Genomic DNA, 115,343 nt, shown 5'->3' on the forward strand with positions numbered 1-115,343 from the left:
TGCCGCTTATCGGCGAGTTTCTGCGCGACTATCCGCAGGTGCGCCTGCAGCTGGATGTGACGGATCGCCTTGTCTCGCTGAGCAGCGAGGGGTTTGATCTGGCGATTCGCCACTGTGACACGCTGCCGGAAACGCACGTGGCGCTGCCACTGTGCGACACGCAGACCGTGCTGGTGGCCTCGCCAGCCTATCTCAGGGCGCAGGGGGTGCCGGAGAGGCCGCAGGCACTGGCGCAGCACAACTGCCTTTACTACCCGCGCGGCGTCGAGTCACCGCGCTGGCGGTTTGTCGCGCCGGGGGAGAGCGAAACGGTTCAGGTGCAGATTCAGGGCAGTTTTGCCACCAACAACAGTGAGTCGATCCGCGATGCGGCCCTGCAGGGTCTGGGCATTGCCATGCTGCCCGACTTCAGCGCCCGTGAGGCGCTGTCAGCGGGATCGTTACAGTGGGTGTTGCCGGAGTGGCAGCCGGTCGGCGCTTTTGCCGCCCGCCTGTGGATCGTGCGACCCTGGGCGGCACAGGTGCCGCGCGCGGTCACCACCTTTACACACTGGTTACGCGCCCGCTTTAACCACTGAGGGCAGTGCCAGTCCCGGCGAACGGGTATGCATCATCTCCCCAATCAGGCTGCTGCGGTTATAGAGGCCGATACGCAGATTGAAGTCGAGATGCAGCCGCTCATTGCCGGTTAACTTAATAATCGGTGGCGGCGTCTGGGGACGCTGCTGAAACAGCACTGACTGCGCAAAGGCGCTGCTGCTGTCGGCGTGCAGGCGCTGATAATACCAGGCACTGGCTTCACCTTTACGCAGATAGAGATTGGCCCGCCGGTATTCACGCATCGCCACCTGCTGCGCCAGTGAGAGCAGCTGACGGGACGGGTTATCCATATTCTGCACAAGCAGCGGAAAGTCATCGCGCTTCTGCAGCTCATGAAAATAGTTGCGGATGCCGACATTTTTAACCGGCGCCAGCTGTTTCAGCCATTCACGGATAAAAGGGTTCTGCGCCGGGGCGGCCAGAAACCAGCTTTCAATGACCGGCGCAAGCAGGTTCAGCGTTGACTGCTCGCGGTAGTAGCCGATCAGATCCAGTGACCGCGCCTCGTGAACGCGATGCACCCAGGCGAGATCCTCGAACAGCAGGGTGCTGCAATCAATGCCGATGCCGCCGTAACGGTGAAGCAGTTCCAGCCGGATGATCTCACTTTTATGCGCCAGCGTCAGATCGGCTGAGATAAACCGGAGGTCGGGCAGCCATTGCGACAGGGTGCGCTGTGTCACCAGATAAACCTGGTGATCGGGATTATCCCGCCGTATTTTGCTGATATTGAGCGCCATTGAGGCAGGCAGCTGTTCATTATGCCAGACCATCCAGACAATCTTTGGAATCTCCGGCAGATCTTTCTGCTGAGCGATTAAAACGACATTATCTTCCTGACCCGGATCATATTCCGGCGCCCGACAGAGTCTTTGCTGTTTTTTATTCCATAACATCTGGCTGCTGAACGATATTCTTTTCCAGTTGCGCCAGATTTTATGCGCTGGACGTTGGCGATGTGCAGTCATGATATACCTGTTATTTTTATTTTCCCGTCATAGTGCAGACTCTGCCTGTTCGCATGGGGCGGAAACAGGCGGCATTACAGACTGGCTGCAACCCCGATGCGTGCGGGAATTATTGAAAGGGTTTCCCTGGTGGCGACGCAGTGCCTGAGCGCGCGGTAGTTTCCTCACGGCTATCTGGAATTGCACTGCACCTTTTTAATAAAACATTATTTACTGATTAGCTATGCCTTTTTTTGACTTTAGGATAAAACGGAATCAGGCCGGGCATGAAATAAAAATAAACCCATGGCCGTAATTAATCATTTATTTCATCCCGGTACGCGCCGTTATTAAGGAATATCTGAATCGCAAGACCGTGGCGCTTACGGGAGTGCGGGAGCGGGCGTGATTGCGCTTAATGTGTGACGTAAGCCCGGCTCATCAATCCGCCGAATCAGACAGCCTGAAGCGCATTGTCTACGCTTAAGAAGAACTTACTGAGAAAGGAGCGCACATGCAGAGTGAATCATGGGGTTTGCTGGCGGTCGATAAGCGGGGCAATCGCGTCCTGTTTCTTAATCCGGAGACGTTCGCGGTTGAGCGGGAACTGAACGCCTTTCCACCGCGCCCGCATGAACTCCTGATGCTGGCCCCCTGGGGTAAAGCCTATGTGCCGGTCTATGGCGACGGCGTGCATGGCGACAATCCCCATCCGGGTCATAAAGTGGCGGTCATTGATTTAGCGCGTCGGACGATCAGCGGCTTTATCGATCTCTCGCCGCTGCGGGCACCCCACAGCGGTCAGCTGGGGCGCGACGGTAAAGTCTACCTCTGCTGTGAGGAGAGCGCCGCCGTGGCGGTGATCGATCCACAGAGTGACAAGGTCGAAAAAGTTATCCCGATCCCTTCGCACAATGCGCATCGCCTGACGCTCTCTCCCAGCGGCCGCAAGCTCTTCACTGATAACGAAGAGGATGCCACCATCACGGTGGTGGATCTGTGTGAGGCAGAGGGGCGGGTCATCGACACCATTCTGCTGCCTGGCCCGATTGCCGGTATCGCGGCCTCACCGAAACACCCTTATCTGGTCGCCAGCGCGGCTGACGCGCCGCTGCTCTATGTGATCGATCGGCAAAGCCACCGCATCCGTCAGCGCCTGACGCTGCCGGGCCATCAGCAGCCCTGCCAGGTGGTGCGCTTCAGCGACGATGGCGAACAGCTGGTGGCCATAGGGGATCAGGAACCCCTGGTCACGCTGTTTGACGATTTGCTGAATCCGCTGGGTGACATCGCGGTGGGTAACATGCCGATGGATGGCTGTTTTACCCCCGACAAAAAGCAGCTGCTGATTGCCAATCAGGATGATGGCACGCTGAGCGTGATCGATCTGGCGCAGCGTAAAGTGATTGCCACGCCGCGCGTGGGAACGGGGTGTGAAGTGCTGGGCTATTTTTCGCTCGCTCAGATAAACGGGCGATGATAGATCGCGGAACTCCAGTGGCGGCTGCTGGCATGCTTCTCCGCCTGCCAGCCCCGTTTACGTAATTCCCGGGCAATCATCTTATTCATGATGCCGTGGCCCAGCAGCAGCACGGTGCCCTGAGCGGAGTACCCGATTAACTTTTCTGCGGCCGCTGCGGCGCGCTGGCGCGCATGAGGCAGCGACTCCGCATCACCCGCATATCCGCAGAACCAGAGCAGCCGCAGCAGCGCCAGCCAGCAGAGGATCGGCAGCTGCATCGCGCCCATTCGCAGTATCGGCACGGCAACTTCGCTGAACAGAGCATTCACCTCATGCGGCTGCAGACCAAGCTGACTCAGGGAGGACTGCGCGCGGGGCAGGGGACTGCAGACAACAACCGCCGCCTGACGGGCAATGTGGACAGTGCGCGGCGGCGGCCCGTCACTGACCTGTGACCGATCGTAGGCTTCGCACCAGTCTGCCAGCGCCTGCACGCTCAGACGGCCTGCGGCCTGATGATCGGGTTTACCGTGTCGCATCAGAATAATGGTCATACATTCTCTGCCTGGCCTTTTTTTCAGGGTAACGCATTATTTGCGCGCGCAGCGATTTTTCAGCCTGAGCCTGAGTGTCATCCTGCGGTCACAGAGCTGTGCGACAACAGAGTCCGATGAAAGCAGCCCCGCCTGTTTATCATGCTTAATGATTAGAGAAAGTGCTGACTTAACGCGAGTGATGACTTTTTTTTGTGCAAAGTGAGGCGCTGTTAACTGGCTGAATTTGCGATAAAAAATCATGATGACGCAGTGTGATAGTGAAGTCTGACTAACATTTTGCGTCGGGATCGCTTGATTTATCTACGCGCGTAGATACACTAGGTCCCCAGTGATTGCTCACGGTGCTCGATGCACAGTCGGCTCCATTGATTGTTAAGTTACATTCGCTCAGTTTAAGTGACCGGTTAAAAAAGATCGGCGAAAACGGGCGAGGCAGATGATTCCAACACCAGGGAATCCTTTAACCTTTCATCATGGTTAGTCAACTGAACGTCGCCACCGGGGAATTCCGCTTTTATCAGGGAATCGACCCATGGACGGGCGTTTATCGATCTGCATACGCATTCAGGGATAGGGTTATGACGGCACACAATTCCGTTAAGCAGCAGGCATCACTGTCATCCACTTCAGCCGCCGATGCGCGGTTTAATACCCCCTCAGGCCGCAAAGATTTCTGGCGCGCCACATTCTCATGCTGGCTCGGAACGGCGATGGAGTACGCGGATTTTGCGCTCTATGGTCTGGCTGCCGGTATCATCTTCGGCGATGTCTTCTTTCCCGAATCGACACCGGCCATGGCGCTGCTCTCCAGCTTTGCCACCTGGTCAGTCGGCTTCGTTGCCCGGCCTATCGGCGCACTTTTCTTCGGCTGGCTCGGCGACCGCAAAGGGCGAAAGGCGGTCATGATCACCACCATCATTCTGATGGGGGCCTCCACCACCTTTATCGGCTTAATTCCCAGCTATGCCACGATTGGCGTCTGGGCACCCGCCTGTCTGGTCCTGCTGCGCTTCACGCAGGGGTTCGGCGCGGGTGCAGAGCTCTCTGGCGGTACGGTCATGCTGGGCGAGTATGCGCCCGCAGAGCGTCGCGGGCTGGTCGCTTCCGTTATCGCGCTGGGCTCTAACAGCGGCACACTGCTGGCGTCGCTGGTCTGGCTGCTGGTGGTGCAGATGGATCAGCAGAGCCTGCTGGCGTGGGGCTGGCGTATTCCTTTTCTCAGCAGTGCGCTGATAGCGCTGGTGGCATTGTGGATCCGGCGTCACTTGCGTGAAACCCCGGTTTTTGAGCGCAGAAAAGCGGAGATGGAGGCGGCGCGCGCCGGTGTGCTGGCGGCCCCGCCGGTGAAGGATACGCGGCCGTTCTTCCAGCGCACCCGCGCCTTCTGGACGATGGTGGGGCTGCGCATCGGTGAAAACGGCCCCTCCTATCTGTCGCAGGGCTTCATCGTCGGCTATGTCGCGAAGGTTCTGCTGGTGGATAAATCGGTCCCGACCACGGCGGTGTTCCTTGCGTCGCTGCTGGGTTTCCTGATCATCCCTTTTGCGGGCTGGCTCTCTGACCGTTTTGGTCGCCGGATCGTTTATCGCGTCTTCTGTCTGCTGCTGATGCTCTACGCCTGGCCCGCTTTTACGCTGCTGGATACGCGTGAACCGATGCTGGTCATTCCGGTGATTGTGGTGGGCATGGGGCTGGCGTCGCTGGGTATTTTTGGTGTGCAGGCCGCCTGGGGCGTGGAGATGTTCGGCGTGCATCATCGCTACACCAAAATGGCGGTAGCGAAGGAGCTGGGTTCGATTCTCTCCGGCGGCACGGCACCGCTGATTGCGGCTGCTATGCTCTCTTATACCGGACACTGGTGGCCGATTGCGGTCTACTTCTCGGCGATGGCCGCGATTGGATTCTTTACCACCTTTGTTGCGCCTGAGACGCGAGGGCGGGATCTCAATCTGCCTGATGACGCCATCTGACAGGGCAAAACGAAATAAGCAGCAGGCCGTGTAAAGCGGCCTGTTTTTTTAGGGAGGAAAGTGATGTGCCTAAGTCGTTAACGGGAAAAGTGACCCGCAGTGAAGTGGCGAAAGCGGCAGGCACCTCAGTGGCAGTTGTCAGTTATGTCATTAACAACGGGCCGCGTCCGGTCGCCGAGGCGACCCGGCAGCGGGTGCTGGAGGCGATTAAAGCGACCGGTTACCGGCCCAATGCGGCTGCACGGGCGCTGGCGTCCGGCAACACCAAAACCTTTGGTCTGGTCGTGCCGAACATCGGCAATCCGTTTGTCGCCTCCATGGCACACGTGCTGTTGCAGGAATCGATGAATCACGGTCATGTCATGCTGCTGGGCGATGCCGGTGACGATCGCCGGCGCGAACTGGAGCTTATTCAGGGGCTGCTCAACCGGCAGGTCGATGGCCTGTTTTATAACAGCGTCGATCGCCATCCATACATCGACCTGATTAAAGCGAGCGGCACGCCCCTGGTGATGCTGGAACGGGTAGAACCTCAGCCGGGCGTGAACATGCTGCGCGTCAATGAGCGCCAGGCGGCCTGGCAGGTCACGGCACATCTGCTGAGCCACGGCTATCAGCAGGTCGGCATCATCACCGGTCCGGTCGATATGCTTAATGCGCAGGATCGTATTCAGGGCTGGCGCGATGCCATGCAGGAGCGCGGCCTGCCGATTGATGAATCGCTGATGTTTCCCGCCAGCTACACCCCGCAGGGGGGATATGAAGCGGTGCAGACGATGATCGCCCGTGGCTGCGTGCCCCGCGCGCTGTTCACCAGCAACGAAGGTCAGGCGATTGGCGCAGTGCGGGCCTTTTCGGAGCATCAGATCCGGGTGCCACAGGATGTCGCGCTGGTCTGCTTCAACGGGACCAATCAGTCATCGTTTCATGTCCCGACATTAACGACCGTGCGTCAGCCACTGCGCGAGATGGCGCGTGCGGCGATCCACATGCTGAAAGAGGGGCAGAGCGAAGCCCAGTTAAAGGAATTTCCACACTATCTTGAAATCGGTGAATCCTGCGGCTGCACGCCGCAATCTCAGAGTTAACGAATAAGAAGATGAAAAGAATCATTATTGATTGCGACCCCGGTAATGGGATTGCAGGTGCCAACACCGATGATGGCCTGGCGATTGCGCTGGCCTTAGCCTCACCCGGCCTGTCGCTGGAATTAATCACCACCGTGGCGGGCAATACGCCGAGTGAGGTGGGCGCGCGCGTGGCGAAAGATCTGATTGCCCGGCTGGGACTCACTATCCCGGTGGTGCAGGGGGCGACACAGGCGCTGCAGGAAGATCCGGCGCCGTGGCGCGAGACGCTCGATAACCGGGTTAATCAGCTGGCGCTGGCCGATCTCTGGCAGGATGTCCGTCAGCCAGCCGATGTCACCGCGGACGGATTTGACGCGGCTGAGGCTATCGGCAGGCTGATTTGCGACAATCCGGGCGAGATTACGCTGGTGGCGATTGGCCCGCTGACGAACGTGGCGCTGGCGATGCAGCGCTATCCCGCGATGGCCGAATCGGTGGCGGAGATTGTGGTCATGGGAGGCGTCTTTGCGCTGGATGACTATATCAAAGACACCAACTTCGGCCTGGACCCGGAAGCGGCGCACCAGGTGCTGCACAGTGGTGCTGCGGTGACGCTGGTGCCGATGGATGTCACCACGCAGACGCTGCTGACCCAGCAGGATCTGACCCGGCTGACCGCCGTCGATCATCCGCTGGCCGACTTTGTGCGCGACACGCTGCGTCCGTGGATCGACTATTCGATGCAGACCCGTCAGCTGGCGGGATGCTGGATCCACGATGTGCTGGTGGTCGCCTGGCTGCTGAATCAGCGGGTCGCCTCAGGAATCGATTACCGGGTCGACATCGAGCTGCGTCCCGGTGCCACGCGCGGCAAGAGCTGGCGTTATCGGCAGCCGCTCCGGCTCTCTGTCGGTGTGCCCGAGCAGTGCGGCGCCTCGGTGCATGTCCTGCATCGCGTCGATAACACGCTGCTGTTATCGATCCTTGAGCAGGCTTTCAGACGCCTGATTAGCTGAGCAGAGGTAAAGGGTCAGATCGCTTCGCAGACATCAATCCAGCGGGCATTCGTCAGTTCAGCCATCTGCTGCGGCGAAATGCGGACGGCGCTATGGATAGCGCCAGCGGCAGGTAAGACTTCTTCAAAACTGCGCAGTGAAACATCACAGTAAACGGTCAGCGGATTTTCCAGACCGAAAGGACAGACGCCGCCTACCGGGTGGCCGGTCCAGTTAATCACCTCGTCAACGCTCAGCATGCGCGCTTTCGCGCCCAGCGCCGCTTTCAGCTTGCGATTGTCCAGCCGGGCATCGCCTCGCGTCACGATCAGCACCACCTCGTTTTTCACTTTCAGCGACAGGGTTTTTGCTATTTCGCCTGGCGTCACGCCGTGGGCGCGAGCGGCCATCCCGACCGTTGCGGTGCTCTCTGCCAGTTCAATAATTTCAATTTCAGGGGCGTGTTCGGCGAAGAACTGGCGCACAGACTCCAGACTCATCTTTCTCTCCAGACTGATCGAAGGCGTAAAAATTGCCACAAGCCTCTGTGCCTGTAAACGGGATAAACGGAGAATTCGCGGGAATCGGGTCTGTTTAGCTGCTGCTCAGGGTGCAGTTGCCGCATTGCTGAACATCGGGAATGCGATAGCGCTGGCAACAGCTGCGCCGCACCAGTTCACCGTCACGCGGGATCATGGTGCGATAGAGGGGATTGTCGCTGCCATCCAGCAGCCGCTGGTTAAAGAACAGCGCCTGTTCCAGCTGCAGGACCAGCGTCTCATCTATCTGGCTTTTCAGCTCACCCAGGAACCACTGGAAGGTGAACCCCATGTTGTTCCAGATCAGGCGGGCGTTGATGTCACCATGCTGCGTAATGCCATTTACGGCCGGGATGAGATGCTGCTGAATCAGGCGGTCGATGCGCTGCAGCGGGTTGAGATAACGCGCCTCCTCATCCTCCTGCACATCAATCCAGAAGGTGGCCGGATGACCATGCTCATGAAAACCGACCCGAATGTGTTCCGGCGAGCAGTCGAGCGCGCGGGACTCCTGCAGCAGGGCCATCAGCAGCGGCGGGATCAGCAGGCCGAAATACCACTGCGCCCAGAGTGAGAGCACGGGTTTCGCTTCACGCACCGCATCGGGATGATCGCGATAGAGATAGTCACTGTAGCGCCGGATAAGCGGGGCGAAGGCGTCAGCGTGTGACCAGACGGCAAGGGTCTGCGCATCACGCGGGGCTGACTGGCTGAGCCTGGTCGAATCCAGCAGATAGCTGCGCTGCTGTTGCAGCCGTTCATACAGACTTTCCGCCAGTGGACGGTCATTCTGCCGGAAGATCATCGACTGAGCGCTGAAACGCTGTTCCTGAGCTGAAGCGGTTGCCATGACGACTCGCGAAAAGTGTAGATAAGAAAGCAAATGATAATCGTTATTGATTAACTCTACAAGCGGCGTAAAAGCGTGCGGTTGCTGGCGGTAAAAACAGCAGGGGAGGAGAGGAGTAATCAGCCCGGCGATGACCGCGACAGATCGGTCAGATCAACAGGGGCGGATGCCGGTTATCAGCGTGTTATACGGGCTCTTCTGCGGTGTGAGGCGCCTCTCTGGGTAAATCTTCCCAGGCGAGAATGGTATTCCGGCCCTGGTTCTTCGCGACATAGAGGGCGCTGTCAGCATTGGCGACGGCCTGGTCGAACTCGTTGTCGTAAATCGGCGCAATCCCCGCGCTGATGGTGACGTGCGTTGACACGGTCTCATTGAACAGATGGGGGATCTCTAAATCCACCACATACTGACGGATGCGCTCTGCCAGCTTCATCGCAATGGAGCTGTTCACGTTGGTCATCAGCACGAGGAACTCTTCACCGCCATAGCGGGTAACGACATCGCGCGAACGCACCGCATCACGGATCGCCACAGAGACCCGCGCCAGCGCCTGATCGCCCATCGCATGGCCATAATTGTCGTTGTAGGCCTTGAAGTGATCGATATCCAGCAACAGCACAAAGTGGCTGCCGGCGTGGTTTTCCAGGATATTGTCGAGCCGGTTCTTCAGGCCACGGCGGTTATACAGCCCGGTCAGCGGATCGAGCATGCTGAGGTCGCTGAAGGTCTCTTTCTCTTCGTAAAGCTGATGCATCAGACGCAGGGTAAAGTTGTCGGCCCGGCGGCGCATCAGGTGCTGCAATGAAAAACCGATCAGCGGCAGGGAGATGGTCAGCAGAATAAGCGGCAGATGCTGACCATTGTCGAGCAGCAATACGGTCAGAACGGGCGGGGCGACGTGCAGACAAAAAGCCACCAGATAATCGCTCAGGGCGATGGCGCTGATAAATAACACGCTGATCAGGCTGATAATCAGAAAGCCACCATCAAAATAGAACACCAGATGGAAACGATAATTAATATGCCAGGCCCAGAAGATCCCTAATAGCAGCGCAACAGGATTTAACAGGGGGAGTTTAACTTTGGGCCAGATTAAATGGGCAATTAACGTGAGGGAGCTGAAGGCGGCGACACACATAACCGGCAGCGTCGTCTCACTTTTTTCCGTGCTCATTATTGGCAGCAGGTAAAAGAGGGAAACGGCGATATTTAAAAACAGGAAAAGCATCACTGAAAGCCGGTATTTACTCTGCTTCAGTTCTTCATATGATTGTAATTTCATTATAAATACTCGTGACGACCCTGAAATACCAAAGCGCAAGCCAGCAGAAAGGAGGGGTCTGCAGGACAATGAGCAAATATTGCTAGTGCTGTTATTAAAGGTGTTATCGGCCGCAATCTAGCATTTTCCAGATGATCTGTCATCTTCAGCGCCGGGCCAGCCAAAAACAGGCTGCAGAACGGGAAAAACTGTCATATGATAATGGGAATGCTTATCATTTGAGGTTGGCGTCATGGGGATAGCGATTGTAGCGGCCTGCGGCCTGTGGGGAATCAGCTGGGCACTGGGTAAAAAACTGGATAGTGCGTGGGGGGTTCTGCTGCCGTGCATAGCGCTGCCGCTGTTTGCCCTGTGGGAGCCGGGATTCAGTCAGTGGCGAATGGTGATGATCGTTGCGCTGTTGCTGACGGTGGTGATGCTCTTTCATCAGCGCCTGCGTCACTATCTGCTGCTGCCATCCTGCCTGGCATTAGCGACCGGACTGGCGGCGGTTTCCGTGAATTTTCATCTGAATTAGCAACAGCGCAGAGGCGTCATGCTGGCGTAACAGAGAAGGTGTAAAAATCAGAAGGCGAGCCTGAAACGGCAAAGAAACGGTCAGAACAGGAAGAAAGCATGAATAAAGCCGGAGGATGACAACATTGGTGCGAAGAGAGGGACTTGAACCCTCACGTCCGTTAAGACACTAACACCTGAAGCTAGCGCGTCTACCAATTCCGCCACCTTCGCATCTTGTTGTCTTTTCATATCACCGCAATGGTGCGAAGAGAGGGACTTGAACCCTCACGTCCGTTAAGACACTAACACCTGAAGCTAGCGCGTCTACCAATTCCGCCACCTTCGCGCAGTGCTCGCGATATGAAACATGTGATTTTGGTGCGAAGAGAGGGACTTGAACCCTCACGTCCGTTAAGACACTAACACCTGAAGCTAGCGCGTCTACCAATTCCGCCACCTTCGCATACCCGTAACACCCTGAGAATGTTACAACCACGGAGGCGCATTCTAGAGATTTTACTCTTTGCGTCAACAACTATTTCGTCGGGCTGAAACGATCGCTCTAAAAAGCAACATTTTCAGCCCGGCAACGCGGTCAGCAGCGGAAAAAAGGATTAACGGGTTTTCGCACCGCGACCATAGACGGCACGGTAAACCTTAAAGCGGCCAGTCTGTGCGATCACTTCATGGCTGCCGAACGCCTCATCCAGCGCCTGTGGATAGGGCAGGAAGGCATTGGCAACGATACGCAGTTCACCGCCGGTGTTCAGATGCTTCACCGCGCCACGGATTAATGCCTGTGCCGCATCGAGGCTGGTCTGCGTGCCTTCATGGAACGGCGGGTTAGAGATAATCATGTCGAAACGTCCGGTGACGTCAGAGAAGACGTTGCTGGGGAAGACCTCGCCCTCAATGCCGTTGGCGGCCAGCGTCGCCTTACTCGCTTCAATCGCCGCCGCGTGAACGTCACACAGCCACAGGCGTACTTTAGGCGAACGGGCATGCAGTGAGGCGGCAATGACGCCTGCGCCACAACCCATATCCAGCACTTTTCCTTTAGTGTGTGGTGTAAAGGTGGAGAGCAGCAGGGCACTGCCGCTGTCCAGACCATCGCGGCTGAAGACGCCTGGCAGGGTGTGAATCGTCAGGTCATCCATCTGATACTGATGACCAAAGGCGCCGGCATCAAAGTCAGGCTGTGCGTCGAGGCGACCGTGATAGAGACCACAGCGGCGCGCGCTGTCGATCTTCTCCAGCGTTACCCAGGACTCCAGCATGCCTTCTGCACTGCGCACGCCGCTGCGGTTTTCACCGACCACGAACACGTCGCAGCCCACCGGCAGCAGCGACAGCAGATTCTGCAGCTGGAACTGCACTTCCGGCTTGTTTTTGGTCCAGAAGTAGACCAGCGTATCGCAGCCCTGCACATCTTCCGCCTGCGCAACCAGTCCATAACGCGCCTGTTCGCCCATACGGCGGCTCAGGTTTTGCCAGTGATGATATTGCTGGGTGTGCACGCGCGACGAGGCGGTTTCCAGCTGAGCGGGCAGGTCATCCTGCAAATCGCCAGCAAATAAAACGTGGCGGGCGGTAAATTCATCACTGTGGCGCAGAATGACTTCGCTGGCCGGGGTAAAAGCAGACATGTAGAGCTCCTGTAAGATCTGAGCGGGGATTATAGTGGTTTGTTGGCGCATGTTCGATGGGTTTGCTAGCATAGCGTCGCATTCAGGCAGCCAACAGGTAACACCATGACGTCCAGGCGCGACTGGCTTTTACAGCAAATGGGAATTACGCAGTATCAACTGCGCCGCCCGCGCGTGCTTCAGGGCGAAATTGCCGTCACGCTGGCGCCAGACACGCAGTTAATCATTGTCGCTGACGTACCCCCCGGGCTGGATGAACCGCTGATGCGCGACGTGCTGCAGACGCTCAATCTTCAACCCGCCCAGGTGATGACCGTGACGCCGGATCAACTCCAGATGCTGCCGGAAACGCTGAACTGCGCCGGCTGGCTGCTTGGGGTTGAGAGTGCACAGACTTTTAATGGCGTGGCACTGACCAGCGCCGCTTTCAATGAACTGATCAGCAGCGGCGTCGCCAGACGCGCGCTCTGGCAACAGATGTGTAACCATGACAGCCATCTCTTTACTCACCCCTGACGATCGGGCCGAGGCCTTTGCCATCGAGCGTCGCAGTCACGCGTTTCCCTGGAGTGAACAGACGTTTGCCAGCAATCAGGGTGAGCGCTTCCTCAATTTACGGCTGGATGCCGAAGGAAAAATGGCCGCCTTTGCCATTACCCAGGTGGTGCTGGATGAAGCGTCGCTGTTTAACATCGCGGTCGATCCCGCCTGGCAGCGCCGGGGATTTGGCCGTCAGCTGTTGCAGCATCTGATCGACGAGTTAATAAAACGCGATGTGCTGACGCTGTGGCTCGAAGTCCGGGCATCTAATCTGCCCGCCATTGCGCTTTATGAGCAGATGGGATTCAACCAGGTGAGCCGTCGTTCCAACTACTATCCCACCGCCAGCGGGCGTGAAGATGCCCTGATGATGGCGCTGACGCTGTAGCGGTGCTAAGGAGCTTTAATGTCAGAACAGTGGGATTGCATCCTGTTTGATGCGGACGATACCCTTTTTCATTTCGATGCTTATGCCGGTTTGCAGCGGCTGTTCGCCGGTTATGACGTGCAGTTCTCCGACCAGGATTACAGCGACTATCAGGCGGTTAACAAACCGCTCTGGGTCGATTACCAGAACGGCACGATTACCGCGTTGCAGTTACAGACCCAGCGTTTCAATCACTGGAGCGAAAAGCTCAGCGTCGCCCCGGAGATCCTCAACAGCGGCTTCCTGACCGCAATGGGCGAGATCTGCACGCCGCTGCCAGGCGCGGTAAGCCTGATGAAGCAGCTGCACGGTCGGGTAAAGATGGGCATCATCACCAACGGCTTTACCGCGCTGCAGCAGACGCGGCTGGAGCGCACCGGTTTCCGCGACTACTTTTCGGCGCTGGTGATCTCTGAGCAGGTCGGCGTGCCAAAACCGGCGGTGGAGATTTTTGATTATGCGCTGAACCTGATGGGCAATCCGGATCGTCAGCGGGTGCTGATGGTCGGGGATACGCCGGAATCCGATATTCTCGGCGGCATGAATGCCGGGGTGAAAACCTGCTGGCTCGATCATGGCACCCGGCCGCTGCCGGAACATATCAAACCGACCTGGCAGGTCAAATCGCTGGCTGAGCTGGAAGCGTTGTTGATCGGCTAAGGGAAGCTATCTCGCAAATCCGCAACATTCCCATAAAAAAGGCCCGCACAGCGGGCCTTTCTCGTTTTATCCTCTTAGCAGAGCCGGACATTACTCTTTCTTCGGGTCATCTTCATCCCTATCCTCCTGCACCGGCGTGCTGGCGGTGAGCAGGAACGGTGACTGCTGCCAGCGGGTACGGCGGTGGCGCAGCAGGGTACGGGAGAGGATAATGCCGATGGCCAGCGCCAGCAGCATCATCAGGCGCAGAATATTGGTGGTGTTGTCGACCTGATGTGAGTCGGTGACCAGCACATGGGTGTCCAGCGTCACGCGCAGAAAGCCCAGCGGGCCATCGTTTCCGGCCAGGGGCTGCACAATCTGATGATTGAAATAGCTGCCCGCACGCTGCCCGTCGAGAGCGAGCCTGTCGCGCACGTTGATGTTTTCTCCGCTGTGCGCCACCAGGCTGCCGTCGCCGTCATACACCGACGCATCCAGAATGCGGCTGTTCGCCGTCATCTGATTCAGAATCGCTTCTATCTGATTACGGTTGTTTTCACTGTTGTCCATCAACGGCTTAAGGCTGAACGCCACCTGACTGGTCAGCGTATGAGCCAGCTCTTCGACCTGTTCAGAACGCGCCATCTGATGACCGGTACTGAACCAGGAGACGCCCTGCATCAGGGCGACCAGCAGCGTCATCGAGATGAGAACGATCACGGTACGATGTAAGCGAAATTTCAGCGCGGTTTTAGCCATTACTCATCCGGGTCATGTCACAACAGAAAGCCTGGAGATTATGTTGCCAGAAGCGACGCAGACAGGGTAGCCTCTTGCGTGGTTTTGTTGTCCCTACAGGAGCTCTGATGCCAAATCGTTTAACCTGGTGCGATCTTCCCGCCGATGTCTCTCTCTGGCCGGGTTTGCCCCTTTCTCTTAGCGGTGATGAAGTGATGCCGCTGGATTATCGCGCTGGCCGCACCGGCTGGCTGCTGTATGGCCGCGGGCTGGATAAGCAACGGCTGACCGATTATCAGCATCAGCTGGGTGCAGCGATGGTGATTGTCAGCGCCTGGAACGTCGATGAGTATCAGGTGATCCGCCTGGCGGGCTCGCTGACGCCGTTTGCGACTAAACTGGCGCACGATGCCGGGCTGGACGTGGCGCCGCTGGGTAAAATCCCTTACCTCAAGACCCCCGGTCTGCTGGTGATGGATATGGACTCCACCGCGATTCAGATCGAATGTATCGACGAGATCGCTAAACTGGCAGGCAGCGGTGAGCAGGTAGCAGAAGTAACAGAGCGCGCGATGCGCGGTGAACTCGACTTCAGCGCCAGCCTGCGTCAGCGCGTCGCCACCCTGCAGGGCGCAGACGCCAATATTCTGAAACAGGTGCGTGATGAGCTGCCTTTAATGCCGGGCTTAACCACCCTGACGCAGAAGCTGCAGGCGCTGGGCTGGCAGGTGGCTATCGCCTCCGGCGGCTTCACCTACTACGCCGAATACCTGCGCGATAAGCTGCATCTGTCGGCCGTAGTCGCCAACGAACTGGAAATCCGCGACGGCAAACTGACCGGCAACGTGCTGGGTCCGATTGTCGACGCACAATATAAAGCCGATACGCTGAAGAAGCTGGCGCAGCGTTTTGATATCGCGCCGGAACAGACGGTCGCGATTGGCGACGGGGCCAATGACCTGCTGATGATCAAAGCCTCCGCGCTGGGCATTGCGTTCCATGCTAAACCTAAGGTGAATGAGCAGACTGCGGTCACCATTCGCCATGCCGATCTCATGGGGGTGTTCTGCATCCTGACCGGCAGCCTGATCCACGAAGAGCGTTAACTGAGGAATTGATTTGGCCAAAGCGGCAAAACGCGCATTTGTCTGTAACGAATGCGGCGCAGATTACCCACGCTGGCAGGGGCAGTGCAGCGCCTGTCACGCCTGGAACACCATCACCGAGGTGCGCATTGCCGCCTCACCCGCGGCTGCGCGCAACGAGCGCCTGAGCGGCTATGCTGGCAGCGCCGGCACCAGCCGGGTGCAGAAACTGTCAGAAATCAGCCTGGAGGCACTCCCGCGCTTCTCCACCACCTTTAAAGAGTTTGATCGGGTGCTGGGCGGCGGCGTGGTGCCGGGCAGTGCGATTCTGATTGGCGGCAGCCCCGGCGCAGGTAAATCCACGCTGCTGTTGCAGGTGATGTGCCGGTTGTCGGAAGGAATGAAAACCCTGTACGTCACCGGTGAAGAGTCCCTGCAACAGGTGGCGATGCGCGCCCATCGTCTGGGATTGCCCACCGAAAATGTGAACATGCTGTCGGAAACCAGCATTGAGCAGATCTGCCTGATCGCCGAGCAGGAGCAGCCGCAGCTGATGGTGATCGACTCGATCCAGGTGATGCACATGGCGGAGATCCAGTCCTCGCCGGGCAGCGTCGCCCAGGTGCGGGAAACCGCCGCCTACCTGACACGCTTCGCCAAAACGCGTGGCGTGGCGATCATCATGGTGGGACACGTCACGAAAGATGGCTCGCTGGCCGGTCCGAAAGTGCTGGAGCACTGCATCGACTGTTCGGTGCTGCTGGATGGCGATGCCGACTCCCGCTTCCGCACCCTGCGCAGTCATAAAAACCGCTTCGGTGCGGTCAATGAGCTGGGGGTGTTTGCCATGACCGAACAGGGCATGCGCGAAGTCAGCAACCCGTCAGCGATCTTCCTGTCGCGCGGTGAAGAGATAACCTCAGGCAGCTCGGTTATGGTGCTCTGGGAGGGAACGCGACCGCTGTTGGTGGAGATTCAGGCGCTGGTCGATCACTCAATGATGGGCAACCCGCGTCGCGTCGCGGTCGGGCTGGAGCAGAACCGCCTGGCCATACTGCTGGCGGTGCTGCACCGTCACGGCGGATTGCAGATGGCGGATCAGGATGTGTTCGTTAACGTCGTGGGCGGCGTCAAAGTCACCGAAACCAGCGCCGATCTGGCGCTGATGCTGTCGATGGTGTCGAGCCTGCGCGATCGTCCGCTGCCGCAGGATCTGGTGATCTTCGGCGAAGTGGGGCTGGCCGGTGAGATCCGTCCGGTGCCCAGCGGTCAGGAACGCATCTCGGAAGCGGCGAAGCACGGCTTCAAACGTGCCATCGTTCCGGCAGGAAATGCGCCGAAAAAACCGATTGCCGGGATGCAGGTTTTCAGCGCGAAAAAGCTGGCCGATGCGCTGGCGATTCTGGACGATCTGTAACGCGCCTGACGCCTGCCCGAAAAACCACGGGCAGGCGGCACCCACCTTAACCGCATTGATGCAGGAGGCACGACATGTCGTCGTTTGAGTATCTGAAAACGGCCATTCGCCAGCAGGGGCACACGCTGCAACAGGTCGCTGACGCCAGCGGCATGACCAAAGGCTATCTGAGCCAGTTGCTCAATGCCAAAATCAAAAGTCCCAGCGCGCAGAAGCTGGAAGCGCTGCACCGCTTTCTGGGGCTGGAATTTCCGCGCCGTGATAAAAGGGTGGGCGTGGTATTCGGTAAGTTCTATCCGCTGCATACCGGCCATATCTATCTGATCCAGCGCGCCTGCAGTCAGGTGGATGAGCTGCACATCATCATGGGCTACGATGAGCCGCGTGACCGCGAGCTGTTTGAGAACAGCGCCATGTCCCAGCAGCCGACGGTCAGCGATCGCCTGCGCTGGCTGCTGCAGACCTTTAAGTACCAGAAAAACATCCGCATTCACGCCTTCAACGAGGAGGGGATTGAACCCTATCCGCACGGCTGGGATGTCTGGAGTGAGGGCGTCAGCGCTTTCCTCAGCGAGCACGGCATTGCTGCGGACTGCATCTACACCAGCGAAGCGCCGGATGCGGAGATGTATCAGCAGCACCTGGGCATTCAGACCGTGCTGGTCGATCCCAACCGATCCTTTATGAGCATCAGCGGCGGCCAGATCCGTCAGGATCCGTTCCGCTTCTGGGAGTACATCCCGACAGAAGTTAAACCCTTCTTTGTGCGCACCGTGGCGATCCTCGGCGGCGAGTCGAGCGGTAAATCGACGCTGGTGAACAAACTCGCCAACATCTTCAACACCACCAGTGCCTGGGAATATGGCCGCGACTATGTCTTTTCCCATCTGGGCGGTGACGAAATGGCGCTGCAATATTCTGATTACGACAAGATCGCGCTGGGACAGGCGCAGTACATCGATTTCGCGGTGAAATATGCCAATAAAGTGGCGTTTATCGACACTGACTTCGTGACGACTCAGGCGTTCTGTCTGAAGTATGAAGGGCGTGAGCATCCGTTTGTGCAGGCGCTGATCGATGAGTATCGCTTTGACCTGGTGATTCTGCTGGAGAACAACGTGCCCTGGGTGGCGGATGGCTTACGCAGCCTGGGCAGCTCGGTGGATCGGCGGGAGTTTCAGTCCATGCTGGTCACGATGCTGCGGGAAAACAACATCGACTTCGTCCATGTCCAGGAAGATGACTACGACACCCGTTTCCTGCGCTGTATTGAACTGGTCAAAGGAGTGCTGGGCGAGAAGAACGTTCAGCCGTAAGGTCTGTCATAGCCCGGTCTGCACCGGGCTACGTCATGCATACCTCCTCAGCACGACGGCTGTCGCTTTTCACCGCCGCCGCAGAACAGCCGGATTAATAGACCATAACCACTTTGCCGCGCATGTGACCTTCCAGCACACGCTGATGGGCAGCGGTTAAGGTTTCAACGCTTAAGCCGTGCAGCGTCTCGCTCAGTGTGGTCTGCAGTTTACCTTCATCCAGCAGTGCCGAAACGGCATCCAGAATCTCGCCCTGGCGCGCCATATCGGGCGTTTTAAACATGCTGCGGGTGTACATCAGCTCGAAGTGCAGAGCGGCACTCTTCAGCTTCAGCTGATCCATCGACAGCGGATGCTCATTTTCCACGATGGTGCAGATATGGCCCTGCGGGGCGATCAGTTTTGCCATCGTCTCCCAGTGACCGTCGGTATCATTCAGGCAGAAGATGTAGTCCACCTGTTTAATGCCTTCTTTCTCCAGCTCACCGATCATATCTTTGTAGTTGATCACCTTGTCAGCGCCCCGATCGCGGCACCACTGCGCGGAGTCCTCGCGGGAGGCGGTGGCGATGATCTGAACCTTGCTGCGCAGCTTCGCCAGCGGGATCGCCAGCGATCCGACACCGCCAGCGCCGCCGACGATCAGCAGCGTCTGATCTGCGGTTGCCGTCTCCAGGTTCAGCCGCTCAAACAGGCCTTCCCAGGCGGTCAGCGCCGTCAGGGGAATGGCCGCCGACTGCGCCCAGTCCAGGCTTTCGGGCTTGTGGCCGGTAATGCGCGCATCCACCAGCTGCTCGGTGCTGTTACTGCCAGGACGGGTCAGGTCGCCAGCGTAAAAGACCTCATCGCCGGGTTTAAAGTTGCTGACTTTGCTGCCGACTTCCAGCACGACGCCGCTGGCATCCCAGCCGAGAACACGCGGCACCTGTAAGCCATTTTTGATCGCCCCTTTGTGGACTTTGATGTCGACCGGGTTGACCGAGGCGGCCTTGACGCTGACCCGCAGGTCATACTCACCGGGCGTCGGGGTTTCAGGGAAGATTTCTGTGAAGTTTTCAGGACTTTCCGGATTAATAGCGATAGCGCGAATAGACATAGCATTTTCCTGTTAAGTCAGGCTCAAAGCCTGGAGAGTGTCAGTTGCCATTCTGGCCCTGGGCAGTGCACGCCAGCCGGTGAAGAGGCCGCCCGGCGGGTGATGCGCTGTCCGTGGCAGACTGGCGTCACGATCTGGAACAGGTTTAAGTGTAGAACCTGGTTTTAGCGGTGATAAGATGGACAATCTTTCATAGAGTGTTCGTCTGAGGTGAACAATGGCCTTCCGGCAGTGGCAGGATATGGCGCTCTTTGCGCTGGTGGCGGAGTGCGGCAGCTTTACCGGCGCGGCAGAGCGGGCGGGACTGCCGAAATCGAGCGTCAGTCAGCGCATCAGCCAGCTGGAGCAGCGGTTAGGGATTCGGTTGCTGAACCGCACAACCCGCCAGCTCAATCTGACCTTTGCCGGTGAGCGCTATCTGCTGCATTGTCAGGAGATGATGCAGGCGAGTGAACGCGCGGATCAGGCGATCGCCAGCCTGCGTGAAAATCCCAGCGGTCGTCTGCGCATCACCAGCCCGGCGGGGATCGGCGCGACGCTGCTGGCCCGCTGTAACGCGGCATTTTTACGCCTCTACCCCGATGTGACGCTGGATGTGTCGATCTCCGATGAGATGCGCGATCTGGTGCAGGAGGGCTTCGATGTGGCGCTGCGCACCGGTCAGCCGCACGAGTCGTCGCTGATTGGCCGCCGGATCGGTAACTGCCCGCGACTGCTGGTCGCCTCGCAGGGCTATCTCGATCAGCATCCGCCGCTGGTTCATCCGCAGCAACTCTCTGCGCACCGCTGTATTGCCCATCGCGCCTGGAATGAGTGGGTATTACAGCGCGATGATGAATTCTACCGCTGGCTGCTGCCGCCAGGCCACCTCACCGATAATCTGCTCTACGCCCGTGAATGCGCGCTGGGTGATGCCGGTATCACGCTGCTGCCGCACTTTCTGACCGATGGCGCGATGGCGGACCCGCGTCTGGTGCCCGTCCTGCCGGAATGGGAGATTGAAGGGAATGAACTCTGGCTGGTCTATCCGGGGCGCAAACTGCACTCTCCGGCGCTGGCTCGCTTTATCGAGTTCGCGCTGCAATCTCCGGTGTTCAGGGATTTTTATCGCTGATCGGGATAATGTGGTGCAGAAAAAGTGCCGCCATTTTTTCCGGGCCGGACTGATTACCTGCGATATTGGCTGCTAACCAGTCGCTGGCCTTCAGACCTCGCCAGCTGACCTGATAACCCGCATGAAGAAGAATATGTTCAAACAGGATACGGAGTGCGCGGCCATTTCCTTCACGAAAGGGGTGCAGGACATTGAACTCGCAATAATACCAGGCAACCTGATGACACAGAGCATTATGGTCAGGCTGTTCGTTCCATCTCTCCCCGGCCAGCTTTGCAAATAATCTGTTCGCCTCACTGATGATAAACGCAGGCTGGCAAAACCGGGTCTGTCCCTTGCTGATAGAAATATCGCGTACCTGTCCTGCCCAGCTGTACAACTCGCTGAACAGACAATAGTGAATGTGGCAAAGAGTATTTAATGTGAAGGGAGGGTGGGAGAGCCGGATGGTGTGAATGGTTAGCGCTGTCACATCACGCTCGGCCTGATCGAGCAGGGTCTGATCCCGGATGTCGTAGCGATTAATCAGCACATCTGAATCGGGATAACAGTAGTGATCCCGCCAGACACGATAGCGATTCACCGTCGTCTCCTGCTACTGCTTGTAGCGGCGTCGGACCTGTTCAAGGGTTTGTAACTCAGGGACAGATAAAATACGGATGCCTTCAAGCAGCGAACTTGCGGCGAAATTAGCGACTTTGGTCGCTTCATAAATGACTTCCGCTTTTTTTGCGACTGAACGATCACCGGCTTTTTTCATCGGGCTGAGACCTTTACAGTTAAAAATGGGGGGAAGCTGGGCTTGCCCCCCGGTTTACCTTTACTTCGTCATACGCTTGTACTTGATGCGCTTCGGCTCCAGCGCATCTGCGCCGAGGGTACGCTTCTTGTACTCTTCGTATTCGGTAAAGTTACCTTCGAAGAATTCAATTTTGCCCTCATCCTGATAATCCAGAATATGGGTGGCGATACGGTCCAGGAACCAGCGGTCATGCGAGATCACCATGGCACAGCCCGGGAACTCCAGCAGGGCGTTTTCCAGTGCGCGCAGGGTTTCGATATCCAGGTCGTTCGTCGGTTCATCGAGCAGCAGCATGTTGCCGCCAACCTGCAACAGCTTCGCAAGGTGCAGACGACCACGCTCACCGCCTGAGAGTTCGCCCACGCGTTTGCCCTGATCGACGCCTTTAAAGTTAAAGCGTCCGACATAGGCGCGGCTTGGCATCTCGGTGTTACCGATGCGCATAATATCCTGACCGCCGGAAACTTCTTCCCACACGGTTTTCGAGTTGTCCATGCTGTCGCGGAACTGATCCACGGCGGCCAGCTTGACGGTGTCGCCCAGCACGATGCTGCCGGAATCAGGCTGTTCCTGACCGGACATCATGCGGAACAGCGTCGATTTACCCGCGCCGTTCGGACCGATAATCCCGACAATCGCGCCTTTCGGCACGGAGAAGGAGAGATCGTCAATCAGCACACGGTCGCCATAGGACTTACGCAGGTTGCTGACTTCCAGCACTTTGTCACCCAGACGGGCACCTGGTGGAATGAACAGTTCGTTGGTTTCGTTACGCTTCTGGTAGTCGGTATTGTTCAGCTCTTCAAAGCGTGCCAGACGGGCTTTGCCCTTAGACTGCTGGCCTTTTGGTCCTTTGCGAACCCACTCCAGCTCTTTCTCAATCGACTTGCGACGGGCAGCTTCAGAAGAGGCTTCCTGCGCCAGACGCGCATCTTTCTGCTCCAGCCAGGAGGAGTAGTTGCCTTCCCATGGAATGCCTTCGCCACGGTCCAGCTCCAGGATCCAGCCTGCCACGTTATCCAGGAAGTAACGGTCATGCGTAATGGCGACGACTGTGCCTTCGAAGTCGTGCAGGAAGCGTTCCAGCCAGGCGACAGATTCCGCATCCAGGTGGTTAGTCGGTTCGTCCAGCAGCAGCATGTCTGGTTTTTCCAGCAGCAGGCGGCAGAGGGCAACACGGCGACGTTCACCACCGGAAAGGGTCGCGACTTTCGCATCCCAGTCTGGCAGACGCAGCGCATCGGCTGCACGTTCCAGCTGGGTATTCAGGTTGTGGCCGTCGTGCGCCTGGATAATCTCTTCCAGACGACCCTGTTCAGCGGCCAGCTTGTCGAAATCAGCATCCTCTTCAGCATAGAGCGCGTAAACTTCATCAAGGCGTTTCAGTGCGCCTACCACTTCCGACAGCGCTTCTTCAATCGACTCACGCACGGTGTGTTCAGGGTTGAGCTGCGGTTCCTGCGGCAGGTAGCCAATCTTGATGCCTGGCTGCGGACGCGCTTCCCCTTCGATATCTTTATCGATGCCGGCCATGATGCGCAGCAGGGTCGATTTACCCGCGCCATTCAGGCCGAGTACGCCGATTTTGGCGCCAGGGAAGAAGCTGAGCGAGATGTTCTTCAGGATATGTCGCTTCGGCGGAACCACTTTGCCGACGCGATGCATGCTATAGACGAATTGAGCCACGTTGGTTTGAGCCTCTGGGTCTGTTGGTCGTTGGAATGATGTCGAAGTTTAGCCTTTTTCACCCCTTAATCCCAGCCGGGGGGCGGCGAATATTCGCGGGCCGGGGGCGGTCAGGCATAAGACGCTGATTTGTCCGGCTCACCGGAGAGCCATATGAAAAGGCGGGCAGAGACCGGCTGGCCTCTGGCCTCAGGGCAGACGCAGGGGAATAGCCTGCTGCGTCAGCCAGGTCTGCAGGACCTGGTCGGGGGCACTGTCGCTGACCAGCAGATCGAAGCGCTGCAGGTCGCCGATGCGGGCGGGCAGCACTTTGCCATATTTGCTGCTGTCCGCCACCAGCACCGACTGCCGGGCGCGCAGCATGGCGTGATGTTTCATCGTCAGCTCGTTAGTGTTGTAGCAGGTTGCGCCCTGATCTTTGTCGATCCCGGCCGCAGAGATAAAGGCAAGCGTCGGGCAGAGATCGTCGAGAAGAGTGTGCACACCCACGGGCGTGAAGAGCGCATTGTCGGCATGAAACTCCCCGCCGCTCAGGATCACGTGACAGGCCGGTTTCTCTTTCAGAGCCAGAAACGTGTTCATGGCGCAGCAGATGGCGGTAAAAGAGAGCGTGTCGGGGAGGGCATCAATGATATAGGGCAGGGTGGTGCCACAGTCAAAAAAGACCGTGTCGTTCTCGCTGACCAGGCTGGCGGCCACCTGAGCCAGCCGCTGCTTTCTGGCGGCGTTCTGCCCGTGCTGGTCGCTGACAAAATAGTGACCGGCATGACTTTTGGGATCGCTGACGATATAGCCGCCCAGCAGCACTACGCTGGAGCCCGGCTCGGTCAGATCGCGGCGAACCGTCATCTCAGAGACGCCCAGCAGCCGGGCCGCATCTTTCAGATGGAGTTTGTCGGTGCGTTTGAGCGCCTGCGTCAGTTTCTGGATGCGTTCATCGCGCCGGGTTTCCATGGTCATCTCTCTGTTCCCTATCCTGCAGTGCGGAGGAAGGACGCCGGAATCGACGTCGATACGCGACAAACCTCACAGATTTGAATGAGTTGCGTCTCATCCGCCAGGCTGGCACTCAATCTTACCCGCAATCTGTGAGGGCCGCAAACCTCTGGCGCGCGGGGGAATCGCGCCACTGCTCAGTGGAGACCGGCTTACTGTAAGCCGGGCGTTAAATCGCCACCAGGCCGCGCACGCCTTCTGCCTCCATGGCGTCGCCGCGGCCTCGCTGCACAATTTCACCGCGGGACATCACCAGATAGCTGTCCGCCAGTTCGGCCGCGAAATCATAAAACTGCTCAACCAGCAGAATCGCCATATCGCCTCGCTGCGCCAGCTGGCGGATCACCGCGCCGATCTCTTTGATCACCGATGGCTGGATCCCTTCGGTCGGCTCATCCAGGATCAGCAGCTGCGGCCGACAGGCCAGCGCCCGGCCGATCGCCAGCTGCTGCTGCTGGCCGCCAGAGAGGTCGCCGCCCCGGCGTGACTTCATCGCCTGCAGCACCGGGAAGAGCTGATAGATCTCCTCCGGGACGGCCCGTGCCTCTGCCGCCGGAAAGCGTGACAGGCCCATCAGCAGATTCTCCTCCACCGTCAGGCGCGGAAAAATTTCCCGCCCCTGCGGCACATACGCGATGCCAGCCTGCACCCGCTGATGCGGTTTGCGGCCATTCATCCGCTGCTGCTGCCAGTGAATCTCCCCCGACTTCGCCGGGATCAGGCCCATCAGGCACTTCAGCAGCGTGGTTTTTCCCACGCCGTTGCGCCCCAGCAGGCAGGTGATTTCGCCAATCCTGACCTCAAACGAGAGGCCGCGCAGGATGTGACTGCCGCCATAATATTGATTCAGTTCAGTAACCTGTAACATCTCAGCGCCCCAGATAAACGTCGATAACCTGCTCGTTGGCCTGCACCTCGCGCAGCGATCCCTCCGCCAGCACCTGTCCCTGATGCAGCACCGTAACGTGGTCGGCGATGGTCTCCACAAAGCCCATGTCGTGCTCCACCACCATCAGCGAATGTTTCCCCGCCAGGCTGCGAAACAGCTCGGCGGTGTAGGCCGTTTCCGCATCGGTCATGCCCGCCGCCGGTTCATCCAGCAGCAGCAGATGCGGCTCCTGCACCAGCAGCATGCCAATCTCCAGAAACTGCTTCTGACCGTGCGACAGCAGGCCCGCCCGGCGCTGGCGCTCGCCGCCCAGCCGCAGCAGCTTCAGCACCTCATCAATCCGGTCCCGCTGCTCGCTGTTGAGGCGGGCGCGCAGGCAGGCCCAGACCGATTTGTCGGCCCTGAGGGCGATCTCAAGATTCTCGAACACGGTCAGCGCTTCAAAAACGGTGGGTTTCTGGAACTTACGGCCAATCCCGGCGCGGGCGATCGCCACCGGTGACAGACGGGTCAGATCACTGTCCTGGTCGTAGATCACCCGGCCCGCATCCGGCCGGGTTTTACCGGTGATCACATCCATCAGCGTGGTTTTGCCCGCGCCGTTGGGGCCGATCACGCAGCGCAGCTCACCGACGCCGATCTGCAGCGAGAGATCGGTCAGCGCCCGGAAGCCCTCAAAGGAGACGCTGATCTTATCGAGCTGCAGCACCGGATCGCGCTGCACCCGGTGGCGATCCGCTAACTGGGGTTGGGTAAACAGGGCATCACTCATTTTTTTCTCCGGCGCAGCAGGCCAATCACGCCGTGCGGCAGAAACAGCGTGACCAGGATAAACATCAGGCCCAGGAAAAAGAGCCAGTATTCCGGGAAGGCGACGGTGAAGAAGCTGCGCGCGCCGTTAACGATCGCTGCGCCGAGCAGCGGGCCAATCAGCGTGCCGCGTCCGCCCAGCGCCACCCAGATCGCCGCTTCAATCGAGTTGGCAGGGGACATCTCGCCAGGGTTGATGATGCCGACCTGCGGCACATAGAGCGCCCCGGCCAGACCGCACAGCACCGCGGAGAGCGTCCAGACAAACAGCTTGAAGCCGCGCGGATCGTAACCGCAGAAGGTCAGGCGGTTCTCCGCATCCCGCACGGCGGTCAGCACCCGGCCAAATTTGCTGCGCGCCAGGGCGAAGCCGATCGTCAGGCTCAGCAGCAGCAGCAGCACCGTGGCGACAAACAGTCCGATACGGGTCGGGGTCGCCGTGACCGAAAAGCCGAGCAGGGTAGTAAAGCCGGTAAAGCCATTGTTGCCGCCAAAACCGGTTTCGTTACGGAAGAAGAGCAGCATGCCCGCGTAGGTCAGCGCCTGCGTCATAATCGAAAAGTAGACGCCTTTGATTTTTGAGCGAAAGGCGAAAAAGCCAAACAGCAGCGCCAGCAGGCCTGGCACCAGCATGCTGAGACAGAGCGCCCACGCGAAGGAGTCGGTGCCGGCCCAGAACCAGGGCAGCTCACGCCAGGAGAGAAAGGACATAAAGGCGGGCAAGCCTTCCCCGGCGGCCTGGCGCATCAGGTACATGCCCATGGCGTAGCCGCCCAGGGCAAAAAAGAGGCCGTGGCCCAGCGACAGCAGGCCGGCGTAGCCCCACACCAGATCCAGCGCCACGGCGACCACCGCATAGCAGAGGATTTTGCCGACCAGCGTCAGGGTATAGGTGGAGATCGCCAGCGGATGTGTAGCGGGCAGCAGCGCCAGAAACGGCATCAGCAGCAGCGCCAGGGTGATGACCAGGCCAAGGGTAAGGGTCAGGCGTGGGGCGGTGCGCGCCACGCGAAGCGTGATAGGTTGCGTCATCAGTCAGTCACCCTTCCTTTCACCGCAAACAGCCCCTGCGGACGTTTCTGAATGAACAGTACGATGAGCACCAGAATCAGGATCTTGCCCAGGACCGCGCCAATCTGCGGCTCCAGCACTTTGTTCAGAATGCCCAGACTGAAGGCGGCGACCACGGTGCCCGCCAGCTGGCCGACGCCACCCAGCACCACCACCAGAAACGAGTCGATGATATAGCCCTGACCCAGTTCCGGGCCGACGTTGCCCAGCTGCGACAGCGCCACGCCGCCCAGCCCGGCAATGCCGGAGCCGAGCCCGAACGCCAGCATATCGACGCGGCCGGTCGGCACGCCGCAGCACTCCGCCATGGCGCGATTCTGCGTCACGGCGCGCACGTTCATGCCCAGGCGGGTGCGGTTCAGCAGCAGCCAGGTGAGCGCCAGCACAAATACCACGAACAGGATCACCGCGATGCGGTTCCACGGCAGCACCAGATTAGGCAGCACCTGTAATCCTCCTGACAGCCACGATGGATTCGCCACCTCCAGGTTTTGCGCCCCGAACAGCACCCGCACCAGCTGAATCAGCATCAGGCTGATCCCCCAGGTGGCGAGCAGCGTCTCCAGGGGGCGGCCATAAAGATGGCGGATCACCATGCGCTCCAGCGCCATACCAATGGCGGCGGTGACCAGGAAGGCGACCGGCAGCGCCAGCAGCGGATACCAGGCCAGGTAGTGCGGCGCAAACTGCTGAAACAGGCTCTGTACCCACCAGGTGGCGTACGCGCCGAGCATCAGCATTTCGCCGTGTGCCATATTGATCACCCCGAGCAGGCCATAGGTGATTGCCAGGCCCAGCGCGGCCAGCAGCAGGATCGATCCCAGCGACAGGCCGCTGAAGGCCTGACCCAGCAGATCGCCCCACCGCAGCCGCTGCTGAATCTGTTGCAGGCTGTCCGCCGCCGCAGCCCGCACCGTGGCATCCGGTTCATTTGCGGGCTGAGTCAGGCGTTGCAGGCTGGCCTGGGTGTCAGGATCGCTGGACTCGCCCAGCAGATTGACCGCACGCAGGCGCACCATCGGATTGCTGTCTGCCAGTTGCAGGTTGGCCAGCGCCAGCGCTAAGGCGGCATGAACCCGGCTATCCTGCTCGGCGGCGAGGCGCTGCGTCAGCAGCGGCAGCTGGTCGGCAACCCCCCCATTCTGCAGCTGCTGGGCGGCGCGCAGGCGCAGCGCGGCATCACGGCTCACCAGCTGGTGGGCGGCTAGCGCATTGTTCACCAGCACGCGCAGCCGGTTGTTCATAAAGAGTTTTTTCAGGTTACCGGCGGGCCGGGCCGCACCCTCCAGCGGTGTCAGCTGTGTACCCTGCTGGCTGAAGGGCTGTTTGTTCTGGTCGATGACGACCGTTTCGGTGTGCAGCGCTTCCAGCAGCTGCAGGCGCTGACTGTCCGGCGCGGCGGCCCATTGCTGCAGCAGGGTGGCCTGCTGGCTGCGGCTGGCGGCGGCAAAGTCAGCCGCCGGTCCGGCGCTGGCCAGCAGCGGCATCAGCAGCAGCAGGCTGAATAAGCAGCGGCATAGAGTCATAAAGAGAGCCTCGTCAGGGGGAGGCAGCACGGCGGATTAAACAGCCGTGCTGCCGCTTCGCAGCGATTGACGCTGCCTGTCTGCCGCGCGCTTACTGCGCGGTTTTTACCGGGTAGTCGGGCTTTTTGTCGTTACCGGCAATGTACGGGCTCCACGGCTGTGCGCGCACCGGCTTGTCGGTCTGCCACACCACGCTGAACTGGCCGTTCTCTTCCACTTCGCCAATCATCACCGGCTTGTGCAGATGGTGATTGGTTTTGTCCATAGTCAGGGTAAAGCCATCCGGTGCGTTAAAGGTCTGACCGGCCATTGCAGCCCGCACTTTGTCGACATCGGTGGTGCCCGCTTTTTCCACCGCCTGGGCCCACATATGGATGCCCACATAGGTTGCTTCCATCGGGTCGTTGGTGACCACGGTGGCGGCGTTCGGCAGATTGTGCGCTTTGGCGTAGGCGCGGTAGTCCGCGACAAACTTCGCGTTGGTCGGGTTGTCGATCGACTCGAAGTAGTTCCAGGCGGCTAACTGGCCGACCAGCGGTTTGGTATCAATGCCGCGCAGCTCCTCTTCACCCACCGAGAAGGCGACTACCGGAATGTCGGTGGCTTTGATCCCCTGGTTGGCCAGCTCTTTGTAGAACGGCACGTTGGAGTCGCCGTTGATGGTCGAGACGACCGCGGTTTTGCCGCCAGCCGCAAATTTTTTGATATTTGACACGATGGTCTGGTAGTCGCTGTAACCAAACGGCGTATAGACCTCTTCGATATCCTTGTCCGCCACGCCTTTGCTGTGCAGGAAGGCGCGCAGGATCTTGTTGGTGGTGCGTGGATAGACGTAGTCGGTGCCCAGCAGGAAGAAGCGTTTAGCACTGCCGCCATCTTCGCTCATCAGATACTCCACCGCCGGGATCGCCTGCTGGTTTGGCGCCGCACCGGTGTAGAAGACGTTAGGCGACATCTCTTCGCCTTCATACTGCACCGGATAGAAGAGCAGGCCGTTCAGCTCTTCAAAAACCGGCAGCACCGATTTGCGTGACACTGAGGTCCAGCAGCCAAAGACCACCGCCGCTTTGTCCTGCGTCAGCAGCTGCCGCGCCTTCTCGGCAAACAGCGGCCAGTTAGAGGCGGGGTCTACCACCACCGGCTCCAGCTTTTTCCCCAGCACGCCCCCTTTGGCATTGATCTCATCAATGGTCATCAGCGCCACATCTTTCAGCGGCGTTTCAGAAATCGCCATGGTGCCGGAGAGGGAATGCATGATCCCCACTTTGATGGTGTCAGCCGCCTGCGCACTCCAGGCAAATCCCATACTGACAACGGTGGCGGAGAGCGCAAAAGCTTTGATCAACGAACGTCTTTTCATCATCTGAACCCCTGAGTGGTTGTTGTGTTATTCGATGGTCTGGAGCCGGGCCTGCTGCAGGCGATGCAACGTGATCTTCCTGACTTCCGCCTTGCTGACGGCGATATGGTCGGTCAGCATGCGTTGCGCGTCGGTGGTCTGTTGCTGAAAAATCGCCTGTAAAATCTCTGCATGTTCCTGATAGGTCGCGCAGATACGGTCGTCGCGGGTGAAGTCGAGCCGCCGGATAATGCGGATCTTCTCCGTGAGTTCGGCATGGATGCGGGCCATCTCCGGGTTGCCCGCCGCTGCCACCAGCGTCATGTGAAACGCCTCATCGTGCTGCGAAACCACCAGCCCCTCGGTGAGCGCCTCTGCCTCACACCAGAACTGGTTCAGCTCCGCTAACAGGGCTGTACACTGCGGGGCGGGCAGGGCGCAGAGGCGTTTTACCGCCTCGCACTCCAGCACGGTGCGCAGGTCATAGAGCGATTCAAACCAGGCGAAATCGAAATTTCGGATCTGCCAGCCGCTGCGGAACCACACTTCCACAAAGCCTTCGCGCTCCAGCCGGAACAGCGCCTGACGCACCGGTGTGCGGCTTACCGCCAGCCGTCCGGCGATTTCGCTTTCACTGAAGCGGTCACCCGGCATCAGGCGAAAGGCGAAGATATCGGCCTTGAGCGCCTGATAGACCCGCTCTGCCAGCGCCTCCGGGCGCGCTTTTGGGGATTGAGGTTGCCTTGTCATTGCTGCTCCTTATTCCAGCCACAGCAGGTTATCGCCCGGGCTGACCGGGCGGCCCCCCTGGCAGGCGATACGCGTGACCCGACCGGCCTGCGGGGCGACAATCGCCAGCTCCATCTTCATCGCTTCCACGATGATCAGGGTCTGACCGGCGCTGACCGCGTCGCCCGGCTGCACCAGCACTTTCCAGATATTGCCATTGAGGTCAGCCTGCACCGCCACGCCGTGCTCCTGCTCCTCGCTGACGCTGGCCAGCGCCTCCTCAGCCTGCGGCGCGATCTGCTCTTCCTGCGCCCATAGCTGCACCTCCTGCTCAAAAGCGGCGGCCTGGCGCTGGCGAAACGCCGCGATCTCAGCGGCGTGATCGGTGAGGAACTGCTGGTGGGCAGCAAAATCGAACTGCGTCTCTTCGATGCGCAGGCTGCCACGACCTTCGCGAAAATCTTCGCGCAGCCGGGTCAGCTCCTCTTCACTGACGGGATAAAAGCGCACCTGATCGAAGAAGCGCAGCAGCCACGGCGCGTCGGGCGCGAACTGCGGATTTTTCAGGAAGGTGTTCCAGATCGGCAGCGTCCGGCCCACCAGCTGATAGCCGCCAGGCGAGTCCATACCGTAGATACACATGTACATGCCGCCGATGCCGACGGTGCCTTCTGCGGTAAAGGTGCGCGCCGGACTGTATTTGGAACTCAGAAGGCGATGGCGTGGATCGACCGGCACAGCGCAGGGCGCACCGAGATAGACGTCGCCCAGCCCCAGCACCAGATAGCTGGCGTCAAACAGGGTCGCGCGTACTTCCTCCCGGCTGCTTAAGCCATTAATACGCTGGATAAAGTCCACGTTGTTCGGCAGCCAGGGGGCGCTGGCGCGAACCGTCTCCTGGTAGCGGCTGACGGCACCGAGCGTGGCGCTGTCTTCAAAGGCCATCGGCATCCACACCACGCGGGAGGGGACCTTCAGCGTGCTGACATCGCCCAGCGTCGCTTCCAGCGCCAGCAGCAGCGTCATCAGGGCGGACTGATTGATGATGCGGCTGTCGTAGCGTACCTGCAGCGAGCGCACGCCCGGCGACAGCTCCTCGACGCCGGGTTCTGCCTGCGCCGTCAGCGCATTCATCAGCAGGTGCACGCGCAGACGCAGCGCCAGATCTAGCACGTTGTCGCCATATTCAATCAGCACATATTTGTCACCCGCCTGGCGATAGACCACTTTCGGGGTGGTGTCGGTGGCGTCGAGGGCGGCGAGAATCGTGGCGGAGCCGTGAGCGGTTTCGGCCAGCGACGGCACAGCAAAGGCCGGGGGATGTTCCGGGCGCAGCGTCTCAATCAGATGACGCTGCGCGTTTTCCCGCGCCAGCGCCTCCTCCGCGCTGATTGGATGGAAGCGGATAGTGTCGCCGGGTTTGACCTGGCCCACTTTCCACAACTCGGCTCTGGCGATGGTTACCGGACAGACAAAGCCGCCGAGGCTCGGGCCGTCGTGCGTCAGGATCACCGGGAAGTCGCCGGTGAAGTTGACCGCACCGATGGCATATTCACAGTCGTGAACGTTGGAGGGATGCAGGCCCGCCTCACCGCCGTTGGCGCGGGTCCAGGTCGGTTTCGGGCCGACCAGCCGCACGCCGAGGCGGTTAGAGTTGTAGTGCACCTGCCAGTCGCTGGCAAAGAACTCGTCGATGGCGGCCTGGGTGAAAAAGTCCGGTGCGCCGTGCGGACCGTAGAGCACACCGATGCGCCATTCAGTGCCGTAGTGCGGAATCAGCGACGCATCAAGCGGCTGCGGCGCGCCAGTCGGGGCCGGTGTGGTGCAGGCGGCGCGCGCAGGCTGTGAGACTGGCAGCATGTCGGCGACCCGCAGGGTACGTCCGGCGTGACCGCCAAACTGGCCCAGCGAAAAGGTGCTGCGGCTGCCCAGATATTCCGGCACGTCAAAGCCGTTGCGCACCGCCAGATAGCTGCGGCAGCCCTGGCGGGCGCGTCCCATCGTCAGCGTCTGTCCCGCTTTCACCGTCAGCGGCTGCCAGTAACTGACCGCTTCACCATCAAGCTGCGCGTCACACTCTGCGCCGGTCAGCGCCACAATCGCGTCGCAGTGGAAGCGCAGGGTGGGGCCCTGCAGGGTGAACTCCAGCCCCGCCGCCGCCTCATGGTTTCCGACGATGCGGTTAGCCAGCCGGAACGCAAAGTCATCCATCGGGCCGGAAGGCGGCACCCCGATGTCCCAGTAGCCGAGGCGGCCGGGGTAGTCCTGCACCGAACTGAAGGTGCCGGGCTGCAGCACCTCCACCACGGTGGCGGCAGGCACCACGCTGTCGAGATAGCGCGTCCAGACGTTGCCGCTGCGAAACGCCTCGCTGGTGGTAATCTGGCGCAGATAGTCGAGGTTGGTGGCGATACCGTGCAGCTGGGTCGCATTCAGCGCGTGATGCAGTTTTTCCAGCGCCGCTTCACGGTTGTCGGCATGCACAATCAGCTTGGCGATCATCGGGTCATAAAAGCTGGAGACTTCACTGCCGGTTTCGACGCCGCTGTCGACACGTACGCCGTCAGGAAAGCTGACCGCGGTTAACAGGCCAGGGCTGGGCTGGAAGTTTTTCAGGGGATCTTCCGCGTAAAGCCGCACTTCGATCGCCGCGCCCTGAGGCGGCTGCTGCAGGCGTGACCACTCCACCGGATCACCCGCCGCCACCTGCAGCATGCACGCCACCAGGTCGAGCCCGGTGACGCATTCGGTAACCGGATGTTCAACCTGCAGGCGGGTGTTCACTTCAAGGAAATAGAACGCCTGCTGGCTGACGTCGTAGATGTACTCCACGGTGCCTGCGCTGCGGTAGTTCACCTGTTCGCCCAGCCGCACAGCTGAGGCGAGCAGGGCGTCGCGCGTCTCCTGCGAAAGGCCGGGCGCGGGTGTCTCTTCCACCACCTTCTGATTGCGGCGCTGCAGAGAGCAGTCGCGTTCACCCAGTGCGACGACGGTGCCGTTACCGTCACCAAAAATCTGCACCTCAATATGGCGGGCGCGATCGATGCAGCGCTCCAGAAACACGCCTGCATCACTGAAGAACTGCTCACCAAGGCGGCGCACGCTCTCCCAGGCGCTGGCGAGCGCGTCGGCGTCAGCGCAGCGCGTCAGGCCAATGCCACCACCCCCCGCGGTGCTTTTCAGCATCACCGGGTAGCCAATCTCGTCGGCAGCCTGAATCGCCTCCTCCAGCGAGGCGAGCAGCGGAGTGCCCGGCGTCATCGGTACGCCTGCACTGGCCGCCAGCTCACGCGCGCGGTGCTTCAGGCCGAACTCGCCAATCTGCTGCGCGGTCGGGCCGACAAAGGCGATGCCCGCCGCCTCACAGGCTTCGGCAAAGGCCTGGCTTTCCGACAGAAAACCGTAGCCCGGCCAGATCGCCTGTGCGCCGCTCTGCTGCGCCGCCGCCAGGATTTTGTCGATGCGCAGGTAGGAGTCACTGGCTTTGTCGCCGCCGAGGGCGATCGCGCTGTCCGCCTGCTTAACGTGCTGCGCGTTGCGATCCGCGTCAGAGTAGACCGCGACACTTTTGACGCCCAAACGCTTGAGGGTGCGAATGGCGCGGCAGGCAATCTCGCCCCGGTTGGCAATCAGTACGGTGGTGAACATGATCAGTGACTCCCCTGTGAGGTCAGCCAGTTACGCCAGCCGCCCGATTCGGTGATTTCCAGTGCGCTGTTCAGCGCAGCGCCTTCGCAGATAAAGCCTTTGACGATCCGCCCATCCGCCAGCGTCAGGCTGCCGATACCCAGCGGGGCGGGGATCTCCGCCACAAATTCGCCGAAGCGTGCCAGCGGAATGTCCCACAGCTCCACCGTGATGGCGGCACCCTGTTCGTCCCGCATCAGGCCGGGCTTTTTAATCGCCCCGTCCAGCAGAGCGAACAGGCGGTAGTGAGGGGCGGTCTTTGTCTCTTCCACCCATACCGCCCTGCGCTCGGTGAGCTGGAAATTCAGCGGCATGCCGGTGAGGTGTGCCCCCACCACAGCCAGCCGGACATGATCGGGGGAGACGGGGAGAGCGACGGGCGGCGGGCAGGGCAGGCCAGTCGCCCCCAGCGGCAGCGCCAGCTGGCGCTGCCAGCGGATGCCAAATTCAGCCAGCGCCCGGTCGTGCCAGGCGGGCGCAATCAGCGTGATACCCGCCGGGAGATCGTCATTGCGGAACGGTGCGGGCAGCGCCAGCGCGGCGAGGTCAGCGAGGTTGGTAAAGTTGGTGTAGGTGCCAAACTGTGAGTTGTAGTGAATCGGCTCCTGCTTCATCTCTGCGAGGGTATGAATGGTGGGCGAGGTCGGCACCACCAGCGCGTCAAACTGCGCCAGGGTCTGCTGAATCTGGCGCGTCAGCCCGGCCCGCAGATACTCCGCTTTGTAGGCATCGACGGCGCTGTATTTCAGGCCGCTGGCGACGATCTCATGCACCACCGGGTCCATATCGGTGGGGCGATCGAGCATCCCGCCTACCGCCACGGTGCGCTCAGCGACCCAGGCACCGTAGTAGAGCTGCTCTGCCAGCTGCCGGAACGGCGTGAAGTCGATGGGGTGCAGCGTCGCGCCACTCGCCTGCAGGGCCTCCAGCGCCCGATCCCAGGCGGCTTCAGCGGCGGCATCATCGAAAAACTCCGGCGTATCAGGAACGGCAAAGCGGGGGCGAACCGGCAGGCTGGCGGGGGCGGTGCGCGGATTCACGCGCGAATAGGCGTCCCCGGCATCATAGCCCCCGATCACGCTGGCGACGCTCCAGGCATCTTCTGCCGTCAGGGCGAACACGGAAATCGTGTCATTGAGGCGGCAGGCGGGCACGACGCCGCGCGCAGAGAACCAGCCTTTGGTCGGCTTCAGGCCAACGATATTGTTGAAACCGGCCGGGACGCGGCCCGAACCGGCGGTATCGGTGCCCAGGGAAAAGGCGACCAGTCCGCGCGCCAGCACCGAGGCCGAGCCGGAGCTGGAGCCGCCGCTGACATAATCGGGATCAAAGGTGTTACTGACCGCGCCAAAAGGTGAGCGTGTGCCGACCAGACCGGTGGCAAACTGATCGAGGTTGGTTTTACCGATGACCACGGCCCCGGCCGCTTTGAGTCTGGCTACCGCTATCGCGTCCTCGCTGGCGGTATAGGTAAAGGCGGGGCAGGCGGCGCTGGTGGGCCAGCCCGCCACATCGATATTGTCCTTGACCGCGAACGGCACGCCGAACAGAGGCAGCGATGCGGGATCGCGCTGATAGTGAGCCAGCAGCGGTTCAATCTGAGCCGCCAGCTGATCCGGGGTCGCCAGCATGATCCAGGCATTATCCTGGGGATCCAGGGCGGCAAGGTGTGCGCTCAGCAGTGCGCTAATCTGATGTGGCGCCTGCTGGTAGCGTTGTTGCCAGGCGTGCAGTGTCAGGCCAGTGGTCGAAGTCATAAGAAGGATTCCAGCTGGTATACAAGATGGAATTCAACAGAGCAAAGGGTGTGCCACTTTTTTAAGCTGATGATTCAACGTCTTAAAACGACAGGTGATAAGTTTTTCTGATGATTATTTGCACAATGACGGCGCGCAGGCTGAACGATGACGGTGCGTTTAACCGCCGCGTGCGTAAATATTGTGAAGAACATGGCAAGAGTCGGATGCCCTGGTTAGCATGAAGACTGCCTGGCAACTCGCCGGCGCCCAGCAACAGAGGAGATTTACGTGGTGAAGTGGCGTAACTGGATGATAGGGATCTGCCTGGTCGGTACGGCCAGCAGCGCATGGGCCGATTCGCTTGATCAACAACGGCAACGTTATCAACAAATTAAACAGGCGTGGGACAGCAATCAGATGGCCACCGTGGAGCAGCTGTTGCCCACGCTTCAGGATTATCCGCTCTATCCTTATCTGCAATATCGCCTGCTGGCACAGGATCTCGATCAGGAGACCGCCCTGGCCGTACAGAATTTTATTCGCCAGTATCCCACACTGCCGCCTGCGCGCTCGCTCAGCACCCGCTTTATCAATGTGCTGGCTTACCGGCAGGACTGGCAGGGCGTGCTGAATTTCAGCCCGACCGAACCGAAACCGGTGCAGGCGCGCTGTAACTGGTACTACGCCAAATGGGCCACGGGTCAGCAGCAGGCCGCGTTTGATGGCGCGAAGCAGATCTGGCTGCGCGGCACTGCGCTGCCTGCCGACTGCGACAAGCTCTTCTCGGTCTGGCAGTCATCGGGTCAGCTTTCACCGATCACAATCCTGGAGCGTATCCGTCTGGCGATGAAGGCGGGTAACGACAGCCTGGTGAGCTATCTGGCGAAAACCCTGCCGGCAGATTATCAGACCATGTCTGACGCGGTGCAGGCGCTGCAGCAGGACCCGCTGACGGTCAGCACCTTCGCCAGCGCCGTCGGACCCACCGACTTTACCCGCCAGGCGACGATTTACGCCTTTACCCGCGTGGCGCGGCAGGATATGGAAAACGCCCGCAGCCTGATCCCGATTCTGGTCCGGGCGCAGAAAATGGGGCCGGAAGATGAGCAGGCGCTGAAAGAGATCGTGGTCTGGCGCATGATGGGCAGCGATCTGACCGCTGAACAGGCACGCTGGCGCGATGCGGTGGTGATGAACAGTGAGTCCACCGCGCTGGTGGAACGCCGGGTGCGGCTGGCGCTGTCGCAGCACGATCGGCGCGGTCTGAACACCTGGATCGCCCGTCTGCCGGTGGAGGCCAAAGAGAAGGATGAGTGGCAGTACTGGCAGGCTGACCTGCTGTTTGAGAAAGATCGCAAAGAGGAAGCGGAAGAGATCCTGCGTAAACTGATGCAGGCGCGTGGCTTCTATCCGATGGTGGCCGCTCAGCGTCTGGGGGTGGATTATCCGCTGCAGATTGATGAAGCACCCAAGCCTGACAGTGCTACGGTGCAGGGCCCCGAGCTGGCGCGCGTCCGTGAACTGATGTACTGGGGGCTGGATAACCTGGCGCGCAGCGAGTGGAGCAATCTGATCGGCAGCCGCACACATACGCAGCAGCAGATGCTGGCGCGCTACGCCAATGAGCAGGACTGGTGGGATCTCAGCGTGCAGGCCACGATCACGGCCAAAATGTGGGACAGTCTGAAAGAGCGGTTCCCGCTGGCGTGGCAGAGCGTTTACGAGCGCAACACCCAGGTGAAGCAGATTCCGCCAAGCTATGCGATGGCGATTTCGCGTCAGGAGAGTGCCTGGAACCCGAAAGCGCGCTCGCCGGTCGGGGCGAGTGGTCTGATGCAGATCATGCCTGCCACCGCGGCGCACACCGTGAAGATGTATGACATCCCCGGCTACAGCAACAGCAGTCAGCTGCTCGATCCGGAAACCAATATTCAGATTGGTACCCAGTATCTGGAGTATGTCTACCAGCAGTTTGACCAGAACCGGATTTTCGCCTCTGCGGCATACAATGCCGGTCCGGGCCGGGTGCGAAGCTGGCTGAAAACCAGTGCAGGTAATCTCGACGCCGTGGCGTTTATCGAGACCATTCCGTTCTCTGAAACGCGCGGTTACGTGAAGAACGTGCTGGCCTATGACGCCTACTATCGTCACTTCATGGGCAAGCCTGACAAAATCCTGTCAGATGGTGAGTGGAATCGCCGTTACTAGCTGTGCTAAGCTTCCGTACTCTTTAGCGAGTACGGAAGCCTCTTCATGACCCATTCTCATTCCCCTTCAGCCGAAACCCCTCCGGCCGACGATAGCTGGCAGCGCTTTGTCAGGCTGATGCAGCAGGCCTTTGCCGATGGTCACGCGCTGCCCCTGATGCAACTGATGATGACGGCGGATGAGCGGGAAGCGTTTGGCACACGACTGCGGATTATCGAAGAGTTGATGAAGGGGGAGATGAGCCAGCGCGAGCTGAAAAACGAACTTGGCGTGGGTATCGCCACCATCACCCGTGGCTCTAACAGTCTGAAAGAGGCGCCGCCGGAGCTGAAACGCTGGCTGCAGGCGCATCTGGACGGCGAGTAATTACGATTGATAGAGCGGATGAACAAACGGGCAGAGCGCCAGAATCAGGGCCTGATGATAGACGCTGGCGCGGCTGAGCAGGCCGTGCGTGAACGCCCCGATAGCCCCGCCCTGATGTTTAATATTTTCAATGCCGGTTAACCGCGCCATCTCTTCGCCCAGTTCCCGCCCTTCGCGCAGACCCGCCAGCACCGCCGGTGGCAGCGTGAAGCTGGCTGACCGCGATTCGCCGCGCTGCTTCTGATTCTCTATCACGATACAGGCAAAGGCGCTGTCCTCTTCGATCCCCGCCTCAATCGCCACCCAGAATGTCGCTTCAGGCCGTACCTGACGGGCATTCATTACGCGCTGACGTGCGCCCGTTCGCGTTTCGAGGTGGCTCAGCGGCTGGGCGGCAACACCACTATCGACCCCGACCCCTTCAATATGGCAGGATCCTTCGCCGAAAACGTCGTTGAATGCCTGCGCAATCGCGTGAATCTTCGCTGGATTGGTGGTGGCTGCGACAACATGGTACATAATTAATTGAACCCTCAGATGGTTAAGCGCCTGGCCCATCAGGCTACAGACAGGCTCTAAGGCGATTCTGGTCGCAGTATAACGGAAACTACTATGTTACAGGTCTATCTTGTTCGTCACGGTGAAACGGTTTGGAATGCGGAACGTCGCATTCAGGGGCAGTCCGACAGTCCGCTGACGGAAAAAGGTGAACAGCAGGCGCATCAGGTGAGTGAACGCGTGAAACATCTGGGTATTACCCACGTTATCACCAGCGATCTGGGCCGCACGCGCCGCACCGCGGAGATTATCGCGGATGCCTGTGGTTGCACGGTGACGCTCGATCCGCGCCTGCGGGAGCTCAATATGGGCGTGCTGGAGAAGCGTCCGCTGGATGGCTTAACCGCCGCAGAAGAGCAGTGGCGTGCCACGCTGGTGAACGGCACCGAAGGCGGGCGCATCCCGGAAGGGGAGTCCATGTCCGAGCTGGCAGCGCGCATGCACGCTGCGCTGAATGCCTGTCTCGACCTGCCGGCCGGGAGCCGTCCGCTGCTGGTGAGTCACGGTATGGCGCTGGGATCGCTGGTCAGCACCATTCTCGGTCTGCCTGCCTGGGCGGAACGCCGGCTGCGTCTGCGAAACTGCTCGCTCTCGCGGGTCGATTATCAGCAGAGCGCCTGGCTGGCCGAAGGGTGGATTGTGGAGATGGCGGGCGATATCTCTCATCTGGATGCGCCCGCTCTCGACGAGCTGCAGCGCTGAAGGTCTGCAGGCCGCCGTCGTGAGGACAGCGGCCTGAGTATCAGCTGACCGGGGGCTGGCGGCGAATCGGAATCAGATATTCGCAACGGATCTCTGTCGGCGGCTCGGCACGCTTTTTACCGCCGTGGGTATAGAAGCGTTCAATATCCTGCCCCTGACGGCGGGTCAGCCCCAGCGTCGGCATGCAGGTGCCGTAGAGCAGCAGGATGAACTCCTGCAGATTGACGCGCGGGCCGGTATAGGTGAACTGCACATAATCGCCCGCTTCCAGAATGACGTTCTGACCGGAGTGCAGGCTGCCCGCGCTGTCAGCCGGCACCGCTGTGGTATAGAGGATCTCCTGCTCGTCATCTTTTTCCTGGCTGGCGCGCACCTGATGCAGGCCATACAGCACCGGCGGCACGGTATCCGTTTCCAGCAGGAACTGCTTCCAGAAGTGAATCCGCATCTCGTCACGATAGCTGGAAATCTGCTCCAGAATACAGGTGTAGTTCTGGGTCTGACCCACCAGCACCGTTTCCGGCAGGGTGACGAAGGTCGGTTCCGGCTGCGTCTCATTGTCCAGACGGATAGGGGGACGAATACCGAAGGAATTCCAGTCGGAAGCGCGACGATACCAGGCCGGCGTCTGCGCAAACTGCTTCTTGAAGGCGCGGGTAAAAGTCTGTTGTGAATCAAAACGATACTGCAGTGCGATGTCCAGAATCGGACGGCTGGTCAGGCGCAGCGCCACCGCCGCTTTAGACAGGCGACGCGCCCGGATATAGGCGCCGATAGCATGTCCGGTCACGTCTTTAAACATCCTTTGTAAGTGCCATTTAGAGTAACCGGCTTTCTGGGCAACGTTGTCCAGTGAAAGGGGTTGATCCAGATGGCTCTCCAGCCAGACAAGCAAATCGCGAATGATACCGGCTTGGTCCATAAAACATCCTCATACTCTGGTGGTGCAGCTAAATGCATCGAAGAATATTAGCACTCATTGCTCAAAAGACGTGGGCCGTTTTCCGGGGAAGATTGTGCTAAATCAGTGCGGGCATAACCCGTTTTGGTTTTGTCATTATATCGATTGACAGTACATTACATGTTCATCTATTCAATTTGCAATGGTAACCCCATGACAAGACCTCGTCTTATCCTCGCTGCGCTGACCGCACTGACCTTTTCCAGCCCGCTGCTCGCCGAACAGATCGGCTCTGTCGACACGGTGTTTAAGATATTCGGGCCTGACCACAAGATTGTCGTTGAAGCCTTCGACGATCCGGATGTTAAAAATGTAACCTGCTATATCAGCCGGGCGAAGACCGGTGGGATTAAAGGCGGGCTGGGGCTGGCTGAGGATACCTCCGATGCGGCGATTTCGTGCCAGCAGATTGGGCCAGTGGAGCTGAGTGAGAAAATCGCGCAGGGCAAAGCGGAGGGGGAGGTGGTCTTCCGCCAGCGTACCTCGCTGATCTTCAAAAAGCTGCAGGTGGTGCGCTTCTTCGATAAAAAGCGTAACGCCCTGGTCTATCTGACCTACTCCGATAAAGTCGTCGATGGTTCACCGAAGAATGCGATCAGCGCCGTGCCGATTATGCCGTGGCACTGAGCATAAAAAAAACGCCCGCAGGGGCGTTTTTTTCAGGCTTACCGCAGCTTACTCATGCAGGTCGCCGCAGAAGCGGTAACCTTCGCCATGAATGGTAGCGATGATTTCAGGCGTGTCCGGCGTCGATTCGAAATGCTTACGAATACGACGGATGGTCACATCCACGGTGCGGTCGTGCGGCTTAAGGTCACGGCCGGTCATTTTTTTCAGCAGATCGGCACGGGTCTGAATCTTGCCCGGATTTTCGCAGAAGTGCAGCATGGCGCGGAACTCACTGCGTGGCAGTTTATAGTGCTCGCCGTTCGGGTTGATCAGTGAGCGGCTGTTGATATCCAGCTCCCAGCCATTGAATTTGTAACTCTCAACCTGACGGCGCTCTTCGCCCGGCATGGCGAGATTCATGGTGCGCGACAGCAGATTACGGGCACGAATCGTCAGCTCACGCGGATTGAACGGTTTGGTGATGTAGTCGTCAGCGCCAATTTCCAGACCGAGAATTTTATCAACTTCGTTGTCACGGCCGGTCAGGAACATCAGGGCGACATTGGCCTGTTCGCGCAGTTCACGGGCCAGCAGCAGGCCGTTTTTACCCGGCAGGTTGATGTCCATGATCACCAGGTTAACGTCATTGTCGGTCAGCACCTGATGCATTTCTGCACCATCAGTCGCCTCATACACCACATAACCTTCTGCCTCGAAGATGCTCTTGAGGGTGTTACGCGTGACCAGTTCGTCTTCAACGATAAGAATGTGCGGGGTCTGCATGTTTAGCTACCTAAAATTTGCCAACAAATTGAAAACAGGGCGTACAGCGGTATGGCGTTCTCCATCATCGAGAGCAGCGGGCCGCGCTGAACCGTTGTACGAAATCATATTTTGATAAGCCATCTATCAACGTCAACAACAGTATTAGCTCAGCCAGTCAGGATGAAAATTGCATGCCCCAGGCGAGAATGATAATGGCGCATATCCTAACTGCATTAACAGCAACCTAACAGCACCAACTACAACCGATAAGCATAAAAACAACGCTTCGTTGACTTATATCAAATGCAATTGTAGCACGTTAACACTTTTGTGAAAAACTTCTCGTAGATTGCCCGTTTAGCTCACAAAAAGCATCATTTTCATTACATTTTTCACGCTTCGGTTCCAAAATGAAACCCACTGGTAATCACATTCTATCCTGTTGAACTTAAATGTATTAATAGTGGTTTCTTTAATAAAGGCCGCTTCGCCGGTAAAAAGATTCGGATCGCTTTTTTTAACCGGTTTTAACAATGGTAATCACCGCTTTTCTTATTCGCTTCCGCCCGCTGAATCCTGAACAGTCATGTTAATATGGCGTTATGTAAATGGACCAATGGAATAAATATGCTCTTCCCCCTGATTCTCGTCTCGCCCGCGCGGCCAGAAAATATCGGCGCTGCGGCGCGCGCCATGAAAACCATGGGCTTCAGCCAGCTGCGCATTGTCGCCAGCGACGCCTGGCAGGACCCGGCCGCGCGCCGGGTCGCGCATGGCGCGGGTGAGATCCTCGATAACGTCCAGACGTTTGCAACGCTGGCTGACGCATTAGCTGACATCGACTTCTCCGTCGCCACCACTGCGCGCAGCCGGGCAAAGTTTCGCTACTACGCCACGCCAGAGCAGGTTGAAACACAGCTGCTGGAGAAGCGTCAGTGGGTAAAGAGTATGGCGCTGGTATTTGGCCGCGAAGACAGCGGGCTGACCAATGAGGAGCTGGAGCAGGTCGATCTGCTGACCGGCATCCCGATGGCGAATGACTATCCGTCACTCAATCTCGGCCAGGCGGTGATGGTCTACTGCTATCAATTGTCGAAGCTGAATCAGGTTGAGGCTCCGCTTACCGCCGCCGCAGACGGGCAGCAGTTGCAGGCGCTGCGGCAGCGTTTGCATCAGCTGCTGGCGCAGCTGGAGGTGAGTGATGATGAGAAACTCTCTGACTGGATTGATCAGCGGGTGGGGCTGCTGGAACAGCGCGACACGGCGATGCTGCATCGTCTGCTGCACGATATTGAAAAAAAACTCGCAGATTAATCCTCGGCGAAAATCTGATTTTGCAGTAACAGATCGCAGAGAAGTTCAGCATCGCAAACGATCAAAGAGCGTTTTACGATTTCGCCGGTGGCTCTGCGCAGTCAGGGAAACGGGCCCGCCGGACAAATCGGGTTGACTTAATGTGCGCTTTGCTTTACTTCTGGATGCCAGACGGACAGACAAAGACAGACAGAAAAAAATCTCAATGCGTAAAATCAGCCTGAACACCACAATTATTACCATCACCATTACCACAGGTAACGGTGCGGGCTGACGCATACAGGAAAAACAGAAAAAAAGCCCGCACCTAACCAGTGCGGGCTTTTTTTTCGGCTTAAATTCAGGAGAGTTTATATCATGCGAGTGCTGAAATTCGGCGGGACCTCGGTAGCGAATGCGGAACGGTTTCTTCGCGTCGCTGACATTCTGGAAAGTAATGCGCAACAAGGACAGGTTGCAACCGTGCTCTCTGCGCCAGCAAAGATCACTAACCACCTGGTGGCGATGATTGAAAAAACCATCAGTGGTCAGGACGCTTTGCCGAATATCAGCGACGCTGAGCGCATCTTCAGCGAGCTGCTGCAGGGCCTTGCTGAGTCACAGCCTGGCTTTGAATATGAGCGGCTGAAAACCCGCGTGGACCTGGAGTTTGCGCAGCTGAAGCAGGTGCTGCACGGCATCAGCCTGCTGGGGCAGTGCCCGGACAGCGTCAATGCGGCGATCATTTGCCGCGGTGAAAAACTTTCGATTGCCATTATGGAAGCGCTGCTGCAGGCACGCGGTCATGAGGTCAGCGTGATCGATCCGGTAGAGAAGCTGCTCGCTGTCGGTCACTACCTGGAGTCCACCGTCGACATCGCCGAATCGACCCGTCGCATCGAAGCCAGCCAGATCCCGCCGCAGAATATGATCCTGATGGCGGGCTTTACCGCCGGCAACGAGCGCGGTGAGCTGGTGGTGCTGGGCCGTAATGGCTCAGACTACTCGGCGGCCGTGCTGGCAGCCTGTCTGCGCGCCGACTGCTGTGAAATCTGGACCGATGTCGATGGCGTGTATACCTGCGATCCGCGTCAGGTGCCGGATGCCCGCCTGCTGAAATCGATGTCCTATCAGGAAGCGATGGAGCTCTCCTATTTCGGCGCCAAGGTGCTGCATCCCCGCACCATTGCGCCCATCGCGCAGTTCCAGATCCCGTGCCTGATCAAAAACACCGCCAATCCGCAGGCGCCCGGCACCCTGATTGGGGCAGAAGGCGAGCAGGATGAAAATCCGGTGAAAGGCATCACCAACCTGAATAACATGGCGATGGTTAACGTCTCCGGTCCCGGCATGAAAGGGATGGTCGGAATGGCGGCCAGGGTGTTTGCGGCGATGTCGCGCACCGGCATTTCCGTGGTGCTGATCACCCAATCCTCGTCTGAATACAGCATCAGTTTCTGCGTGCCGCAGAGCGAGCTGGCGCGGGCGCGTCAGGTGCTGGAAGAGGAGTTCTATCTGGAGCTGAAAGATGGTCTGCTGGACCCGCTGGATATCATTGAAAATCTGGCGGTGATCTCGGTAGTGGGCGATGGCATGCGCACCCTGCGCGGCATCTCAGCCAAATTCTTCTCGGCGCTGGCGCGCGCCAACATCAATATCGTGGCGATTGCGCAGGGCTCCTCTGAACGTTCCATCTCCGTCGTGGTTAACAACGACGAAGTGATCACCGGGGTGCGCGTGGTGCATCAGATGCTGTTCGCCACCGATCAGGTTATCGAAGTCTTTGTGGTGGGCGTCGGCGGCGTCGGCGGTGCGCTGCTGGATCAGTTACATCGCCAGCAGGCGTGGCTGAAGCAGAAGCATATCGACCTGCGGGTCTGTGGCATCGCCAACTCGCATGCGCTGTTAACGAATGTTCACGGCATCGATCTGAGCCACTGGGAAGCGGCATTAAGCGAAGCCAAAGAGCCTTTCAATCTGGCGCGTCTGACCCGGCTGGTCAAAGAGTATCATCTGCTTAATCCGGTGATTGTGGACTGTACCTCCAGCCAGGCGGTCGCCGATCAGTATGCCGATTTTCTCAGCGAAGGTTTCCACGTGGTGACGCCGAACAAAAAGGCTAACACCTCATCCTGGAACTACTACCAGCAGATGCGTGCCGCCGCAGCCAAATCGCGCCGCAAATTCCTTTATGATACTAACGTTGGTGCCGGTCTGCCGGTGATCGAAAATCTGCAAAACCTGATGAATGCGGGTGATGAGCTGCTGCGCTTCTCCGGCATTCTGTCTGGCTCGCTCTCCTTTATCTTCGGCAAGCTGGATGAAGGCGTCTCCCTGTCTCAGGCGACTCAGATGGCGCGGGAGATGGGCTTTACCGAACCCGATCCGCGTGACGATCTCGCCGGCACAGACGTGGCGCGTAAGCTGCTGATCCTGGCGCGCGAAGCGGGTCATCAGCTGGAGCTGACGGATATTGAAATTGAGCCGCTGCTGCCCGCCAGCCTGACCGACATTGCAGACGTTGAGCAGTTTATGCAGCGCCTGCCTGAGCTGGACAACGCCTTTGCCGCGCGGGTTGCGCAGGCGCGTGATGCGGGTAAAGTGTTGCGCTATGTCGGCGTGATCGAAGAGGGCGGCGTCTGCAAAGTCAGAATTGACGCCGTAGACAGCAACGATCCGCTCTTTAAGGTGAAAAATGGCGAGAATGCGCTGGCATTTTACAGCCGCTACTATCAGCCGATCCCGATGGTGCTGCGCGGGTACGGTGCAGGAAATGATGTGACAGCGGCCGGTGTCTTTGCCGACCTGCTGCGCACGCTGTCATGGAAGTTGGGAGTTTGAAAATGGTAAAAATTTACGCACCGGCCTCGATTGGTAACGTCAGCGTCGGCTTCGATGTGCTGGGCGCGGCGGTTTCGCCGGTCGACGGTTCCCTGCTGGGTGACTGCGTCTCCGTGGAGGCGGCAGAGCACTTTTCACTGACCAACGCCGGACGTTTTGTCAGTAAGCTGCCCGCCGATCCTAAAGAGAACATCGTTTATCAGTGCTGGCAGCGCTTCTGCGAGGCGGTGGGCAAAGAGATCCCGGTGGCGATGACGCTGGAGAAGAACATGCCCATCGGCTCCGGGCTGGGCTCCAGCGCCTGTTCGGTGGTGGCCGGTCTGGTCGCGATGAATGAATTCTGCGGTAAGCCCCTTGATGACAGCACCCTGCTGACGCTGATGGGCGAGCTGGAAGGGCGCATCTCCGGCAGCGTTCATTACGATAACGTCGCGCCCTGCTTCCTCGGGGGCATTCAGCTGATGCTGCAGGAGAATGAGATTATCAGCCAGGCCGTGCCCGGCTTTGATGACTGGCTGTGGGTCATGGCCTATCCGGGCATTAAAGTCTCGACCGCCGAAGCGCGCGCGATTTTACCGGCGCAGTACCGCAAAGAGGAGTGCATCAAGCATGGCCGCCTGCTGGCGGGCTTCATTCATGCCTGCCATACGCGTCAGCCGCTGCTGGCCGCTAAACTTATGCAGGATGTCATTGCTGAACCTTATCGCACCAGACTGCTGCCGGGCTTCGCCGAGGCGCGACAGGCGGCCAAAGATATCGGCGCACTGGCGTGCGGTATCTCAGGCTCTGGTCCGACACTTTTCGCCGTTTGCAATCAGATGGAAACGGCACAGCGGATGGCTGACTGGCTGAGCCAGCACTATCTGCAGAACGATGAAGGCTTCGTCCATATCTGCCGTCTCGACACGGCTGGCGCACGACAATTGGGATAACGCATGAAACTCTACAATCTTAAGGATCACAACGAGCAGGTCAGCTTCGCCCAGGCGGTGAAACAGGGTCTGGGATCGCAGCAGGGTCTGTTCTTTCCGCTGGAACTGCCGGAGTTTGAACTGACAGACATCGACGCGATGCTGGAGATGGATTTTGTCAGCCGCAGCAGCAAAATTCTGTCGGCTTATATTGGTGATGAGATCCCGGCCGAACAGCTGCATGAGCGTGTTAAAGCCGCGTTTGCGTTTCCGGCACCGGTCAAAGCGGTCAGTGAAGATGTGGCCTGTCTGGAGCTGTTCCACGGTCCGACGCTGGCGTTTAAAGATTTCGGCGGCCGTTTTATGGCGCAGATGCTCTCCTATGTTTCCGGTTCAGACGAGCAGATCACGATTCTGACCGCGACCTCCGGTGATACCGGTGCGGCCGTGGCCCACGCCTTCTACGGCATGGAGAATGTGCGTGTAGTGATCCTCTATCCACAGGGCAAGATCAGCCCGCTGCAGGAGAAACTCTTCTGTACGCTGGGCGGCAACATCGAAACTATCGCCATCGACGGCGATTTCGATGCCTGTCAGGCGCTGGTCAAGCAGGCGTTCGATGATGAAGCGCTGAAAAAGACGATTGGCCTGAACTCAGCTAACTCCATCAACATCAGCCGCCTGCTGGCGCAGATCTGCTACTACTTTGAAGCGGTGGCGCAGCTGCCGCAGGAAAAACGCAATCAGCTGGTGGTTTCCGTACCAAGCGGCAACTTCGGGGATTTAACGGCGGGTCTGCTGGCGAAATCACTGGGGCTGCCGATCAAGCGCTTTATCGCCGCCACTAACGCCAATGACACGGTGCCGCGCTTCCTCGGAAACGGCGAGTGGCAGCCTAACCAGACGGTCGCGACCCTGTCGAATGCGATGGATGTCAGCCAGCCAAACAACTGGCCGCGTGTGGAAGAGCTGTTCCGCCGTAAAACCTGGCGGCTGACCGACCTGGCCTGCGGTGCGGTCTCTGACGAAACCACCCGTGCCGCCATGCGTGAACTGGCTGAGATTGGCTACATTTCTGAGCCCCACGCCGCCATCGCCTGGCGTCTGCTGCGCGATCAGCTGCAGGAGGGCGAGTATGGCCTGTTCCTCGGCACCGCTCATCCGGCCAAATTCCGTGAAAGCGTGGAAGCGATCCTTGAGCAGACCCTGACGCTGCCGCCGGAGCTGGCGGAGCGTGCGGAACTCCCGCTGCTGTCACACCAGATGCAGGCGGACTTTGCCGCGCTGCGGGCATTTCTGCTGAAATAATCTTTCCCGGCTGCGGGAAAGAGAAGACGCGCGGGGCTACTGCTCCGCGCGCTTGAACACCAGCTCGCTTTCGCTGCTGCTGGCTGCATCAAAACGGTAGCCTTCCAGATCAAACGCCTTAAGCTGCTCCGGCTTTGTCAGGCGCTCCTGAATCACATAGCGACTCATCAGGCCGCGCGCCTTTTTGGCGTAGAAGCTGATGACTTTGTAGCTGCCATTTTTCTCATCCAGGAACACCGGCTTAATCATCTGCGCCTGTAACGCTTTCGGTCTGACCGCCCGGAAATATTCATCCGAGGCGAGGTTGATCAGGACGTTGTCGCCCTGTTCCGTCAGCGCGGCGTTCAGCGTTTCGGTGATGAGGTCACCCCAGAAGGTATAGAGATCTTTACCTGCCGGATTCGCCAGCCGAATGCCCATCTCCAGCCGGTAAGGCTGCATGAGATCGAGTGGACGCAGCACGCCATACAGGCCAGACAGCATGCGCAGGTGCTGCTGGGCAAAATCGAAATCCTGATCGCTGAACGTCTCCGCCTGCAAACCGGTATAAACATCGCCTTTAAACGCCAGAATTGCCTGGCGGGCATTCTGCGGCGAGAAGTCGGGCTGCCAGCTGTTAAACCGCTCGGCATTCAGGTGCGCCAGTTTGTCGCTGATGCCCATTAACGAGGCGATGCTGGCCGGTGACAGGTCACGCGCAATCTCAATCAGCTGTTGTGACTTTTCTAACAGCGCAGGCTGGGTATAGCGGGTTGTCGCCAGCGGGCTGTCATAATCCAGCGTCTTGGCGGGAGAGATCACCATCAACATAGTTGCTTCCTCGTTTAATGCCTGCTTTAACAGGATATTGGCGGCTTATCAGGCTCCGCAGTGTAGCAAAAAAGCCGCAAAGAATGACGAATCACACCTATTTGTTCGCGCTATCGTAAACGGCATTCCCTGACCTTGCGCCACCGTTGGCGCGTGATATTATCGCAACAGCCTTTTTTCACACTGACAGTTAACTAAGAGAAAAGAACATGACGGACAAACTTACCTCCCTGCGTCAGCTCACCACCGTCGTTGCCGACACCGGTGATATCGCAGCCATGAAGCTGTATCAGCCGCAGGATGCCACGACTAACCCTTCTCTGATTCTTAACGCCGCACAAATCCCTGAATACCGTAAACTGATCGATGAAGCGATCGGCTGGGCGCGTGAGCAGAGCAGCGATAAAGATGAGCAGCTGCAGCTGGTTTCTGACAAGCTGGCCGTAAATATTGGTCTGGAAATTCTCAAGCTGATCCCGGGCCGTATTTCGACCGAAGTGGATGCGCGTCTCTCTTACGACACCGAAGGCAGCATCAATAAAGCCCGCAGTCTGATCAAACTCTACAACGATGCCGGTATCAGCAATGACCGCATCCTGATCAAACTGGCCTCAACCTGGCAGGGTATCCGCGCCGCGGAGCAGCTGGAAAAAGAGGGCATCAACTGTAACCTGACGCTGCTGTTCTCCTTCGCTCAGGCGCGTGCCTGTGCCGAAGCGGGCGTCTTCCTGATCTCTCCGTTTGTGGGCCGTATTCTGGACTGGTACAAAGCCAACACCGACAAAAAAGAGTACGCAGCACACGAAGATCCAGGCGTGGTTTCTGTTTCTGAAATCTACAACTACTACAAGCAGCACGGCTATGAAACCGTCGTGATGGGCGCCAGCTTCCGTAATACCGGCGAAATCATCGAGCTGGCTGGCTGTGACCGTCTGACCATTTCGCCTGCGCTGCTGAAAGAGCTGGCCGAGAGCGAAGGAACCCTGGAGCGTAAGCTGAGCTACAGCGGTGAAGTGAAAGCACGCCCGGCCCGCATGACCGAGTCTGAGTTCCTGTGGCAGCACAACCAGGATCCGATGGCGGTGGCGAAGCTGGCAGAAGGCATCCGCAACTTTGCCGTTGATCAGGGCAAACTTGAGAAGATGCTGGCAGAACTGCTGTAATCCTCCGATCGTGACGGCGCAGGCCGTCACGGTTTTCCCTTTTCCGACCCTTTCACTTTGTATTATCCTTTCGGCTATTCCCCTTTTACTCCACCGCACCGCGGTCATTCACAGCGAAGCTAACCATGAATACATTACGCATTGGCCTGATCTCGGTTTCCGATCGCGCCGCGAACGGCATCTATCAGGATCAGGGGATTCCCGCGCTGGAGAGCTGGCTCAGCACGGCCCTCAGCAGCCCGTTCGAAATGGAGTCCCGACTGGTGCCGGACGAGCAGCCGATGATTGAGCAGGCGATTTGCGAGCTGGTCGATGAACGCTTTTGCCATCTGGTGCTGACCACGGGCGGCACCGGCCCGGCCCGGCGCGACGTCACTCCCGACGCCACCTTAGCCGTCGCCGATCGGGAGATGCCCGGATTCGGTGAGCAGATGCGTCAGATTAGCCTGCAGTTTGTGCCGACCGCGATTCTGTCGCGTCAGGTTGGCGTGATCCGTAAGCAGTCACTGATCCTCAATCTGCCTGGTCAGCCAAAGTCGATCCGGGAGACACTGGAGGGGCTGAAAGATGAGCAGGGCAACGTCAAAGTCCACGGTATTTTTGCCTCTGTACCTTATTGTTTACAGCTGCTGGAAGGGCCGTATGTCGAAACCCATCGCGACGTGGTAGCAGCATTTCGGCCTAAAAGCGCGATACGTGAGATAAATAACTGAATATTGTCCATTTCAGGCATAAGCTATAGCCCGGCTGGTGTGGCAAAAGATTGACGGTATAGTAATTAGATCTTTACAACCCGATCTTTTGCCCCTGGACTAATATGAACCTGACCTCTACGCAGCGTCTGACCGGTAAGGATTACAGAACCCTGGCGCTGGCCGCACTGGGCGGCGCGCTGGAATTTTACGACTTCATCATTTTTGTCTTCTTCGCCACCGTCATTGGCGAACTCTTTTTCCCCGCCGATATTCCCGAGTGGCTGCGCCAGCTGCAGACCTTTGCCATTTTTGCCGCCGGCTATCTGGCACGTCCGCTGGGCGGCATCGTGATGGCCCACTTTGGCGATAAAGTGGGGCGTAAGAAGATGTTCAGCCTGAGCATTATGCTGATGGCGCTGCCGACATTGATGATGGGCGCGCTTCCCACCTGGCAGACTATCGGCGTTGCCGCACCGTTACTGATGCTGCTGATGCGGATGCTGCAGGGGGCGGCGATTGGTGGCGAGGTGCCGGGAGCCTGGGTGTTTGTCGCTGAGCATGTGCCCTATAAACGCATCGGTATCGCCTGCGGCACACTGACGGCCGGGCTGACCATCGGGATTTTACTGGGGTCGCTGGTGGCAACGCTGATCAATACCTCACTCTCACCCCAGGCGATTCATGATGGCGGCTGGCGCATCCCGTTCTTCCTCGGCGGCCTGTTCGGGCTGGGCGCGATGGTGCTGCGCCGCTGGCTGCATGAGACGCCGGTGTTTGTGGAGATGCAGCAGCGTAAAGCGCTCTCCAGTAAGCTGCCGCTGAAAACAGTGCTGGCTGAACATAAAAAATCGGTCGTCATTTCCATGCTGCTGACTTGGCTGCTCTCCGCCTGCATTGTGGTGGTGATCCTGATGTCCCCGGTCTGGCTGCAAAAACAGCTGGGCATTGCGCCTGCGCTGACGCTGCAGGCCAACAGCCTGGCCACCGTCATGCTCTGCTTCGGCTGTATTATTGCCGGCCTGGCGGCCGATCGCTTCGGTGCCAGCCGCACGCTGTGTGTCGGCAGCCTGCTGCTGGCGATCTGCTGCTGGCAGTTTTATCATCTGACTGCACTCTATCCGCAGCAGCTCTTCCTGCTGTATGGACTGGCCGGCCTCAGCGTTGGCACCGTGGGCGCCGTGCCGTTCGTGATGGTGCGTGCCTTTCCGGCGGAAGTCCGTTTTACCGGTATCTCCTTCTCCTACAATCTCGCCTATGCGATTTTCGGCGGCCTGACACCGATTTTTGTGTCGCTGCTGATGAATGTGTCGGTGATGGCCCCATGCTGGTATGTGATGGCACTGGCGCTGGTGGGACTGGTGACGGGGATCTGGCTGCGGCGCGATATCAGCCACGAGCCAGAACTGCATCAGGGGGTTAATTCGCTGTAGTGAGAGGACGCGGAGCCTGACTCCGCGTCTTATTATGATTGATGCGGCTTCTCGCCAATCGGCAGAACGGTACGGCCAAAGGTTTCGTTCAGCACTTCCCCCATGGCCAGATAGCAGGCGCTGGCGCCGCAGAGAAGGCCAACCCAGCCTGCCGTGGTGACCAGCGCAGGCAGATGCATCAGATGCGCTACGGCCAGCAGCAGAAACAGCAGCGTGAGCGTGGCGAAAACAAACTGCAGCATCCGCGCACCTTTCAGCGTGCCGACAAACATAAACAGCGTGAAGATGCCCCACAGAAGCAGCCAGGCCCCCAGAAAACGTTCGTCGGGGGCGTTCGCGAGGCCCATTTCCGGCAGCAGAAGAATCGCCACAAAGCTTAACCAGAACATCCCGTAAGAGGTAAAGGCCGTCAGCCCAAAGGTGTTATTCTTTTTAAACTCCAGCAGGCCTGCCAGCACCTGCGCAATCCCACCATAAAAAATCCCCATGGCCAGAATCGCGACGTCCATCGTGAACAGGCCCGCGTTGTGCAGGTTAAGTAAAACCGTTGTCATGCCAAATCCCATTAATCCCAGCGGGGCAGGGTTGGCCAGTGTTGAATTTGCCATAGTTCCTCGGCGGTCAGTAAACGTTGATGATAAAAAGCGCTCCGCTTCACTCCATCGAGCGGAGCGGCGCATCATATTCAGCGTTCTGCCTGGGTTCTTTGATCCCGACCGGGCCAGAGGTGAAAATTTTTTTTGGTTTAACCCTTGATGCGCATCGAAGCGGCCCCATTTACTTCTCATCGAGCGTTGTGAACGTTGGAAAAAAAGCATGTGCTGGCAGGTTGAATGCAAACAACCCGCCCACATAAAAGGTTCACAACCCAAATTGGCAACGAATTTAAGTGGGAGATGTTTAGATGGGTAAGATTATTGGTATTGACCTGGGTACAACCAACTCTTGTGTTGCGATCATGGATGGCACCAAAGCACGCGTGCTGGAAAATGCCGAGGGCGATCGCACCACGCCTTCAATTATTGCGTACACACAGGATGGCGAAATTCTGGTCGGTCAACCGGCTAAACGTCAGGCAGTGACCAACCCGCAGAATACCCTGTTCGCAATTAAGCGTCTGATCGGTCGTCGCTTCCAGGACGAAGAAGTTCAGCGTGATATTAAAATCATGCCGTACAAAATCGCCAGCGCTGACAACGGCGACGCCTGGCTGGAAGTGAAAGGCCAGAAAATGGCACCGCCGCAGATTTCGGCTGAAGTGCTGAAGAAAATGAAAAAGACCGCCGAAGATTACCTCGGTGAGCCAGTGACCGAAGCGGTGATCACCGTTCCGGCATACTTTAACGATGCACAGCGCCAGGCGACCAAAGATGCAGGCCGCATCGCAGGTCTGGAAGTTAAGCGTATCATTAACGAACCAACCGCTGCTGCACTGGCCTATGGCCTGGACAAAGGTCAAGGTAACCGCACCATCGCCGTGTATGACCTGGGTGGCGGTACCTTCGATATCTCCATCATCGAGATCGACGAAGTTGATGGCGAAAAAACCTTTGAAGTTCTGGCAACCAACGGTGATACCCACCTGGGTGGTGAAGACTTCGACAGCCGTCTGATTAACTATCTGGTAGCTGAATTTAAGAAAGATCAGGGCATCGATCTGCACAACGATCCTCTGGCGATGCAGCGTCTGAAAGAAGCCGCAGAGAAAGCGAAAATCGAGCTCTCTTCTGCTCAGCAGACCGACGTTAACCTGCCGTACATCACTGCAGATGCGACCGGTCCTAAGCACCTGAACATCAAAGTGACCCGCTCTAAGCTGGAGTCACTGGTTGAAGATCTGGTTGCACGCTCAATCGCGCCACTGAAAGTTGCGCTGCAGGATGCTGGCCTGTCGGTTTCTGACATCAACGACGTTATCCTGGTCGGTGGTCAGACCCGTATGCCACTGGTTCAGGCGAAAGTCACCGAGTTCTTTGGTAAAGAGCCACGTAAAGATGTGAACCCGGACGAAGCCGTTGCTGTCGGTGCTGCGGTTCAGGGTGGTGTACTGGGTGGCGACGTGAAAGACGTGCTGCTGCTGGACGTAACCCCGCTGTCACTGGGTATCGAAACCATGGGTGGCGTGATGACGTCGCTGATCAGCAAAAACACCACCATCCCGACCAAGCACAGCCAGGTCTTCTCGACTGCTGAAGATAACCAGTCAGCCGTGACCATTCACGTGCTGCAGGGTGAGCGTAAGCGCGCCAATGACAACAAGTCACTGGGCCAGTTCAACCTTGACGGTATCCAGGCTGCGCCTCGCGGTATGCCGCAGATCGAAGTCACCTTCGACATCGATGCGGATGGTATCCTGCACGTGTCGGCGAAAGATAAGAACAGCGGTAAAGAGCAGAAAATCACCATCAAAGCCTCTTCCGGTCTGAACGACGAAGAGATCGAAAAAATGGTGCGTGATGCGGAAGCGAACGCAGAAGCTGACCGTAAGTTCGAAGAGCTGGTACAGACGCGCAACCAGGGCGATCAGATTGCCCACAGCACGCGTAAGCAGCTGGAAGAAGCCGGCGACAAACTGTCAGCAGACGACAAAGCGCCAATCGAAGCCGCACTGGCCGCGCTGGAAACTGCGCTGAAAGGCGAAGACAAAGCGGAAATCGACGCCAAAATGCAGGCGCTGATGGAAGTGTCCGGCAAACTGATGGAAGCCGCACAGCAGTCTCAGGCAGGTGCAGCCGATGCCGGTGATGCGTCAGCGAAGAAAGATGACGACGTTGTCGATGCTGAATTCGAAGAAGTAAAAGACAACAAGAAATAATTGCCCCTGACCGGGCGCGACGGCTGGCCTGACAGCCGTTGAAACCAGCACGGGCGTCGGAGATCTCTCCACGCCCGTGCGATCATGTTAAGGGCTAAATAAACATGGCGAAGAGTGATTACTACGAGATTTTAGGCGTCGCCAAATCCGCGGACGAGCGTGAAATCAAAAAGGCGTACAAACGCCTGGCAATGAAATTTCACCCGGATCGTAATCCCGGAGATAAAGAAGCCGAAGCCAAATTCAAAGAGGCTAAAGAAGCGTACGAAATCCTGACCGATGCGCAGAAGCGTGCGGCCTACGATCAATATGGTCATGCAGCCTTTGAACAGGGCGGCATGGGTGGCGGTGGATTCGGCGGCGGCGGCTTTGGCGGCGGCGGTGCAGACTTCAGCGATATCTTTGGCGACGTATTCGGTGACATCTTTGGTGGTGGACGCCGTCAGCGCGCATCCCGCGGCGCCGATTTACGCTACAACATGGAGCTGACGCTGGAAGAAGCGGTACGCGGCGTGACCAAAGAGATCCGCATTCCAACGCTGGAAGAGTGTGATGTCTGCCACGGCAGCGGCGCGAAACCAGGCACGCAGCCACAAACCTGTTCGACCTGTCACGGTGCAGGCCAGGTGCAGATGCGCCAGGGCTTCTTCACCGTTCAGCAGGCCTGTCCGACCTGTCACGGTCGCGGCTCGGTGATCAAAGATCCGTGCAACGCCTGTCACGGTCACGGTCGCGTTGAGAAGTCGAAAACGCTGTCAGTGAAAATCCCGGCCGGGGTTGACACCGGCGATCGTATCCGTCTGAGCGGAGAAGGCGAAGCGGGCGAGCAGGGCGCGCCAGCGGGCGATCTCTACGTTCAGGTCTCGGTGAAGAAACACCCGATTTTCGAACGTGAAGAGAACAACCTCTACTGCGAAGTGCCGATCAACTTTGCGATGGCGGCGCTGGGCGGCGAGATTGAAGTGCCGACGCTGGATGGACGCGTGAAGCTGAAAGTGCCGTCTGAGACTCAGACCGGCAAGCTGTTCCGCATGCGCGGACGCGGCGTGAAATCTGTCCGCGGTGGTGCGGTTGGTGACCTGTTGTGTCGTGTCGTGGTGGAAACACCGGTCAGCCTGAACGAGAAACAGAAGTCGCTGCTGCGTGAACTGGAAGAGAGTTTTGGCGGTCCGAGCGGCGAGCACAATAGCCCGCGCTCCAAGAGCTTTTTCGACGGTGTGAAAAAATTCTTTGACGACCTGACCCGATAAATCGGGAAAGATAAAACGGAGCCCTGGGCTCCGTTTTTTTTGGCCTCTGATCAGGGATGCTGCACACCGACTGCCCCGCAGCGTAGACGGGCCTGCGGATGATCCGGTCAATGCGAGCGACAACGCCGGGCACAAGCTGCTGTTAACGGGCGATATGAGTCGTTACACTTATTCACTTTCACTCGCCGATCAGGAAGATAAACGTTGAATAAGCCTCGGAAACTCAGAAACCTCCTCAGGAGCTTCATTGAAAGTGATGCCAGTAACGGCATGATATTAATCCTGGCGGCCGTGGCGGCCATGATCCTCGCCAATACCGCTGCGACGGCCGAAGGCTATCAGGCGTTACTGAATGAGCCTGTCCAGATCCGCTTTGGTGCGCTGGATATCAGCAAAAATCTGCTGTTATGGATAAACGATGCGCTGATGGCGCTGTTTTTCCTGCTGATTGGGCTGGAAGTGAAGCGTGAGCTGAGGGTCGGTGAACTCGCAAGCCGGGAGAAGGCAATTTTTCCGGTTATCGCAGCCCTGGGAGGCATGGCGCTGCCCGCCCTGATCTTTCTGGCTTTCAACCACGGTGATGAGATTGCCCGCAACGGCTGGGCGATTCCCACGGCAACGGATATCGCGTTTGCACTGGGGGTGCTGGCCCTGCTCGGCAGCCGGGTTCCCGCTGCGCTGAAAGTTTTTCTGATGGCGCTGGCGATTATCGATGACCTGGGGGCGATTGTGATTATCGCCCTGTTCTATACCAGCGGCCTGTCTATGCTCTCTCTGGGCGTGGCGGCAGCGGCGATTGTGGTGCTGGCCCTGCTGAATTACTTCAACGTCCGCAAAATCTCGATCTACATTCTGGTGGGCATTGTGCTCTGGACCGCCGTCCTTAAGTCGGGTGTTCATGCAACGCTGGCAGGCGTTATCGTGGGCTTCTTTGTGCCGCTGGAGAAGAGAGAGGGGCACTCGCCAGCAGAGCATCTGGCGCACGGCCTGATGCCGTGGGTGAACTGGCTGATTCTGCCGCTGTTTGCCTTTGCCAATGCCGGTATTTCTCTCGCCGGTATTACGCTGGGCGATATCCTGTCACCGGAACCGGCAGGCATCATCTTTGGCCTGTTAATCGGCAAACCCCTGGGCATTACGCTCTCCTGCTGGCTGGCCGTCAGATTGCGGCTGGCGGTATTGCCTGGCGGCACCACCATCCGCGATATCATGGCGATCGGCGTGCTGTGCGGTATCGGCTTCACGATGTCGATATTTATCAGTTCACTGGCCTTTGATGCCGCCCATGAGCTGCTGGTGACGTTCTCTAAGCTGGGGATTCTGACCGGTTCTCTGCTCTCCGCCGTATTGGGATATAGCCTGTTACGGGTCAGGCTGCGTTAAGAGAGAGGAGGCGAAAGCCTCCTTTTTTCGCCCTGCATCACCCTCACGAGGAGTGGCGGTGCGGCAAATGACAGGCGAAAAAAAACCGGCGTAAGCGCCGGTTCTTTCAACAAAGCGATAAACAACAGGCGATTAAGCCAGTTTGTTGATCTGTGCAGTCAGGTTTGCTTTATAACGTGCAGCTTTGTTTTTGTGGATCAGACCTTTAGCAGCCTGACGGTCCACGATTGGTTGCATTTCATTGAATGCGTTCTGCGCAGCAGCTTTGTCGCCTGAAGCGATCGCCGCGTATACTTTCTTAACGAAGGTACGCATCATAGAGCGGCGGCTAGCGTTATGCTTACGGCGTTTCTCAGATGTTACGGCGCGTTTCTTAGCTGATTTGATATTAGCCAAGGTCCAACTCCCAAATGTGTTCTATAGAGACAAATCAAAGGCCGAGGACTATGCCCTTCCAACCTGATTTTGTCAATGGATTTGTGCAAATAAGCGTCGCTCTATGAGCAGCACTCGGTTACGTATTTGATGGCGCAAGATTCTACCAGCTTCGCCTTCCTGAATACAGTATTTCGCGACAAAATTCTCAACACGTGCTTCTGTAACAGGAAATGCAGCGCCTTAAGCATGAAAGGCGTGCTGACGGGTTAACCTGAACCGGTTTCAAGGGTATAATCCGCCGATTTCCACCGGTTTGGGTCAGCCATGAAGTTTATCCGCGGTATTCATAATCTTAACGAGCAGCATCGCGGCTGCGTTCTGACCATTGGTAATTTCGATGGCGTACACCGCGGGCACCAGGCACTGATGGCCCGGCTGTGTGAAGAGGGACGCAAACGTAATCTGCCGGTGGTGGTCATGGTCTTTGAACCACAGCCGCTGGAGCTGTTTGCTGGCGATAAAGCCCCGGCTCGCCTGACGCGCCTGCGTGAAAAACTGCGCTACCTGGCTGAAGCCGGCGTCGATAAGGTGCTCTGCGTGCGGTTTGACCGTCGCTTTGCGGCGTTATCCGCCCAGCGTTTTATCAGCGACCTGCTGGTTGAAAAGCTTGACGTCAGATACCTTGCGGTGGGCGATGATTTCCGCTTTGGCGCCGGTCGCCAGGGGGATTTCCGGTTATTGCAGAAAGCCGGTGTGGAGTATGGCTTCGAGGTTATCAGCACCGAAACCTTCTGTGAGGGCGGAAAGCGCATCAGCAGCACCGCCGTGCGCCAGGCGCTGGCCGCCGATGATTTAGCGCTGGCGCAGTCGTTGTTAGGCCATCCTTTCACGATTTCCGGCCGCGTCGTGCACGGTGATGCACTGGGACGCACGCTGGGCTTCCCAACCGCCAACCTGCCTTTACGCCGCAGCGTGTCGCCGGTGAAAGGGGTCTATGCGGTGGAAGTGGAAGGGCTAACGCCGGAGCCGCTGCCGGGCGTGGCGAACATCGGCACCCGTCCGACGGTAAAAGGTTTACGCCAGCAGCTTGAAGTTCACCTGCTCGACATCAATATCAATCTTTATGGTCGTTACATTGATGTGGTGCTGAAACAGAAAATACGAAACGAGCAGCGCTTTGCCTCACTGGAGGCGTTGAAAGAACAAATTGCGAATGATGTGGTAACGGCCCGGCAGTTCTTTGGGCTGCTTTAACCTGAGCGAAAAACGGAATCGAGAATCTGATGAGTGACTATAAATCTACCCTGAATTTGCCGGAAACGGGATTCCCGATGCGTGGCGATCTGGCCAAACGCGAACCGGGAATGTTGCAACGCTGGTATGCCGACAACCTGTATGGCGTTATCCGCGAAGCCAAAAAGGGGAAAAAAACCTTTATCCTGCATGATGGCCCTCCTTATGCGAACGGCAGCATTCATATCGGTCACTCAGTTAACAAGATTCTGAAAGACATTATCGTTAAGTCGAAAGGCATGGCGGGTTATGACGCGCCCTATGTGCCGGGCTGGGACTGTCACGGTCTGCCTATCGAGCATAAAGTTGAGCAGATGATCGGCAAGCCGGGCGAGAAAGTCACGGCGGCAGAATTCCGCGAAGCGTGCCGCAAATATGCGGCAGAACAGGTTGAAGGCCAGAAAGCGGACTTTATCCGTCTGGGCGTACTGGGCGACTGGGATCGTCCTTACCTGACCATGGACTTCAACACGGAAGCCAACATCATCCGTGCGCTGGGTAAAATCATCGGCAACGGTCACCTGCACAAGGGCGCGAAGCCGGTGCACTGGTGCCTGGATTGCCGTTCTGCCCTGGCCGAAGCGGAAGTGGAATATTACGACAAGACCTCACCGTCGATTGATGTGATGTTCAACGCCGTCGATGCCGACGCTGTGCGTCAGGCGTTCGGCGTCACCACGGTCAACGGCCCGATTTCACTGGTTATCTGGACCACCACTCCGTGGACGCTGCCCGCTAACCGCGCCATCTCTCTGCACCCGGAATTTGACTATCAGCTGATCCAGATCGAGGGCCGTGCCCTGATCCTGGCAAAAGAGCTGGTGGAAAGCGTGATGAAGCGTGCCGGTGTCAGCGAATGGCAGGTGCTGGGCGAATGCAAAGGTGCCGCGCTGGAGCTGCAGCTGTTCCAGCATCCGTTCCTTGAGCAGATTCAGTCGAAAGTGGTGCTGGGCGAACACGTCACGCTGGACGCCGGTACCGGTGCGGTCCATACGGCACCCGGCCATGGCCCGGATGACTATGTGATCGGCCAGAAGTATGGCATCGAAACCGCTAACCCGGTCGGGCCAGATGGCGCGTATCTGCCAGGTACTTACCCGACGCTGGATGGGGTTAACGTCTTTAAAGCCAACGATATGATCGTTGAGCTGCTGAAAGAGAAGCAGGCGCTGCTGCACGTTGAAAAACTGCTGCACAGCTACCCGCACTGCTGGCGTCACAAAACGCCTATCATCTTCCGTGCCACGCCACAGTGGTTCATCAGCATGGATCAGAAAGGCCTGCGTGCGCAGTCGCTGAAAGAGATCAAAGGCGTGCAGTGGATCCCGGATTGGGGTCAGGCGCGTATTGAATCGATGGTGGCGAACCGTCCGGACTGGTGTATCTCTCGTCAGCGTACCTGGGGCGTGCCGATGGCGCTGTTCGTTCATAAAGAGAGCGAAGAGCTGCACCCGGATACCCTGGCACTGATGGAGAAAGTGGCACAGCGTGTTGAGCAGGATGGCATTCAGGCCTGGTGGGATCTCGATCCGCGCGAGCTGATGGGCGATGACGCCGATCATTACGTCAAGGTTCCGGATACCCTGGATGTCTGGTTCGACTCCGGGTCAACCAGCTATTCCGTCGTGGATGCCCGTCCGGAATTCGAAGGACAGGCGCCGGACCTCTATCTGGAAGGGTCCGATCAGCATCGCGGCTGGTTTATGTCCTCGCTGATGATCGGCACCGCGATGAAAGGCAAAGCGCCTTATCGTCAGGTACTGACACACGGTTTCACCGTGGATGGTCAGGGCCGCAAAATGTCGAAATCGATCGGCAACACCGTGTCGCCGCAGGATGTGATGAACAAGCTGGGTGCTGACATTCTGCGCCTGTGGGTAGCATCAACCGACTATTCGGGTGAAATGGCGGTCTCCGATGAGATCCTGAAGCGTTCCGCCGATGCCTATCGCCGTATCCGTAACACCGCCCGCTTCCTGCTGGCGAACCTTAACGGCTTCAATCCGGCCACCGACCTGGTGAAACCGGAAGAGATGGTCGTGGTGGATCGCTGGGCCGTGGGACGTGCGCAGGCGGCGCAGGCCGATATCGTCGCCTCTTATGAGAACTACGATTTCCATGAAGTGATCCAGCGCCTGATGCAGTTCTGTTCTGTTGAGATGGGCAGCTTCTATCTCGACATCATCAAAGATCGCCAGTACACCGCGAAGGGCGACAGCCTGGCGCGTCGTAGCTGTCAGACCGCGCTGTGGCACATCGTTGAAGCACTGGTACGCTGGATGGCGCCGATCATGTCCTTTACCGCGGATGAGATCTGGGGCTATCTGCCTGGCGAACGCGCGCAGTATGTCTTCACCGAAGAGTGGTATCAGGATTTGTTTGGCCTGGCGGAAGATGAAGCCCTGAACGATGCCTACTGGGCTGAGCTGCTGAAAGTGCGTGGCGAAGTCAACAAGGTCATCGAGCAGGCGCGTGCCGACAAACGTATCGGTGGTGCACTGGAAGCCACCGTGACGCTCTACGCCGATGCGGAGCTGGCCGCTAAGCTGCAGGCGCTGGGCAACGAGCTGCGCTTTGTGCTGCTGACCTCGGGTGCCCAGGTAGCCGATTACGCGCTGGCAAACGATGAAGCGCAGCAGAGCGAACTGCTGAAAGGTCTGAAAATTGCGCTGCACAAGGCGGAAGGCGAGAAATGTCAGCGCTGCTGGCATTACACTACCGACGTCGGCCAGAATCCGGAGCACGCTGCGGTCTGTGGTCGTTGTTACACTAACGTAGCCGGTGACGGTGAACAGCGTGAATTTGCCTGATGCGTAAACCTATTCTCTCAACCGGATTGCGCTGGCTGTGGCTGGTGCTGGTGGTCATCGTTGTCGACTTCGCCAGTAAGCAGTGGGTGATGAACAACATGATGCTGCATGAAACGCAGCCGCTGATGCCTTATCTGAACCTGTTCTATGCGCATAACTATGGCGCGGCGTTCAGTTTCCTGGCGGACAAAGGCGGCTGGCAGCGCTGGTTCTTTGCCGGTATTGCGCTGGCGATTGTGGTTTCACTGGTGCTGATGATGTATCGCAATCAGGCCAGCCAGAAGATTTCAAACATCGCGTATGCCCTGATTATCGGCGGTGCGATAGGCAATTTATTTGATCGCTCCTGGCATGGCTTTGTGGTCGATTTTATCGATTTTTATGTCGGTAACTGGCACTTCGCTACATTTAATATCGCTGACTGCGGCATCTGTATTGGTGCCGCATTGGTGGTGCTGGAGGGCTTTTTCAGCCCGAACGGCAAACAGGCTAAACAGAAAGGGTAAGTGATGACTGAGTCCGTACAGCGCGACAGCGCGGTGTTGGTGCATTTTACGCTGAAGCTGGAAGATGGCTCGACGGCGGAATCGACCCGTGCAAACGGTAAGCCTGCGCTGTTCCGTCTCGGTGATGGCAGCCTCTCTGCGGCACTGGAGGAGGCACTGCTGGGGCTGAAAGCGGGTGAAACTAAACAGTTCACTCTGGCGCCGGAAGAGGCATTTGGTGGCGTCAGCCCTGACCTGATCCAGTATTTCTCGCGTCGTGACTTTATCGATGCCGGTGAACCGGAAGTGGGGGCCATCATGCTGTTCAGCGGCATGGGCGGCAGTGAAATGCCAGGCGTGATCCGTGAAGTCTCCGGTGATTCGATCACCGTGGATTTTAACCATCCGCTGGCAGGTCATCGTATTCAGTTTGATGTAGAGGTGCTGGAGATCGATCCGGCACTGGAGGCGAACGATGCAAATCCTGTTAGCTAATCCGCGCGGTTTCTGCGCCGGCGTTGATCGCGCCATCAGTATCGTTGAGCGCGCGCTGGAGATGTATGGCGCGCCCATCTACGTGCGTCACGAAGTGGTGCATAACCGTTACGTGGTCAACAGCCTGCGTGAGCGCGGGGCGATCTTCATCGAAGAGATCAGTGAAGTGCCGGACAACGCGATTCTGATCTTCTCCGCGCACGGTGTTTCGCAGGCGGTGCGTGCAGAAGCCAAAGCGCGCAATCTGACCATGCTGTTTGATGCAACCTGTCCGCTGGTGACAAAAGTGCATATGGAAGTGGCACGTGCCAGCCGTAAAGGCGTTGAGGCGATACTGATCGGTCATGCGGGTCATCCGGAAGTGGAAGGCACCATGGGGCAGTACAACAACCCCAATGGCGGGATGTATCTGGTCGAGTCTCCGGAAGATGTTTTCCGGCTGACGGTAAAGGATGAAAACAACCTGAGCTTCATGACGCAGACGACGCTGTCAGTGGATGATACGTCAGACATCATCGATGCTCTGCGTCAGCGCTTCCCGGCGATTATCGGGCCGCGTAAAGATGATATCTGCTATGCCACAACCAACCGCCAGGAAGCGGTTCGCACCCTGGCGAAAGATGCCGAGGTGGTGCTGGTGGTGGGGTCGAAGAACTCCTCCAACTCGAACCGTCTGGCTGAACTGGCGCAGCGCGCCGGTAAGCTGGCGAAGCTGATCGACTCTGCTGATGATATTCAGGAAGAGTGGGTCAAAGGCGTGGCCTGTATCGGTGTCACCGCCGGTGCCTCAGCGCCCGATATTCTGGTGCAGCAGGTGATTCAGCGACTGCGTGAGCTGGGCGGCGAAGCCGCGATCGAGCTGATTGGCCGTGAAGAGAACATCGTCTTTGAAGTGCCAAAAGAGCTGCGCGTCGAGGTGCGCAACGTGCAGTAACCGCACGTTAATCCTGATAAAAAGGCCGACTCTGTTCGGCCTTTTTTGTTTTTATCGACCGATGAAAAGCCCACCTTTTGCCATGGCGATTGCTTTTACTGATAATCGCAGGCGGTTGGCATAAAATTCTTATTATCCCTGATTAATAGTGGCGTGACTGTTAACTCGTCGTTAACCTGATGACGCTTTGGATGCATAGTTTTGTTTTAGGAATGAATAAATATGAAGAATATCCGCATTGCCGTTGTGGGCGCGCCGGGCCGTATGGGCCGTAATCTGATTGAGGCGACACAGCAGGCTGAAGGCGTGGAGCTGGGTGCTGCGCTCGCCCGTCCGGGTTCATCGCTGACCGGCAGCGACGCCGGAGAGTTAGCGGGCATCGGCAGAAACGGCATCCTGATTGCTGACGATTTACGTGCAGTGATTGATGACTTTGATGTGCTGATCGACTTTACCCGTCCGGAAGGCACGCTGGAGTATATGGCGATCTGCCGTGAGCACGGCAAAGCGATGGTGATCGGCACCACAGGATTCGATGACGCAGGCAAAGCAGCCATTCGCGCCGCCTCAGAAGATATCGCCATTGTGTTCGCCGCAAACTTCAGTGTGGGCGTTAACCTGGTGCTGAAGCTGCTGGAGAAAGCCGCCAGTGTGATGGGGGAGTATGCGGATATTGAGATTACTGAAGCGCACCATCGCCACAAAGTGGATGCGCCATCGGGCACCGCACTGGCGATGGGGGAAGCGATTGCCGATGCGATGCAGTGGAAACTGGATGAGCACGCGGTCTATACGCGTGAAGGACACACCGGCGAACGTCAGCCTCAGACCATCGGTTTTGCCACGGTGCGCGCCGGGGACATCGTCGGTGAGCATACGGCAATGTTTGCGGATATTGGCGAACGGGTTGAGATAACCCACAAGGCCTCAAGCCGTATGACCTTCGCAAAAGGTGCGGTTAAGTCGGCGTTGTGGCTGAAAGAGAAGAAAGCAGGCCTGTTTGATATGCGGGATGTGCTGGATCTGTGATGTTGTGCGTGTTGTGAACCATCGTGATGTGGTTATTTCAATCGTTAACCAATTGATTGGAAAAGGGCAATATTTTTATTGCCCTTAATTTTGTCTTAAATCCTCGCCCTGATGTGAAAACAGATTAAGCCATCTGTTTTTATCACTTTTCGCGCGTTTTATCTCCGTTAAGATGCCATTTTTGACCATTTGGTCAAAAAAATCAGCCTGACAGCCTCGGGTTCTTATTTTTACTGCCTGGCAAACGATTATTCGGCCGGGTTTTCTCCTGTTTTTACCGCTTAAGCCCGTTTCTGGCCTCATAAGTCAGATAAAGATGAAAAAAACGGGCCTCAGGGTAGACAAGCCCCAGGGTGATCATTAGAATGCGCGCAATTTGCCAAAAATCGACAATTCAGGCGGTTTTTGCATTGATTCAGGCGGCTATTTTGAATTAATATGCAGATATTATGACTGTTTATTCCCTGGAGGATGTTTTGATTAAGTCAGCAATCCTGGTTCTGGAAGACGGAACCCAATTCCACGGTCGGGCCATCGGGGCAACGGGGTCGGCAGTGGGGGAAGTCGTTTTCAACACCTCAATGACCGGTTATCAAGAAATCCTCACTGATCCTTCCTATTCCCGCCAAATCGTTACTCTCACTTATCCCCATATCGGTAATGTCGGTGCCAACGCCGCTGATGAAGAATCAAGCCAGATTCATGCTCAGGGCCTGGTCATCCGCGATCTGCCGTTGATTGCCAGCAACTTCCGAAGCGAAGAGGGACTCTCCGCTTACCTGCAGCGCAACAACATTGTGGCCATTGCCGATATCGATACCCGCAAGCTGACGCGTCTGCTGCGTGAGAAAGGCGCTCAGAATGGCTGCATTATCGCCGGTGATAATCCGGACGCCGCGCTGGCGCTGCAGAAAGCCCAGGCGTTCCCCGGGCTGAAAGGGATGGATCTGGCGAAAGAGGTCTGCACAACGGAAACCTACAGCTGGCAGCAGGGCAGCTGGACGCTGGGCAGTGGCCTGCCGGAACAATCCTCAGCGGAAGCCCTGCCTTATCATGTCGTGGCTTACGATTACGGTGCCAAGCGCAACATTCTGCGTATGCTGGTTGACCGCGGCTGCCGTCTGACCGTCGTACCGGCTCAGACACCGGCGGAAGAGGTGCTGAAGATGAATCCGGATGGCATTTTCCTCTCCAACGGCCCGGGTGACCCGGAGCCATGTGACTATGCCATCAGCGCGATTCAGGCCTTCCTGAAAACCGAGATTCCGGTGTTCGGTATCTGCCTGGGTCATCAGCTGCTGGCGCTGGCCAGCGGAGCCCGGACCGTGAAGATGAAGCTTGGCCACCACGGCGGCAACCATCCGGTGAAGGATCTCGACAATAATCGCGTGATGATCACTGCCCAGAACCACGGTTTTGCCGTCGATGAGAACGATCTGCCCGCAAACCTGCGTGTCACCCACATTTCGCTGTTCGATAAAACGGTGCAGGGCATTCACCGCACTGACAAGCCAGCCTTCAGCTTCCAGGGACACCCGGAAGCCAGCCCGGGACCGGGTGATGCTGCGCCGCTGTTTGACCACTTTATTGAATTGATTGACGCCTTCCGTCTGCAAGCGAAGTAATCAGGAGCTAATTCATGCCAAAACGTACAGACATAAAATCAATCCTGATTCTTGGTGCCGGTCCGATTGTGATCGGTCAGGCCTGTGAATTTGACTATTCCGGTGCGCAGGCGTGTAAAGCGCTGCGTGAAGAGGGTTACCGGGTCATCCTGGTGAACTCCAACCCGGCGACCATCATGACCGACCCTGAGATGGCCGATGCCACCTATATCGAGCCCATTCACTGGGAAGTGGTGCGCAAAATCATCGAAAAAGAGCGTCCGGATGCCGTACTGCCGACCATGGGCGGCCAGACTGCGCTGAACTGCGCACTGGAGCTTGAGCGTCAGGGCGTGCTGGAAGAGTTTGGCGTGACCATGATTGGTGCGACCGCAGACGCCATTGATAAAGCAGAAGATCGTCGTCGCTTTGATGTCGCGATGAAAAGCATCGGGCTGGACACCGCCCGTTCCGGTATCGCACACACCATGGAAGAAGCGCTGGCCGTGGCGGAAGATGTCGGTTTCCCCTGCATCATCCGTCCCTCCTTTACCATGGGCGGCACCGGTGGCGGCATCGCCTATAACCGCGAAGAGTTTGAAGAGATTTGTGAACGGGGCCTCGACCTTTCACCGACCAATGAGCTGCTGATTGATGAGTCGCTGATTGGCTGGAAAGAGTATGAGATGGAAGTGGTTCGCGATAAAAACGACAACTGCATCATCGTCTGCTCGATTGAAAACTTCGATGCAATGGGGATTCACACCGGTGACTCCATCACGGTCGCCCCCGCTCAGACGCTGACGGATAAAGAGTATCAGATCATGCGTAACGCCTCGCTGGCGGTCCTGCGTGAAATCGGTGTGGAAACCGGTGGCTCTAACGTCCAGTTCTCGGTGAACCCGAAAGATGGTCGCCTGATTGTTATCGAGATGAACCCACGCGTCTCTCGCTCCTCTGCGCTGGCTTCAAAAGCGACCGGCTTCCCGATTGCGAAAGTTGCGGCCAAGCTGGCGGTCGGCTTTACTCTCGATGAGCTGATGAATGACATCACCGGTGGTTTAACGCCCGCCTCATTTGAGCCGTCGATTGACTATGTGGTCACCAAAATTCCACGCTTCAACTTCGAAAAATTTGCCGGTGCCAACGACCGCCTGACCACCCAGATGAAATCGGTCGGTGAGGTGATGGCGATTGGCCGCACATTCCAGGAGTCCGTACAGAAAGCGCTGCGCGGCCTGGAAGTGGGCGCGCACGGCTTCGACCCGAAAGTGCATCTGGACGACCCGGAAGCCCTGACCCGCATCCGCCGCGAGCTGAAAGATGCCGGTTCAGACCGTATCTGGTATATCGCTGACGCGTTCCGCGCCGGGATGTCGGTCGATGGCGTCTTCAATCTCACCAACATTGACCGCTGGTTCCTGGTGCAGATTGAAGAGCTGATCCGGCTGGAAGACCAGGTGGCCCGTGAAGGGGTAAACAGCCTGGATGCGACCTTCCTGCGTGCGCTGAAGCGTAAAGGCTTTGCCGACGCCAGGCTGGCGGCGCTGGCAGGCGTGGCTGAGAGCGAAATTCGCAGGCTGCGTCAGCAGTTTAACCTGCACCCGGTCTATAAGCGTGTGGATACCTGCGCCGCCGAGTTCGCCACCGATACCGCTTACATGTACTCCACCTATGAAGAGGAGTGCGAAGCCAACCCGGCGACGGATCGCGATAAGATCATGATTCTGGGCGGTGGGCCAAACCGTATCGGTCAGGGTATTGAGTTCGACTACTGCTGCGTTCACGCCGCGCTGGCGCTGCGTGAAGATGGTTACCAGACCATTATGGTCAACTGTAACCCGGAAACGGTGTCGACCGATTATGACACCTCCGACCGTCTCTACTTTGAGCCGGTGACGCTGGAAGATGTGCTGGAAATCGTCCGTATCGAGCAGCCTAAAGGCGTGATCGTGCAGTATGGCGGTCAGACCCCGCTGAAGCTGGCGCGTGCACTGGAAGCGGCAGGTGTGCCGGTTATCGGCACCAGCCCGGACTCTATTGACCGTGCTGAAGACCGTGAACGTTTCCAGCAGGCTGTCGATCGTCTGAGCCTGAAACAGCCAGCCAATGCCACGGTCGCAACGCTGGAGCAGGCCGTTGAGAAAGCCGCTGGCCTGGGCTATCCGCTGGTGGTGCGTCCTTCTTATGTACTGGGCGGCCGCGCCATGGAGATCGTCTACGACGAAACCGACCTCAAGCGCTACTTCCAGACAGCGGTCTCCGTCTCTAACGATGCGCCGGTGCTGCTGGATCGCTTCCTGGATGATGCGGTCGAAGTCGATGTGGATGCGATCTGCGACGGTGAGCGGGTGCTGATTGGCGGCATCATGGAACATATCGAGCAGGCTGGCGTTCACTCCGGTGACTCCGCCTGTTCACTGCCGGCCTACACACTGAATCAGGAGATTCAGAATGTGATGCGTCAGCAGGTTGAGAAGCTGGCGTTCGAGCTGAACGTTCGCGGCCTGATGAACGTCCAGTTCGCGGTCAAAGACAACGAAGTCTACCTGATCGAAGTTAACCCGCGCGCCGCGCGTACCGTGCCGTTCGTCTCGAAAGCGACCGGTGTGCCGCTGGCGAAAGTGGCCGCACGCGTGATGGCAGGCAAAACGCTGGCAGAGCAGGGCGTTACCGAAGAGGTGATTCCGCCTTACTACTCCGTGAAAGAGGTCGTACTGCCATTCAACAAGTTCCAGGGCGTTGACCCGATTCTTGGACCGGAAATGCGTTCGACCGGTGAAGTCATGGGCGTGGGCCGCACCTTTGCTGAGGCCTTCTCTAAAGCGATGCTGGGCGCACAGAGCAACATGAAGAAGTCGGGCCGTGCACTGCTGTCGGTGCGTGAAGGCGACAAGAAACGTATCGTCGACCTGGCTGCCAAGCTGCAGAAGTTTGGTTTCGAACTGGATGCGACACACGGCACGGCGGTTGTGCTGGGCGAGGCGGGAATTAACCCACGCCTGGTGAACAAGGTGCATGAAGGTCGTCCGCACATTCAGGACCGTCTGAAGAATGGCGAATATAGCTATATCGTCAACACCACGGCAGGACGCCAGGCGATTGAAGATTCGAAGCTGATTCGCCGCAGTGCTCTGCAGTATAAAGTGCACTATGACACCACGCTGAATGGCGGTTTCGCCACCGCGATGGCGCTGAATGCCGATCCGACGGAGCAGGTCATCTCCGTTCAGGAGATGCACGCGCAGATTAAGGCGATGTAAGACAAAGTAGTGTGAAAATCGGCTCCTGCGGGAGCCGTTTTTTTTGGTTAAATTCTGGCCATATCAGCGGTGAGATCGCGCCTGCGAAGGAAACACGGGCAGATCGGAAAGTCGCTCAAGCCAGTCCCTGGCCGCCCGGCCCGCGCCGTCCATGGCGCGGGACGCTTTCCTCCTCTGTCCGTGATCCCTGCGCGTTGTGCTGATACGTTGTGGTCCCCCCCAGAATTTGAATTTTTCAGCTGTCTGAAGGGCTCGTGCGGGAGCCGTTTTTTTTGCCTCTCACCTGGCGATAATCTGAAAATCAGGCTCGCATAAAGCAAAGGATTTGCCTTAAAGTCACTGATTTGACTTAGTTTTTTAGCTATAGGTGCGAATCAGCCCCGTTCGCACAAATTTATAAGATAAACACTTCCTGTCCGGATTTTTCGCCAGTAATATGCCTGCCGCTCATCACCGGAGCGTGCAAGGACACCTATAAAAATGAAAATGCGTACTTTTTCTCTGAGTGCAGTGGCTGCACTGATGGCTATTCTTCCTTTCGCCAGCCAGGCGGAAATCACCCTGTTAAAACAGGATCCGCAGGCTGGCGATCCGCTTAGCCGCCTCACCTTTACCTTTGGCGGCAGCATCCGTGCTCAGGTCAATCACCAGACCGGCGTGGATGACAAATCGTACAAGCGTGACGGATTCGATGGCGGCACCCGTTTCCGTTTCGGCGCGGATTACTACCTGTTCGACGACGTCAGCTGGATCAGCTACTACGAGCTGGGCGTGAATATTCCGGCGGTATTCAGCTGGGATCGTCATTATGCCGACGGTGCGAATAACACCACGCGCCGCCAGCTCTACACCGGTCTGAAAAGCAAGACCTGGGGCCAGCTGACCTTTGGTCAGCAGAACAGCGTTTACTACGATACCGTAGGGGCCAAGACCGATATCTGGGACTACGACATGATCGGTCAGGCACCAGGCAACGGGATCAATGGCGACTACGATGGCTCTTACCGTTCGCGTAAGCAGCTGAAGTATAAAAACACCTTCGGCGATCTGGATCTCTACGCCTCTTATCTGTTCGACGATAATGAGTTCCTGCCAGGCAACGGCCTGCGCTACAAGCGCAAAGGCGGCGGTTCGCTGGGTGTGGATTATCACATTACCGACGATCTGAGCTGGGGCACGGCGTGGAACTACACCCGCGCGGCGATGCGTAACCCGAACAATGGCGACAGCGGCGATTACGATCAGAACATTTATGGCACCGCGCTGAGCTGGACCCCGGGCAACTGGACGCTGTCAGCGGGCGGCGGCTGGTATCAGAACTTCATGACCACCAAACGCAAAGATGTGCATGACTACTTTGCTGGCGATGCATGGGGCGTGGAATACTTTGCCGGTTATAAAATTCCGGTGGCGCAGTATGGCCTGAAAGCGGTGCAGCCGTATGTTATGGGCGATCGCATTGAATATGCGACCGGACGTGATTATCAGCGCATCGACAACGGTCTGGGCGTGACGCTGTTCCTCGACTACGGTTTCCGTGTCGATTACGAACATGTCTTTACCTCCAGCACCGATAACCTGGGTGATATGAATCTGGTGCGTCTGCGCTACGACTTCTGATAACCCCGACGGCTCCTGCGGGAGCCGTTTTCTTATTCGCCCGGTTTTGTGCCAGCTGGCGTCAGATTACTGGCGAGCTGCGGCTAACAGACGCGATTTCGCGGTGAAAAACGCTGCGCAGGCAGTGAAACGCGACATCATAAAAAGCTTTACGCAATTAGACCTTCCCCCCTATCGACGAAAGTTTCACCTTCTCGTATCATGGCGCCAATTTTTTTCCTGTGAGTAGTTAACATGATTAGTCTTATCGCGGCATTAGCAGCAGATCGCATTATTGGAATGGAGAACGCCATGCCGTGGGACCTGCCTGCAGATCTGGCGTGGTTCAAGCGTAACACCCTGAAAAAACCGGTGATTATGGGCCGGCTGACCTTTGAATCCATTGGTCGCCCTCTGCCTGGCCGACTGAATATCGTGGTCAGCAGCCAGCCCGGCACCGCCGAAGGCGTCACCTGGGTCACTTCGCTGGATGAGGCGCTTCAGGCTGCCGGTGAAGCCGAAGAGATCATGGTGATCGGTGGCGGACGCGTTTATGAGCAGATGCTGAAGCGTGCCGATCGTCTCTATCTGACTCACATCGATGCAGAAGTAGAAGGCGACACGCAGTTCCCGGATTACGAGCCGGATGAGTGGCAGTCAACGTTCAGCGAGTTCCACGACGCTGATGAGCATAACTCCCACAGCTACTGCTTTGAGATCCTGGATCGCCGTCGCTGATTCCTTGCCCACCCGCCTGTAACCTGGCTGTCATCTTTATTCATTAGCATTGCTTCTTTTCCGGGATCGACACAAAGGAAGCAATCACTGATGAAGATCGAACTCTCCGCGTTAAGCACAGACCGCCTGCCCGATTCGCAGCGACGTAAGTTCCTTGCCGGTTCCGGCGCACTTGGGCTGACCGGCTTTCTCAGCGGCGGCCTGACTTTCTCCTCCGGCGCACTGGCGCAGGAAAACCCCGCCGGCAGCCCGCTGCTGGGCTTTCAGGCGATTGCCGCTTCGACCGCGGATGAGATTGTTGTAGCGCCAGGCTATCGCGCTGAAGTGCTGATCTCCTGGGGCGATCCGCTGGTTAATGGCGCGGCTGAGTTCGATCCGCATGGCAACAACAGCGCGGAGGATCAGGAAAAGCAGTTCGGTGACAACAATGATGGGATGAGCTTCTTCGCCATTGATGAGCATCGTGGCGTGATGGCAATCAACAATGAGTATGTGAATGAGCCGACGCTGTTCGCCCATGGCGGCAGCAAAGCGACCAGCCTGGAGGATGTGAAGAAATCACAGGCGGCGCACGGCGTTTCTGTCGTTGAGATTAAACGCGGCGAAGGCAATCGCTGGCAGGTTGTCCGTCCTTCTGACTACAACCGCCGCATTACCGCCAATACCCCGATGCGTTTTTCCGGTCCGGCCGCAGGCGACAAAGCGCTGCAGACCGCCGCCGATCCTCAGGGCCTGCAGGTTCTCGGCACCTTTGGTAACTGCGCCAACGGTAAAACGCCCTGGGGCACTTATCTGACCTGCGAAGAGAATTACGACACCTACTTTGGCACGCATGACGCGGATTTTACGCCGACCGCCCAGCAGAAGCGCTACACCCTGAACGCCGCCGAGCCGGAGCGAAACTGGTCCGATTTTGATCCCCGCTTCGATATCGCAAAAAATCCTAACGAATTTAACCGCCACGGCTGGATAGTCGAAATCGATCCCTTCGATCCCCAATCGGTGCCGGTCAAACGGACCGCGCTGGGGCGTTTCAAGCATGAGAATGCTGCGGTGACGGTTGCTAAAACCGGCCAGCTGGTGGTCTACATGGGCGACGATGAGCGTGGCGAGTACATTTATAAATATGTCTCGGACGACAAGGTTAACCCGGACGACGCCAAAGCGAATCACGGACTGCTCGATCGGGGCACGCTCTATGTGGCGCAGTTTAACGGCGATGAACAGGGCACACCCCTGAAAGGCAGCGGTCGCTGGCTGGCACTGAAGTGGGGGGAAAATGGACTCACTGCTGAGAAGGGATTTCATAGCCAGGCCGATGTCCTGATCAATGCGCGTGCTGCTGCCGATGTGGTTAACGCCACGCGGATGGATCGGCCGGAATGGATCGCCGTTAACCCGCATGATGGCCGCGCCTACTGTACGCTGACCAATAACAACAAGCGCGGCAATGAGGGGATGCCGGTTAATGCCGCCAACCCGCGCCCTAAAAATATCTATGGCCAGATTATCCGCTGGGATGAGAAGGGCGATGCCACGGCCACGTCGTTTGCCTGGGACATCTACGCGTTATGCGGCAATCCGATTGCCCATCCCGAAGGCATCTATCGTGGCACACCGAACATCACTGCTGAAAACACCTTTAACAGTCCGGATGGCCTGGGGTTTGATGCGCAGGGGCGGCTCTGGATCCTCACCGATGGCAAATACAGCAACAAAGAGGATTATCAGGGGCAGGGGAATAATCAGATGCTGGCAGGAGACCCGGACAGCGGCGAGATCCGCCGGTTTATGGTCGGCCCTAAATCCTGCGAGCTGACCGGCATTACCTTCACGCCTGACTACAGAACGCTGTTCGTGAACGTGCAGCACCCTGGCGAAGAGGGGGATTCACATTTTCCTGATAACAGTCCGCGCCCGCGCTCGTCGGTGATCATGATCACCCGGGAGGATGGCGGCATTATCGGCGCATAAAACAGCAGGCTGGCCGCCGGGCCAGCCTCAGGGTTATAGCGCCGGAGGCGCCAGACTTTCGCTGGAGTCGAGCGCTTTCTCGCGGTTAGAGGGCTGAACCACATAGCGCTGCTCTTCCCAGTGCAGCAGGGTCAGCGCGCCGCCCCAGCAGCAGCCGGTATCCAGGCCGATAATTCCCTCTGGCGTGCCTTTGCCTTCCAGTGAAGCCCAGTGACCGAAAACGATGGTGTAGTCACGGGCGACCGGTCCGTCGATGTTGAACCAGGGCTTCAGCGGTGGCAGCGCCGACTCCGGGGCATCTTTGCAGATCATGTCCAGCTGACCATTGGGGAAGCAGTAGCGCATACGGGTAAAGGCATTGGTGCTGAAGCGCAGTCGGGCCAGGCCGGTCAGATCTTCGCTCCAGTTATTTGGCATATCGCCATACATCGCATCCAGGAACAGCGGATAACTGTCGCTGGCGAGCACCGCTTCCACTTCCCGCGCACATTTTTTCGCGGTGTCGATATCCCACTGAGGCGTGATACCGGCGTGTCCCATGACCAGCTTTTTCTCTTCATCCACCTGCAGCAGCGGCTGCCGGCGCAGCCAGTTGATCAGCTCATCAGCATCGTCCGCTTCCAGCAGGGTGGTGAGGCGATCTTTAGGCTTGTTACGGCTGATTCCGGCATAGACCGCCAGCAGATGTAAATCGTGGTTGCCCAGCACCAGGCGCACGGCGTCGCCCAGTGACTTCACATAGCGCAGGACCTCCAGTGATCCAGGACCGCGCGCCACCAGGTCACCGGTCAGCCACAGCGTGTCATGCTCGGGATTGAAATCGACCTGCTGCAGCAAGGCACGTAATTCATCGTAGCAACCATGGACGTCGCCAATCAGGTATGTGCTCATAACGTTTTATCCATCGGGAATGTGCCCGACGTATCGGGCAAAAGGCGTGAAAATCAGTGAATGTGCGTCTGGATGGCGAGGCGGAACACCGGGATTTCAACGTGAAAGGTGTCGCCCTGATCGTCGACCATCACGTAGTGTCCCTGCATGGTGCCCATCGGCGTTTCGATGACAGCACCACTGGTGTACTGGAATTCGTTGCCCGGCGGGATAAGCGGCTGCTCACCAACCACGCCTTCGCCCTGAACTTCTGTTTCGCGGCCGTTACCGTTGGTAATCAGCCAGTAACGCCCCAGCAGCTGCACGGCGGAACGGCCCAGATTGCGTATCGTAATGGTATAGGCGAAGACGTAGCGATCCTCATCCGGCGAGGACTGGGAGGCGACGTACTGGCTTTGCACATGAACGGAGACGCGGGCCGTTTCACTCATGACTTACTCCTGCGATTTTCCCTGATGTGTCGCCAGCCAGTTAGCCAGCTGACAATATTGCGCGACCGAGACGTTTTCAGCACGCAGACCAGGATCAATGGATAACTCTTCCAGCGCACCCGCCGCCACCATATGGTTCAGGCTGTTGCGCAATGTTTTACGGCGCTGACCAAAGGCTTCTGTCGTGATACGGCTCAGGATACGCACGTCGCTGACCGGATGCGGTGGCTCGGCAAACGGCACCAGACGCACGACAGCCGAGTCCACTTTCGGTGGCGGCGTGAAGGCGTGTGGCGGCACTTCCAGCACCGGAATAACCTGGCAGTAATATTGCGCCATCACCGTCAGGCGACCATACGCTTTGCTGCCCGGGCCCGCAACCAGACGGTTAACCACCTCTTTCTGCAGCATGAAGTGCATATCTTTGATCGAACCAGTATAGCTGAAAAGGTGGAACATCAGCGGGGTCGAAATATTGTAAGGCAGGTTACCAAATACCCGCAGCGGCTGGCCTCTCTCCTGTGCCAGCGCGGCAAAGTCGAAGGTCATGGCATCCTGCTGGAAGATGGTCAGTTTCGGGCCAAGGAACGGATGCGTTTGCAGACGCGCCGCGAGATCGCGGTCCAGCTCCACCACCGTTAAGCTATCGAGGCGTTCGCCTACCGGCTCGGTTAAGGCGCCGAGGCCAGGGCCGATCTCTACCAGCGCTTCATCGCGCTGGGGATGAATGGCGGAGACAATGCTGTCGATAATGTACTGATCGTTCAGGAAGTTCTGCCCGAAACGTTTACGGGCGTAGTGCCCCTGATGGACGCGATTATTCATTACTGCTCTTGATCATAGTGATGGCGAGGTTAAGCGCCGTGATAAAGCTGCCCGGTTCCGCCTGACCCAGCCCGGCGAGTTCAAGCGCGGTGCCGTGGTCAACGGAGGTCCGGATAAAGGGCAGGCCCATGGTAATATTTACCGCGCGACCAAACCCCTGAAACTTCAGTACCGGCAGGCCCTGGTCGTGATACATCGCCAGTACCGCATCGGCGTTTTGCAGATATTTGGGCTGGAACAGCGTATCCGCAGGCAGCGGGCCGGTCAGTTTAATGCCCTGCTGACGCAGTTCATTGAGGGCCGGCGTAATCGTCTCAATCTCTTCCCGTCCCATATGACCGCCTTCACCGGCGTGGGGGTTAAGACCACAGACATAGATATGCGGCTCGGCAATGGCGAACTTCTGCTGCAGATCACGATGAAGAATGGTGATCACTTCATGCAGGCATTCGCGGGTGACCGCCGCAGGCACCTCTTTCAGCGGCAGATGCGTGGTGGCCAGTGCCACACGCAGCGCTTCGGTTGCCAGCATCATCACCACGCGATGACCGCCTGCGCGGTCGGCGAAGAATTCGGTATGGCCGGTAAAGGCGATACCGGCATCGTTAATCACGCCTTTGTGCACCGGACCGGTAATCAGCGCCGCAAATTCACCCTGCAGACAGCCGTCACAGGCGCGGGCCAGCGTGGCCAGCACATAGTCACCGTTAGCGACACAGAGTTCGCCTGGCGTGACCGGCTGTGCCGTCTCAATCGGCAGAATGGTCAGCGTCCCCGCCTGCTGCGGCACGGGGTCCGCCTCAGGCTGGTAGTGACGCAGGGTCAGCGGCAGACCGAGCTGCGCTGCCCGCTGCTGCAACAGGGCAGGGGAGGCGCAGACGACGAGTTCCACCGGCCAGACGTGCTGAGCCAGCTGAACGGTGAGATCGGGACCAATCCCGGCGGGCTCGCCGGGAGTGATCACCACACGCTGGTTACTGTGCATTGCCATCCAGAATCTTCACATAAGCACTGGCGCGCTGTTCCTGCATCCAGGTCTGCGCTTCTTCAGCAAATTTACGGTTAAACAGCATGCGATAAGCGCGCTCTTTCTGCGCCGCGTCGGTTTTGTCCACCTGGCGGGTATCCAGCAGCTGAATCAGATGCCAGCCGAAAGAGGAGTGCACCGGCTGGCTGGTCTGGCCTTTCTGCAGACGCAGCAGCGCATCGCGGAAGGCGGGATCAAAGACTTCCGGAGAGGTCCAGCCGAGATCGCCACCCTGATTCGCCGATCCCGGGTCGTCAGAGTACTGTTTTGCCGCGGCGGCAAAGGTGGTTTTTCCGCTGCGGATATCGGCCGCGATCTGTTCCAGCTGCGCCCTGGCCTGATCGTCAGTGAGAATCGGCGATGGTTTCAGCAGAATATGACGAGCATGCACCTCAGTGACCGAGACGTTCTTACTTTCGCCACGCAGGTCGTTCACCTTCAGGATATGGAAGCCCACACCTGAACGCACCGGCCCGACGATGTCGCCTTTTTTCGCCGTTGCCAGCGCCTGGGCAAACAGGGTCGGTAACTCTTCAATTTTACCCCAGCCCATGTTACCGCCTTTCAGCGCCTGCGAGTCGGCGGAGTAGGTCACGGCCATCTTGCCGAAATCCGCACCATTTTTCAGTTCGCCAACCAGCTGTTTCGCCAGCGTTTCCTGCTCATCGACCTGCTGTTGCGTCGGGTTTTCCGGCAGCGGCAGCAGAATGTGGCTGATGTTCAGCTCGGTTCCCTGGCTGTTCTGGGCGGCAATCTGGGTTGAAAGCGTATCCACTTCCTGCGGCAGGATGGTCACGCGACGACGCACTTCATTGTTGCGGACTTCGGCAATCATCATCTCTTTGCGGATCTGTGAGCGATAGACGCCATAGTTCATGCCGTCATAAGCCAGACGACTGCGCAGCTGATCCAGCGTCATGCGGTTCTGTGCGGCGATGTTCTTAATCGCCTGATCCAGCTGCTCATCGCTGATCTGGATCCCCGCTTTTTCACCCATCTGCAGAATGATGTTGTCCATGATCTGGCGTTCCAGAATCTGATGGCGCAGCGTTTTATCATCTGGCAACTGCTGACCTGCCTGCCGGGCCTGAGATTTCACCGTGCCCATCATGCCGTCCACGTCACTCTCAAGAACCACGCCGTTATTGACCACGGCGGCAACTTTATCAACGACTTGTGGTGCTGCGAACGCGGTGTTGGCACTGATTGCCACACCAAGAATCAGCATTCTCCAGTTCTTCATACTTTATCCATTGTTGGTTCCGCACTGCGGGATTGCCTGTCAAACATCACAACATCAGAAAGCGGGCTGGTAAGGGATAATCCCCTGACGCAGCATATCGTTGGTGCCTAAGCCATAGTTGGAGCTCAGACCACGCAGCTCAATGTTGAATGAGATTTGGTTGTCATATTTACTGTCGTCGTTTTCCCAACCGTTAATTTTGCGTTCGTAACCGACCCGAATGGCATAACAGCATGAGCTGTACTGCAGGCCTACCAGCTGCGAAGCCGGACGGCTGTTGCGGGTATCGTAGTAGTACGCGCCTACCACGGACCATGCATCCGCAATCGGCCAGCTGGCCGTGGTGCCCACCTGTGAAATCCCATTTTTGAAGATAGGATTGGTCACCAGGCTGCTGTCGTTCAGCGCGGTTGCGACATATTCCGGGCTGCTGTAACGGTAGCTCAGCTGCACCATGCGATCGGCATCACGACGATATTCCAGTACGGTATTGCCCTGGGAAACGTTGTCGAGTTTGGTGTCATACTGCAACCCACCCCGGACACCCCAGCGATCGCTGATTTTCCAGTATGTATCGCCAGCCCAGATCAGGCTGCCGGTATCATCTTCTTTACTGGTCTGATTCACACCAGTACGAGAAGGGGTAAACGAGTAGATTTGACCTACAGAAACGTTAAAACGTTCAACCAGATCGGCATCATAAATGCGTGTGGTGACGCCGGTGGCCACTTCGTTAGCCGACGCGATACGATCCAGGCCGCTATACGTGCGGTCGCGGAACAGGCCGGTGTAGTCGGTCTGCAGCAACGTTGAGTCGTACGGATAGATGTTGCTTTGATTGCGGTACGGGATATAGAGGTACTGCACCCGCGGCTCCAGCGTCTGGGTGTAGCCCGCCGCGGAGTCCATATCGCGGTCAAAGACCAGACGGCCATCGACTTTAAACTGCGGCAGGGTGCGGTTTACCGACTCATCCAGATCGCCACTTTTGCCGTTGCGATTCGCAAAGTTGTTGTTGTAGTAATCAACATTGGTCTGCTGGTAGTGGGTTGCCAGGAATTTCGCTTCGGTATCCAGGCTGGCCCAGCCGTTTGACAGCGGCAGATTCAGCGTTGGCTCAACGTGCAAACGGGTCGCTTCAGGATAGCGATCGCTGACGTTGGTAAATTTCACCGCCTGCGCATAGATCCGGCCATCAAACGGACCGATGTCATTCTGATAGAGATTGACGTCCAGCTGCGGCATGGCGCGATAGACGTTGTTGCTGCTGTTGTCGCCGAACACCTGGAAATCTTTGGTGGAAAGCGTGGCATCCCAGTTGGTGTCCGCATAGCCAATACTGAATTTCTGCGTGGCGTAGTTGTCGGTCGAGCTGTAGTACTTCGAGTCGAGGTCGTTGAAGTAGTACTTATCGCTGACTTTGGTGTAGTCCGCGTTAAAGCGCCAGTGCTGATCGTAGACGCCTGCATGACGCCAGTAGAACAGCCAGCGATCGGAGCTGTCATCTTCGGCGATGCCGCGCAGCGCTTTATCTTTGTCGTACTGCTTGTCTGAGCCGAGGTAGTCGAACTCCATCAGACCTGCGCCCAGCTCTGTCAGATAACGGAATTCATTCTCAAACTTCATGCCGCGCTTGCTGATGTAGTGCGGCGTAATGGTGGCATCGGCCTGCGGCGCGATGTTCCAGTAGTAGGGCAGGATGAACTCAAAGCCGTTGTTGCTGCCATATTTGGCATTCGGGATCAGGAAGCCGGAGCGACGACGGTCGCCAATCGGTAACTGCAGATAGGGACTGTAGAACACCGGAACGGAACCGAGTTTAAAGCGGGCGTTCCAGATCTCGGCCACTTCCTCTTCGCGGTCCTGAATCACTTCGGAACCGACCACGCTCCAGCTGTTGGAGCCGGGCAGACAGGAGGTAAAGGTGCCATTCTCCAGAATGGTGTAGCGGTTATCACCGCGCAGTTTCATCTGATCGGCGGTGCCGCGACCCTGACGATCCACCATCTGGTACTGACCGTTCCAGACGTTGGTATCTTTACTGTTCAGATTTGACCAGGCTTTCGGACCTTTCAGGATGACCTGGTTATCATCGTAATGCACATTACCCAGGGCATCGACGGTACGAACCGGCGTGGTCTGGCCCTCCTGCTGACGCTGATGAAGCTGAACTTCATCGGCCTGCATACGGCTGTTGCCCTGCTCAATATTCACATTGCCTGTGAAGACCGCATCATCGGGATAGTTCCCTTTGGCAGCGTCGGAGTGAATGGTGACAGGCAACTGATTGGTATCGCCATTCACCAGCGGGCGGTTGTAACTCGGCACGCCTAACATACACTGCGACATCAGATCGTCGGCAACGGCTTGCTGGCTAATGGCTGCGCCGATCAGTGTGGCCAGCAGGGTAGGTATATGTTTTTTCATACGCGGTATCGAGAATTCCATGAAAACTGGCATCATGCCGACAATCGGGTCAGAGACTAACTTACTGCCCGGCGTTGCGCCAGTGTTAATCCTGGTCAGTCAGCGTTGCCGTTAGGCGCTGAGATAAATGACAGGTATGATAATGCAATTTTCAGCCGCAAGCATGGCGAATTGAGGAGTTTATGCGCTACTGGGGAAAAGTTGTGGGTCTGGCGCTGGGATTACTTTCCGGTGCAGGCTTCTGGGGTATTGTGATCGGTTTGATCATTGGCCATATGTTTGACAAAGTGCGCGGCGCGCAAGGCAAGGCTTACTTCTCAAATAATCAGACCCGACAGACGCTGTTTTTCAGCACCACCTTTCAGGTCATGGGCCATCTGACCAAGTCAAAAGGGCGCGTTACCGAAGCGGATATTCAGATTGCGTCGCTGCTCATGGAGCGGATGCAGCTGCACGGTGACTCGCGCACCGCCGCCCAGCGCGCATTTCGCGAAGGCAAGCAGGCAGATTACCCGTTACGCAGCAAACTGCGGGAGCTGCGCAGCGCCTGTTTTGGCCGGTTCGATCTGATTCGCATGTTCCTGGAAATTCAGATTCAGGCTGCCTTTGCCGACGGTTCCCTGCATCCCAATGAGCGGCAGGTGCTCTATGTTATCGCCGAGGAGCTGGGCATTTCACGCGTTCAGTTCGATCAGTTCCTGCGCATGATGGAAGGCGGCCAGCAGTTCGGCGGCGGACAGCGCAGTGGCAATGGTGGCTTTCAGCAGGCGCAACGTGGACCAACGCTGGAAGATGCCTGCAGCGTGCTGGGTGTGAAGAGCAGCGATGACGCCACCACCATCAAGCGCGCATACCGCAAGCTGATGAGCGAGCATCATCCCGATAAGCTGGTGGCGAAGGGGCTGCCGCCAGAGATGATGGAGATGGCGAAGCAGAAGGCGCAGGAAATTCAGGCGGCGTACGATCTGATTCGCAAAGAAAAAGGCTTTAAGTAATCGCGCCTCTCTCCACCTCTCAGAAGGAGGCGGCGAGGCGTACCGCCCCCCTTAAAAATCGGCGGGCTGGCGAAACGTCATGGCATTACCGAATGCCGGATGGGTGATAGTCAAGGACTCCGCGTGCAGCAACAGGCGCGGTGCCATCGCCCTGGCGTCCGGATGGGCATAGAAGTTGTCGCCCAGAATCGGATGGCCCAGGGCCAGCATATGCACCCGCAGCTGGTGCGAGCGGCCGGTAATCGGCTTCAGCGAAACGCGCGCACTGTTATCCGCACGATATTCCAGCACCTGATACTCCGTCTGCGCGGCTTTGCCGTTTTCGAAGCAGACCATCTGCTTCGGACGATTAGGCCAGTCGCAAATCAGCGGCAGATCAACCACTCCCTCCTCCTTCTCCGGATGACCCCAGATGCAGGCCACGTAGGTCTTGGCGGGTTCCCGCTCGCGAAACTGCCGTTTCAGCTCACGCTCAGCCGCCTTGGTCAGGGCGACGACCATCACACCACTGGTCGCCATATCCAGCCGGTGAACCGATTCCGCCTGCGGGAAATCACGCTGTATCCGCGTCATCACGCTATCTTTGTGCTCATCCAGCCGACCGGGTACCGAGAGCAGACCGCTGGGTTTATTCACCACCATGATATGCGCATCCTGATAAAGGATGTGCAGCCAGGGTTCACGCGGTGGATTGTAAGGTTCCATAGGGCTTTCCAAAAATAAGGGGCCGGAAGGCCCCTGAGCTTACTGGTGAGTCACCACAATCAGGCGCAGCGCGTCGAGACGCCAGTTGGCCTGATCCAGGCTTTCCAGCACCTGTTCACGGTTGCTTTCCAGCGCCTCGATCTCATCTTCACGGATGTTCGGGTTCACCGCTTTCAGCGCATTGAGACGGGAAAGCTCTGCGCCCAGCTTTTCATTCGCCTCGGCCCGCGCCGCTTCAATCACCGCACGTGCCTCGCTGACCACGCTCTCTTCACCCTGGGTGAGGATTGCATGCACATCCTGCTGCACCGCATTGACCAGTTTGCTGGCGGTGTGGCGGTTAACCGCATTCAGCTGGCGGTTAAAGCTTTCGAACTCCACTTTCCCGGCCAGGTTGGTGCCGTTGCGATCGAGCAGCAGACGGACAGGCGTCGGTGGCAGGAAGCGGGTCAGCTGCAGATGCTTCGGTGCCTGCGCTTCCACCACATAGATCAGCTCAACCAGCAGCGTGCCGACCGGCAGCGCCTTGTTCTTCAGCAGTGACAGCGCGGAGCTGCCGGTGTCACCCGACAGGATCAGATCCAGGCCGTTACGGATCAGCGGATGTTCCCAGGTGATGAACTGGGTATCCTCGCGGGAGAGCGCCTGATCGCGGTTGAACGTGATGGTGCAGCCATCTTCCGGCAGGCCAGGGAAATCGGGCACCAGCATGTGGTCGGAAGGGGTCAGCACAATCAGGTTATCGCTGCGATCTTCCTGATTGATACCAACAATATCAAACAGGTTCAGCGCGAAGTTCACCAGACCGGTGTCGTTATCCTGCTCGCTGATGGCGTTCGCCAGCAGCTGAGCCGATTCGCCGCCGTTAGAGTTCAGCTCCAGCAGACGATCGCGGCCCTGTTCCAGCTGCGATTTCAGCGCCTCGTGCTGTTTACGGCACTCCGCGATAAAGCCGTCAAAGCCTTCGCTATTTTCCGGCGCGGCTAAATAGCCAATAAGCTGCTGATGCACGCTGTCGTAGATGGTACGACCGGTCGGGCAGGTGTGCTCGAACGCGTCCAGACCTTCATGATACCAGCGCAGCAGCACCGCCTGAGCGGTCTGCTCCAGCCACGGCACCAGAATCTGAATATCGTGCGCCTGACCAATACGGTCCAGACGGCCGATACGCTGCTCCAGCAGATCCGGGTTAAAGGGCAGGTCGAACATCACCAGGCGGCTGGCAAACTGGAAGTTACGGCCTTCAGAACCGATTTCAGAGCAGAGCAGCACCTGCGCGCCATTCTCTTCCGAGGCAAACCACGCGGCAGCCCGGTCACGCTCAATGATCGACAGGCCTTCGTGGAACACCGCCGCCCGGATGCCTTCGCGCTCGCGCAGCACCTGCTCCAGCTGCAGCGCCGTGGCCGCTTTGGCGCAGATGACCAGCACTTTCTCTTTACGGTTGCTGGTGAGATAGCCCATCAGCCATTCCACGCGCGGATCGAAGTTCCACCAGGTGCCGCTGTCGCCTTCAAATTCCTGATAAATCTGCTCCGGGTAGAGCAGGTCACGCGCCCGCTCCTCGGCGCTTTTGCGCGTGCCCATAATGCCGGAGACTTTGATGGCCGTCTGATACTGCGCAGGCAGCGGCAGACGGATCTGATGCAGTTCGCGTTTCGGGAAACCTTTTACACCGTTACGGGTGTTGCGGAACAGGACGCGGCTGGTGCCGTGGCGATCCATCAGCATGGCGATCAGCTCCTGACGCGCCTCCAGCTTGCCCTCACGATCGCTGTTGGCGACCTGCAGCAGCGGCTCGATATCCTCTTCGCCCACCAGATCGTTGATCCGGTTCATCTCCTCCTGGGAAATCGCCTGGTCAGCCAGCAGCGCTGTCACCGCATCAGCAATCGGACGGAAATGCTGCTGCTCTTCAACAAAGGCAGCAAAATCATGGAACCGGTCCGGATCGAGCAGGCGCAGACGGGCAAAGTGGCTCTCCATGCCGAGCTGTTCCGGCGTCGCCGTCAGCAGCAGCACCCCGGCCGTTTTCTCAGCCAGTTTTTCGATGACCAGATATTCACGGCTGGGTTCGCCTTCGGACCAGGCCAGGTGGTGCGCTTCATCCACCACCAGCAGATCCCATTCGGCATCGGCCAGCAGTTCAAGGCGCTGTTTGTTACGGCGAACAAAGTCGAGCGAACAGATGATCAGCTGTTCCGTTTCAAACGGGTTATCGCTGTCGTGCTGCGCTTCGGTGTAGCGGTCATCATCAAACAGGGCGAAACGCAGGTTAAAGCGGCGCAGCATCTCGACCAGCCACTGATGCTGTAAGGTTTCAGGCACCACGATGAGTACCCGCTCGGCACGCCCCGCCAGCAGCTGCTGTTGAATGATCATCCCGGCTTCAATGGTTTTACCCAGGCCCACTTCATCGGCCAGCAGTACGCGTGGCGCGTGGCGGCGACCCACATCGTGTGCGATATGCAGCTGATGAGGGATCAGGTTCGTGCGCATGCCGCGTAACCCGCTGATCGGCAGACGGTATTGCTCACTCTGGTATTTGCGTGCGCGGAAGCGCAGGGCAAAGCGGTCCATGCGGTCGAGCTGACCGGCAAACAGACGATCCTGCGGCTTACTGAACACCAGCTTGCTGTCGAGCATCACTTCACGCAGGATCACATCGCTTTCTTCAGTATCCAGTCGGGTACCGATATAGGTCATCAGGTCATTTTCGTTGCGGACTTCATCGACGCGCATCTGCCAGCCTTCGTGACTGGTGATGGTATCACCCGGGTTAAAGATGACGCGGGTAACCGGCGAATCGTTGCGGGCGTAGAGGCGGTTTTCCCCCGTGGCCGGAAACAGCAGGGTGATCATGCGGGTATCGATCGCCACCACGGTGCCCAGTCCCAGTTCACTTTCCGTATCACTAATCCAGCGCTGACCTAATGTAAAAACCATATATTTTTAGCTCGAATTTTAACGTTTTTAGAGGTGTTCCCGAATCTCAGGCAATAGCGTTACCGCCAGACAACAAGGTCTGGAGCGTGCATAAGAGCGGTGAGTTTCAGGAAGGGCGCTATGGTACTGGATGGCAGGGCATTCGTCACCTGTCAAAAAAGCCCCAGTTGCCCCGTAATCAGTGTAGCAAAATCTCCCCCGACAAAGGGCAGGATCCCCTCTGCCACCGGCTGCAGCTGCTTCGTCACATAGTGGTCATAGTCGAGCGGCGTACTGCGCGCCTCCAGCGGTTCGGGGCCAGCCGTAGCCATGACGTAACGAATCCGGCCGCCGTTCTGATACTGCAGTGGCCGGTTCAGTTTGCGATTCTGCTCATCAGCCAGCCGGGCGGCGCGCACGTGCGGGGGCACATTTCGTTCATACTCCTTCAGCGGACGCCGCAGGCGCTTTTTGTAGATCAGCTGGTCGTCCAGCTCGCCCGCCAGCAGCTGCGCCACGGTTTCCCGGATGTAATCCTGCCACGGCTCGCGGTGGAAAATACGGTGGTACAGCTGCTGCTGAAATGTTTTGGCCAGCGGCGTCCAGTCGGTTCGCACCGACTCCAGCCCCTTAAAGACCATGCGCGCACCGTCGGCGTCACGAATCAGTCCGGCGTAGCGTTTCTTGCTGCCCTGTTCCGCGCCGCGAATGGTCGGCATCAGAAAACGGCAGAAGTGGTTTTCATACTCCAGTTCCAGCGCGCTGGTCAGTCCCAGCGTCTGCTGCAGGTGATCGCGCCACCAGGCATTCACTTTCTGCACCAGCTGATGACCAATGGCAGCGGCCTGCTCCTCATCGTGGGCCGACTTCAGCCAGACAAAGGTGGAGTCGGTGTCACCGTAGATGACGTCGTAGCCTTCCGCTTCGATCAGCGCGCGGGTCTGCTGCATGATGGCGTGACCGCGCAGGGTAATTGAGGAGGCGAGTCGCGGATCGAAGAAGCGGCAGGCGCTGGTGCCCAGCACTCCGTAAAAGGCGTTCATGATGATCTTCAGTGCCTGTGACAGCGGCTGATTGTTCTGTTTTTTCGCCGCTTCGCGCCCCAGCCAGATCTGTTCAACCATCGCCGGCAGGCAGTGGGTGTGGCGAGAGAAGCGCGCTTCCCGGAAACCGGCAACCGAATCCGCATCATCAGGATGAGCCAGACCCTCCACCAGGCCCACCGGATCGATCAGGAAGGTGCGGATAATCGACGGATAGAGGCTTTTGTAATCCAGCACCAGCACCGAGTCGTAGAGACCGGGACGCGAATCCATGACATAACCGCCCGGGCTCGCTTCCGGGGCCACCTCACCCATGTTAGGCGCGACAAACCCGACACGGTGCATGCGCGGAATATAGAGGTGACTGAACGCCGCCACCGAACCGCCATGGCGGTCCACGGCCAGACCATTGACCGCCGCGCGCTCCAGCAGAAACGGCATGATCGCCGTTTTGTGAAAGATCCGCGTCACCAGTTCGCAATCTTTCAGGTTGTAGCGCGCCAGCGCCGGTTTATCGTTGGCAAACCGCCAGTTTATCTCCTCCATGCGGTGCCAGGGATTGTCGATCGCTTTGCCTTCTCCCAGCAGCTGCTGCGACACCGACTCCAGGCTGAACGACGGAAAATCCCAGAACGCCGACTTCAGTGCGTCAATGCCATCAATGATCAGGCGGCCGCTGGCCTGCGCGAAAAAAACGCCCGGCTTGAAGCCATGTTCCCGCCACTCCAGCGCCGTCTGCTGGCGGCCAAGACGCAGCGGAATGCCGTAGCGGTCGGCATGTTTCTGCAGCACCCGCAGGTCAAACTGCACCACGTTCCAGCCAATCAGGACATCCGGGTCATGCTCTGCAAACCACTGGTTCAGGGCTTCCAGCAGCTGTGGCCGGCTGTCGAGATAGATCAGGTCGAAATCCAGCGTGCTGGCATCGCCGTTAGCCGGGCCGAGCATATAGACCTGGCGCTGACCGCAGCCCTCCAGTCCGATGCAGTAGAGCTCGCCATGCTGGGTGGTTTCAATATCCAGCGAGACCCATTTCAGCGGCGGGCGATAGTCGGGATGGGGCTTAAGCCGCGCGTTGACCAGCGTGTCGCCCTGCTGCTCGCCATCAAACCAGACGGGGGCGGTAATAAAGCGCTCCATCAGATAGCGTTCCGGCGGACGGATATCCGCCTCGTAGATCGGAATTCCCTGTTCGCGCAGCCGTTTTTCGATGCGCTGCAGCTGACGATGCTGCTGGCAGTAGAGGCCCAGCACCGGACGGTGACGAAAATCTTTCAGCGCCAGCGGCTGGATACGCAGCTGGCGTTCCTCTCTCTGCACCTCGCTGATCTGCGCCTGATATTCCGCAGGCACAAAAGCGACAGACTCCTGCACAGGCAGCACCACGCGCTGCGCGCCCGCATCAGTGGCGAGCCAGAGGATAATTTCGGTGCCATTCGGGCTGTCGCGCCAGTGGCGGGTGAGCAGAAAACCTGCGCGGGGCATAGTCAGATGTTCTCCGGACGCCATGTTTCAGGGATAAGTAAACAACCTGAGTATATCATGGATATTTATACAGTTCCTGTCGCCACGATTTGTCAACATTGTCCTACAATTCTTGCCTTGACGCTGTGTGGCTGGCTCTGGACAATCCAGCCTTCTGCTTTGACTAAGGACCACTATGGAAGCCTGGATTCAACAACTGATTACGCAGTCCCTGGAGTGGGCGCTGTTTGCCGTTGCGCTGGTGACGTTTCTGGAGTCGCTGGCGCTGGTCGGGCTGTTGCTGCCAGGTACGGTGATGATGGCCAGCCTGGGCGCGCTGGTCGGCAGTGGCGAGCTTGGCCTTTATCCTGCCTGGGCGGCGGGCTTTGCGGGCTGCCTGATCGGTGACTGGGTTTCTTACGGTATCGGCTGGAAATTCCAGGGGCCGCTGCACCGCTGGAAGTATCTGCAAAAGTACAAAGGCCTGCTGGATAAAACCGAGCATGCCCTGCATCAGCACAGTATGTTTACCATCCTGGTCGGACGTTTTGTCGGCCCCACGCGGCCGCTAATCCCGCTGGCGGCGGGTATGCTGGAGCTGCCGGTACGTAAATTTCTGCCGCCCAATCTCATCGGCTGTCTTCTCTGGCCGCCGATCTATCTGCTGCCCGGCATTCTGGCCGGGGTGGCGATTGACGTGCCAAAAGCGGCGCAGGGCGGCAGCTTTAAATGGCTGTTACTGGGCGCAGCGCTGCTGATCTGGCTTGGCGGCTGGTTAGGCTGGCGCTGGTGGCGCAGTGGCAAAAGCCGTGACTGGGCCACCGCCTGGCTGCCTCCGGCGCGCCTGCGCTGGGCTGGCCCGCTGGGGCTGGCGATCGCCGTGGCGGCGTTCGTCGCGATCCAGTTCCATCCGATGATGCCGGTTTTCCGCCATCTGCTGTGGCAGGTTTTCATCGCCTGAGCCGCTTAACGACGCGGGATGCCGAGTACGTCGGCCTCCCGCGTGTCGCCCGACAGCAGCTGTCGGGTTTCGCCATCCCAGTAAACCCGGCCATCCACAATGACCACGCTGCGCGGCGCGATCTGCTGCGCATCTTCCAGACTGTGTGACACCATCAGCAGCGTGATGCTGCGCGCCTCACACACCGAACGCACCAGCTGAAGCATCTCGCCGCGCAGGGCGGGGTCCAGCGCGGAAAAGGGCTCATCCAGCAGCAGTACCGGACGGTCACGCAACAGGCAACGGGCCAGCGCCACGCGCTGGCGCTGGCCGCCCGACAGTTCGCCTGGCAGGCGTGACAGCAGATCGCCTAATCCCACCTGTTCAGCCAGCGCAGTCAGCTGCCGCTGCTGTTCCGCGCTGAGTCGTAGCCCCGGGTGCAGCCCCAGCGCCATGTTCTGCTGCACGCTGAGGTGCGGAAACAGGTTGTTCTCCTGAAACAGCATGGAAACCGGTCGTCGGGCCGGGACAGTGTGGGTGTGCTCCTGACCGTCAATCAGCAGGGTGCCCTGATTCACCGGCAGAAAACCGGCAATCAGGCTCAGCAGGGTGCTTTTACCCGCGCCGCTGGGGCCGAGAATCGCGATGCGTTCACCGCGTGTGGCCCTGAAGCTGAAGCGCATCGGCAGATGCTGGTAGAGATAGGTAAGGTTATCAAGAGTCAGCATGGCGGCCCGGTAATTTTTCCATTAGCGTGAACAGCAATAAGCAGAGCAGCAGCAGCAGCAGGGCGGTGACTGCACCATCAGCGCCACGATAGGCGCCTATCTGCTGATAGAGATAGAACGGCAGCGTGCGGAAGTCGGCGCTGCCAAATAGCGCCACCACGCCAAAATCACCAATCGACAGCACGCAGGCAAAGGCCAGCGCCTGGGCCAGCGGACGTTTGAGTGCCCGCAACTCGATCAGCCGCAGCCGGTTCCAGCCCTGAATATCCAGTGAATCGCAGAGTCTGCCGTACCGCTCTGCGGCGTCGCGCATCGGGTTTTCCAGCACTTTCAGCGCATAGGGAATGGCAATCAGCGCATTCGTAAACATTACCAGCCCTTCGGCGGAGTCGGGCAGGCCGATGGTGGCGTTGAACAGCAGGAAAAAGCCGGTGGCGAGCACAATGCCCGGCATCGCCAGAATCAGCATTCCGCTGGTGTCGATAAGCGTGGCCGCCGCCGGATGCTGGCGCAGACGCAGCTCGCGGCTGCTCCAGAGCAGCATCATGGTCAGCACCACGCAGATCAATCCGGCCCCGGTGGCGATGCGTAATGAGGTCAGGGTTGCCCGCCAGAGAGCAGGCTGAGCCAGCGCACCGCGCACGCCGCCATGCAGGCCCTCCACAATCACTGCCGCCAGCGGAGGCAGCAGCAGGAGCAGCGCCAGCAGGATAAGCAGCGCATCGCTGAGCTGTGCGCCCCATGAATCCTGCGGATCGCGCCAGCCCTTCAGCTGACGGGTGCCGGCGGGGATCGCCTTACTGAAGCGCTGGCTGAGCAGCACCAGCGTCAGGCAGCAGCCGAGCTGAATCAGCGCCAGCAGCGCGGCACGGCCCGGATCGTAGTCATAACTCAGCGCCTGGAAAATCGCCAGTTCGAGCGTGGTAGCCTGCGGCCCGCCCCCCAGTGACAGCACGGTGGCAAAGCTGGCAAAGCAGAGCATAAAGATCAGCGCGCCGGTCGGCAGCAACTGACGCCGCAGCCACGGCCACTCCAGCAGGCGAAAATGGTGCCAGCCGCGCAGGTCGAGCTGCGCCGCGAGCTGACGCTGCTCGGCCGGAATGCTCTCCAGCGCCTGCAGCATCAGACGCGTCGCCAGCGGCAGATTAAAGAAGACGTGCGCCAGCAAAATGCCCGGCAGACCATAGGGTGAGAAGTGATAACCGATGCCCAGCAGCTGACAGAGCTGGGCCAGCCAGCCAACGCGGCCATAGACGGTCAGCAGACCAAACACCGCCACCAGTACCGGCAGGACCAGGGTCATGGCACAGAGACGCAGCAGCAGCTGGCGGCCGGGAAAACGGCGCCGATAGAGCGCACGCGCCAGCGGCACGGCAGGCAGCAGGGAGAGCAGGGCGGAGAGCAGCGCCTGACCGAAAGAGAAGCCGATCACATGCCGCAGATACGCATCCTGCAGCACGCTGCGCCACTCCAGGCCTGGCGCGGCCATCCAGAGTGCGCCAAAGGCCAGCAGCGCCACGCCGGTTAGCAGCAGCGTGGCGAGCGAGCCGGGGATCAGCCAGCGCGGCATCAGCGGCTGACGGCGCGTTGCCACTGGCTGATCCAGCCTGAACGCTGTGTGGCCACCTCTTCAGGCGAGAACTGCAGGGCGGTGGACGGCACCGTCAGGCTGGCAAAACCGGCAGGCAGCGGCGTATCGATCACCGGGTACATCCAGTTGCCGGTGGGAATGGTGCGCTGGAACGCAGGCGAGACCATAAACTGCATGAACTGCTGTGCCAGCGCAGGCTGTTTGCTGCTGGCTAACTGTGCGGCCACTTCCACCTGCAGATAGTGTCCTTCGGCAAACGGGGCGGCGGCGTAGTTCTCTTTTTTCTCTTCGATGATGTGGTAAGCCGGAGAGGTGGTGTAACTCAGCACCAGATCGCCTTCGCCCTTCAGGAACAGGCCATAGGCTTCGCTCCAGCCTTTGGTCACCGTTACGGTTTTCTGCGCCAGCTTCTGCCACGCCTGCGGAGCCTGGTCGCCGTAGACCTTCTGCATCCACAGCAGCAGGCCTAAGCCGGGGGTACTGGTACGCGGATCTTCGTAGATCACCCGCCACTTTTCCGGGCTGTCGACCAGATCTTTCAGGCTTTTGGGCGGGTTTTTCAGCCGGGTTTTGTCATAGACAAAGGCGAAGTAGCCATAGTCAAACGGCACAAAGGTGGTGTCGTGCCAGCCGCCAGGCAGGGTAAGTTTTGCGGTGTCGACCTGACTTTCAGCAAACAGACCGGTTTTCTGCGCCGCCTGCACCAGATTGTTATCCAGCCCCAGCACCAGATCCGCTTTGCTGTTTTTGCCTTCCATCCGTACGCGGTTCAGCAGCGAGACGCCATCTTCCAGCGTGACGAATTTCAGCTCACAGTTGCACTGCGCCTCAAAGGCTTTTTTTACCGCCGGGCCAGGGCCCCAGTCGGCAGAGAAGGAGTCGTAGGTGTAGACCGTGAGGACCGGTTTAGCCGCCAGAACGGGGGCGGAGAGTAACAGCAATACCGGCAGAACTTTGTTTAACACTTTGCGCTCCTTCAGGAGAATAGGGGATGAGTCGCAAAGGATCTGAGCACAGCGGCCTCTCAAATCCCTACGTCGGTATTAACCGAATCAGGTTCGACGGGTCTCTCTCAGCTGCTTGCTGGTGGCAGGCGGCACCCCGTTGAGAACGTCACATTCTAGTCATTTCAGCGCCGTGGCGAAAGCGTCACAGTGCCGGTGGCGCAAACCAGGCCGATTTAAAATCAAACCAGCCCAGGGTATTCATCCGCACGCCACGCATGCTGCGCTGGCCCTCCAGCAATAGCCAGTGATGAAACAGCGGATGCAGGCCCGCGTCTTCAACCAGTTGTTTGCTCCACTCGGCCAGCGGCAGCGTTTTCTCGCGCCAGCGGGCCGCGTCACTGTGCCAGTCAATCGGCAGGCAGTGATGCAGCAGCGGGATCTCATACAGCTGGGCAAACAGCGACCAGTTCAGCGGCAGGGTAAAGTTGACGCTGCCGAGCCAGATATCACTCTCCGCGTCGCCCTGATACCAGCTTTCATAACTGATCTCACGGGTTTCCAGGGTGACGCCCTGTTGGGCCAGCAGGGGACGCAGCGCATTGGCGATGCCCTCATGCTCCACGTGCTGACTGTACCAGGTCAGCGTCAGATGGGTCAGGCCGGGCGGCTTTTCGACCGGGGTCAGGTCCCGGCGGTGGTGCCAGCGCGGCAGCAGGCCATAAGCCGGAAACCAGTATCGCTGATAGCCGACGCCCGCGTGGTTGAGCAGGGCGATAGGGTTAAAGAGATAACTGACCCAGCGCCTGACTGCCTCGCTGCGGCCCTGCTCTGAACGCTGGTCAAACAGCAGATAGTAGCAGCCCTCCTCAAGGCGGCTCTCCTCCTGAATCTCATCCGCAGCGTCCCCCTGCAGGCGCACACCGGCATAGACCAGCTCATCGCTGATGTCGGGCAGCACCCAGATAGAGACATCGTCGATCAGGGCGCGAAAACCGAAGTAATCATCAAAGGCTTCAATCTTCAGCTGGCTCTCATGATTGCGGATCACCCGGTAGGGGCCGGTGCCGACTGGCTGGCGGGCAAAATCCTGAATCGTCGGCCACTCGCGCGGCAGGATCATCGCGCTGACGCTGCCCAGCAGCCAGGGCAGGCCGTCGTCGGGCTGGCTCAGATGCACATCCAGCGTCCAGGGGGCGGGTGAGGAGATCTCCGCAATGTGGGAAAAGAGCGGATGAGGGCGCTGACGCTCCAGGGTGGCGATAACATCCGCCATCTCCAGCTCCCGACCGTGATGAAAACGAATGGCCGGACGCAGAAAGAAGCGCCAGTGAAGCGGGGAGGTCTGCTGCCAGTGATGCGCGATATCGGGCTCGATTTCCCCGTTTTCCTCATTTATCCGCGTCAGCCCATTAAAAATCTGCCGGGCAATGTGCGTTTCAGAGCGCCGCAGCGGCGAGCCAGGCAGCAGATTGAGCAGGGGACGATAGTAGAGCACCCGCAGGATATGCTTGCCCTGCCGGAAACTGCGGCCGAGATGCGCACTGATCATCTGCCGCACCTGATCCTTATCGCCCACCAGCTGGACCAGCTGATCGATGCGATCCTGCTCCAGCAGATCTTCGGCACGCTGCTGCTGTAAAGCCAGCCCGGTATAGCAGAACGTCAGATGTGACCGCCTGCCGCGTCCCGCTTCTGCCTGCCAGACCAGCCAGCCTGCCGCCTGCATCCGGTTGAGCAGATTGCGCATGTGGCGGCGCGAGCAGTGTAGCAGGTCAGCCAGTTCGCTGAGGGTAATGGCCTGCGACTGGCCCTGGCAGCTCTGCCACAGGCGAATGAATTGCTGCTTCAGACGTGACGAGGACATAAAAGAGGAACTCCTGCTGAAAAGCGCTCTGTTTTTTCTGCCTCATTTTAAGAGCAAACTTTGCGCTATGGGAAGAGCGGGAGGCATTCAGTCTGGAATGGCGTTCAACCCTGACTTCGCTGTTCAGCGGAGTGCTTTTCTGAGTAGGGTGCATTTACACCGCCAGCAGAGGATCTCTGCTGGCTTTTTTCATCGTGCGCGGTATGGTCTACCCTTCTTTTTTTCCTCTCTGTTTAGCCTCTAAGGGATTTCGCTATGAAATCGCTGTTAACGCGGCAGCGCCGCATCAATCCGGTTTACCTCGCTTTTATGGTTGCCTCGTTCATGCTGGGCGTGGCGGGCGCATTGCAGGCACCGACGCTGAGCCTGTTTCTGACGCGCGAAGTGCAGGCCCGCCCTTTCTGGGTCGGACTGTTTTTTACCATCAATGCTGTGGCAGGTATTCTGGTGAGCATGCTGGTGGCGAAGCGTTCGGACAGCGTGGGGGACCGCCGTAATATCATTCTGTTCTGTTGCCTGATGGCGCTGGTCAATGCGCTGCTGTTTGCCTTCAGTCGCCACTACCTGACGCTGATTACGCTGGGTGTGCTGCTGTCGGCGCTCGCCAGCGTCTCAATGCCTCAGCTCTTTGCGCTGGCCCGGGAATATGCCGATCAGTCGGCGCGTGAAGCGGTCATGTTCAGTTCGGTGATGCGCGCGCAGCTGTCGCTGGCGTGGGTCATCGGGCCACCGCTCTCATTTGCGCTGGCGCTGAACTATGGTTTTGTCACGCTGTTTATGGTGGCCGCCGCGCTGTTTCTGATCTGTATCCTGCTGGTCTGGTTTACCCTGCCGTCAGTGCCCCGTGCGCAGCCGCTGCTGCAAAGCGGCGGTCTGCCGCTAAGCGGCTGGCGCGATCGCGATGTGCGCCTGCTGTTTATCGCGTCGGTGGTGATGTGGACCTGCAATACCATGTATATCATTGATATGCCGCTCTATATCAGTACGACGCTTGGCCTGCCGGAAAAGCTGGCGGGTCTGCTGATGGGCACGGCCGCCGGGCTGGAGATCCCGGTGATGCTGCTGGCCGGGCATTACGCCCGCCGCATGGGCAAGCGCCGGTTAATGCTGGTGGCGGTGGCCGCCGGGGTGCTGTTTTACCTGGGGCTGGTGCTGTTTAACTCCCGCACGTCACTGATGGTATTGCAGCTGTTTAATGCGGTGTTTGTCGGGATTATTGCCGGGATTGGGATGTTGTGGTTCCAGGATCTGATGCCGGGACGGCCTGGCGCCGCAACCACCCTGTTCACCAACTCCATCTCAACCGGCATGATTCTGGCCGGGGTGATTCAGGGTACGCTGAGCGAGCGGCTGGGACATGAGGCGGTCTACTGGCTGGCATTCGCGCTGGCGATTGTGGCGCTGGTGATGTCGGCGCGGGTGCGCGACGTATAAAGAAGAAGGGCGACAGGATGTCGCCCTTTTTTTAACTATTGAGGAATCTGGACCGGTCGCTGTGATAGCGAGCCTGCTCAGGGAACACGGTCAGATCGGAAAGGCGCTTAAGCCAATCCCTGGCCGCTCGGCCCGCGCCGTCCCTGGCGCGGGACGCTTTCCTCCTCTGACCGTGTTCCCTGGCGCGGGACGCTTTCCTCCTCTGACCGTGTTCCCTGCGCGTTAAGCTAAATTGTTGCTGTCAGATTAGCCCTGTCTTAACGCAATCAGCGCAGGAAGGCGGGCTGATTCTGCTCATACTGCGAAATTGACGCTTCATGCTGCAGGGTCAGGCCGATGCTGTCGAGGCCGTTGATCATGCAGTGGCGACGGAAGCTGTCGAGTTCGAACGGGTAGACTTTATCGCCTGCGGTCACCGTCTGCGCTTCCAGATCGACTGTAAAGCTGATGCCTGGCTGAGCCGCAACCAGCCGGAACAGCTCATCCACTTCCTCTTCGCTTAACTTCACCGGCAGCAGCTGATTGTTGAAGCTGTTGCCGTAGAAGATATCGGCGAAGCTTGGCGCAATCACCACGTGAAAACCGAAATCGGTCAGCGCCCAGGGCGCATGTTCACGAGAGGAGCCACAGCCAAAGTTCTCGCGCGCCAGCAGAATGCTGGTGCCTTTAAACTCTGGCTTGTTCAGCACAAAGCTGGGAGTCGGGACCGTGCCGGCGTCATCTTCAAAACGCCAGTCATGGAACAGGTGCTGACCAAAACCGGTGCGGGTCACCTTCTGCAAAAACTGCTTAGGGATGATCGCGTCGGTATCGACGTTTGCGGCGTCCAGCGGCGCGACGATGCCGGTGTGCTGAGTAAATTTATTCGCCATGACTTATGCTCCTGTCGTCAGTTCACGGATGTCGGCAAAGTGGCCGGTGACGGCTGCCGCTGCGGCCATTGCCGGGCTGACCAGATGGGTTCGTCCACCGCGGCCCTGACGACCTTCAAAGTTACGGTTGCTGGTTGACGCGCAACGCTCGCCGGGGTTGAGGCGGTCATTGTTCATCGCCAGACACATGGAGCAGCCTGGCAGACGCCACTCAAAGCCCGCTTCCAGGAAGATTTTATCCAGACCTTCCGCTTCCGCCTGTGCTTTTACCGGACCGGAACCGGGCACTACCATCGCAACCACACCCGGCGCAACTTTGCGGCCTTTGGCGATAGCGGCGGCGGCACGCAGATCCTCAATGCGTGAGTTGGTACAGGAGCCGATAAAGACTTTATCAATCGCGACATCGGTCAGTCGGATGCCCGGCTGCAGATTCATATACGCCAGCGCTTTTTCCGCTGAGGCGCGCTCTACCGGATCGGCGAATGAGGCCGGGTTCGGGATCACCTGATCAACGGCGATCACCTGACCCGGGTTGGTGCCCCAGGTGACCTGTGGCGCAATCTCTTCTGCATGCAGCGTGACCACCGCATCATAGGTCGCGCCTTCATCTGACTTCAGTGTGCGCCAGTACTCTACAGCCTGCTCCCACTTCTCACCCTGTGGGGAGAACTGGCGGCCTTTCAGGTAGCTGAAGGTGGTCTCGTCCGGTGCCACCAGGCCCGCTTTCGCGCCCATTTCAATCGCCATGTTGCACAGAGTCATACGACCTTCCATGCTCAGCGCCTGAATGGCCGGACCGCAGAACTCAACCACATAGCCGGTTCCGCCTGCGCTGCCGGTTTTGCCGATGATCGCCAGGACAATATCTTTTGCCGTAATGCCGGTTGAGGCCTGGCCCAGCACCTCAATTTTCATGGTTTTCGCCCGGCCCTGCTTCAGGGTCTGGGTGGCAAACACATGCTCTACTTCGGAGGTGCCGATACCAAAGGCCAGTGAGCCGAAGGCTCCGTGCGTCGCCGTGTGCGAGTCACCGCACACGATGGTCATGCCTGGCAGCGTCATGCCCTGCTCAGGGCCGATAACGTGGACAATTCCCTGATACGGGTGGTTCAGGTCATAGAGCTGTACGCCAAATTCAGCACAGTTCTTCATCAGCTCCTGCATCTGAATCCGCGCCATCTCGCCCGACGCATTGATGTCTTTGGTCTGAGTAGATACGTTGTGATCCATGGTGGCAAAGGTTTTGCCCGGCTGACGCACCTTGCGTCCGTGCGCGCGCAGACCATCAAAAGCCTGTGGCGAGGTGACTTCATGGATCAGGTGGCGATCGATATAGAGTAACGGCGTTTCGTTCGGCGCTTCGTGGACGACATGTGCATCAAATAACTTCTGGTATAAGGTTTTCATTTTTTTATTTTTCCTCGGCGATAAAGCGGGCAATGATGCTGCCCATCTCATCTGTGCTGACCGCTGGGCCATCACCGGCTAAATCTTTAGTGCGGTAGCCCTGTTCAAGCGCACGACTGATGGCGCGTTCGATACTGTCGGCAGCCTCATCGGCATTCAGGCTGTAGCGTAACAGCAGGGACAGTGACAGGATCTGCGCGACCGGGTTAGCAATATTCTGTCCGGCGATATCCGGTGCGGAGCCGCCTGCCGGTTCAAACAGGCCAAAGCCCGCTTCATTCAGGCTGGCGGAAGGCAGCATCCCCATCGAACCGGTGATCATGGCGCACTCATCAGAGAGAATGTCGCCGAACAGGTTGGAGCAGAGCAGCACGTCAAACTGTGACGGATCTTTGATCAACTGCATGGTGGCATTGTCGATATAGATGTGGCTCAGCTGTACGTCCGGATACTCTTTAGCGACCTCGTTAACGATTTCACGCCACATGACTGAGGTCTGCAGGACGTTGGCTTTATCTACTGAGGTCACTTTATTGCGGCGTTTACGCGCAGACTCAAACGCGATACGGGCGATGCGCTCGATCTCGAAGCGGTGGTAAACCTCCGTATCGAATGCCCGCTCTTCCGGGCCGCTGCCTTCGCGTCCTTTAGGCTGACCAAAATAGATGCCGCCGGTCAGTTCACGCACGCACAGGATATCGAAGCCTTTGGCCGCGATGTCGGCGCGCAGCGGGCAGAAAGCTTCCAGACCGCTGTAGAGTGCCGCCGGGCGCAGGTTACTGAACAGTCTGAAGTGTTTGCGCAGGGGCAGCAGAGCACCGCGTTCCGGCTGCGAGGCCGGTGGCAAATGTTCCCACTTCGGTCCGCCAACCGAACCAAACAGGATCGCATCCGCCTGCTCGCAGCCCGCCACGGTCGCAGGAGGCAGGGGTTCGCCGTGCTGATCGATAGCGATGCCGCCGACCGCATATTCCTGAGTGGTAATCTGCATATCAAAGCGCTGACGAATGGCGTCCAGCACTTTCATTGCCTGTGCCATCACTTCCGGGCCAATGCCGTCACCGGGTAAAACTGCGATATGAGAAGAGCTGGACATAGTTATACGGTTTCCTTCTGATCTTTAAATTTGCGTTGCAATTCCTGTTCAACCTGGCGGGCACGCCAGATATTGTTCAGCGCATTCACCATCGCTTTGGCGGACGACTCCACGATATCGGTCGCCAGACCGACGCCGTGGAACTTACGGCCGTTGTAGCTCACCACAATGTCGACCTGACCCAGCGCGTTTTCGCCGTGGCCTTTGGCGGTCAGTTTGTAGTTAACCAGCTCCGCGTCGAACTGGGTAATACGGTTAATGGCCTGATAGACCGCGTCAACCGGGCCGTTGCCGGTGGCCGCATCCGCTTTGGCATCATCGCCGCAGCCCAGCTTGACAGAGGCGGTAGCGGTGATGCCGGAACCGGTCTGAACATTAAATTCATGCAGCTGAAAATGCTCCGGCTCTTCATTCTGTTTATTGATGAAGGCCAGCGCTTCCAGGTCGTAGTCGAACACCTGACCTTTTTTGTCAGCCAGTTTCAGGAAGGCGTCATACAGGGCATCCAGATTGTAATCCTGCTCTGCATAGCCCATCTCTTCCATACGATGTTTTACCGCCGCGCGGCCAGAACGTGAGGTCAGGTTCAGCTGAATCTTGTGTAAGCCGATCGACTCCGGCGTCAGGATTTCATAGTTTTCGCGATTCTTCAGCACGCCATCCTGATGAATACCGGAGGAGTGGGCGAAGGCGTTGGAGCCGACCACCGCCTTGTTCGCCGGGATAGGCATATTGCAGATCTGGCTCACCATCTGGCTGGTGCGGTAGATCTCCTGATGATTGATGTTGGTGTGCACATTCATGATCTGCTGGCGGGTTTTGATAGCCATGATCACCTCTTCCAGCGCACAGTTACCGGCACGTTCACCCAGACCATTCAGCGTGCCTTCAACCTGACGTGCACCCGCCTGGACAGCCGCCAGGGCGTTACCGGTCGCCATACCCAGGTCATCGTGGGTATGGACAGAGAGAATCGCTTTGTCGATGTTAGGTACGCGGTTGATCAGCTGGCTGATGATGTGAGCATATTCGCCTGGCAGGGTGTAACCCACGGTGTCCGGGATATTGATGGTGTTGGCACCGGCATTAATTGCGGCTTCAACCATCCGGCACAGGTCATCAATCGGGGTGCGGCCGCCATCTTCGCAGGAGAATTCAACGTCATTGGTGTAGTTGCGGGCACGTTTCACCATGTGAACCGCGCGCTCAATCACCTCGGGCAGCGTGCTGCGCAGTTTGGTGGCGATGTGCATCGGTGAGGTGGCGATAAAGGTATGAATACGGAAGGCTTCGGCAACGCGCAGTGATTCGTACGCCGCATCAATATCCTTCTCCACACAGCGGGCCAGACCGCAGACCCGGCTGTTTTTAATGGTGCGCGCGATGGTCTGTACGGATTCAAAATCGCCAGGTGAGGAGACCGGGAAACCCACTTCCATGACATCCACGCCCATACGCTCCAGCGCTAATGCAATCTGCAATTTTTCTTTCACACTCAGGCTGGCCTGTAATGCCTGCTCACCGTCGCGCAGAGTGGTATCGAAAATAATGACTTGCTGACTCATCGTATTCATCCTTATGCATTTTCTGGCCTGGCAACGAGCATAAAAAAACCCGCGACAGGCGCGGGTTTTTAACTTTCAGCAGGTTTGAATCAGTGTTTGATTCCGCCCACAAGTCTACCGCGCAAGCTGTATGCGTTTAGTAGTAGACCGAGAAGGCGAGCAAAACGAAACATGGATTCAAACCTTATAAATTGTTGTGCTGCCTATATTGGTACTGCAATCACTCAGGGATGTCAACCTTCTGTGCAGGGTTATTCTCCAGCAAGTAAAAGGAAGATCGTCTGTTATTTTACGGCCTGACAGCGTAATGAATAGCGCTGAAGTGAGTGACGCGCCAGTCAGGCAGGATAAGTACGCTGTTGCAGGGTAGTGACTGTTTTATCTATCTGAAAAATAATAATTTTATTTTTAGGTCTCTCGGGCGTGACGCAGAATTTATGTCCGCCTGCTTAGCATAATCGTATGCGCTTTAGCGATTTTCTGGTTAATTAACCCGGAAAATAAAAAGGTGGGGCGATTGTGGGCTGGGGCAGGTCACAATAAGTTTTCGTTATTTCTTAGATCACGCTAAAAATAATTTCTTAGTCAGCATTTTCCTCTGCGGTTCTGCGGCGTAATTAGTTTAATCCGCGCAGCCAATTCTTATCGGGCAGAGCCTTTACGTCCCTGCCATTTAATTTACACGGCTTTGCGGTTTGCCTGCCCGCTGAAGTGCGGTTATGGTAATCGACCTACTCTCAGAACAATGAACTCGACAGATTTCTCTGTAACCGGACAGCGGCACAGGTTTCCGCTGTCGTGCATAAACATAAGATTTTGATTGGCAGAGCAGGCACCGGCGCGACGTGATATGTGCAAAAGGCCCTATTCATGGCGCCCGGTCCTGAAGCCTGGAGGCAGAAGATGGAGATGTTGTCAGGAGCCGAAATGGTCGTCCGTTCGTTAATCGATCAGGGCGTTAAGCAGGTATTCGGTTATCCGGGTGGCGCGGTATTAGATATCTATGATGCGCTGCAAACCGTCGGGGGTATCGATCACATTCTGGTACGCCACGAGCAGGCTGCGGTGCATATGGCTGACGGCCTCGCACGCGCCACGGGTGAAGTCGGGGTCGTGCTGGTCACTTCAGGCCCCGGAGCGACCAATGCGATCACCGGGATCGCCACCGCCTATATGGACTCTATTCCGCTGGTGATTCTGTCGGGCCAGGTGCCTACCTCGCTGATTGGCTATGATGCCTTTCAGGAGTGCGACATGGTCGGCATTTCACGGCCGGTGGTGAAGCACAGTTTTCTGGTGAAAAGCACCGAAGAGATCCCCACCGTGCTGAAAAAGGCGTTCTGGCTCGCCGCCAGCGGACGTCCGGGACCGGTGGTTATCGATCTGCCGAAAGATATTCTCAACCCGGCCAATAAACTCCCTTATCACTGGCCGGACGCTGTCAGCATGCGCTCCTACAATCCGACCATCCAGGGCCATAAAGGTCAGATTAAGCGTGCGCTGACGACACTGCTGGCCGCAAAACAGCCGGTGATTTATGCCGGTGGCGGTGCCATCACCGCGGGCTGTGAAGCGGAACTGTTACAGCTGGCCGAGAGCCTGAACATTCCGGTCACCACATCGCTGATGGGGCTGGGCGCGTTTCCTGGCACGCATCGTCAGTGCGTCGGGATGCTCGGCATGCACGGCACCTATGAAGCCAACATGACGATGCACAATACCGACCTGATTTTTGGTATCGGCGTTCGCTTTGACGACCGCACCACCAATAATCTGGCGAAGTATTGCCCCAACGCCACCATCATGCACATTGATATCGACCCGACCTCTATCTCCAAAACGGTGGCGGCGGATATCCCGATCGTGGGGGATGCGAAGCAGGTGCTGCAGCAGATGCTGGAGCTGCTGGCGCAAAACGACAGTGAGCCGCGCTCTGAGAGTCTGCAGGCGTGGTGGAGCGCGATTGAGGGCTGGCGCAGTCGTCAGTGCCTGGAGTTCGATCGGACCAGCGACAAGATCAAGCCGCAGGCCGTCATTGAAACCATCAGCCGTCTGACCCATGGCGACGCCTACGTCACGTCCGATGTGGGCCAGCATCAGATGTTTGCTGCGCTCTATTATCCGTTCGATAAACCGCGTCGCTGGATCAACTCCGGGGGGCTGGGCACAATGGGCTTTGGCCTGCCCGCTGCGCTGGGTGTCAAGATGGCGCTGCCGGACGAAACCGTTATCTGCGTGACGGGCGATGGCAGTATCCAGATGAACATTCAGGAGCTCTCAACCGCACTGCAGTACAATCTGCCGGTGCTGGTACTGAGCCTGAATAACCGGGTTCTGGGCATGGTGAAACAGTGGCAGGATATGATCTACTCCGGTCGCCACTCGCAGTCTTACATGGAGTCACTGCCTGACTTCGTGCGTCTGGCTGAAGCCTACGGCCACGTCGGGATCGCCATTGAGCATCCGGCTGAACTGGAAGAGAAGCTGACGCTGGCGCTGGAGAAACTGGCACAGGGGCGTCTGGTGTTTGTGGATGTCGCCGTGGACGGTAGCGAGCATGTTTACCCGATGCAGATTCGCGGTGGCAGCATGGATGAGATGTGGTTAAGCAAAACGGAGAGGACATAACTATGCGTCGCATTTTATCAGTTCTGCTGGAGAACGAATCTGGCGCATTATCCCGTGTCGTCGGTCTCTTTTCGCAGCGCGGCTACAACATCGAAAGCCTGACCGTTGCGCCTACCGATGATCCCACCCTGTCGCGGATGACCATTCAGACGGTGGGCGACCAGAAGGTGCTGGAGCAGATCGAAAAGCAGCTGCACAAGCTGGTGGATGTGCTGCGCGTGACCGAACTGGGGCAGGGTGCCTACGTTGAGCGTGAGATCATGCTGGTGAAGATCCAGGCGAGTGGCTATGGCCGTGAAGAGGTGAAGCGCAACGCTGAGATCTTCCGCGGTCAGATTATTGATGTAACGCCTACGCTGTACACGGTTCAGCTGGCAGGCACCAGTGACAAACTGGACGCGTTTCTCAATTCCGTGCGTGAGGTTGCCGAAATCGTTGAAGTGGCCCGCTCCGGTATTGTGGGCGTATCACGCGGCGATCGCATCATGCGTTAATCACGCTGCGTCACCATCGAACCTCACCTAACCCGGCGAAATGCCGGGTTTTTTTATTTTTTATGCGCCAGGCTGGTTACATTCAGAAAAGCGGTTGCTCCGCGCACTTTTCTGCTGTTAGATGATAGCCATGAGTTATCCATAGCTTAACTGCGGCTATTTCTGCCGTAAAAGCGGATTTGATGGTGGGGTTATCGTGAAGCTGGATGAAATTGCGCGTTTGGCAGGCGTGTCGCGCACCACGGCCAGTTATGTGATCAATGGTAAAGCGCGGCAGTATCGTGTCAGCGACAAAACCGTTGAGAAAGTGATGGCGGTCGTGCGTGAACATAATTATCACCCCAATGCGGTGGCCGCCGGGCTGCGCGCCGGGCGAACGCGCTCTATTGGACTGGTGATTCCCGATCTGGAGAACACCAGTTACACCCGTATTGCAAACTATCTTGAACGACAGGCGCGTCAGCGAGGCTATCAGCTGCTGATCGCCTGCTCAGAAGATCAGCCTGATAACGAGATGCGCTGCATTGAGCATCTGCTCCAGCGTCAGGTCGACGCGATCATCGTCTCCACCTCGTTACCGCCTGAGCATCCCTTTTATCAGCGCTGGGTCAACGATCCGCTGCCGATCATTGCGTTAGACCGTGCGCTGGATCGTGAACATTTCACCAGCGTCGTGGGCGCCGACCAGGACGATGCCCATACGCTGGCGGCTGAACTGCGTCAGCTTGAGGTCAAAAACGTGCTGTTACTCGGCGCCCTGCCTGAGCTGTCAGTGAGCTTCCTGCGTGAGATGGGATTCCGTGATGCGTGGAAAGATGACCCGCGGCCGATAGATTACATTTATTGCAACAGTTTCGAACGCACCGCTGCCGCCGCGCTGTTTGAGCGTTATCTTGAAGAGCATCCGATGCCGGAGGCGCTTTTTACCACCTCTTTCGGGCTGCTGCAGGGCGTCATGGATGTCACGCTGAAACGAGACGGCCGGCTGCCTACCGAGCTGGCGATTGCCACCTTTGGCGACCACGAATTACTGGACTTTCTTGAGTGCCCGGTGCTGGCCGTAGGACAGCGCCATCGTGACGTCGCCGAACGGGTACTGGAATTAGTTTTAGCCTCGCTGGATGAGCCAAGAAAACCTAAACCCGGTTTAACCCGTATCCGCCGTAATTTATATCGTCGCGGACAATTAAGCCGAAGAGTTAAATGAGGGAAGGGCAGTATTACGCTGCCCGCCACGTTTATTTTTTCCGAATTACTGATTAAATAAACAGGTCGACGTAAAAAAGCGTAAATTCTGCTCATCAATTCTAACAAAGCAGAAAGGGTTATTTTTATTATCTGCTTACAACTTCAACAAATGCCGCTTTCCTGTCCGGCCTGAGCCGCTGGGCTTTCTTTCGGAAATCCCCTAAAATGCCGCCGCTGTCTCAGAAACCACGAGAAATATTCAGCGTGTGATGCTGTTTCATTTTTAATCGTTTTTTCCGCGCCCGCTTTTTTTATTCAGGTATTCATTGGTTTAATTTTTTCTTTCTCTTTTTATTCGATCAGGGCGTCGGCAGCCATTAATTCGGCGCTCTGTAAATAGTGATATTCAACTGCCGCTCCGGCTTGACAAGGATTTCATCGAATCCTTAAACTCGTTTCGTGGTAAAAAGTGGGATAAAGTGGTGCAAACGGGTGACCAGGGGGAGAGACTGGCATGTTCCGCGGAGCAACGTTAGTCAATCTCGACAGTAAAGGGCGGCTTGCCGTACCCACGCGATATCGCGATTTGCTGATCGGGGAATCTCAGGGGCAGATGGTCTGTACCATCGACCTCCACCAGCCATGCCTGTTGCTTTATACCCTGCCCGAATGGGAAATCATTGAAAAAAAGCTCGCCCGCTTATCCAGTATGAATCCACTTGAGCGCCGTGTGCAGCGTCTGTTGCTGGGACATGCCAGTGAATGTCAGATGGATAATGCAGGACGCCTGCTGCTGGCGAATACGCTTCGGCAGCACGCAAAATTAACCAAAGAAGTGATGCTGGTCGGACAGTTCAACAAGTTTGAGCTGTGGGATGAACAGACCTGGTATCAACAGGTCAGGGACGATATTGACGCAGAACAGTCAGCTCAGGAGCCTTTATCTGAGCGGTTGCAGGACTTGTCGCTATAGCTATGCAGGAAAATTTCAAACATACCACCGTGCTGTTGGATGAGGCGGTTAACGGCCTCAATATCAGGGAAGACGGTATCTACATCGACGGCACGTTTGGTCGTGGTGGTCATTCACGTCTGATTCTTTCGCAACTGGGAGAGAAGGGACGACTGATCGCCATCGATCGCGACCCTCAAGCTATCGCCGCTGCCGCTGAGATTACCGATCCCCGTTTCTCTATTATTCATGGCCCTTTTTCCGCCCTGGCAGAGTATGTCTCTGAGCGGGATTTGGTCGGAAAAATTGACGGCATCCTGCTGGATCTGGGGGTTTCCTCACCGCAGCTGGATGACGCAGAGCGTGGCTTCTCGTTTATGCGTGACGGACCGCTGGATATGCGTATGGATCCTTCGCGCGGTCACTCCGCCGCCGAGTGGTTGCTGCAGGCGGAAGAGGCAGACATCGCTTTCGTTCTGAAAACCTACGGTGAAGAGCGGTTCGCCAAACGTATCGCCCGCGCCATTGTTGAGCGCAATCGCGAAGCGCCGATGACCCGGACACGGGAGCTGGCTGAGGTGATCGCCGTTGCCACGCCGGTTAAAGATAAGTTCAAGCATCCGGCGACGCGCAGTTTCCAGGCGATCCGTATCTGGATTAACAGTGAACTGGAAGAGATCGATATTGCGCTGAAAGGGGCAGTTGAGGTGCTGGCACCACAAGGGCGCCTTTCGGTGATCAGCTTCCACTCGCTGGAAGATCGGCTGGTGAAACGCTTTATGCGCGATCAGAGTCGCGGGCCGCAGGTCCCAGCCGGTCTGCCAATGACGGAACATCAGCTGCGTGCCCTGGGCGGTCGAGAACTGAAATTACTCGGCAAAATGTCGCCGGGCGATGCCGAAGTTTCTGAGAACCCGCGCGCGCGCAGTTCGGTATTACGTATTGCGGAGAAAACCGACGCATGATCGGTAATGAGCGTCACAGTCTGCCCGCCGTCATCGGCGGGGATCTGCTGCGAAAGGGCAAGATCCCGGTGCTGTTGCTGATCGCTGTGGTGGTTTCTGCCGTACTGGTGGTCACCACCACCCATAAAACCCGACTGTTAACCGCACAGCGTGAACAGCTGGTACTGGAGCGCGACGCGCTGGATATCGAATGGCGCAACCTGATTCTGGAAGAGAATGCGCTGGGCGATCACAGCCGTGTCGAACGCATCGCCACCGAGAAGCTGCAGCTGCAGCACGTTGATCCTTCACAAGAAAATATCGTGGTGCAGAAATAAGGACCTCAGATAGCGAATGAGCGGTACAGGCAGAACGCTGAAGTTAAAGAAACCGGAAGATAAGGCCAGCTTTGTAAGCTGGCGTTTTGCGTTGCTGTGCGGCTGTATTTTGCTGGCGCTGGGTGGACTGCTGTCACGCGTTGCCTGGCTGCAGGTGATCAATCCAGGCAAGCTGGTCAAAGAGGGCGATCTTCGCTCGCTGCGCGTGCAGGCGGTGCCGACGTCGCGCGGGATGATCAGCGATCGAGCCGGACGCCCGCTCGCGGTCAGTGTCCCGGTAAATGCCATCTGGGCCGATCCCAAAGAGCTCCACGCCGGCGGCGGCGTCACACTGGACAGCCGCTGGAAGGCGCTCTCCGATGCGCTTTCGATTCCGCTGGATCAGCTGGCGGCGCGTGTTAACGCCAACCCGAAAGGCCGCTTCGTCTATCTGGCGCGCCAGGTCAATCCGGCTATCGGCGAGTACGTTAAAAAACTCAAACTTCCCGGTATTCATCTGCGCGAAGAGTCGCGCCGCTACTATCCTGCCGGGCAGGTCACCTCCCATCTGATTGGTTTTACCAATATCGACGGACAGGGCATTGAAGGCATCGAGAAGAGCTTTGATAAGTGGCTGACCGGTGCGCCGGGCGAACGAACGGTGCGTAAAGACCGTTACGGTCGGGTCATCGAAGATATCTCTTCCGTCGACAGCCGGGCGGCCCACAACCTGACCCTGAGCATTGATGAACGTCTGCAGGCGCTGGTTTACCGCGAACTGAATAACGCCGTGGCGTTCAACAAAGCGGAGTCGGGCACGGCGGTGCTGGTGGATGTGAACACCGGTGAAGTGCTGGCGATGGCTAACAGCCCGGCTTACAACCCGAACAATCTCAGTAATACCTCCAAAGATCTGATGCGCAACCGCGCCATCACCGACATTTTCGAGCCTGGCTCAACCGTGAAGCCGATGGTGGTGATGACGGCGCTACAACGCGGCGTGGTCAGAGAGAACAGCGTTCTGAATACCGTGCCGTACCGCGTCAATGGTCATGAGATCAAAGATGTGGCGCGCTACAACGAATTGACCCTGACAGGGGTTCTGCAGAAGTCGAGTAACGTCGGGGTTTCACGTCTGGCGTTAGCGATGCCCTCCTCAGCGCTGGTAGAAACTTACTCGCGTTTTGGACTGGGCAAACCGACCAATTTGGGGCTGGTCGGGGAAAGCAGTGGCTTATACCCTAAAAAACAACGGTGGTCTGACATAGAGAGGGCCACCTTCTCTTTCGGCTACGGGCTAATGGTAACGCCGTTACAGTTAGCGCGAGTCTACGCAACCATTGGCAGCTATGGCATTAATCGCCCGCTGTCGATTACCAAAGTCGACCCGCCCGTCGCGGGGGAGCGCGTTTTCGATGAATCGCTGGTGAAAACCGTGATGCATATGATGGAAAGCGTGGCGCTGCCCGGTGGCGGCGGTGTCAAAGCGGCCATCAAGGGCTATCGCATTGCGATAAAAACCGGTACGGCGAAAAAAGTCGGGCCGGATGGTCGCTACGTCAACAAATACATCGCCTATACCGCAGGTGTTGCACCTGCCAGTCATCCTCGGTTCGCGCTGGTGGTGGTGATCAACGATCCCCAGGCCGGCAAATATTATGGTGGTGCGGTTTCTGCTCCGGTGTTTGGTGCCATCATGGGCGGCGTACTGCGCACCATGAACATCGAACCGGATGCATTACCGACCAATGACAGAAACGAGCTGGTGACTAACAGAAGTGAGGAATCAAGTGACAGATCGTAACCTGCGCGACTTACTCGGCCCCTGGGTGCCAGGCGCGCCGGCGCGCCCACTGCGTGACATGACCCTGGACAGCCGCCTTGCGGCTTCTGGCGATCTGTTTGTCGCTGTTTCAGGCCATCAGGTTGATGGACGCCGTTTTATCCCGCAGGCGATTGCGCAGGGCGTCGCTGCCGTTGTTGCGGAAGCCGAAGGCGAAGCCGCTGACGGTGAAATCCGTGAAATGCACGGCGTGCCGGTTATCTATCTGGCGCAGCTGCATCAGCGTCTTTCGGCATTAGCCGGACGCTTTTACCAGCAGCCAGGTGAAAAACAGAAGCTGATCGGCGTGACCGGCACCAACGGCAAAACCACCACCACGCAGTTACTGGCGCAGTGGGCCATGCTGCTGGGTGAAACCAGCGCGGTCATGGGCACGGTCGGCAACGGCCTGGTAGGCCAGCTGGCCGCCGCCGAAAATACTACCGGCTCTGCGGTAGACGTACAGCATCTGCTGCACGATCTGGCTGAAAAAGGGGCGACCCTGACCGCTATGGAAGTTTCTTCACACGGGCTGGTTCAGCATCGCGTCGCGGCGCTGCCGTTTGCCGCTGCGGTCTTCACTAATCTCAGCCGCGACCACCTCGACTATCACGGTGACATGGAGAGCTACGAGTCCGCCAAATGGCTGCTCTTCTCTGAGCATCAGGTTGGTCAGGCGATCCTCAACGCGGATGATGAAGTGGGGCGTCGCTGGCTCGCGCGCTTACCGGATGCGGTCGCGGTCACTATGGAGAATAACCTCCAGCCGGGTTGCCATGGCCGCTGGCTGAAAGCCGACGCGGTGGAGTATCACGACAACGGCGCCCATATCCGTTTCAGCTCCAGCTGGGGCAATGGCGACATTGCCAGCCCGCTGATGGGCGCATTCAATGTCAGCAATCTGATGCTTGCGCTGGCGACCCTGCTGGCGCTCGACTATCCGCTGGCGACGCTGATCGACGCCGCCCCCCGGTTACAGCCGGTCAACGGGCGTATGGAAGTGTTCAGTGCCGCAGGTAAACCCACGGTCGTGGTCGATTACGCTCACACGCCAGACGCGCTGGAAAAAGCGCTGGAAGCGGCACGCCTGCACTGCACAGGAAAACTGTGGTGCCTGTTTGGCTGCGGTGGCGATCGTGACAAAGGGAAACGCCCGTTAATGGGGGCGATTGCCGAGCAGTTTGCCGATGTGGTGGTGATTACCGATGACAACCCGCGCAGTGAAGATCCGCAGGCCATCGTCAACGATATTCTGACCGGTTTGCTGGACCCGGGCCGCGCCCGTGTGGTCTCCGGTCGTGCGCAGGCGGTGACTAACACTATTATGCAGGCGCAGCCTGACGACATCGTGCTGGTCGCGGGCAAGGGCCACGAAGATTATCAGATCATCGGTACACACCGGCTTGATTACTCCGACCGTGCAACGGTCGCGGCTCTGCTGGGAGGCACAGCATGATTCCGGTTTCATTACAGACCCTGGCACAGATCACCGGCGGCACGCTTTACGGCAGCGACCTCACTCTGAACGAGGTCACCACAGATACCCGCAAGGTGACGGCTGGCAGCCTGTTTGTCGCGCTGGTGGGTGAGCGTTTTGATGCGCATGACTTTGTCGGCGATGCGATTGCGAATGGCGCACAGGCGCTGCTGGTCAGTCAGCATTTACCTGTCGCTGTACCGCAGGTGGTCGTTGAGGATACCCGACTCGCCTTTGGCAGACTGGGGGCCTGGGTTCGCCAGCAGTCCACCGCCCGCGTCGTGGCGCTGACCGGCTCATCCGGAAAAACCTCGGTGAAAGAGATGACCGCGGCGATTCTGCGTCAGTGCGGTGAAACGCTCTATACCGCCGGTAATCTCAATAACGACTATGGCGTCCCGATGACGCTGCTGCGCCTGACACCTGAACATCAGTATGCGGTGATCGAGCTGGGCGCGAATCATCAGGGCGAGATCGCCTATACCACCGATCTGGTTCGGCCGGAGAGCGCGCTGGTTAACAACCTGGCGGCAGCACATCTGGAAGGCTTTGGTTCACTGGCGGGCGTTGCCAAAGCCAAAGGCGAAATTTTTCAGGGCTTACCGCCGCACGGCATTGCGATTCTGAATGCCGAGAGCAATGACTGGCCAAAGTGGCAGGCAAATCTGCAGGATAAAACCGTGTGGCGCTTTGCACCGCAGGCGGCAGGGTGCGACTTCTCCGCCCGCGATATTCGCATTGCTCAGGACGGCACCCATTTTGTCATGATGACTCCGCGTGGCGAAGTGGAGATCATTCTGCCGCTGCCGGGTCGCCATAACATCGCTAATGCCCTGGCCGCTGCGGCGCTGGCCCTGTCAGTGGACGCGCCGCTGAGCGCCGTTCAGCAGGGGCTGAAAAGCCTGCAGTCGGTGCCAGGCCGTCTGTTCCCGGTGCGCCTCTCTGCGCAGCAGCTGCTGCTGGATGACAGCTACAACGCTAACGTCGGTTCAATGACCGCAGCGGTTCAGGTTCTGTCCGAGATGCCGGGCTATCGGGTGCTGGTGGCGGGGGATATGGCCGAACTGGGCGATGAGACCGAACAGTGTCACCGCGAAGTCGGCGAGGCGGCACGTGACGCAGGCATTGATCGCGTGCTGACGACCGGCAGATTCAGCCATTTCATCAGCGAAAGCAGCAAAGCTGGCGAACATTTCAGCGATAAGACGGCGCTGACTGAACGTTTACGCCAGCTGTTGTCCGAACACTCAGAAATTACTGTCTTGATAAAAGGTTCGCGTAGTGCCGCCATGGAGCAGGTAGTACAGAGCTTACAGGAGAAAGGAACATGTTAGTTTGGCTGGCCGAGCATCTGGTCGCTTTATATTCCGGTTTTAACGTCTTTTCCTATCTGACGTTTCGCGCCATTGTCAGCCTGCTGACCGCGTTATTTATCTCGCTCTGGATGGGACCGCGCCTGATCGCCTGGCTGCAGAAGTTACAGATCGGTCAGGTTGTCCGCAACGATGGCCCGGAGTCTCACTTCAGCAAGCGCGGCACGCCGACCATGGGCGGCATCATGATCCTGACCTCCATCACCATTTCGGTGCTGATGTGGGCCTATCCGTCGAATCCGTATGTCTGGTGTGTGCTGGTGGTGTTAATCGGCTTTGGCATCATCGGCTTTGTCGACGACTACCGCAAAGTCGTACGTAAAGACACGAAGGGACTCATCGCCCGCTGGAAATATTTCTGGATGTCGGTGATTTCGCTGGGCGTGGCGTTCGCGCTGTATGCGGCAGGCAAAGATACGCCGGCGACCCAGCTGGTGGTGCCATTTTTCAAAGACATCATGCCGCAGCTCGGCCTCTTTTATGTGCTGCTGGCCTACTTTGTGATTGTCGGAACGGGTAATGCGGTCAACCTGACCGATGGCCTGGATGGTCTGGCTATTATGCCGACCGTCTTTGTGGCGGCCGGCTTCGCGCTGGTTGCCTGGGCAACGGGTAACGTGAAATTCGCAGAATATCTGCACATCCCTTACCTGCGTCATGCCGGTGAACTGGTGATTGTCTGCACCGCTATCGTCGGGGCAGGGCTGGGCTTTCTGTGGTTCAACACCTACCCGGCACAGGTCTTTATGGGGGACGTGGGCTCGCTGGCACTGGGCGGCGCGCTGGGAACCATCGCGGTGTTACTGCGTCAGGAATTTTTACTGGTGATCATGGGCGGCGTGTTTGTGGTTGAAACGCTGTCGGTGATCCTGCAGGTGGGATCGTTCAAGCTGCGCGGTCAGCGTATTTTCCGCATGGCGCCGATCCATCACCACTATGAACTGAAAGGCTGGCCGGAACCGCGCGTGATTGTGCGCTTCTGGATTATTTCGCTAATGCTGGTGCTGATTGGCCTGGCCACGCTGAAGGTGCGTTAATCATGGCTGACTATCGGGGTAGAAAAGTCGTCATCATCGGGCTGGGCCTGACCGGGCTCTCCTGTGTTGATTTCTTTCTGGCGCAGGGCGTAACGCCTCGCGTGATGGATACCCGTGTCTCGCCGCCGGGGCTGGATAAATTGCCCGGGCAGGTTGAACGCCATCTGGGCGGTCTTAACGGCGACTGGCTGCTGACCTCCGATCTGATCGTTGCCAGTCCGGGTATCGCGCTGGCGCATCCGCTTCTCAGCGAAGCAGCAGATGCCGGTATCGAAATCGTCGGCGACATCGAGCTGTTTTGCCGCGAGGCGCAGGCGCCTGTCGTGGCGATTACCGGTTCCAACGGCAAAAGCACGGTGACGACGCTGGTGGGCGAGATGGCCAAAGCCGCAGGCTGGCAGGTGGGCGTAGGCGGCAACATCGGTCTGCCCGCACTGAGCCTGCTGCAGTCTCCGGCGCAGCTCTACGTGCTGGAGCTCTCCAGTTTTCAGCTTGAGACTACGCACAGCCTGAAAGCCGCGGCGGCAACCGTGCTGAACGTCAGCGAAGATCATATGGATCGCTATCCGCTGGGGATGCAGCAGTATCGTGCCGCCAAACTGCGGGTTTACGAGAACGCGCAGACCTGCATCGTTAACGCCGATGACGCCCTGACGATGCCGGTTCGCGGGGCGGACACCCGTTGTGTCAGCTTTGGCATCGATTTCGGTGACTATCACCTTAACAAGCAGCAGGGCAGTATCTGGCTGCGGGTGAAGGGTGAGAAGGTGCTGAACACCGCTGAAATGAAAATGACCGGCCAGCACAACTACACCAATGCACTGGCGGCGCTGGCCCTGGCTGACGCCGTAGGGTTGCCACGCGCCTCCAGCTTGGCCGCTTTAACGCATTTTAACGGTCTGGCACATCGCTTCCAGCTGGTGCATGAGCATCAGGGCGTGCGCTGGATTAACGACTCTAAAGCCACCAATGTTGGCAGCACCGAAGCGGCACTGAATGGTCTGCAGGTGAACGGCACGTTATGGCTGCTGATGGGCGGCGATGGCAAATCAGCCGACTTTACGCCGCTGGTCCCCTGGCTGCAGGGTGACAATGTGCGTCTCTACTGTTTTGGCCGCGATGGCGATGCGCTGGCGGCGCTGCGTCCTGAGATCGCCGTACGCACGGAGACGATGCGTCAGGCAATGGAGCAGATCGCGCCTCAGGTTAAATCCGGCGATATGGTTCTGCTGTCGCCCGCCTGTGCCAGCCTTGATCAGTTCCGTAACTTTGAGCAGCGCGGCGATCAGTTCGCGCAGCTGGCGAAGGAGCTGAGCTGATGCGTATTCCTGGCGCCGGACTGGCTCACTATTTCTCAGGACGCCTGAAAGATTGGGTCATGGGAGCGCGTGAAAGTGATGACACTTCACTGGTGCTCTATGACCGCACGCTGTTATGGCTGACGCTCGGTCTGGCAGTGATTGGTTTTGTGATGGTGACCTCGGCCTCTATGCCGGTCGGTCAGCGTCTGAATGACGATCTTTTTTACTTTGCCAAGCGTGACGCCTTCTACATTGCGCTGGCGCTGGGCATGGCGCTGGTTACGCTGCGGGTGCCGATGGATTTCTGGCAGCGCTACAGCAACGTGATGCTGATGGTCACGATCGTCATGCTGCTGATTGTTCTGGTGGTCGGCAGCTCGGTTAACGGTGCATCGCGCTGGATTGCGCTGGGTCCGCTGCGTATCCAGCCTGCGGAGCTGTCGAAGCTCTCCCTGTTCTGCTATCTCGCCAGTTACCTGGTGCGCAAAGTGGAAGAGGTGCGTAATAACTTCTGGGGCTTCTGTAAACCGATGGGCGTCATGGTCGTGCTGGCGGTGTTACTGCTGGCGCAGCCCGACCTGGGAACGGTGGTGGTGCTGTTTGTTACGACGCTGGCGATGCTCTTCCTGGCGGGGGCCAAGCTATGGCAGTT

98 protein-coding genes, 3 tRNA genes, 1 riboswitch and 1 other annotated feature (2 of these 103 cut by a window edge) are annotated in these 115,343 nt (G+C 58.0%); of the genes, 54 read left to right on the plus strand and 47 right to left on the minus strand.

Translation table 11 applies throughout. From position 1 onward, the window contains the following. Positions 1-578: the 3' portion of a LysR family transcriptional regulator gene (locus AC1V0D_RS12375; RefSeq protein WP_482907506.1), read on the plus strand. Its footprint begins 340 nt before the window's first position; the window shows 578 of its 918 coding nt (coding positions 341-918); its start codon lies beyond the left edge, outside the window; its stop codon occupies positions 576-578. On the opposite strand, the gene AC1V0D_RS12380 is transcribed toward AC1V0D_RS12375, so the two are convergent. Continuing rightward, complete coding sequence (locus tag AC1V0D_RS12380; RefSeq protein WP_046101160.1) at positions 555-1,568, minus strand: glycosyltransferase family 32 protein; 1,014 nt, start codon at positions 1,566-1,568, stop codon at positions 555-557. The genes AC1V0D_RS12375 and AC1V0D_RS12380 overlap by 24 nt on opposite strands. A 493-nt stretch (positions 1,569-2,061) precedes the next feature. On the opposite strand from AC1V0D_RS12380, the gene AC1V0D_RS12385 reads away from it, so the two are divergent. Next, positions 2,062-3,027, plus strand: a complete 966-nt coding sequence (locus AC1V0D_RS12385; RefSeq protein WP_140924176.1) for a beta-propeller fold lactonase family protein — start codon at positions 2,062-2,064, stop codon at positions 3,025-3,027. On the opposite strand, the gene AC1V0D_RS12390 is transcribed toward AC1V0D_RS12385, so the two are convergent. Continuing rightward, positions 3,009-3,563: a histidine phosphatase family protein gene (locus tag AC1V0D_RS12390; protein ID WP_140924179.1), complete on the minus strand. Its 555-nt coding sequence runs from the start codon at positions 3,561-3,563 to the stop codon at positions 3,009-3,011. The two genes, AC1V0D_RS12385 and AC1V0D_RS12390, sit on opposite strands and share 19 nt — an antisense overlap. Before the next feature lie 581 nt (positions 3,564-4,144). Here AC1V0D_RS12390 and AC1V0D_RS12395 point away from each other — a divergent pair. The 3 genes from AC1V0D_RS12395 (at position 4,145) to AC1V0D_RS12405 (ending at position 7,622) form a co-directional block, all read left to right on the plus strand. Beyond that, the gene (locus AC1V0D_RS12395) at positions 4,145-5,536 is read left to right on the plus strand and encodes an MFS transporter (protein WP_482907507.1); all 1,392 of its coding nucleotides are present in this window, start codon (positions 4,145-4,147) and stop codon (positions 5,534-5,536) included. 65 nt (positions 5,537-5,601) lie between these two features. Beyond that, positions 5,602-6,624: a LacI family DNA-binding transcriptional regulator gene (locus AC1V0D_RS12400; RefSeq protein ID WP_009092276.1), complete on the plus strand. Its 1,023-nt coding sequence runs from the start codon at positions 5,602-5,604 to the stop codon at positions 6,622-6,624. An 11-nt stretch (positions 6,625-6,635) separates the two neighbouring features. Then, positions 6,636-7,622 (plus strand): nucleoside hydrolase, encoded by a 987-nt coding sequence (locus AC1V0D_RS12405; RefSeq protein ID WP_482907508.1) that lies wholly within the window; start codon positions 6,636-6,638, stop codon positions 7,620-7,622. A gap of 14 nt (positions 7,623-7,636) precedes the next feature. On the opposite strand, the gene AC1V0D_RS12410 is transcribed toward AC1V0D_RS12405, so the two are convergent. The 3 genes from AC1V0D_RS12410 to AC1V0D_RS12420 form a co-directional block, all read right to left on the minus strand. Continuing rightward, the gene (locus AC1V0D_RS12410) at positions 7,637-8,101 is read right to left on the minus strand and encodes a YbaK/EbsC family protein (protein WP_046101165.1); all 465 of its coding nucleotides are present in this window, start codon (positions 8,099-8,101) and stop codon (positions 7,637-7,639) included. Positions 8,102-8,195: 94 nt separating this feature from the next. Beyond that, positions 8,196-8,990, minus strand: coding sequence for a siderophore-iron reductase FhuF (fhuF, locus tag AC1V0D_RS12415; protein ID WP_033736411.1), 795 nt, complete (start codon positions 8,988-8,990; stop codon positions 8,196-8,198). A 184-nt stretch (positions 8,991-9,174) separates the two neighbouring features. Next, on the minus strand, positions 9,175-10,272 hold the full coding sequence (locus AC1V0D_RS12420; RefSeq protein WP_046101167.1) for a GGDEF domain-containing protein: 1,098 nt from the start codon (positions 10,270-10,272) through the stop codon (positions 9,175-9,177). Positions 10,273-10,504: 232 nt separating this feature from the next. Between AC1V0D_RS12420 and AC1V0D_RS12425 the strand changes: the two genes are divergently transcribed. Continuing rightward, entirely contained in the window at positions 10,505-10,789 is a 285-nt protein-coding gene (locus AC1V0D_RS12425) for a DUF1435 domain-containing protein (RefSeq protein ID WP_111207685.1), read from the plus strand. Between the two features lie 125 nt (positions 10,790-10,914). Here AC1V0D_RS12425 and AC1V0D_RS12430 read toward each other — a convergent pair. From AC1V0D_RS12430 to rsmC, 4 genes are all read right to left on the minus strand, one after another. After that, positions 10,915-11,001 (minus strand) — tRNA-Leu (locus tag AC1V0D_RS12430). Between the two features lie 28 nt (positions 11,002-11,029). Next, positions 11,030-11,116, minus strand: a tRNA-Leu gene (locus AC1V0D_RS12435). 30 nt (positions 11,117-11,146) lie between these two features. Continuing rightward, positions 11,147-11,233: transfer RNA gene (locus AC1V0D_RS12440), tRNA-Leu, on the minus strand. A 151-nt stretch (positions 11,234-11,384) separates the two neighbouring features. Then, the gene (gene rsmC, locus AC1V0D_RS12445) at positions 11,385-12,416 is read right to left on the minus strand and encodes a 16S rRNA (guanine(1207)-N(2))-methyltransferase RsmC (RefSeq protein ID WP_058957763.1); all 1,032 of its coding nucleotides are present in this window, start codon (positions 12,414-12,416) and stop codon (positions 11,385-11,387) included. Between the two features lie 105 nt (positions 12,417-12,521). Between rsmC and AC1V0D_RS12450 the strand changes: the two genes are divergently transcribed. The 3 genes from AC1V0D_RS12450 to yjjG are packed head-to-tail and all read left to right on the plus strand — an operon-like array spanning position 12,522 to position 14,043. Continuing rightward, on the plus strand, positions 12,522-12,932 hold the full coding sequence (locus tag AC1V0D_RS12450) for a DNA polymerase III subunit psi (RefSeq protein WP_033736409.1): 411 nt from the start codon (positions 12,522-12,524) through the stop codon (positions 12,930-12,932). Further along, positions 12,904-13,344 (plus strand): ribosomal protein S18-alanine N-acetyltransferase, encoded by a 441-nt coding sequence (rimI, locus tag AC1V0D_RS12455; protein ID WP_009092266.1) that lies wholly within the window; start codon positions 12,904-12,906, stop codon positions 13,342-13,344. Before AC1V0D_RS12450 ends, rimI begins: the two co-directional genes overlap by 29 nt. Before the next feature lie 18 nt (positions 13,345-13,362). Continuing rightward, positions 13,363-14,043: a pyrimidine 5'-nucleotidase gene (gene yjjG, locus AC1V0D_RS12460; protein ID WP_009092264.1), complete on the plus strand. Its 681-nt coding sequence runs from the start codon at positions 13,363-13,365 to the stop codon at positions 14,041-14,043. Positions 14,044-14,133: 90 nt separating this feature from the next. On the opposite strand, the gene AC1V0D_RS12465 is transcribed toward yjjG, so the two are convergent. Then, positions 14,134-14,784, minus strand: coding sequence for a YtjB family periplasmic protein (locus AC1V0D_RS12465; protein ID WP_009092263.1), 651 nt, complete (start codon positions 14,782-14,784; stop codon positions 14,134-14,136). Between the two features lie 107 nt (positions 14,785-14,891). Here AC1V0D_RS12465 and serB point away from each other — a divergent pair, with 107 nt between their 5' ends. From serB to nadR, 3 genes are all read left to right on the plus strand, one after another. After that, entirely contained in the window at positions 14,892-15,869 is a 978-nt protein-coding gene (serB, locus tag AC1V0D_RS12470; protein WP_046101170.1) for a phosphoserine phosphatase, read from the plus strand. A 13-nt stretch (positions 15,870-15,882) separates the two neighbouring features. Further along, positions 15,883-17,265, plus strand: coding sequence for a DNA repair protein RadA (gene radA / locus AC1V0D_RS12475; protein ID WP_009092261.1), 1,383 nt, complete (start codon positions 15,883-15,885; stop codon positions 17,263-17,265). A 74-nt stretch (positions 17,266-17,339) separates the two neighbouring features. Then, positions 17,340-18,581 (plus strand): multifunctional transcriptional regulator/nicotinamide-nucleotide adenylyltransferase/ribosylnicotinamide kinase NadR, encoded by a 1,242-nt coding sequence (gene nadR / locus AC1V0D_RS12480; RefSeq protein ID WP_009092260.1) that lies wholly within the window; start codon positions 17,340-17,342, stop codon positions 18,579-18,581. 94 nt (positions 18,582-18,675) lie between these two features. Here nadR and AC1V0D_RS12485 read toward each other — a convergent pair whose 3' ends face one another. Then, on the minus strand, positions 18,676-19,677 hold the full coding sequence (locus AC1V0D_RS12485; protein ID WP_482907509.1) for a zinc-binding alcohol dehydrogenase family protein: 1,002 nt from the start codon (positions 19,675-19,677) through the stop codon (positions 18,676-18,678). Positions 19,678-19,894: 217 nt separating this feature from the next. Here AC1V0D_RS12485 and AC1V0D_RS12490 point away from each other — a divergent pair, with 217 nt between their 5' ends. Continuing rightward, positions 19,895-20,791, plus strand: a complete 897-nt coding sequence (locus tag AC1V0D_RS12490) for a LysR family transcriptional regulator (RefSeq protein WP_482907510.1) — start codon at positions 19,895-19,897, stop codon at positions 20,789-20,791. On the opposite strand, the gene AC1V0D_RS12495 is transcribed toward AC1V0D_RS12490, so the two are convergent. From AC1V0D_RS12495 to atzF, 12 genes are all read right to left on the minus strand, one after another. Continuing rightward, positions 20,772-21,374, minus strand: coding sequence for a Fic/DOC family protein (locus AC1V0D_RS12495; protein ID WP_482907511.1), 603 nt, complete (start codon positions 21,372-21,374; stop codon positions 20,772-20,774). The two genes, AC1V0D_RS12490 and AC1V0D_RS12495, sit on opposite strands and share 20 nt — an antisense overlap. A gap of 12 nt (positions 21,375-21,386) precedes the next feature. Further along, a complete protein-coding gene (locus tag AC1V0D_RS12500) occupies positions 21,387-21,551 on the minus strand; it encodes a YhfG family protein (RefSeq protein ID WP_140028835.1) in 165 nt (54 codons plus the stop codon). A gap of 60 nt (positions 21,552-21,611) precedes the next feature. Next, complete coding sequence (gene ettA, locus AC1V0D_RS12505) at positions 21,612-23,279, minus strand: energy-dependent translational throttle protein EttA (protein ID WP_072215507.1); 1,668 nt, start codon at positions 23,277-23,279, stop codon at positions 21,612-21,614. A 189-nt stretch (positions 23,280-23,468) separates the two neighbouring features. Continuing rightward, positions 23,469-24,233, minus strand: a complete 765-nt coding sequence (deoR, locus tag AC1V0D_RS12510) for a DNA-binding transcriptional repressor DeoR (RefSeq protein WP_482907563.1) — start codon at positions 24,231-24,233, stop codon at positions 23,469-23,471. A gap of 211 nt (positions 24,234-24,444) precedes the next feature. Continuing rightward, positions 24,445-25,143, minus strand: a complete 699-nt coding sequence (urtE, locus tag AC1V0D_RS12515) for an urea ABC transporter ATP-binding subunit UrtE (protein ID WP_009092254.1) — start codon at positions 25,141-25,143, stop codon at positions 24,445-24,447. A gap of 1 nt (position 25,144) precedes the next feature. After that, positions 25,145-25,936 (minus strand): urea ABC transporter ATP-binding protein UrtD, encoded by a 792-nt coding sequence (gene urtD / locus AC1V0D_RS12520; RefSeq protein ID WP_009092253.1) that lies wholly within the window; start codon positions 25,934-25,936, stop codon positions 25,145-25,147. Further along, the gene (gene urtC, locus AC1V0D_RS12525) at positions 25,933-27,006 is read right to left on the minus strand and encodes an urea ABC transporter permease subunit UrtC (RefSeq protein ID WP_058957757.1); all 1,074 of its coding nucleotides are present in this window, start codon (positions 27,004-27,006) and stop codon (positions 25,933-25,935) included. The genes urtD and urtC overlap by 4 nt, the downstream gene beginning before the upstream one ends. Then, on the minus strand, positions 27,006-28,571 hold the full coding sequence (gene urtB / locus AC1V0D_RS12530; protein WP_482907512.1) for an urea ABC transporter permease subunit UrtB: 1,566 nt from the start codon (positions 28,569-28,571) through the stop codon (positions 27,006-27,008). The genes urtC and urtB overlap by 1 nt, the downstream gene beginning before the upstream one ends. Positions 28,572-28,662: 91 nt before the next feature. Beyond that, positions 28,663-29,931, minus strand: a complete 1,269-nt coding sequence (urtA, locus tag AC1V0D_RS12535; RefSeq protein ID WP_046101286.1) for an urea ABC transporter substrate-binding protein — start codon at positions 29,929-29,931, stop codon at positions 28,663-28,665. Between the two features lie 27 nt (positions 29,932-29,958). After that, a complete protein-coding gene (locus AC1V0D_RS12540) occupies positions 29,959-30,660 on the minus strand; it encodes a GntR family transcriptional regulator (RefSeq protein WP_154928474.1) in 702 nt (233 codons plus the stop codon). A gap of 9 nt (positions 30,661-30,669) precedes the next feature. Beyond that, the gene (gene uca, locus AC1V0D_RS12545; RefSeq protein WP_482907513.1) at positions 30,670-34,287 is read right to left on the minus strand and encodes an urea carboxylase; all 3,618 of its coding nucleotides are present in this window, start codon (positions 34,285-34,287) and stop codon (positions 30,670-30,672) included. Between the two features lie 2 nt (positions 34,288-34,289). Next, a complete protein-coding gene (gene atzF / locus AC1V0D_RS12550) occupies positions 34,290-36,083 on the minus strand; it encodes an allophanate hydrolase (RefSeq protein WP_307744075.1) in 1,794 nt (597 codons plus the stop codon). Between the two features lie 270 nt (positions 36,084-36,353). Between atzF and sltY the strand changes: the two genes are divergently transcribed. Both sltY and trpR read left to right on the plus strand, forming a co-directional pair. Beyond that, on the plus strand, positions 36,354-38,273 hold the full coding sequence (gene sltY / locus AC1V0D_RS12555) for a murein transglycosylase (protein ID WP_009092246.1): 1,920 nt from the start codon (positions 36,354-36,356) through the stop codon (positions 38,271-38,273). Between the two features lie 45 nt (positions 38,274-38,318). Beyond that, positions 38,319-38,639, plus strand: a complete 321-nt coding sequence (gene trpR / locus AC1V0D_RS12560; RefSeq protein ID WP_058957753.1) for a trp operon repressor — start codon at positions 38,319-38,321, stop codon at positions 38,637-38,639. Here trpR and yjjX read toward each other — a convergent pair whose 3' ends face one another. After that, on the minus strand, positions 38,640-39,158 hold the full coding sequence (gene yjjX / locus AC1V0D_RS12565) for an inosine/xanthosine triphosphatase (RefSeq protein WP_009092243.1): 519 nt from the start codon (positions 39,156-39,158) through the stop codon (positions 38,640-38,642). A gap of 93 nt (positions 39,159-39,251) precedes the next feature. On the opposite strand from yjjX, the gene gpmB reads away from it, so the two are divergent. Beyond that, a complete protein-coding gene (gene gpmB / locus AC1V0D_RS12570) occupies positions 39,252-39,899 on the plus strand; it encodes a 2,3-diphosphoglycerate-dependent phosphoglycerate mutase GpmB (RefSeq protein WP_046101183.1) in 648 nt (215 codons plus the stop codon). A gap of 40 nt (positions 39,900-39,939) precedes the next feature. On the opposite strand, the gene robA is transcribed toward gpmB, so the two are convergent. Continuing rightward, positions 39,940-40,821 carry an MDR efflux pump AcrAB transcriptional activator RobA gene (gene robA, locus AC1V0D_RS12575; protein ID WP_482907514.1) on the minus strand — a complete coding sequence of 294 codons (882 nt, stop codon included), beginning with the start codon at positions 40,819-40,821 and terminating at the stop codon, positions 39,940-39,942. Between the two features lie 192 nt (positions 40,822-41,013). On the opposite strand from robA, the gene creA reads away from it, so the two are divergent. After that, positions 41,014-41,487, plus strand: coding sequence for a protein CreA (gene creA / locus AC1V0D_RS12580; protein ID WP_009092240.1), 474 nt, complete (start codon positions 41,014-41,016; stop codon positions 41,485-41,487). A gap of 48 nt (positions 41,488-41,535) precedes the next feature. Here creA and arcA read toward each other — a convergent pair whose 3' ends face one another. After that, positions 41,536-42,252: a two-component system response regulator ArcA gene (arcA, locus tag AC1V0D_RS12585; RefSeq protein WP_009092239.1), complete on the minus strand. Its 717-nt coding sequence runs from the start codon at positions 42,250-42,252 to the stop codon at positions 41,536-41,538. Positions 42,253-42,861: 609 nt separating this feature from the next. Here arcA and AC1V0D_RS12590 point away from each other — a divergent pair. From AC1V0D_RS12590 to thrC, 5 genes are all read left to right on the plus strand, one after another. Next, positions 42,862-43,548: a tRNA/rRNA methyltransferase gene (locus AC1V0D_RS12590; protein ID WP_009092238.1), complete on the plus strand. Its 687-nt coding sequence runs from the start codon at positions 42,862-42,864 to the stop codon at positions 43,546-43,548. A gap of 205 nt (positions 43,549-43,753) precedes the next feature. Further along, positions 43,754-43,822, plus strand: coding sequence for a thr operon leader peptide (gene thrL, locus AC1V0D_RS12595; RefSeq protein ID WP_111209051.1), 69 nt, complete (start codon positions 43,754-43,756; stop codon positions 43,820-43,822). Then, positions 43,761-43,879: a sequence feature (Thr leader region), on the plus strand. It overlaps the preceding gene by 62 nt. A 26-nt stretch (positions 43,880-43,905) precedes the next feature. Next, on the plus strand, positions 43,906-46,368 hold the full coding sequence (gene thrA / locus AC1V0D_RS12600) for a bifunctional aspartate kinase/homoserine dehydrogenase I (protein ID WP_009092237.1): 2,463 nt from the start codon (positions 43,906-43,908) through the stop codon (positions 46,366-46,368). A gap of 2 nt (positions 46,369-46,370) precedes the next feature. After that, positions 46,371-47,300: a homoserine kinase gene (gene thrB, locus AC1V0D_RS12605; protein ID WP_058957752.1), complete on the plus strand. Its 930-nt coding sequence runs from the start codon at positions 46,371-46,373 to the stop codon at positions 47,298-47,300. A 3-nt stretch (positions 47,301-47,303) separates the two neighbouring features. Further along, complete coding sequence (thrC, locus tag AC1V0D_RS12610) at positions 47,304-48,587, plus strand: threonine synthase (protein ID WP_046101186.1); 1,284 nt, start codon at positions 47,304-47,306, stop codon at positions 48,585-48,587. Positions 48,588-48,623: 36 nt separating this feature from the next. On the opposite strand, the gene yaaA is transcribed toward thrC, so the two are convergent. Further along, complete coding sequence (gene yaaA / locus AC1V0D_RS12615) at positions 48,624-49,397, minus strand: peroxide stress protein YaaA (protein WP_482907515.1); 774 nt, start codon at positions 49,395-49,397, stop codon at positions 48,624-48,626. A gap of 209 nt (positions 49,398-49,606) precedes the next feature. Between yaaA and tal the strand changes: the two genes are divergently transcribed. The 3 genes from tal (at position 49,607) to AC1V0D_RS12630 (ending at position 52,685) form a co-directional block, all read left to right on the plus strand. Further along, on the plus strand, positions 49,607-50,560 hold the full coding sequence (gene tal, locus AC1V0D_RS12620) for a transaldolase (protein ID WP_009092233.1): 954 nt from the start codon (positions 49,607-49,609) through the stop codon (positions 50,558-50,560). Positions 50,561-50,685: 125 nt separating this feature from the next. Then, a complete protein-coding gene (gene mog, locus AC1V0D_RS12625; protein WP_140028844.1) occupies positions 50,686-51,273 on the plus strand; it encodes a molybdopterin adenylyltransferase in 588 nt (195 codons plus the stop codon). 104 nt (positions 51,274-51,377) lie between these two features. Next, entirely contained in the window at positions 51,378-52,685 is a 1,308-nt protein-coding gene (locus tag AC1V0D_RS12630) for an MFS transporter (RefSeq protein WP_337025438.1), read from the plus strand. A gap of 32 nt (positions 52,686-52,717) precedes the next feature. Here the strand turns inward: AC1V0D_RS12630 and satP are convergent, their stop codons facing one another. After that, positions 52,718-53,293 carry an acetate uptake transporter gene (satP, locus tag AC1V0D_RS12635; protein WP_009092229.1) on the minus strand — a complete coding sequence of 192 codons (576 nt, stop codon included), beginning with the start codon at positions 53,291-53,293 and terminating at the stop codon, positions 52,718-52,720. 296 nt (positions 53,294-53,589) lie between these two features. Between satP and dnaK the strand changes: the two genes are divergently transcribed. The 3 genes from dnaK (at position 53,590) to nhaA (ending at position 58,133) form a co-directional block, all read left to right on the plus strand. Continuing rightward, positions 53,590-55,500 carry a molecular chaperone DnaK gene (gene dnaK, locus AC1V0D_RS12640; RefSeq protein WP_009092227.1) on the plus strand — a complete coding sequence of 637 codons (1,911 nt, stop codon included), beginning with the start codon at positions 53,590-53,592 and terminating at the stop codon, positions 55,498-55,500. A gap of 104 nt (positions 55,501-55,604) precedes the next feature. After that, positions 55,605-56,750 carry a molecular chaperone DnaJ gene (gene dnaJ, locus AC1V0D_RS12645; protein WP_009092225.1) on the plus strand — a complete coding sequence of 382 codons (1,146 nt, stop codon included), beginning with the start codon at positions 55,605-55,607 and terminating at the stop codon, positions 56,748-56,750. Positions 56,751-56,954: 204 nt separating this feature from the next. Continuing rightward, entirely contained in the window at positions 56,955-58,133 is a 1,179-nt protein-coding gene (nhaA, locus tag AC1V0D_RS12650; RefSeq protein ID WP_482907516.1) for a Na+/H+ antiporter NhaA, read from the plus strand. A 132-nt stretch (positions 58,134-58,265) separates the two neighbouring features. Here the strand turns inward: nhaA and rpsT are convergent, their stop codons facing one another. After that, on the minus strand, positions 58,266-58,529 hold the full coding sequence (gene rpsT, locus AC1V0D_RS12655; RefSeq protein WP_006117633.1) for a 30S ribosomal protein S20: 264 nt from the start codon (positions 58,527-58,529) through the stop codon (positions 58,266-58,268). 306 nt (positions 58,530-58,835) lie between these two features. On the opposite strand from rpsT, the gene ribF reads away from it, so the two are divergent. The 11 genes from ribF to AC1V0D_RS12710 all read left to right on the plus strand — a co-directional run bounded on the left by ribF (position 58,836) and on the right by AC1V0D_RS12710 (position 74,735). Continuing rightward, positions 58,836-59,765, plus strand: a complete 930-nt coding sequence (gene ribF / locus AC1V0D_RS12660) for a bifunctional riboflavin kinase/FAD synthetase (RefSeq protein WP_482907517.1) — start codon at positions 58,836-58,838, stop codon at positions 59,763-59,765. Between the two features lie 29 nt (positions 59,766-59,794). Further along, positions 59,795-62,614, plus strand: coding sequence for an isoleucine--tRNA ligase (ileS, locus tag AC1V0D_RS12665; protein WP_482907518.1), 2,820 nt, complete (start codon positions 59,795-59,797; stop codon positions 62,612-62,614). Beyond that, complete coding sequence (gene lspA / locus AC1V0D_RS12670; RefSeq protein ID WP_009092212.1) at positions 62,614-63,120, plus strand: signal peptidase II; 507 nt, start codon at positions 62,614-62,616, stop codon at positions 63,118-63,120. The genes ileS and lspA overlap by 1 nt, the downstream gene beginning before the upstream one ends. Before the next feature lie 3 nt (positions 63,121-63,123). Then, a complete protein-coding gene (gene fkpB / locus AC1V0D_RS12675; protein WP_009092210.1) occupies positions 63,124-63,594 on the plus strand; it encodes an FKBP-type peptidyl-prolyl cis-trans isomerase in 471 nt (156 codons plus the stop codon). Further along, positions 63,575-64,528, plus strand: coding sequence for a 4-hydroxy-3-methylbut-2-enyl diphosphate reductase (gene ispH / locus AC1V0D_RS12680; protein WP_010253724.1), 954 nt, complete (start codon positions 63,575-63,577; stop codon positions 64,526-64,528). Before fkpB ends, ispH begins: the two co-directional genes overlap by 20 nt. Before the next feature lie 222 nt (positions 64,529-64,750). Then, positions 64,751-65,557 carry a 4-hydroxy-tetrahydrodipicolinate reductase gene (dapB, locus tag AC1V0D_RS12685; RefSeq protein WP_009092207.1) on the plus strand — a complete coding sequence of 269 codons (807 nt, stop codon included), beginning with the start codon at positions 64,751-64,753 and terminating at the stop codon, positions 65,555-65,557. A gap of 476 nt (positions 65,558-66,033) precedes the next feature. Beyond that, positions 66,034-67,182: a glutamine-hydrolyzing carbamoyl-phosphate synthase small subunit gene (carA, locus tag AC1V0D_RS12690; protein ID WP_009092206.1), complete on the plus strand. Its 1,149-nt coding sequence runs from the start codon at positions 66,034-66,036 to the stop codon at positions 67,180-67,182. Positions 67,183-67,196: 14 nt separating this feature from the next. Then, complete coding sequence (gene carB / locus AC1V0D_RS12695; protein WP_482907519.1) at positions 67,197-70,424, plus strand: carbamoyl-phosphate synthase large subunit; 3,228 nt, start codon at positions 67,197-67,199, stop codon at positions 70,422-70,424. A gap of 486 nt (positions 70,425-70,910) precedes the next feature. Next, complete coding sequence (locus AC1V0D_RS12700) at positions 70,911-72,044, plus strand: porin (protein WP_369974601.1); 1,134 nt, start codon at positions 70,911-70,913, stop codon at positions 72,042-72,044. A 234-nt stretch (positions 72,045-72,278) separates the two neighbouring features. After that, positions 72,279-72,761, plus strand: coding sequence for a type 3 dihydrofolate reductase (folA, locus tag AC1V0D_RS12705; protein ID WP_046101196.1), 483 nt, complete (start codon positions 72,279-72,281; stop codon positions 72,759-72,761). 90 nt (positions 72,762-72,851) lie between these two features. Further along, positions 72,852-74,735, plus strand: coding sequence for a PhoX family protein (locus AC1V0D_RS12710; protein WP_482907520.1), 1,884 nt, complete (start codon positions 72,852-72,854; stop codon positions 74,733-74,735). 33 nt (positions 74,736-74,768) lie between these two features. Here the strand turns inward: AC1V0D_RS12710 and apaH are convergent, their stop codons facing one another. From apaH to lptD, 6 genes are read right to left on the minus strand one after another with little or no spacing between them, the layout of a single operon-like run. Then, a complete protein-coding gene (apaH, locus tag AC1V0D_RS12715; RefSeq protein WP_009092197.1) occupies positions 74,769-75,626 on the minus strand; it encodes a bis(5'-nucleosyl)-tetraphosphatase (symmetrical) ApaH in 858 nt (285 codons plus the stop codon). A 53-nt stretch (positions 75,627-75,679) separates the two neighbouring features. Continuing rightward, complete coding sequence (apaG, locus tag AC1V0D_RS12720; RefSeq protein WP_009092195.1) at positions 75,680-76,057, minus strand: Co2+/Mg2+ efflux protein ApaG; 378 nt, start codon at positions 76,055-76,057, stop codon at positions 75,680-75,682. Between the two features lie 3 nt (positions 76,058-76,060). Further along, a complete protein-coding gene (rsmA, locus tag AC1V0D_RS12725; protein WP_009092193.1) occupies positions 76,061-76,882 on the minus strand; it encodes a 16S rRNA (adenine(1518)-N(6)/adenine(1519)-N(6))-dimethyltransferase RsmA in 822 nt (273 codons plus the stop codon). Further along, positions 76,875-77,867, minus strand: coding sequence for a 4-hydroxythreonine-4-phosphate dehydrogenase PdxA (gene pdxA / locus AC1V0D_RS12730; RefSeq protein WP_482907564.1), 993 nt, complete (start codon positions 77,865-77,867; stop codon positions 76,875-76,877). Before pdxA ends, rsmA begins: the two co-directional genes overlap by 8 nt. Continuing rightward, positions 77,857-79,152, minus strand: a complete 1,296-nt coding sequence (gene surA / locus AC1V0D_RS12735; protein WP_009092189.1) for a peptidylprolyl isomerase SurA — start codon at positions 79,150-79,152, stop codon at positions 77,857-77,859. The genes pdxA and surA overlap by 11 nt, the downstream gene beginning before the upstream one ends. Positions 79,153-79,206: 54 nt before the next feature. Beyond that, on the minus strand, positions 79,207-81,579 hold the full coding sequence (gene lptD / locus AC1V0D_RS12740) for an LPS assembly protein LptD (protein WP_058957743.1): 2,373 nt from the start codon (positions 81,577-81,579) through the stop codon (positions 79,207-79,209). A 182-nt stretch (positions 81,580-81,761) separates the two neighbouring features. On the opposite strand from lptD, the gene djlA reads away from it, so the two are divergent. Next, entirely contained in the window at positions 81,762-82,574 is an 813-nt protein-coding gene (gene djlA / locus AC1V0D_RS12745; RefSeq protein ID WP_009092186.1) for a co-chaperone DjlA, read from the plus strand. Between the two features lie 51 nt (positions 82,575-82,625). Here djlA and rluA read toward each other — a convergent pair whose 3' ends face one another. The 3 genes from rluA to polB form a co-directional block, all read right to left on the minus strand. Continuing rightward, entirely contained in the window at positions 82,626-83,279 is a 654-nt protein-coding gene (gene rluA, locus AC1V0D_RS12750) for a bifunctional tRNA pseudouridine(32) synthase/23S rRNA pseudouridine(746) synthase RluA (protein ID WP_009092184.1), read from the minus strand. A gap of 39 nt (positions 83,280-83,318) precedes the next feature. Then, complete coding sequence (gene rapA / locus AC1V0D_RS12755; protein WP_482907521.1) at positions 83,319-86,225, minus strand: RNA polymerase-associated protein RapA; 2,907 nt, start codon at positions 86,223-86,225, stop codon at positions 83,319-83,321. Between the two features lie 152 nt (positions 86,226-86,377). Next, complete coding sequence (gene polB, locus AC1V0D_RS12760) at positions 86,378-88,738, minus strand: DNA polymerase II (protein WP_482907565.1); 2,361 nt, start codon at positions 88,736-88,738, stop codon at positions 86,378-86,380. 169 nt (positions 88,739-88,907) lie between these two features. On the opposite strand from polB, the gene AC1V0D_RS12765 reads away from it, so the two are divergent. Further along, positions 88,908-89,672: a DedA family protein gene (locus tag AC1V0D_RS12765; protein WP_009092177.1), complete on the plus strand. Its 765-nt coding sequence runs from the start codon at positions 88,908-88,910 to the stop codon at positions 89,670-89,672. Between the two features lie 5 nt (positions 89,673-89,677). On the opposite strand, the gene thiQ is transcribed toward AC1V0D_RS12765, so the two are convergent. The 4 genes from thiQ to sgrR all read right to left on the minus strand — a co-directional run bounded on the left by thiQ (position 89,678) and on the right by sgrR (position 94,781). Further along, positions 89,678-90,379 carry a thiamine ABC transporter ATP-binding protein ThiQ gene (gene thiQ / locus AC1V0D_RS12770; RefSeq protein WP_009092175.1) on the minus strand — a complete coding sequence of 234 codons (702 nt, stop codon included), beginning with the start codon at positions 90,377-90,379 and terminating at the stop codon, positions 89,678-89,680. After that, entirely contained in the window at positions 90,366-91,973 is a 1,608-nt protein-coding gene (gene thiP, locus AC1V0D_RS12775) for a thiamine/thiamine pyrophosphate ABC transporter permease ThiP (RefSeq protein WP_482907522.1), read from the minus strand. The genes thiQ and thiP overlap by 14 nt, the downstream gene beginning before the upstream one ends. After that, positions 91,949-92,935: a thiamine ABC transporter substrate binding subunit gene (gene thiB, locus AC1V0D_RS12780; protein WP_111208310.1), complete on the minus strand. Its 987-nt coding sequence runs from the start codon at positions 92,933-92,935 to the stop codon at positions 91,949-91,951. The genes thiP and thiB overlap by 25 nt, the downstream gene beginning before the upstream one ends. A 46-nt stretch (positions 92,936-92,981) precedes the next feature. Then, a riboswitch (TPP riboswitch) is annotated at positions 92,982-93,084 on the minus strand. A 35-nt stretch (positions 93,085-93,119) separates the two neighbouring features. Next, positions 93,120-94,781: an HTH-type transcriptional regulator SgrR gene (gene sgrR, locus AC1V0D_RS12785; RefSeq protein WP_482907523.1), complete on the minus strand. Its 1,662-nt coding sequence runs from the start codon at positions 94,779-94,781 to the stop codon at positions 93,120-93,122. A 255-nt stretch (positions 94,782-95,036) separates the two neighbouring features. Between sgrR and AC1V0D_RS12790 the strand changes: the two genes are divergently transcribed. After that, the gene (locus tag AC1V0D_RS12790; protein ID WP_476639949.1) at positions 95,037-96,215 is read left to right on the plus strand and encodes an MFS transporter; all 1,179 of its coding nucleotides are present in this window, start codon (positions 95,037-95,039) and stop codon (positions 96,213-96,215) included. 266 nt (positions 96,216-96,481) lie between these two features. Here the strand turns inward: AC1V0D_RS12790 and leuD are convergent, their stop codons facing one another. The 5 genes from leuD to leuL form a co-directional block, all read right to left on the minus strand. After that, positions 96,482-97,087, minus strand: coding sequence for a 3-isopropylmalate dehydratase small subunit (gene leuD, locus AC1V0D_RS12795; RefSeq protein ID WP_009092163.1), 606 nt, complete (start codon positions 97,085-97,087; stop codon positions 96,482-96,484). Positions 97,088-97,090: 3 nt separating this feature from the next. After that, positions 97,091-98,497 (minus strand): 3-isopropylmalate dehydratase large subunit, encoded by a 1,407-nt coding sequence (leuC, locus tag AC1V0D_RS12800; RefSeq protein ID WP_009092161.1) that lies wholly within the window; start codon positions 98,495-98,497, stop codon positions 97,091-97,093. A 4-nt stretch (positions 98,498-98,501) separates the two neighbouring features. After that, the gene (gene leuB, locus AC1V0D_RS12805) at positions 98,502-99,593 is read right to left on the minus strand and encodes a 3-isopropylmalate dehydrogenase (protein WP_009092158.1); all 1,092 of its coding nucleotides are present in this window, start codon (positions 99,591-99,593) and stop codon (positions 98,502-98,504) included. 2 nt (positions 99,594-99,595) lie between these two features. Beyond that, entirely contained in the window at positions 99,596-101,158 is a 1,563-nt protein-coding gene (gene leuA, locus AC1V0D_RS12810) for a 2-isopropylmalate synthase (RefSeq protein ID WP_046101207.1), read from the minus strand. Positions 101,159-101,247: 89 nt separating this feature from the next. Next, complete coding sequence (gene leuL, locus AC1V0D_RS12815) at positions 101,248-101,331, minus strand: leu operon leader peptide (RefSeq protein ID WP_111208305.1); 84 nt, start codon at positions 101,329-101,331, stop codon at positions 101,248-101,250. A 730-nt stretch (positions 101,332-102,061) separates the two neighbouring features. On the opposite strand from leuL, the gene ilvI reads away from it, so the two are divergent. The 12 genes from ilvI to ftsW all read left to right on the plus strand — a co-directional run. Then, the gene (gene ilvI / locus AC1V0D_RS12820; protein WP_009092154.1) at positions 102,062-103,786 is read left to right on the plus strand and encodes an acetolactate synthase 3 large subunit; all 1,725 of its coding nucleotides are present in this window, start codon (positions 102,062-102,064) and stop codon (positions 103,784-103,786) included. A gap of 2 nt (positions 103,787-103,788) precedes the next feature. Then, positions 103,789-104,280, plus strand: coding sequence for an acetolactate synthase small subunit (gene ilvN / locus AC1V0D_RS12825; RefSeq protein ID WP_009092152.1), 492 nt, complete (start codon positions 103,789-103,791; stop codon positions 104,278-104,280). 196 nt (positions 104,281-104,476) lie between these two features. Further along, the gene (gene cra, locus AC1V0D_RS12830) at positions 104,477-105,487 is read left to right on the plus strand and encodes a catabolite repressor/activator (protein WP_482907524.1); all 1,011 of its coding nucleotides are present in this window, start codon (positions 104,477-104,479) and stop codon (positions 105,485-105,487) included. 495 nt (positions 105,488-105,982) lie between these two features. Next, the gene (mraZ, locus tag AC1V0D_RS12835) at positions 105,983-106,441 is read left to right on the plus strand and encodes a division/cell wall cluster transcriptional repressor MraZ (protein ID WP_009092149.1); all 459 of its coding nucleotides are present in this window, start codon (positions 105,983-105,985) and stop codon (positions 106,439-106,441) included. Between the two features lie 2 nt (positions 106,442-106,443). Beyond that, positions 106,444-107,385 (plus strand): 16S rRNA (cytosine(1402)-N(4))-methyltransferase RsmH, encoded by a 942-nt coding sequence (rsmH, locus tag AC1V0D_RS12840; protein WP_482907525.1) that lies wholly within the window; start codon positions 106,444-106,446, stop codon positions 107,383-107,385. Further along, entirely contained in the window at positions 107,382-107,702 is a 321-nt protein-coding gene (gene ftsL, locus AC1V0D_RS12845) for a cell division protein FtsL (RefSeq protein ID WP_003854764.1), read from the plus strand. The genes rsmH and ftsL overlap by 4 nt, the downstream gene beginning before the upstream one ends. Before the next feature lie 16 nt (positions 107,703-107,718). Further along, positions 107,719-109,485, plus strand: a complete 1,767-nt coding sequence (locus AC1V0D_RS12850) for a peptidoglycan glycosyltransferase FtsI (RefSeq protein ID WP_009092146.1) — start codon at positions 107,719-107,721, stop codon at positions 109,483-109,485. Continuing rightward, positions 109,472-110,959, plus strand: coding sequence for a UDP-N-acetylmuramoyl-L-alanyl-D-glutamate--2,6-diaminopimelate ligase (murE, locus tag AC1V0D_RS12855; RefSeq protein ID WP_046101208.1), 1,488 nt, complete (start codon positions 109,472-109,474; stop codon positions 110,957-110,959). Before AC1V0D_RS12850 ends, murE begins: the two co-directional genes overlap by 14 nt. Continuing rightward, positions 110,956-112,314 (plus strand): UDP-N-acetylmuramoyl-tripeptide--D-alanyl-D-alanine ligase, encoded by a 1,359-nt coding sequence (gene murF / locus AC1V0D_RS12860; protein ID WP_482907526.1) that lies wholly within the window; start codon positions 110,956-110,958, stop codon positions 112,312-112,314. Before murE ends, murF begins: the two co-directional genes overlap by 4 nt. After that, the gene (gene mraY / locus AC1V0D_RS12865; RefSeq protein ID WP_009092141.1) at positions 112,308-113,390 is read left to right on the plus strand and encodes a phospho-N-acetylmuramoyl-pentapeptide-transferase; all 1,083 of its coding nucleotides are present in this window, start codon (positions 112,308-112,310) and stop codon (positions 113,388-113,390) included. Before murF ends, mraY begins: the two co-directional genes overlap by 7 nt. Positions 113,391-113,392: 2 nt before the next feature. Then, positions 113,393-114,709 carry a UDP-N-acetylmuramoyl-L-alanine--D-glutamate ligase gene (murD, locus tag AC1V0D_RS12870; RefSeq protein ID WP_140924237.1) on the plus strand — a complete coding sequence of 439 codons (1,317 nt, stop codon included), beginning with the start codon at positions 113,393-113,395 and terminating at the stop codon, positions 114,707-114,709. Next, a protein-coding gene (ftsW, locus tag AC1V0D_RS12875) for a cell division protein FtsW (RefSeq protein WP_009092138.1) crosses the window boundary here: on the plus strand, positions 114,709-115,343 show its 5' portion. 580 nt of this gene lie beyond the right edge of the window; only the first 635 of its 1,215 coding nucleotides appear in the window; it begins with the start codon at positions 114,709-114,711; its stop codon lies off the right edge, out of view. Before murD ends, ftsW begins: the two co-directional genes overlap by 1 nt.

Source organism: Pantoea sp. PA1, assembly GCF_056856975.1.

Bases quoted from the DNA above. Each gene is read 5' to 3' on its own strand.
- AC1V0D_RS12465 (WP_009092263.1), bottom strand. From the start codon at position 14,784: ATGGCTAAAACCGCGCTGAAATTTCGCTTACATCGTACCGTGATCGTT.
- leuL (WP_111208305.1), bottom strand. From the start codon at position 101,331: ATGTTTCGTTTTGCTCGCCTTCTCGGTCTACTACTAAACGCATACAGC.
- ilvN (WP_009092152.1), top strand. From the start codon at position 103,789: ATGCGTCGCATTTTATCAGTTCTGCTGGAGAACGAATCTGGCGCATTA.
- AC1V0D_RS12590 (WP_009092238.1), top strand. From the start codon at position 42,862: ATGCTCTTCCCCCTGATTCTCGTCTCGCCCGCGCGGCCAGAAAATATC.
- lspA (WP_009092212.1), top strand. From the start codon at position 62,614: ATGCGTAAACCTATTCTCTCAACCGGATTGCGCTGGCTGTGGCTGGTG.
- AC1V0D_RS12385 (WP_140924176.1), top strand. From the start codon at position 2,062: ATGCAGAGTGAATCATGGGGTTTGCTGGCGGTCGATAAGCGGGGCAAT.
- AC1V0D_RS12420 (WP_046101167.1), bottom strand. From the start codon at position 10,272: ATGAAATTACAATCATATGAAGAACTGAAGCAGAGTAAATACCGGCTT.
- AC1V0D_RS12850 (WP_009092146.1), top strand. From the start codon at position 107,719: ATGAGCGGTACAGGCAGAACGCTGAAGTTAAAGAAACCGGAAGATAAG.
- leuD (WP_009092163.1), bottom strand. From the start codon at position 97,087: ATGGCGAATAAATTTACTCAGCACACCGGCATCGTCGCGCCGCTGGAC.
- mraY (WP_009092141.1), top strand. From the start codon at position 112,308: ATGTTAGTTTGGCTGGCCGAGCATCTGGTCGCTTTATATTCCGGTTTT.
- creA (WP_009092240.1), top strand. From the start codon at position 41,014: ATGACAAGACCTCGTCTTATCCTCGCTGCGCTGACCGCACTGACCTTT.
- yjjX (WP_009092243.1), bottom strand. From the start codon at position 39,158: ATGTACCATGTTGTCGCAGCCACCACCAATCCAGCGAAGATTCACGCG.
- AC1V0D_RS12540 (WP_154928474.1), bottom strand. From the start codon at position 30,660: ATGACAAGGCAACCTCAATCCCCAAAAGCGCGCCCGGAGGCGCTGGCA.
- rsmH (WP_482907525.1), top strand. From the start codon at position 106,444: ATGCAGGAAAATTTCAAACATACCACCGTGCTGTTGGATGAGGCGGTT.
- rsmA (WP_009092193.1), bottom strand. From the start codon at position 76,882: ATGAATAATCGCGTCCATCAGGGGCACTACGCCCGTAAACGTTTCGGG.
- AC1V0D_RS12630 (WP_337025438.1), top strand. From the start codon at position 51,378: ATGAACCTGACCTCTACGCAGCGTCTGACCGGTAAGGATTACAGAACC.
- rapA (WP_482907521.1), bottom strand. From the start codon at position 86,225: ATGGTTTTTACATTAGGTCAGCGCTGGATTAGTGATACGGAAAGTGAA.
- robA (WP_482907514.1), bottom strand. From the start codon at position 40,821: ATGGACCAAGCCGGTATCATTCGCGATTTGCTTGTCTGGCTGGAGAGC.
- satP (WP_009092229.1), bottom strand. From the start codon at position 53,293: ATGGCAAATTCAACACTGGCCAACCCTGCCCCGCTGGGATTAATGGGA.
- mog (WP_140028844.1), top strand. From the start codon at position 50,686: ATGAATACATTACGCATTGGCCTGATCTCGGTTTCCGATCGCGCCGCG.
- AC1V0D_RS12390 (WP_140924179.1), bottom strand. From the start codon at position 3,563: ATGACCATTATTCTGATGCGACACGGTAAACCCGATCATCAGGCCGCA.
- gpmB (WP_046101183.1), top strand. From the start codon at position 39,252: ATGTTACAGGTCTATCTTGTTCGTCACGGTGAAACGGTTTGGAATGCG.
- AC1V0D_RS12790 (WP_476639949.1), top strand. From the start codon at position 95,037: ATGAAATCGCTGTTAACGCGGCAGCGCCGCATCAATCCGGTTTACCTC.
- rluA (WP_009092184.1), bottom strand. From the start codon at position 83,279: ATGGAACCTTACAATCCACCGCGTGAACCCTGGCTGCACATCCTTTAT.
- yjjG (WP_009092264.1), top strand. From the start codon at position 13,363: ATGTCAGAACAGTGGGATTGCATCCTGTTTGATGCGGACGATACCCTT.
- rimI (WP_009092266.1), top strand. From the start codon at position 12,904: ATGACAGCCATCTCTTTACTCACCCCTGACGATCGGGCCGAGGCCTTT.
- uca (WP_482907513.1), bottom strand. From the start codon at position 34,287: ATGTTCACCACCGTACTGATTGCCAACCGGGGCGAGATTGCCTGCCGC.
- leuC (WP_009092161.1), bottom strand. From the start codon at position 98,497: ATGAAAACCTTATACCAGAAGTTATTTGATGCACATGTCGTCCACGAA.
- AC1V0D_RS12410 (WP_046101165.1), bottom strand. From the start codon at position 8,101: ATGAGTCTGGAGTCTGTGCGCCAGTTCTTCGCCGAACACGCCCCTGAA.
- surA (WP_009092189.1), bottom strand. From the start codon at position 79,152: ATGAAGAACTGGAGAATGCTGATTCTTGGTGTGGCAATCAGTGCCAAC.
- thrB (WP_058957752.1), top strand. From the start codon at position 46,371: ATGGTAAAAATTTACGCACCGGCCTCGATTGGTAACGTCAGCGTCGGC.
- sgrR (WP_482907523.1), bottom strand. From the start codon at position 94,781: ATGTCCTCGTCACGTCTGAAGCAGCAATTCATTCGCCTGTGGCAGAGC.
- AC1V0D_RS12380 (WP_046101160.1), bottom strand. From the start codon at position 1,568: ATGACTGCACATCGCCAACGTCCAGCGCATAAAATCTGGCGCAACTGG.
- AC1V0D_RS12490 (WP_482907510.1), top strand. From the start codon at position 19,895: ATGGCCTTCCGGCAGTGGCAGGATATGGCGCTCTTTGCGCTGGTGGCG.
- nadR (WP_009092260.1), top strand. From the start codon at position 17,340: ATGTCGTCGTTTGAGTATCTGAAAACGGCCATTCGCCAGCAGGGGCAC.
- urtD (WP_009092253.1), bottom strand. From the start codon at position 25,936: ATGAGTGATGCCCTGTTTACCCAACCCCAGTTAGCGGATCGCCACCGG.
- fhuF (WP_033736411.1), bottom strand. From the start codon at position 8,990: ATGGCAACCGCTTCAGCTCAGGAACAGCGTTTCAGCGCTCAGTCGATG.
- deoR (WP_482907563.1), bottom strand. From the start codon at position 24,233: ATGGAAACCCGGCGCGATGAACGCATCCAGAAACTGACGCAGGCGCTC.
- apaH (WP_009092197.1), bottom strand. From the start codon at position 75,626: ATGAGCACATACCTGATTGGCGACGTCCATGGTTGCTACGATGAATTA.
- trpR (WP_058957753.1), top strand. From the start codon at position 38,319: ATGACCCATTCTCATTCCCCTTCAGCCGAAACCCCTCCGGCCGACGAT.
- murF (WP_482907526.1), top strand. From the start codon at position 110,956: ATGATTCCGGTTTCATTACAGACCCTGGCACAGATCACCGGCGGCACG.
- djlA (WP_009092186.1), top strand. From the start codon at position 81,762: ATGCGCTACTGGGGAAAAGTTGTGGGTCTGGCGCTGGGATTACTTTCC.
- AC1V0D_RS12450 (WP_033736409.1), top strand. From the start codon at position 12,522: ATGACGTCCAGGCGCGACTGGCTTTTACAGCAAATGGGAATTACGCAG.
- arcA (WP_009092239.1), bottom strand. From the start codon at position 42,252: ATGCAGACCCCGCACATTCTTATCGTTGAAGACGAACTGGTCACGCGT.
- mraZ (WP_009092149.1), top strand. From the start codon at position 105,983: ATGTTCCGCGGAGCAACGTTAGTCAATCTCGACAGTAAAGGGCGGCTT.
- leuB (WP_009092158.1), bottom strand. From the start codon at position 99,593: ATGTCCAGCTCTTCTCATATCGCAGTTTTACCCGGTGACGGCATTGGC.
- urtC (WP_058957757.1), bottom strand. From the start codon at position 27,006: ATGACGCAACCTATCACGCTTCGCGTGGCGCGCACCGCCCCACGCCTG.
- ilvI (WP_009092154.1), top strand. From the start codon at position 102,062: ATGGAGATGTTGTCAGGAGCCGAAATGGTCGTCCGTTCGTTAATCGAT.
- serB (WP_046101170.1), top strand. From the start codon at position 14,892: ATGCCAAATCGTTTAACCTGGTGCGATCTTCCCGCCGATGTCTCTCTC.
- urtA (WP_046101286.1), bottom strand. From the start codon at position 29,931: ATGAAAAGACGTTCGTTGATCAAAGCTTTTGCGCTCTCCGCCACCGTT.
- fkpB (WP_009092210.1), top strand. From the start codon at position 63,124: ATGACTGAGTCCGTACAGCGCGACAGCGCGGTGTTGGTGCATTTTACG.
- AC1V0D_RS12485 (WP_482907509.1), bottom strand. From the start codon at position 19,677: ATGTCTATTCGCGCTATCGCTATTAATCCGGAAAGTCCTGAAAACTTC.
- rsmC (WP_058957763.1), bottom strand. From the start codon at position 12,416: ATGTCTGCTTTTACCCCGGCCAGCGAAGTCATTCTGCGCCACAGTGAT.
- dnaK (WP_009092227.1), top strand. From the start codon at position 53,590: ATGGGTAAGATTATTGGTATTGACCTGGGTACAACCAACTCTTGTGTT.
- lptD (WP_058957743.1), bottom strand. From the start codon at position 81,579: ATGAAAAAACATATACCTACCCTGCTGGCCACACTGATCGGCGCAGCC.
- yaaA (WP_482907515.1), bottom strand. From the start codon at position 49,397: ATGTTGATGGTGATCTCTCCCGCCAAGACGCTGGATTATGACAGCCCG.
- AC1V0D_RS12700 (WP_369974601.1), top strand. From the start codon at position 70,911: ATGCGTACTTTTTCTCTGAGTGCAGTGGCTGCACTGATGGCTATTCTT.
- urtB (WP_482907512.1), bottom strand. From the start codon at position 28,571: ATGACTCTATGCCGCTGCTTATTCAGCCTGCTGCTGCTGATGCCGCTG.
- carB (WP_482907519.1), top strand. From the start codon at position 67,197: ATGCCAAAACGTACAGACATAAAATCAATCCTGATTCTTGGTGCCGGT.
- dapB (WP_009092207.1), top strand. From the start codon at position 64,751: ATGAAGAATATCCGCATTGCCGTTGTGGGCGCGCCGGGCCGTATGGGC.
- ispH (WP_010253724.1), top strand. From the start codon at position 63,575: ATGCAAATCCTGTTAGCTAATCCGCGCGGTTTCTGCGCCGGCGTTGAT.
- thiQ (WP_009092175.1), bottom strand. From the start codon at position 90,379: ATGCTGACTCTTGATAACCTTACCTATCTCTACCAGCATCTGCCGATG.
- thrC (WP_046101186.1), top strand. From the start codon at position 47,304: ATGAAACTCTACAATCTTAAGGATCACAACGAGCAGGTCAGCTTCGCC.
- pdxA (WP_482907564.1), bottom strand. From the start codon at position 77,867: ATGCACAGTAACCAGCGTGTGGTGATCACTCCCGGCGAGCCCGCCGGG.
- atzF (WP_307744075.1), bottom strand. From the start codon at position 36,083: ATGACTTCGACCACTGGCCTGACACTGCACGCCTGGCAACAACGCTAC.
- AC1V0D_RS12425 (WP_111207685.1), top strand. From the start codon at position 10,505: ATGGGGATAGCGATTGTAGCGGCCTGCGGCCTGTGGGGAATCAGCTGG.
- ileS (WP_482907518.1), top strand. From the start codon at position 59,795: ATGAGTGACTATAAATCTACCCTGAATTTGCCGGAAACGGGATTCCCG.
- thrA (WP_009092237.1), top strand. From the start codon at position 43,906: ATGCGAGTGCTGAAATTCGGCGGGACCTCGGTAGCGAATGCGGAACGG.
- folA (WP_046101196.1), top strand. From the start codon at position 72,279: ATGATTAGTCTTATCGCGGCATTAGCAGCAGATCGCATTATTGGAATG.
- urtE (WP_009092254.1), bottom strand. From the start codon at position 25,143: ATGTTACAGGTTACTGAACTGAATCAATATTATGGCGGCAGTCACATC.
- dnaJ (WP_009092225.1), top strand. From the start codon at position 55,605: ATGGCGAAGAGTGATTACTACGAGATTTTAGGCGTCGCCAAATCCGCG.
- ftsL (WP_003854764.1), top strand. From the start codon at position 107,382: ATGATCGGTAATGAGCGTCACAGTCTGCCCGCCGTCATCGGCGGGGAT.
- tal (WP_009092233.1), top strand. From the start codon at position 49,607: ATGACGGACAAACTTACCTCCCTGCGTCAGCTCACCACCGTCGTTGCC.
- murD (WP_140924237.1), top strand. From the start codon at position 113,393: ATGGCTGACTATCGGGGTAGAAAAGTCGTCATCATCGGGCTGGGCCTG.
- AC1V0D_RS12765 (WP_009092177.1), top strand. From the start codon at position 88,908: ATGGAAGCCTGGATTCAACAACTGATTACGCAGTCCCTGGAGTGGGCG.
- apaG (WP_009092195.1), bottom strand. From the start codon at position 76,057: ATGAGTGAAACGGCCCGCGTCTCCGTTCATGTGCAAAGCCAGTACGTC.
- AC1V0D_RS12405 (WP_482907508.1), top strand. From the start codon at position 6,636: ATGAAAAGAATCATTATTGATTGCGACCCCGGTAATGGGATTGCAGGT.
- AC1V0D_RS12710 (WP_482907520.1), top strand. From the start codon at position 72,852: ATGAAGATCGAACTCTCCGCGTTAAGCACAGACCGCCTGCCCGATTCG.
- ribF (WP_482907517.1), top strand. From the start codon at position 58,836: ATGAAGTTTATCCGCGGTATTCATAATCTTAACGAGCAGCATCGCGGC.
- leuA (WP_046101207.1), bottom strand. From the start codon at position 101,158: ATGAGTCAGCAAGTCATTATTTTCGATACCACTCTGCGCGACGGTGAG.
- AC1V0D_RS12395 (WP_482907507.1), top strand. From the start codon at position 4,145: ATGACGGCACACAATTCCGTTAAGCAGCAGGCATCACTGTCATCCACT.
- AC1V0D_RS12500 (WP_140028835.1), bottom strand. From the start codon at position 21,551: ATGAAAAAAGCCGGTGATCGTTCAGTCGCAAAAAAAGCGGAAGTCATT.